The 85,934-nt window shown below is 69.8% G+C and carries 78 protein-coding genes and 1 rRNA gene (1 of these 79 cut by a window edge); 27 read left to right on the forward strand and 52 right to left on the reverse strand.

The window, feature by feature from the left end; all coding sequences use genetic code 11:
* Positions 1 to 545 carry the 3' portion of a pseudouridine synthase gene (locus AB3M90_RS15670; protein WP_412953696.1) on the forward strand. It extends 382 nt beyond the left edge of the window, so 545 of the gene's 927 nt are visible here — the last part of the coding sequence; the start codon falls outside the window, past its left edge; it ends in the stop codon at positions 543 to 545.
* Positions 546 to 650: 105 nt separating this feature from the next.
* Here the strand turns inward: AB3M90_RS15670 and AB3M90_RS15675 are convergent, their stop codons facing one another.
* The 12 genes from AB3M90_RS15675 to rsmA form a co-directional block, all read right to left on the reverse strand.
* Complete coding sequence (locus AB3M90_RS15675) at positions 651 to 1,310, reverse strand: methionine ABC transporter permease (protein ID WP_412953698.1); 660 nt, start codon at positions 1,308 to 1,310, stop codon at positions 651 to 653.
* Positions 1,310 to 2,353, reverse strand: coding sequence for a methionine ABC transporter ATP-binding protein (locus tag AB3M90_RS15680; protein WP_412953700.1), 1,044 nt, complete (start codon positions 2,351 to 2,353; stop codon positions 1,310 to 1,312). The genes AB3M90_RS15675 and AB3M90_RS15680 overlap by 1 nt, the downstream gene beginning before the upstream one ends.
* 96 nt (positions 2,354 to 2,449) lie before the next feature.
* A complete protein-coding gene (locus AB3M90_RS15685; RefSeq protein ID WP_412953702.1) occupies positions 2,450 to 3,358 on the reverse strand; it encodes a MetQ/NlpA family ABC transporter substrate-binding protein in 909 nt (302 codons plus the stop codon).
* Positions 3,359 to 3,459: 101 nt separating this feature from the next.
* Positions 3,460 to 5,214: a Na+/H+ antiporter gene (locus AB3M90_RS15690; protein WP_412953704.1), complete on the reverse strand. Its 1,755-nt coding sequence runs from the start codon at positions 5,212 to 5,214 to the stop codon at positions 3,460 to 3,462.
* 163 nt (positions 5,215 to 5,377) lie between these two features.
* Entirely contained in the window at positions 5,378 to 7,204 is a 1,827-nt protein-coding gene (locus AB3M90_RS15695; protein ID WP_412953706.1) for an ABC-F family ATP-binding cassette domain-containing protein, read from the reverse strand.
* A 191-nt stretch (positions 7,205 to 7,395) separates the two neighbouring features.
* The gene (locus AB3M90_RS15700) at positions 7,396 to 8,517 is read right to left on the reverse strand and encodes a substrate-binding domain-containing protein (RefSeq protein WP_412953709.1); all 1,122 of its coding nucleotides are present in this window, start codon (positions 8,515 to 8,517) and stop codon (positions 7,396 to 7,398) included.
* Positions 8,518 to 8,575: 58 nt separating this feature from the next.
* The gene (gene mmsB / locus AB3M90_RS15705; RefSeq protein WP_412953711.1) at positions 8,576 to 9,931 is read right to left on the reverse strand and encodes a multiple monosaccharide ABC transporter permease; all 1,356 of its coding nucleotides are present in this window, start codon (positions 9,929 to 9,931) and stop codon (positions 8,576 to 8,578) included.
* Positions 9,928 to 11,478 (reverse strand): multiple monosaccharide ABC transporter ATP-binding protein, encoded by a 1,551-nt coding sequence (gene mmsA, locus AB3M90_RS15710; protein ID WP_412953892.1) that lies wholly within the window; start codon positions 11,476 to 11,478, stop codon positions 9,928 to 9,930. Before mmsA ends, mmsB begins: the two co-directional genes overlap by 4 nt.
* Positions 11,479 to 11,605: 127 nt before the next feature.
* Positions 11,606 to 12,619: a LacI family DNA-binding transcriptional regulator gene (locus AB3M90_RS15715; protein WP_412953713.1), complete on the reverse strand. Its 1,014-nt coding sequence runs from the start codon at positions 12,617 to 12,619 to the stop codon at positions 11,606 to 11,608.
* Positions 12,620 to 12,709: 90 nt separating this feature from the next.
* The gene (locus AB3M90_RS15720; protein ID WP_412953715.1) at positions 12,710 to 13,642 is read right to left on the reverse strand and encodes a 4-(cytidine 5'-diphospho)-2-C-methyl-D-erythritol kinase; all 933 of its coding nucleotides are present in this window, start codon (positions 13,640 to 13,642) and stop codon (positions 12,710 to 12,712) included.
* Between the two features lie 7 nt (positions 13,643 to 13,649).
* On the reverse strand, positions 13,650 to 14,717 hold the full coding sequence (gene mgrA, locus AB3M90_RS15725; RefSeq protein ID WP_412953717.1) for an L-glyceraldehyde 3-phosphate reductase: 1,068 nt from the start codon (positions 14,715 to 14,717) through the stop codon (positions 13,650 to 13,652).
* Positions 14,714 to 15,595, reverse strand: a complete 882-nt coding sequence (gene rsmA, locus AB3M90_RS15730) for a 16S rRNA (adenine(1518)-N(6)/adenine(1519)-N(6))-dimethyltransferase RsmA (protein ID WP_412953719.1) — start codon at positions 15,593 to 15,595, stop codon at positions 14,714 to 14,716. Before rsmA ends, mgrA begins: the two co-directional genes overlap by 4 nt.
* Before the next feature lie 72 nt (positions 15,596 to 15,667).
* Between rsmA and AB3M90_RS15735 the strand changes: the two genes are divergently transcribed.
* Complete coding sequence (locus AB3M90_RS15735) at positions 15,668 to 16,249, forward strand: helix-turn-helix domain-containing protein (RefSeq protein WP_412953721.1); 582 nt, start codon at positions 15,668 to 15,670, stop codon at positions 16,247 to 16,249.
* Positions 16,242 to 16,925, forward strand: coding sequence for an SRPBCC family protein (locus AB3M90_RS15740; protein WP_412953723.1), 684 nt, complete (start codon positions 16,242 to 16,244; stop codon positions 16,923 to 16,925). Before AB3M90_RS15735 ends, AB3M90_RS15740 begins: the two co-directional genes overlap by 8 nt.
* Before the next feature lie 7 nt (positions 16,926 to 16,932).
* Here AB3M90_RS15740 and AB3M90_RS15745 read toward each other — a convergent pair whose 3' ends face one another.
* From AB3M90_RS15745 to rsmI, 11 genes are all read right to left on the reverse strand, one after another.
* The gene (locus AB3M90_RS15745; protein WP_412953725.1) at positions 16,933 to 17,811 is read right to left on the reverse strand and encodes a TatD family hydrolase; all 879 of its coding nucleotides are present in this window, start codon (positions 17,809 to 17,811) and stop codon (positions 16,933 to 16,935) included.
* A gap of 3 nt (positions 17,812 to 17,814) precedes the next feature.
* Positions 17,815 to 19,392 (reverse strand): methionine--tRNA ligase, encoded by a 1,578-nt coding sequence (gene metG, locus AB3M90_RS15750; RefSeq protein ID WP_412953728.1) that lies wholly within the window; start codon positions 19,390 to 19,392, stop codon positions 17,815 to 17,817.
* A gap of 39 nt (positions 19,393 to 19,431) precedes the next feature.
* Positions 19,432 to 20,973: a molybdopterin-dependent oxidoreductase gene (locus AB3M90_RS15755; protein ID WP_412953731.1), complete on the reverse strand. Its 1,542-nt coding sequence runs from the start codon at positions 20,971 to 20,973 to the stop codon at positions 19,432 to 19,434.
* 34 nt (positions 20,974 to 21,007) lie between these two features.
* Positions 21,008 to 22,177 (reverse strand): glycoside hydrolase family 1 protein, encoded by a 1,170-nt coding sequence (locus tag AB3M90_RS15760; protein WP_412953733.1) that lies wholly within the window; start codon positions 22,175 to 22,177, stop codon positions 21,008 to 21,010.
* 35 nt (positions 22,178 to 22,212) lie between these two features.
* Positions 22,213 to 23,934, reverse strand: a complete 1,722-nt coding sequence (locus tag AB3M90_RS15765; protein WP_412953735.1) for an ABC transporter ATP-binding protein — start codon at positions 23,932 to 23,934, stop codon at positions 22,213 to 22,215.
* On the reverse strand, positions 23,931 to 24,845 hold the full coding sequence (locus tag AB3M90_RS15770; protein WP_412953738.1) for an ABC transporter permease: 915 nt from the start codon (positions 24,843 to 24,845) through the stop codon (positions 23,931 to 23,933). The genes AB3M90_RS15765 and AB3M90_RS15770 overlap by 4 nt, the downstream gene beginning before the upstream one ends.
* On the reverse strand, positions 24,842 to 25,822 hold the full coding sequence (locus tag AB3M90_RS15775) for an ABC transporter permease (protein WP_412953741.1): 981 nt from the start codon (positions 25,820 to 25,822) through the stop codon (positions 24,842 to 24,844). Before AB3M90_RS15775 ends, AB3M90_RS15770 begins: the two co-directional genes overlap by 4 nt.
* Positions 25,819 to 27,513: an ABC transporter substrate-binding protein gene (locus AB3M90_RS15780; RefSeq protein WP_412953743.1), complete on the reverse strand. Its 1,695-nt coding sequence runs from the start codon at positions 27,511 to 27,513 to the stop codon at positions 25,819 to 25,821. Before AB3M90_RS15780 ends, AB3M90_RS15775 begins: the two co-directional genes overlap by 4 nt.
* Before the next feature lie 84 nt (positions 27,514 to 27,597).
* The gene (locus AB3M90_RS15785) at positions 27,598 to 28,704 is read right to left on the reverse strand and encodes a LacI family DNA-binding transcriptional regulator (RefSeq protein ID WP_412953746.1); all 1,107 of its coding nucleotides are present in this window, start codon (positions 28,702 to 28,704) and stop codon (positions 27,598 to 27,600) included.
* A 284-nt stretch (positions 28,705 to 28,988) separates the two neighbouring features.
* Complete coding sequence (locus AB3M90_RS15790) at positions 28,989 to 29,783, reverse strand: class I SAM-dependent methyltransferase (protein WP_412953749.1); 795 nt, start codon at positions 29,781 to 29,783, stop codon at positions 28,989 to 28,991.
* Positions 29,780 to 30,601 carry a 16S rRNA (cytidine(1402)-2'-O)-methyltransferase gene (rsmI, locus tag AB3M90_RS15795; protein ID WP_412953752.1) on the reverse strand — a complete coding sequence of 274 codons (822 nt, stop codon included), beginning with the start codon at positions 30,599 to 30,601 and terminating at the stop codon, positions 29,780 to 29,782. Before rsmI ends, AB3M90_RS15790 begins: the two co-directional genes overlap by 4 nt.
* Before the next feature lie 35 nt (positions 30,602 to 30,636).
* On the opposite strand from rsmI, the gene AB3M90_RS15800 reads away from it, so the two are divergent.
* Positions 30,637 to 32,190 (forward strand): dolichyl-phosphate-mannose--protein mannosyltransferase, encoded by a 1,554-nt coding sequence (locus AB3M90_RS15800; protein ID WP_412953755.1) that lies wholly within the window; start codon positions 30,637 to 30,639, stop codon positions 32,188 to 32,190.
* Between the two features lie 7 nt (positions 32,191 to 32,197).
* On the opposite strand, the gene AB3M90_RS15805 is transcribed toward AB3M90_RS15800, so the two are convergent.
* The 4 genes from AB3M90_RS15805 to AB3M90_RS15820 form a co-directional block, all read right to left on the reverse strand.
* Complete coding sequence (locus AB3M90_RS15805; protein WP_412953757.1) at positions 32,198 to 33,997, reverse strand: thioredoxin domain-containing protein; 1,800 nt, start codon at positions 33,995 to 33,997, stop codon at positions 32,198 to 32,200.
* Between the two features lie 33 nt (positions 33,998 to 34,030).
* Positions 34,031 to 34,600, reverse strand: coding sequence for an FMN reductase (gene msuE / locus AB3M90_RS15810; RefSeq protein WP_412953758.1), 570 nt, complete (start codon positions 34,598 to 34,600; stop codon positions 34,031 to 34,033).
* Positions 34,601 to 34,672: 72 nt separating this feature from the next.
* The gene (locus AB3M90_RS15815; RefSeq protein WP_412953761.1) at positions 34,673 to 35,509 is read right to left on the reverse strand and encodes an aldo/keto reductase; all 837 of its coding nucleotides are present in this window, start codon (positions 35,507 to 35,509) and stop codon (positions 34,673 to 34,675) included.
* A 38-nt stretch (positions 35,510 to 35,547) separates the two neighbouring features.
* Entirely contained in the window at positions 35,548 to 36,648 is a 1,101-nt protein-coding gene (locus AB3M90_RS15820; protein WP_412953763.1) for a heparan-alpha-glucosaminide N-acetyltransferase domain-containing protein, read from the reverse strand.
* A 43-nt stretch (positions 36,649 to 36,691) separates the two neighbouring features.
* Between AB3M90_RS15820 and hrpA the strand changes: the two genes are divergently transcribed.
* The 4 genes from hrpA (at position 36,692) to AB3M90_RS15840 (ending at position 43,677) form a co-directional block, all read left to right on the forward strand.
* Positions 36,692 to 40,690 carry an ATP-dependent RNA helicase HrpA gene (gene hrpA / locus AB3M90_RS15825; RefSeq protein WP_412953764.1) on the forward strand — a complete coding sequence of 1,333 codons (3,999 nt, stop codon included), beginning with the start codon at positions 36,692 to 36,694 and terminating at the stop codon, positions 40,688 to 40,690.
* Between the two features lie 72 nt (positions 40,691 to 40,762).
* On the forward strand, positions 40,763 to 41,707 hold the full coding sequence (locus AB3M90_RS15830; RefSeq protein WP_412953766.1) for a quinone oxidoreductase family protein: 945 nt from the start codon (positions 40,763 to 40,765) through the stop codon (positions 41,705 to 41,707).
* Between the two features lie 40 nt (positions 41,708 to 41,747).
* Positions 41,748 to 42,743, forward strand: coding sequence for a Gfo/Idh/MocA family protein (locus AB3M90_RS15835; RefSeq protein ID WP_412953769.1), 996 nt, complete (start codon positions 41,748 to 41,750; stop codon positions 42,741 to 42,743).
* The gene (locus AB3M90_RS15840) at positions 42,736 to 43,677 is read left to right on the forward strand and encodes an NYN domain-containing protein (RefSeq protein ID WP_412953772.1); all 942 of its coding nucleotides are present in this window, start codon (positions 42,736 to 42,738) and stop codon (positions 43,675 to 43,677) included. Before AB3M90_RS15835 ends, AB3M90_RS15840 begins: the two co-directional genes overlap by 8 nt.
* A 10-nt stretch (positions 43,678 to 43,687) precedes the next feature.
* Here AB3M90_RS15840 and AB3M90_RS15845 read toward each other — a convergent pair whose 3' ends face one another.
* From AB3M90_RS15845 to AB3M90_RS15880, 8 genes are all read right to left on the reverse strand, one after another.
* Positions 43,688 to 43,981 (reverse strand): Dabb family protein, encoded by a 294-nt coding sequence (locus tag AB3M90_RS15845; RefSeq protein WP_412953774.1) that lies wholly within the window; start codon positions 43,979 to 43,981, stop codon positions 43,688 to 43,690.
* 22 nt (positions 43,982 to 44,003) lie between these two features.
* On the reverse strand, positions 44,004 to 45,011 hold the full coding sequence (locus tag AB3M90_RS15850) for a sugar phosphate isomerase/epimerase family protein (RefSeq protein ID WP_412953776.1): 1,008 nt from the start codon (positions 45,009 to 45,011) through the stop codon (positions 44,004 to 44,006).
* Positions 45,008 to 45,862 (reverse strand): sugar phosphate isomerase/epimerase family protein, encoded by an 855-nt coding sequence (locus AB3M90_RS15855; protein WP_412953779.1) that lies wholly within the window; start codon positions 45,860 to 45,862, stop codon positions 45,008 to 45,010. The genes AB3M90_RS15850 and AB3M90_RS15855 overlap by 4 nt, the downstream gene beginning before the upstream one ends.
* A 128-nt stretch (positions 45,863 to 45,990) precedes the next feature.
* A complete protein-coding gene (locus AB3M90_RS15860) occupies positions 45,991 to 47,187 on the reverse strand; it encodes a substrate-binding domain-containing protein (protein WP_412953780.1) in 1,197 nt (398 codons plus the stop codon).
* Positions 47,188 to 47,201: 14 nt separating this feature from the next.
* On the reverse strand, positions 47,202 to 48,263 hold the full coding sequence (locus tag AB3M90_RS15865) for an ABC transporter permease (protein WP_412953782.1): 1,062 nt from the start codon (positions 48,261 to 48,263) through the stop codon (positions 47,202 to 47,204).
* The gene (locus tag AB3M90_RS15870) at positions 48,260 to 49,342 is read right to left on the reverse strand and encodes an ABC transporter permease (protein ID WP_412953785.1); all 1,083 of its coding nucleotides are present in this window, start codon (positions 49,340 to 49,342) and stop codon (positions 48,260 to 48,262) included. Before AB3M90_RS15870 ends, AB3M90_RS15865 begins: the two co-directional genes overlap by 4 nt.
* A complete protein-coding gene (locus tag AB3M90_RS15875; RefSeq protein WP_412953787.1) occupies positions 49,339 to 50,862 on the reverse strand; it encodes a sugar ABC transporter ATP-binding protein in 1,524 nt (507 codons plus the stop codon). Before AB3M90_RS15875 ends, AB3M90_RS15870 begins: the two co-directional genes overlap by 4 nt.
* Positions 50,859 to 52,001 (reverse strand): Gfo/Idh/MocA family protein, encoded by a 1,143-nt coding sequence (locus AB3M90_RS15880; RefSeq protein WP_412953789.1) that lies wholly within the window; start codon positions 51,999 to 52,001, stop codon positions 50,859 to 50,861. The genes AB3M90_RS15875 and AB3M90_RS15880 overlap by 4 nt, the downstream gene beginning before the upstream one ends.
* A gap of 113 nt (positions 52,002 to 52,114) precedes the next feature.
* On the opposite strand from AB3M90_RS15880, the gene AB3M90_RS15885 reads away from it, so the two are divergent.
* The gene (locus AB3M90_RS15885; protein WP_412953792.1) at positions 52,115 to 53,353 is read left to right on the forward strand and encodes an ROK family transcriptional regulator; all 1,239 of its coding nucleotides are present in this window, start codon (positions 52,115 to 52,117) and stop codon (positions 53,351 to 53,353) included.
* Here the strand turns inward: AB3M90_RS15885 and AB3M90_RS15890 are convergent.
* Together AB3M90_RS15890 and AB3M90_RS15895 are read right to left on the reverse strand one after the other, a co-directional pair.
* Positions 53,287 to 54,441 carry a Gfo/Idh/MocA family protein gene (locus AB3M90_RS15890; RefSeq protein ID WP_412953793.1) on the reverse strand — a complete coding sequence of 385 codons (1,155 nt, stop codon included), beginning with the start codon at positions 54,439 to 54,441 and terminating at the stop codon, positions 53,287 to 53,289. The two genes, AB3M90_RS15885 and AB3M90_RS15890, sit on opposite strands and share 67 nt — an antisense overlap.
* Positions 54,441 to 55,247: a sugar phosphate isomerase/epimerase family protein gene (locus AB3M90_RS15895; protein ID WP_412953796.1), complete on the reverse strand. Its 807-nt coding sequence runs from the start codon at positions 55,245 to 55,247 to the stop codon at positions 54,441 to 54,443. Before AB3M90_RS15895 ends, AB3M90_RS15890 begins: the two co-directional genes overlap by 1 nt.
* Before the next feature lie 105 nt (positions 55,248 to 55,352).
* Here AB3M90_RS15895 and AB3M90_RS15900 point away from each other — a divergent pair, with 105 nt between their 5' ends.
* Entirely contained in the window at positions 55,353 to 55,976 is a 624-nt protein-coding gene (locus AB3M90_RS15900; RefSeq protein ID WP_412953798.1) for a TetR/AcrR family transcriptional regulator, read from the forward strand.
* Entirely contained in the window at positions 55,973 to 56,956 is a 984-nt protein-coding gene (locus AB3M90_RS15905; RefSeq protein WP_412953800.1) for an epimerase, read from the forward strand. Before AB3M90_RS15900 ends, AB3M90_RS15905 begins: the two co-directional genes overlap by 4 nt.
* Here AB3M90_RS15905 and AB3M90_RS15910 read toward each other — a convergent pair.
* Genes AB3M90_RS15910 through AB3M90_RS15920 form a run of 3 tightly spaced genes read right to left on the reverse strand, consistent with a single transcriptional unit; the run spans position 56,953 to position 58,524 of the window.
* Entirely contained in the window at positions 56,953 to 57,321 is a 369-nt protein-coding gene (locus AB3M90_RS15910) for a PLD nuclease N-terminal domain-containing protein (protein WP_412953802.1), read from the reverse strand. The two genes, AB3M90_RS15905 and AB3M90_RS15910, sit on opposite strands and share 4 nt — an antisense overlap.
* 24 nt (positions 57,322 to 57,345) lie before the next feature.
* Positions 57,346 to 58,275: an aldo/keto reductase gene (locus tag AB3M90_RS15915; RefSeq protein ID WP_412953808.1), complete on the reverse strand. Its 930-nt coding sequence runs from the start codon at positions 58,273 to 58,275 to the stop codon at positions 57,346 to 57,348.
* An 18-nt stretch (positions 58,276 to 58,293) separates the two neighbouring features.
* Entirely contained in the window at positions 58,294 to 58,524 is a 231-nt protein-coding gene (locus tag AB3M90_RS15920; protein WP_412953811.1) for a helix-turn-helix domain-containing protein, read from the reverse strand.
* 94 nt (positions 58,525 to 58,618) lie between these two features.
* Here AB3M90_RS15920 and AB3M90_RS15925 point away from each other — a divergent pair, with 94 nt between their 5' ends.
* The 3 genes from AB3M90_RS15925 to AB3M90_RS15935 are packed head-to-tail and all read left to right on the forward strand — an operon-like array spanning position 58,619 to position 60,060.
* The gene (locus AB3M90_RS15925) at positions 58,619 to 58,996 is read left to right on the forward strand and encodes a helix-turn-helix domain-containing protein (RefSeq protein WP_412953813.1); all 378 of its coding nucleotides are present in this window, start codon (positions 58,619 to 58,621) and stop codon (positions 58,994 to 58,996) included.
* Between the two features lie 7 nt (positions 58,997 to 59,003).
* Positions 59,004 to 59,420: an ImmA/IrrE family metallo-endopeptidase gene (locus tag AB3M90_RS15930; protein ID WP_412953815.1), complete on the forward strand. Its 417-nt coding sequence runs from the start codon at positions 59,004 to 59,006 to the stop codon at positions 59,418 to 59,420.
* Between the two features lie 28 nt (positions 59,421 to 59,448).
* Entirely contained in the window at positions 59,449 to 60,060 is a 612-nt protein-coding gene (locus tag AB3M90_RS15935; RefSeq protein ID WP_412953817.1) for a GNAT family N-acetyltransferase, read from the forward strand.
* Between the two features lie 9 nt (positions 60,061 to 60,069).
* On the opposite strand, the gene AB3M90_RS15940 is transcribed toward AB3M90_RS15935, so the two are convergent.
* The gene (locus AB3M90_RS15940; protein WP_412953819.1) at positions 60,070 to 60,273 is read right to left on the reverse strand and encodes a hypothetical protein; all 204 of its coding nucleotides are present in this window, start codon (positions 60,271 to 60,273) and stop codon (positions 60,070 to 60,072) included.
* A gap of 138 nt (positions 60,274 to 60,411) precedes the next feature.
* On the opposite strand from AB3M90_RS15940, the gene AB3M90_RS15945 reads away from it, so the two are divergent.
* Positions 60,412 to 61,023, forward strand: coding sequence for a flavodoxin family protein (locus AB3M90_RS15945; RefSeq protein WP_412953822.1), 612 nt, complete (start codon positions 60,412 to 60,414; stop codon positions 61,021 to 61,023).
* A gap of 42 nt (positions 61,024 to 61,065) precedes the next feature.
* Here the strand turns inward: AB3M90_RS15945 and AB3M90_RS15950 are convergent, their stop codons facing one another.
* From AB3M90_RS15950 to nrdH, 5 genes are all read right to left on the reverse strand, one after another.
* Positions 61,066 to 62,097, reverse strand: coding sequence for a hypothetical protein (locus AB3M90_RS15950; RefSeq protein WP_412953823.1), 1,032 nt, complete (start codon positions 62,095 to 62,097; stop codon positions 61,066 to 61,068).
* A gap of 223 nt (positions 62,098 to 62,320) precedes the next feature.
* Positions 62,321 to 63,301: a class 1b ribonucleoside-diphosphate reductase subunit beta gene (gene nrdF / locus AB3M90_RS15955; protein ID WP_412953826.1), complete on the reverse strand. Its 981-nt coding sequence runs from the start codon at positions 63,299 to 63,301 to the stop codon at positions 62,321 to 62,323.
* Between the two features lie 49 nt (positions 63,302 to 63,350).
* Positions 63,351 to 65,450, reverse strand: coding sequence for a class 1b ribonucleoside-diphosphate reductase subunit alpha (nrdE, locus tag AB3M90_RS15960; RefSeq protein ID WP_412953894.1), 2,100 nt, complete (start codon positions 65,448 to 65,450; stop codon positions 63,351 to 63,353).
* A 41-nt stretch (positions 65,451 to 65,491) separates the two neighbouring features.
* Positions 65,492 to 65,944, reverse strand: coding sequence for a class Ib ribonucleoside-diphosphate reductase assembly flavoprotein NrdI (gene nrdI / locus AB3M90_RS15965; RefSeq protein WP_412953829.1), 453 nt, complete (start codon positions 65,942 to 65,944; stop codon positions 65,492 to 65,494).
* 45 nt (positions 65,945 to 65,989) lie between these two features.
* Positions 65,990 to 66,223 carry a glutaredoxin-like protein NrdH gene (gene nrdH, locus AB3M90_RS15970; RefSeq protein WP_412953831.1) on the reverse strand — a complete coding sequence of 78 codons (234 nt, stop codon included), beginning with the start codon at positions 66,221 to 66,223 and terminating at the stop codon, positions 65,990 to 65,992.
* 379 nt (positions 66,224 to 66,602) lie between these two features.
* On the opposite strand from nrdH, the gene AB3M90_RS15975 reads away from it, so the two are divergent.
* The 5 genes from AB3M90_RS15975 (at position 66,603) to AB3M90_RS15995 (ending at position 71,747) form a co-directional block, all read left to right on the forward strand.
* Positions 66,603 to 67,811: an MFS transporter gene (locus AB3M90_RS15975; protein ID WP_412953834.1), complete on the forward strand. Its 1,209-nt coding sequence runs from the start codon at positions 66,603 to 66,605 to the stop codon at positions 67,809 to 67,811.
* Positions 67,808 to 68,722, forward strand: coding sequence for a sugar kinase (locus tag AB3M90_RS15980; RefSeq protein ID WP_412953836.1), 915 nt, complete (start codon positions 67,808 to 67,810; stop codon positions 68,720 to 68,722). Before AB3M90_RS15975 ends, AB3M90_RS15980 begins: the two co-directional genes overlap by 4 nt.
* A 130-nt stretch (positions 68,723 to 68,852) precedes the next feature.
* The gene (locus AB3M90_RS15985; protein ID WP_412953839.1) at positions 68,853 to 69,611 is read left to right on the forward strand and encodes an alpha/beta fold hydrolase; all 759 of its coding nucleotides are present in this window, start codon (positions 68,853 to 68,855) and stop codon (positions 69,609 to 69,611) included.
* Positions 69,608 to 70,780 (forward strand): acyl-CoA dehydrogenase family protein, encoded by a 1,173-nt coding sequence (locus tag AB3M90_RS15990; RefSeq protein ID WP_412953842.1) that lies wholly within the window; start codon positions 69,608 to 69,610, stop codon positions 70,778 to 70,780. The genes AB3M90_RS15985 and AB3M90_RS15990 overlap by 4 nt, the downstream gene beginning before the upstream one ends.
* Positions 70,781 to 70,841: 61 nt before the next feature.
* Positions 70,842 to 71,747, forward strand: a complete 906-nt coding sequence (locus AB3M90_RS15995; protein ID WP_412953844.1) for a hypothetical protein — start codon at positions 70,842 to 70,844, stop codon at positions 71,745 to 71,747.
* 9 nt (positions 71,748 to 71,756) lie between these two features.
* On the opposite strand, the gene AB3M90_RS16000 is transcribed toward AB3M90_RS15995, so the two are convergent.
* A complete protein-coding gene (locus tag AB3M90_RS16000) occupies positions 71,757 to 72,029 on the reverse strand; it encodes a metal-sensitive transcriptional regulator (protein WP_412953847.1) in 273 nt (90 codons plus the stop codon).
* A 36-nt stretch (positions 72,030 to 72,065) separates the two neighbouring features.
* On the opposite strand from AB3M90_RS16000, the gene AB3M90_RS16005 reads away from it, so the two are divergent.
* Complete coding sequence (locus AB3M90_RS16005; RefSeq protein ID WP_412953849.1) at positions 72,066 to 73,343, forward strand: DUF445 domain-containing protein; 1,278 nt, start codon at positions 72,066 to 72,068, stop codon at positions 73,341 to 73,343.
* A 1-nt stretch (position 73,344) separates the two neighbouring features.
* Positions 73,345 to 74,274, forward strand: a complete 930-nt coding sequence (locus AB3M90_RS16010; RefSeq protein WP_412953851.1) for an agmatinase family protein — start codon at positions 73,345 to 73,347, stop codon at positions 74,272 to 74,274.
* A gap of 32 nt (positions 74,275 to 74,306) precedes the next feature.
* Here AB3M90_RS16010 and AB3M90_RS16015 read toward each other — a convergent pair whose 3' ends face one another.
* Positions 74,307 to 75,311, reverse strand: a complete 1,005-nt coding sequence (locus AB3M90_RS16015; RefSeq protein WP_412953853.1) for a LacI family DNA-binding transcriptional regulator — start codon at positions 75,309 to 75,311, stop codon at positions 74,307 to 74,309.
* A gap of 113 nt (positions 75,312 to 75,424) precedes the next feature.
* On the opposite strand from AB3M90_RS16015, the gene AB3M90_RS16020 reads away from it, so the two are divergent.
* Genes AB3M90_RS16020 through AB3M90_RS16035 form a run of 4 tightly spaced genes read left to right on the forward strand, consistent with a single transcriptional unit; the run spans position 75,425 to position 80,476 of the window.
* Complete coding sequence (locus tag AB3M90_RS16020) at positions 75,425 to 76,675, forward strand: sugar ABC transporter substrate-binding protein (protein WP_412953856.1); 1,251 nt, start codon at positions 75,425 to 75,427, stop codon at positions 76,673 to 76,675.
* Between the two features lie 2 nt (positions 76,676 to 76,677).
* Positions 76,678 to 77,775, forward strand: a complete 1,098-nt coding sequence (locus tag AB3M90_RS16025; protein WP_412953859.1) for a carbohydrate ABC transporter permease — start codon at positions 76,678 to 76,680, stop codon at positions 77,773 to 77,775.
* On the forward strand, positions 77,772 to 78,611 hold the full coding sequence (locus AB3M90_RS16030; RefSeq protein ID WP_412953861.1) for a carbohydrate ABC transporter permease: 840 nt from the start codon (positions 77,772 to 77,774) through the stop codon (positions 78,609 to 78,611). The genes AB3M90_RS16025 and AB3M90_RS16030 overlap by 4 nt, the downstream gene beginning before the upstream one ends.
* On the forward strand, positions 78,608 to 80,476 hold the full coding sequence (locus tag AB3M90_RS16035) for a glycogen debranching N-terminal domain-containing protein (RefSeq protein WP_412953864.1): 1,869 nt from the start codon (positions 78,608 to 78,610) through the stop codon (positions 80,474 to 80,476). Before AB3M90_RS16030 ends, AB3M90_RS16035 begins: the two co-directional genes overlap by 4 nt.
* Positions 80,477 to 80,492: 16 nt before the next feature.
* Here AB3M90_RS16035 and hutI read toward each other — a convergent pair whose 3' ends face one another.
* The 3 genes from hutI to hutH are packed head-to-tail and all read right to left on the reverse strand — an operon-like array spanning position 80,493 to position 84,879.
* The gene (gene hutI / locus AB3M90_RS16040; RefSeq protein ID WP_412953867.1) at positions 80,493 to 81,662 is read right to left on the reverse strand and encodes an imidazolonepropionase; all 1,170 of its coding nucleotides are present in this window, start codon (positions 81,660 to 81,662) and stop codon (positions 80,493 to 80,495) included.
* Positions 81,659 to 83,344: a urocanate hydratase gene (gene hutU, locus AB3M90_RS16045; RefSeq protein ID WP_412953870.1), complete on the reverse strand. Its 1,686-nt coding sequence runs from the start codon at positions 83,342 to 83,344 to the stop codon at positions 81,659 to 81,661. Before hutU ends, hutI begins: the two co-directional genes overlap by 4 nt.
* The gene (gene hutH, locus AB3M90_RS16050; RefSeq protein ID WP_412953873.1) at positions 83,341 to 84,879 is read right to left on the reverse strand and encodes a histidine ammonia-lyase; all 1,539 of its coding nucleotides are present in this window, start codon (positions 84,877 to 84,879) and stop codon (positions 83,341 to 83,343) included. The genes hutU and hutH overlap by 4 nt, the downstream gene beginning before the upstream one ends.
* Before the next feature lie 106 nt (positions 84,880 to 84,985).
* Between hutH and AB3M90_RS16055 the strand changes: the two genes are divergently transcribed.
* The gene (locus tag AB3M90_RS16055; RefSeq protein ID WP_412953896.1) at positions 84,986 to 85,720 is read left to right on the forward strand and encodes an IclR family transcriptional regulator; all 735 of its coding nucleotides are present in this window, start codon (positions 84,986 to 84,988) and stop codon (positions 85,718 to 85,720) included.
* 82 nt (positions 85,721 to 85,802) lie between these two features.
* Here the strand turns inward: AB3M90_RS16055 and rrf are convergent.
* Positions 85,803 to 85,919: ribosomal RNA gene (gene rrf / locus AB3M90_RS16060) — 5S ribosomal RNA — on the reverse strand.
* Positions 85,920 to 85,934 lie beyond the last annotated feature (15 nt).

Genomic DNA, 85,934 nt, shown 5'->3' on the forward strand with positions numbered 1-85,934 from the left:
TCGTGGACAACCCCGACCTCGCACCGATCCACCGCCTCGACCGGGCGACGGCCGGCCTGCTGATGTTCTCGACGCGACCCGCGACCCGCGGCGCCTACCAGCTGCTGTTCCAGAACCGGACGGTGGAGAAGGTGTACGAGGCGGTGTCGCCCCGACCGTCGACGTGGGACTCGACCGCGTTCCCCCTCGTGTACCGCACTCACATCGAGAAGCGCCGGGGCGAGGTGACCGTGCAGGTCGACGATCACAGGGAGCCCAACTCCGAGACGCTCATCGAGCTGCTCGCCGCCGACGAGCGCGTCGTGCACACCCTGCTGCGGCCGCACAGCGGGAAGATGCATCAGCTGCGCGTGCATCTCGCGGCCGTCGGCCTCGGCATCCTCCACGACGGGTTCTACCCGGTTCTGCAGCCCGAGGCGCCCGACGATCACACCCGACCGCTGCAGCTGCTGGCCCGCGAGCTGCGCTTCGTCGATCCGCTCAGCGGCGAGGACCGTGTGTTCACGACGCGACGCACACTGGCCGAGAGGCCTCCGGGCCCCTGAGCCTGTCGAAGGGCCCCTGAGCCTGTCGATCTCTGGGTCCCTGAGCCTGTCGATCTCTGGGTCCCTGAGCCTGTCGATCTCTGGGTCCCTGAGCCTGTCGAAGGGTCAGCGGCGCATGATCCTGCGGGCCAGGCGGGCACCCAGCAGCTGCACCAGATGCACGAACACGACGATGAGCACGATCGCGACCCACATCACGATGGGCTCGAACTGCCGGAAGCCGTAGATCTGCGCGAAGGCGCCGAGTCCGCCGCCGCCGATGAGACCGGCCATCGCCGTCATGTCGATGAGAGCGACGACGATGAACGTGTACCCGAGGATGAGCGGACCGAGCGACTCCGGGATGGCCACCGTGAAGAGGATGCGCCAGGGACCCGCACCCATCGCGCGTGCGGCTTCGATCACTCCTGGCGACACCGACACGAGATGCTGCTCGACGATGCGGCCGATCGCGAACGCCGCGGCGAGGCCGATGAGGAAGGCTCCGGCGGTGGTGCCGATGCCCGAGCCGACGACGGCTCGCGCGAACGGCTGCGCCACGGCGACGAACAGCACGAACGGGATCGGGCGGAAGAAGTTGACCGCGAGGTTCGCCACCGCCGACACGGCGGCGTTCTGCAGCAGGCCTCCGGGACGCGTGACGTAGAGCACGATGCCGATGGCCAGGCCCAGGATGCCGCCCAGCACGAGGGCGAACGAGGTCATGTACAGCGTCTCGAGCGCGGCGGTCCAGAACTCGGGCCACAGTTCGTTCAGGCGATCCATCAGCGAGCCTCCTCTAGAGCGATCTCGGTCACGTCGACGCGGTCGCCGATCGCCGACAGAGCACGGTCGATCGCCGACTCCTCGCCGCGGATGGCGAGGGTGAGGTGGCCGAAGGCGCGGCCGCGGATGTCGTTGATGCCGCCGTAGACGAGCTCGAAATCGAGGCCGGCTCCGGCGAGATCGAGGAACACCTGCGCCTGCGACGAGTCGCCGTCGCGGAACGAGAAGGTGACCAGACGCCCCCGGTGGCGCTCGCGCAGCACGGCGAGCTCGGCGGGCGAGGGGACGCCCTTGACCACGGTGCCGACGAACCGCTGGGATGCCGGGTTCTGCGGAGCCGAGAAGACATCGAACACGTCGCCCTGCTCGATCACCCTACCGGCCTCCATCACGGCGACCTTCGTGGCGATGGTCTGGATGACGTCCATCTCGTGCGTGATGACGACGATCGTCACGCCCTGCTCCTCGTTGACGCGCTTGAGCAGATCGAGCACCTCGTGCGTGGTCTGCGGATCGAGCGCGCTCGTGGCCTCGTCGGCGAGGAGGATGGCCGGCTTCGTCGCGAGCGCACGGGCGATGCCGACGCGCTGCTTCTGGCCGCCGGACAGCTGCTCGGGGAACGCCTTGGCCTTGTCGGAGAGTCCGACGAAGCGGAGCAGCTCCTCGACGCGCGCCTCGGTGTCGGCCTTCGACCAGCCGGCGAGCTTCAGCGGGTAGGCGATGTTCGCCCTCACGCTGCGGGAGGCGAACAGGTTGAACTGCTGGAAGATCATGCCGATGCCGCCGCGCACCCGACGCAGCTCGCTCTCCTTGAGAGCCGTGATGTCGGTGCCGTCGACGGTGATGGTGCCGCTCGTCGCGGGCTCCAGGGCGTTGATCAGGCGGACGAGCGTCGACTTGCCCGCACCGGAGTAGCCGATGATGCCGAAGACGTCGCCCTTATCGATCGAGAGGGAGACGTCGTCGACGGCCACGATCTCGGCGTCGCCGCGGGTGCGAGACGCATACGTCTTGGTGACGTTCGTCAGCGTGACGATGGGCATGGGCTGCTCCGGTCTGGTTCTCGGCGGAAAGGAGAATCGGGCGACGCGATCGCGTCACCCGATTCTCTCGCACCGGCGGGGATGACCCCGCCGCGCTCACTGGTTGTCTTCGGTGTCCTTCTCGACCGTGGCGAGCGAGTCGACGAGGTCTTCGACCGGCGTGCGGAGCGGCACCGCGGTGTCGCCCGACGACTCGAGCAGACCCGCCTGCACGTCCTCGTTCGTCTGGAAGATCTCCACGAGCTTGAGGTACGTCTCGTTTTCGGCGTCGTCGGCGCGCGCCGCGAAGATGTTCACGTACGGCAGGGCGTTGGGGTCTTCCGGATCGTCCTGCGCGATCGCGTCGTCGAAGGTCAGACCGGCGTCCTCGACGAAGTCGTTGTTGATGATGGCGGCGGCGACGTCGGGCAGTGAGGTGGGTGTGAGCGCGGCTTCGAGTGCCGTGACCTTGACCTTGGACTTGCCGGTGTCGATGTCGGCGATGTCGGAGAAGATCGTGCCGCCGCTCTTGAGCTCGATGAGACCGGCCGACTGCAGCACGAGCAGGGCGCGTGCCTGGTTCGACGCGTCATCGGGAACGGCGACGGTCTCGCCCTCGGGGATGTCGTCGACGTCGTCGTATTTCTGCGAGTACAGGCCGAGCGGGTAGATCGCGGTCGAGCCGACGGGCGTGAGGTCGGAGCCCGACGCGACGTTGTACTGCGCGAGGTAGACGATGTGCTGGAACTGATTGAGGTCGACCTCGCCCTCGGTGAGCGCCGGGTTCGGCTGCTCGTACGATCCGAAGTCGACCAGCTCGACGGTGATGCCCTCCTCGGCGGCGGCCTCGACGAACGGCTCCCACTGCGCATCGCCCTTGCCGACGACGCCGATCTTCACGACCTCGTCCCCGCCGGAGTCACCGCCGGAGCCGGCATCCGACGAGCCGGTGGCGCACCCGGCGAGGGCGACGAAGAGCGGGACCGCGGCGAGCGCGGCGAGGACAGACGTTGTGCGTCGAGACATGCGAAGGGTTTCCTCTCTGGGGGGACCTGAATACGTTAGGCAGGCTCGCGAGAGCGCGCGGAATCGCGCCGTCACACGGCGTCACAGCCGTTTTGATGGACTCAGTCGAACTCTTCGATGCCCTGGAGACGCACCTGTTCGAGGTCGAGCCGGGCCGAGATGCGACGCACGACCACGTCGTCCACCGTGCCTCGGCCGCGGAGCCCGAGCAGCACCTCGCGCTTGCGATCGATGAGGGCGAGCTTGAGCCGCGTGTGCTCCTCGTGCCGCACCAGGGGGGACCGCTGGGCGAGGTCGACATCGGTCGACGTCGCGAGCATCTGCAGCATCGGACCGTCACCCGTGTCGCCGTCTGCCCGGGGCACGGTGGGCAGGTCGGCGCTGCTCGGTTCGGTGCCGGCGCCGAGCGGATCCGGTTCGTCGAGCATCTCATCCAGGGCGTCGGCGGCCTCGTCGACGAGTGCCTGCTCCCGGGCGAGCGTTCGCGCGTTCGCGTACTCGAGCATCTGGTAGCCCTCGGCGCGCACGCGGTCGCGCACCTCCTGCCCGATGCCGTGCTCTGCGGCGAGGTCGTCGATCGCCGCGAGCGCGGCTCCGGAGATGGCGCGCTCGGCGAGCTCGTACTCCTCGTCCTCGGCGTGATCGACCGGGAACCGTGCCCAGCGCACCAGAGCCGGCAGGAACGGCGCCTGCCCGAGAAGGCTGAGCAGGATCACGCCGGCGGTCACGAACACGATCTCGTCGCGCCCCGCGGCGATGCCCCCGCCGGGAACCGAGGCGGGCACGGAGAGCGCGATGGCGAGCGACACCGCTCCGCGCATCCCGGCGACGGTCGAGACGGCTCGCGCGCGCGCCCGCGCTCCGCGAGGAGGTGGCGTCGCCGGTCGCCGCTGGAAGGGCGCGTTCATCAGCTGGAAGAGGTAGCGAACGACGAGCAGGGTGACCCAGACGGCGAGCGCGATGAGCACGAGGCGACCGATCGCCGCCCCCGAGACCTCATGCACGACGTACTGGACCTCGAGGCCGATCAGCACGAACAGCGCGCCGTTGAGCAGGAAGACGCCGAACGGCCACGCGGCATCCGCCTGGCGCCGCGACGATGCGGTCGTGACCCGCGGCGAGACGTAGGCGACGATGAGTCCGGCGACGACGACGGCGAGCACACCGGACGCGTGCACGAGCTCCGCCACGAGGAACGCCGAGAACGGCACGAGCAGCAGCGTCACGTTGATGACGATGGTGCGGGCCGTGCGACGCAGCAGCAGGTACGCGACCGCCGCGACGGCGACTCCCGCGAGGATGCCGCCGACGTACGACATGGCGACCTCACCCGTGACCGAGAGCGGGGTGACCTGGCCGCCCACAGCGAGCGACACCGCGATCGCGTACAGCACGAGCGCCGTGCCGTCGTTCGTGAGGCTCTCGGCCTTCAGCTTCATGAACATCCGCTGCGGGAGCAGGCGGCCGAGGGCTGCGACCGCCGTGGCGTCGGGCGGGGCCACGGCGGCTCCGAGGATGAGCGCGATCTCCCACGGCATTCCGAACAGCACGCCGACGCCGGCCACGGCGAACGCGGACGCCACGACCAGCAGCGTGCTCATCGGCAGGATGTAGCGGAAGTCGCGGCGGATCGACCGCAGCGAGGTGGTCAGGCTCTCCCAGAACAGGATGACCGGCAGGAACAGCAGCAGCACCGTCTCCGGCGGCAGCTGCACTTCGCGGAGCTCGGGCACGAAGCCGAGGAGCAGACCGAAGATGACGAGGACGAGGGGCAGGGCGAGACGCACGCGCGGGGCGATCAGGGTTCCGACGAGAATCGTGAGTCCGAGCAGGACGGTTACTTCGAGGCCTTCCATCCCTACCTCCCAACAGCGCTGAGTGAAGGATATTCCTCCGCGGGCACGAACGGTCAGGTTCCGCGCATCCGCATCGAGAAGACTGGTCGCCGACCACCGTCCGATCGTCGCGGTCATCGCCCGCCGTGAGGGGTCGCGCGCCTCCGTCGCCGACGCTGCGCGTTCAGCCGATCTGCTCGGAGAGCTCGAACCAGCGCAGCTCGAGCTCCTCGATCTCGCCCTCCTGCGCGGTGATCGCCTTCATCTTCTCCCCCAGGCCCGCGTAGTCGGACTGATCGTGCTCGGCGAGGGCGTGCTTGGCGGCATCCACCTGCTGCGTCAGCTTCTGGATGCGGCGCTCGAGAGCGGCGACCTCCTTCTGCGCGGTGCGCAGGGCGGCACCGTCGAGGCCCTTCGCGGTGACGGCGGGTGTCGGCGCGGCGGATGCGTCGGGGGCGGCATCCTGCAGCTGACGCAGACGCAGATACTCGTCGACGCCGCCGGGCAGGTGCCGCAGGCGCCCGTCGAGGATCGCGTACTGCTGGTCGGTGACCCGCTCGAGGAAGTACCGGTCGTGCGAGACGACCAGGAGCGTGCCCGACCACGTGTCCAGAAGATCCTCGATGGCTGCGAGCATGTCGGTGTCGAGGTCGTTGGTGGGCTCGTCGAGGATCAGCACGTTCGGCTGGTCGAGCAGCACGAGCAGCAGCTGCAGGCGGCGCTGCTGGCCTCCGGAGAGGTCCTTGACCGGGGTCGAGAGCTGCGCCGAGTCGAAGCCGAGGCGCTCCAGCAGCTGACCGGGCGTGAGCTCCTGCTGCTTGGCCTGAGTTCCTGAGCCTGTCGAAGGGCCCATCGTGTACGAGGTTCGAAGGCCCGAGACGACGACGCGGACGGGGTCGTTCCGGTACGGCTCGAGTTCGTCGAGGCGCTGGGTGAGGGTCTGCACCTTCACCGTCTTGCCGCGCTTGACCCGTCCGACGGTCGGCTCGACGGTGCCCGAGATGAGACCGAGGAGGGTGGACTTGCCGGCGCCGTTCACCCCGAGGATGCCGGTGCGCTCCCCCGGCGCGATGCGCCACTCGACATCGCGGAGGACGGTCTTCTCGCCGGCCTCGGCCGTCGGATACGTCACGCTCACATCGAGCAGGTCGACGACGTCCTTGCCGAGGCGGGAGACCGCCAGCGACTGCAGCGAGACCTTGTCGCGTATCTCGGGAACGTCGGCGATCAGCTCGTTCGCCGCGTCGATGCGGAACTTCGGCTTGGCGGTGCGGGCGGGTGCGCCTCGGCGGAGCCAGGCGAGCTCCTTCCGGGCGAGGTTCTGGCGCTTCGCCTCGGTGGCGGCGGCCATGCGGTCGCGTTCGACGCGCTGCAGGATGTAGGCCGCATACCCGCCCTCGAAGGGCTCGACGATGCGGTCGTGCACCTCCCAGGTCTCGGTGCAGACCTCGTCGAGGAACCACCGGTCGTGGGTGACGACCAGGAGCGCCCCGGAGTTCGCCGACCAGCGCTTCTTGAGGTGCCCGGCCAGCCAGGTGATGGCCTCGACGTCGAGGTGGTTGGTGGGCTCGTCGAGGGCGATGACGTCCCAGTCGCCGACGAGCAGCTTCGCCAGCGACACACGGCGCCGCTGGCCTCCGCTGAGCGACCCGATCTCGGCCTCCCACGGCAGGTCGCTCAGCAGCCCCTCGATCACGTCGCGGGTACGGGCGTCGCCCGCCCACTCGTACTCGGGGGTGTCGCCCACCACGGCCTCCCCGATCGTCAGGTCGTCGGCGAGGCTGTCCGCCTGGTCCAGGACGCCGATGCGGGTGCCGCCGCGCACGGTCACGCGTCCGGCGTTCGGTTCCGTGATGCCCGCGAGCATCCTGAGGAGGCTCGACTTGCCGTCGCCGTTGCGACCGACGATGCCGATGCGGTCGCCCTCCTCGATCCCGAGGGTCACGGAGTCGAAGACGACCCTGGTCGGAAATTCGAGATGCAGGCCCTCGGCCCCGAGAAGATGTGCCATGTCGCCTTCCAGGGTAGTCGCGGCTGCGGAGGGCACGGTGCCGCCATGGGCGGGTTCTCGGCGATGGGCGGATGCTCGCGGCGCCGGAGTCCTCCCCATGCGGAGTTCTCCTCCCATCGCCATCGGGTCCCGCACGCGAGCGAGCCGCCCGCCCCCGAAGGGACGGACGGCTCGCGTGATGAGTGCGCTGCTTACTCGTAGGACTTCACGATCTCCAGGAGGTTCGGGACGTTGGCGTAGGCCTCGGCCGCGTTCTCCTTGGTGACGATGACCGGGTCGAGCAAGTACGCCGGAACGATCTTCGATCCGTTGTCGTACGACTCGGTGTCGTTGACGTCGACCTCTTCGCCCTTCTGCAGCTGCTGGACCATCTTGATCGCCTGCTCGACGAGCAGCGTGGTGTCCTTGTTGATGGTGGAGTACTGGATGCCCTCCATGATCGACTTCACCGACTCGACCTCGGAGTCCTGGCCGGTGACGACCGGGACCGGCTTGCCGGCCTGCTGCACCGAGGTGATGATGGCGCGTGCCAGCGTGTCGTTCGGCGACAGCACACCGTCGAGCACCGTGTCACCGCTGTACGAGCCGGTCAGGATGGTGTCCATGCGGTTCTGCGCGTTCTCGGCGAGCCAGCCCTCGGTCGCGGTCTGGGCGATCTCGGTCTGACCCGAGACGACCTTCAGCGTGCCGTCGTCGATCTTCGGCTGCAGCACCTCCATGGCGCCGTCGAAGAAGACCGCCGAGTTCGCGTCGTCCGGCGAGCCCGAGAAGAGCTCGATGTTGTACGGAGCCTCGTGGCCGGCACGCTCGGCGAGACCGTCGAGCAGGGCCTGGCCCTGCAGGTTGCCGACCTTGAAGTTGTCGAACGCGGCGTAGTAGTCGACCGCGTCGGTGTTCTCGATCAGACGGTCGTACGCGATCACGGTCGCGCCGGCGTCGTGAGCCGCCTGCACCTGCGTCGCCAGCTGCTTGCCGTCCTTGGCACCGATGATGATGACCTTGGCGCCGTTCGTGACCATCGCCTGGATCTGGTTCTGCTGCTCGGCGACCGTGTTCGACGCCGGAGCGTACTGCACGTCGGCCTTGAAGCCGGCCTCGGCCAGACCGTCCTCGAACAGCTTGCCCGCGAGGACCCAGTTCTCCGACGTCTTGTCCGGAAGCGCGACGCCGATCGTGGCGTCGGCGGCGAAGCCCTTCGAGGACTCCTCCTCCGATCCCGAGCCGGTGTCGCCACCCCGCTCCGACGAGCAGCCGGTGAGGGCGAGGGCGCCCACGGCGACGAGCGCTGTCGCCGTCAGAAGAATCTTCTTCATGTGATCTCTTTCTCTGGTGTGTGAAGGTCGTCTCACGCGTGCGAACGCGATGCGACCCCTACTGTCCGCTCGTCTTGTCGACGGGTGGGGCTTGGTAGGTCTTGTTGGGCTCGAAGGTCTGCAGCGCAGGATCCTCCTTGCGGCCGAACCGGCGGGTCATGAAGCCGATCAGCGAGGGGCGGCCCTGCTGCTTGTTCCAGACGTCGATGCCCACTGCGAACAGGAGCACGACGCCCTTGACCATCGAGACGACGTCGGCGCCCTGGCCGAGCAGCGCGAGTCCGTTGTTGAGGAACGCCATCACCAGACCACCGATGATCGATCCGATCACGGTGCCGATGCCGCCGGCGACCGCGGCGCCACCGATGAAGACCGAGGCGATGGCGTCGAGCTCCCAGCCGGTGCCGTCGTTCGGGCCCGAGGCCTGGGAGCGGGCGACGAAGATCATGCCGGCGAGTGCTGCCAGCACGGACATGTTCATCATCACGAAGAAGTCGACCCAGCGATCCTTGACACCCGACAGGCGCGCGGCCTGCCGGTTGCCGCCGACCGCGTAGATGTGGCGACCGAACACGGTGTTGCTCGTGATGAAGGTATAGATGATGACGAGCGCGAGCAGGATCAGGCCGGGAACAGGGAAGCTCGTGCCGGGCCGGCCGGTCGCGAACATCCAGGCAGCGACGAGCACGACGATCGAAAGCAGCACGACCTTCGTGACGCTCACCCAGAGGGGTGCGCGGTCCGAGCCCATCTTGCGCTGCACACGACGGGTGCGGATCTCCCAGAAGACGAGCCAGGCGACGGCGGCCAGGGCGAGGAGCATGGTCGGGATGTTGAACGGCAGCGGGAGGCCGATCTCCGGCAGGTAGCCCGTTCCGATGATCTGGAAGCCCTTGGGCACCGGGATGGTCTGCGCGTCGCCGATCCACTGCTGCATGCCGCGGAAGAGCAGCATGCCGGCCAGCGTCACGATGAAGGCGGGCACGCCGACGTAGGCGACCCAGAACCCCTGCCAGGCGCCCACGGCGGCACCCACGCCCAGACCGAGCAGGATCGCGAGCGGCCAGGGGAGGTTCCACTCCGCCATGGACTTCGCGACGATGATGCCGGTGAGCGCGGCGACCGACCCGACCGAGAGGTCGATGTGGCCCATGATGATCACCATCACCATGCCGATGGCCAGGATCAGGATGAACGAGTACTGGTTGATGACGTTGATCAGGTTGCCCGATGTGAGCGTCGCGCCGCTCGGGCCGTTGCGCAGCAGCGTCAGGATCTCGAACAGCACGATGATGACGATGAGGCTGCCGAGGATGCCGAACTGACGCAGCGTCGATGTGCCGCCGCCGCCGAACATCTTCGTGATGTCCTTGAAGTGGAATCCGCTCTTGGCGGGGGTGGATTCGGTGGTCATGCGGATGCTTTCTGGGTCGCGGAGGTCATGCTGCGCATGAGGGCCTCGGGTGTCGCCTGATCGGCCGGGATGCAGTCGGTGACCCGACCTTCGAAGACGGTGTAGATGCGATCCGAGATGCCCAGCAGCTCCGGCAGTTCGCTGGAGATCACGATGACGCCCTTGCCCTGTGCGGCGAGCTGGTTGATGATCGCGTAGATCTCGTACTTGGCGCCGACGTCGATCCCACGGGTCGGCTCGTCGAGGATCAGCAGGTCTGGGTCGGTGAACATCCACTTCGCCAGCACGACCTTCTGCTGGTTGCCGCCGGAGAGCTTCCCGACGCCCTCCTCGACCGACGGCGTCTTGATGCGCAGGGCCTTGCGGTAGTCGTCGGCGACGGAGAACTCCTCACGCGCATCGACGACGCCGTTGTGCGAGATCTTCGAGAGCTTCGCCGAGACGACCGAGCGCTTGATGGTGTCGAGCAGATTGAGGCCGAGCACCTTGCGGTCCTCGCTCACATAGGCGAGGCCGTGCCGGATCGCTGAGGCGACATCGGGCAGCACGACCTCCTGGCCGTCCTTCATCATGGTGCCCGAGAGGTACGTGCCGTAGGAGCGGCCGAAGATGCTCATCGCGAACTCGGTGCGCCCCGCGCCCATGAGCCCGGCGATGCCGACGACCTCGCCGCGGCGCACGTTCAGGTTCGAGCCCTTGACGACCATGCGCTCGGTGACCGTCGGATGCTGCACCCACCAGTCCTTGACCTCGAAGAAGACCTCGCCGATGTCGGGGGTGCGGTCGGGATAGCGACTCTCCAGCGACCGGCCGACCATGCCGCGGATGATGCGATCCTCGTTGATCTCGCCGCGCGAGATGTCGAGCGTCTCGACGGTGCGGCCGTCGCGGATGATCGTGATCTCGTCGGCGATCTGCTCGATCTCGTTCAGCTTGTGGCTGATCATGATCGACGCGATGCCCTTGGCCTTGAGTCCGAGGATCAGATCGAGCAGGTGCTGCGAGTCGTTCTCATTGAGCGCGGCGGTCGGCTCGTCGAGGATGAGCAGCCGGACGTCCTTGTTGAGCGCCTTGGCGATCTCGATGAGCTGCTGCTTGCCCACACCGAGCGTCTTGATCGCCACGTCGGGGTCTTCGTTCAGGCCCACGCGGGCGAGCAGCTCGGTCGCCCGCTGCTTCTGCGCCTGCCAGTCGATCCGGCCGAAGCGGCGGATCTCGTTGCCCAGGAAGATGTTCTCGGTGATCGACAGCTCGGGGATGAGGGCGAGCTCCTGGTGGATGATCGCGATGCCGGCCTGCTCGCTCGCGACGATGTCCTTGAAGCGCTGCTCCTCGCCGTAGAGCAGGATCTCGCCGTCGTAGCTCCCGTAGGGGTACACCCCGGAGAGGACCTTCATGAGAGTCGACTTGCCGGCGCCGTTCTCGCCGCAGATGGCGTGGATCTCGGCGGCCCGGACGGTGATCGAGACGTCGGCGAGAGCCTTGACCCCCGGGAACTCCTTGGTGATGTTCCGCATCTCCAGGATGGGGCCTGACACTGTCGGCATCGTTGCTGTGGTGCTCACGAATCTTTCCTTGCGGACGTGCGGTCACCTTCGATGTGACCGTTCACATTGGATTACATCGTCCCCGCCGGACGCACCTGTGTCAAGTCCGGGCGCGGATTTCGTGTCGCTACCGTGATGCGGCAGACTCGCGCGCACGCAGCAGCGTCTTCAGCGGACCGAACTCCGGGACCTCCTCGCCCCGGATCTGCGCGAGCAGGATCCGCACCGCCCGGCGGCCGAGCTCCGGGAAGTCCTGATGCACCGTGCTGAGGGTGGGGGCCACGTGCGCCGCCACGGGGATATCGTCGAAGCCGATGACGCTGACGTCGTGCGGCACGCGGACGCCCGCGTCGCGGAAGCCGTGCATCAGGCCGATCGCCATGAGGTCGTTGGCGGCGAACACGGCGGTGAAGTCGCGGCGCCTCGACAGTTCCTGACCCGCGAAATAGCCGAAATCGGCCGTCCAATCGCCGCGGATCGGCGGGAACGTCGGCAGGTCGGCCTCGCGCAGACCGTCGAGATATCCGCGCATGCGCGATTCCGCCTCGATCCAGTCCTGCGGTCCGGCGAGGTGGAGGATGTCGCTGTGGCCGAGGGAGATCAGGTGCTCGGTCGCCGCCCGCGCTCCCGCGACCTGGTCGGCGGAGAGACTCACCCCGTCCGATCCCGACGCGGTCTGCAGGTTGACGAACGGCATGTCCAGCGACATCCCCCGCAGCACGTGGAACACCCGGACCTGCGGCGCGAGCACCACGATGCCGTCGACCTGCTCCCTGGCCAGCTGGCGGACGGCGTTGCCGATGGCCTCGGGCGTCGTCGCCGGCAGGTTCAGCGTCGACACCGAGTAGCCCTCCTCCCGCGCGGCATCCTCGATCCCGGCGATCGACGCGGTCGGGCCGAACTCGCCGATCGTCGCCGAGAGGATGCCCAGCATGTTCGACCTGCTGGTCACGAGGGCGCGCGCCGCGAGATTCGGACGGTAGTCGAGCACCGAGATGGCGTCGAGGACCTTCGCCTTGGTCTCAGGGCGGATGCTGGGATGGTCGTTCAGCACGCGCGAGACGGTCTGGTGCGAGACCCCGGCCAGGCGCGCGACGTCGCGGATGCTGGGCATACGGGCGCGCTCGGAGGCGTTGGACATCACAGCCTCCTCGCATGTGCACGGTCACATCGGTCATCTCATTATGTATGCCGAACAGCATCCGTGCATCCGCGGAGGGACGCGCAGGCGTCAGGAGATGATGCGGGCGCCCGGAACCGGCCCGTGCACGTGGAGCGGGTCGAGGCCGGCGTCGCGCAGGACGGACTGCACATCCTGCGCGCCCTCCGGCCCCGTGCACAGCAGGGCGACGGTCGGGCCGGATCCCGAGACGATCCCGGCGAGGGCGCCCGCGTCGACTCCCTGCCGGATCGCCGCGTCGAGATCGGGTCGCTCGTAGACCGCCGCCTCCTGCAGATCGTTGAGCAGGGTCATGGCGAGCTGCGCAGCGTCGCCGGAGCGGAGCGCCTGGAGCACCGGGATCGGAACGTCGAGCGACAGGGGCGGGTCGTCGGCGAGGGCGCCCCGCTGTTCGCGGAGCCGGTCGAGCCGGTCGTACACCACGGGGGTCGAAAGACCCTCCTCGCTCGTCACGAGGACCCAGTCGAGCCGGCCCCGGGCGAGAGCCGGATTGAGCTGGTCGCCGCGTCCCGTGCCGACCGCCGTGCCGCCGTGCAGCGCGAAGGGGACGTCGGCGCCCAGTCGCGCGGCCAGATCGTGGAGGCGCGCGGGTGAGAGCCCGGTGCCCCACAGCGCGTCGCACGCCACGAGCGCGGCCGCGGCATCCGCCGATCCGCCGCCCATCCCGCCGGCCACGGGCACGTTCTTGCGGATCTCGAGCGCGACTCCCCCGTCGTACTCCGTCGCGGCGGCGAGCAGCTTCGCCGCCCGCATGGCGAGGTTGCGGTCGTCGAGGGGGACCGATCCGACGTCGTCGACGCCGCTGACCGTGATCGAGAAGTCGTCCGCATGCCGCGCGATCACGTCTTCGTAGAGCGAGACCGCCTGGAACACGGTCGCCAGGGCGTGATAGCCGTCGTCATGCCGCCCGCCGACACCGAGATAGACGTTGATCTTCCCCGGTGCGCGCACGTGCACGGTTCCGGCGGACGCGGCGAGGCTCATGGTCGGGTCACACGTCCGACGAGTTCGCCCACAGGTTCACGTCGATGGATCCGGCGAGCTCGTCGATGCGCGCGAGCTCGTCGTCGCTGAAGGCGGGGCCGTTCACCGCGGCGATGTTCTCGTCGAGCTGCTCCGGACGGGACGCGCCGATCAGCGCCGAGGCGACCACGGGACTGCGCAGCGTCCACTGCAGGGCGAGCTGGGCGAGCGACTGCCCGCGCCCCCGGGCGATCTCGTTCAACGACCGCAGGGTGTCGAGCGCCTCGTCGCTGAGGCGGCCGTCGGGCAGCGAGCCTCGCTTCTGAGCACGCTCCGCGGTGCCGTCGCCGAGGTACTTGTCGGTGAGCAGTCCCTGCGCCAGCGGTGTGAAGGCGATCGCCCCGAGCCCCGACGACTCCAGCGTCTCGGTGAGTCCGTCCTCGATCCAGCGGTTCAGGATCGAGTACGAGGGCTGGTGGATGACCAGGGGCGTGCCCAGCTCCCGGGCGACCGCCACCGCCTCGGCGGTCCGCTCGGCACCGTACGACGAGATGCCGACGTAGAGCGCCTTGCCCTGCCGCACGAGGGTGTCGAGCGCCGCGACCGTCTCGGCGACCGGGGTGACCGGATCGGCACGGTGCGAGTAGAAGATGTCGACGTGATCGAGCCCCATGCGGGTGAGCGACTGCTCGGCGCTGGCCAGGATGTACTTCCGACTGGCGAAGTCGCCGTACGGCCCCGGCCACATGTCCCACCCGGCCTTCGAAGAGATGATCAGCTCGTCGCGGTAGGGGCGGAAGTCCTCGGCGAAGATGCGGCCGAAGTTCTTCTCGGCCGACCCGTAGGGCGGGCCGTAGTTGTTGGCCAGATCGAAGTGGGTGATGCCGCGGTCGAACGCATGCCGCAGCAGCGCGCGCTGGTTGTCGAGCGGGATGTTGTCGCCGAAGTTCCACCACAGTCCCAGCGAGATCGGCGGCAGGTACAGGCCCGAGGTGCCGACCTGGCGGTAGTCGAACTGTTCGTACCTGCTCTCGTCGGCCGTGTACGGTCGGTGCAGCTCGGGAACATCGGGGCGGAAGCGCGGGGAGTCGGTCACCGTGACAGATTAGCCCCTGAGGCCACATCGTCGATCGCGGTTGCGTGCTGAGCGATGCGCTGATAGTCGTCGACCGTGAGATCCTCGCCCCGCGACGTCGGCGCGACGCCGGCGGCGGTCAGGACCTCGGATGCCGCGGCGGAACCGCCGAACATGCCCGACAGCGCCTGCCGCAGCATCTTGCGGCGCTGGTTGAAGGCGGCATCCACGATCCGGAAGGTCCGCTTCCGCTCGTCCTCACCGCCGCGCTCCCCTTCCGACCGATCGAAGCCGACCAGCAGGCTGTCGACGTTCGGGACAGGCCAGAACACCTGACGCGAGACGTTCCCGGTGAGCCGCCACTCGCCGTACCAGGCCGCCTTCACGCTCGGCGAGCCGTAGATCTTCGAGCCAGGGCGGGCCGCGAGCCGCTCGGCCACCTCGGCCTGCACCATCACGACGCCCCGCTTCAGATACGGAAAGCTCTCGAGGAAGTGCAGCAGCACGGGAACGGAGACGTTGTACGGCAGGTTCGCGACGAGCACCGTGGGCTCGCCCGGCAACTCGGTGATGCGCAGCGCGTCGGCGTCGACGACGGTCAAGCGGCCGGCCGGCACGCCGTGCTCCGTCGCCGTCTGCTCGAGCCGCGCCGCCAGGCGGTGGTCGATCTCGACGGCGGTGACCGACGCTCCCGCTTCGAGGATCGCCAGCGTGAGCGAGCCGAGCCCCGGTCCGACCTCGACCACGCGCTCTCCGGGTCGCACCCCCGCGGCCTGCACGATCTTGCGAACCGTGTTGGCGTCGACGACGAAGTTCTGGCCGAGCTTCTTCGTCGGGGTCACATCGAGCTCGGCGGCGAGGCGGCGGATCTCGGTGGCGCCGAGCAGCGTGACGGTCATGGCTCCATTCTCTCCCACACCCCTCGGGCCGCCGTTATTGACAGTTTTTCTTTTCCATTGCATCATGGCGGGATGAGGTATCTGGACGAACCCGACGTCGTGCGGGCGGCGCTGTCGCCGCTCCGGCGGAGGATGCTGGAGCTCCTGCGCGAGCCGCTCTCCGCGAGCGGGCTGGCCGAGGCCATGTCCGCGCCGCGCCAGCGGGTCAACTACCACCTCAAGGAGCTCGAGAAGGCCGGCCTGGTCGAGCTCGTCGAAGAGCGGCAGCGCCGCGGTTTCACGGAGCGCGTGTTCCGCGCGAGTCACGATCGGCTCCTCGTCGACCCGGGCGTGGTCGGCAGCGCGTTCGCCGCCATCCAGGACGACTACGCCGCCGAGCACCTCGTCGACGTCGCCGCCAGCACCGTGCGCGAGGTCGCGCGCATGCAGGCGGCCGCCGACGAGGCCGGGCAGCGACTGCTCACCTTCACGATCGAATCGGAGGTGCGATTCGCCGAGCCGGGAGACCTCCATCGATTCGCCGAAGCCCTGACCGACGCCGTTCGCCGCGCCGTGGAGGCCTTCGACGCGCCGGACGGCCGACCGTACCGGCTGATCGCCGGAGCGCACCCGAGCCCCAGAACACCCACGCATGAAGGAGGAACCGATGTCTGACACCCCCGAGATCCGGGTCACGATCGCCGCACCGCCCAGCGAGGTCTGGGATGCTCTGCGCGACAGGGAGCGCATCCGTCACTGGCACGGGTGGGAGTTCGAGGGAGGGCCGGACGGCGGACTCGAACAGGAGATCGAGCTCATCTACTTCACCGATGTCGAGACCGACGAGCGGGGCATCCTGCTGAACGGCGATGACCGGGTCGACATCGAGGCGGTCGACGGCGGCACGCAGGTCACTCTGACCCGCGCGGCGCCGAGCGACGATCCGGAGTGGGCAGGCTACTACGACGAGATCACCGAGGGATGGATCACGTTCCTTCAGCAGCTGCGGTTCGCGGTCGAGCGGCATCCGCGCGACGCCCGCCGCACCGTGTTCCTCGCCGGGCCGGTGAGCGCCTCACCCGCGGCGGTCCTGGGCGCCGGGGACCTCGTGCCCGAAGAGGAGTACGAACTCGACCTCCCCGACGGCGCCCGCCGGGGACGTGTGCATTTCCGGTCGGAGCATCAGCTCGGCCTCGTCGTCGACGACTGGGGAGACGGGCTGCTCGTGCTCAGCCACGACCCGGCGAAGAGCGTCGGGATGGCGCTGTTGAGCCTGTACGACGTCGACGACACCCGCCGCTCGCAGCTCGAGGCGCAGTGGACGGAGTGGTGGACGACGATCGCCGTGTAGACGGCCCTCAGTCGTCGAACGGCCCGTAGACCCGGAGCGTGTTGGCGGCGAGCCGGGCCGAGAGCTCGTCGACGTCGAGCTCGAGTTCGGCGGCCAGGAAGCGCACGGTGATCGGCACCAGATAGGGCGCGTTGGGGCGACCGCGCAGGGGAACGGGCGTGAGGAACGGCGCGTCGGTCTCGACGAGGAGGCGATCGAGCGGCGTCACCTTCACCGCATCGCGCAGGTTCTGGGCGTTCTTGAACGTGACGTTGCCGGCGAACGACAGGTAGTAGCCGGCGTCGGCGCAGATCCTCGCCATGGCATCGTCGCCCGAGAAGCAGTGGAAGACGGTCCGCTCGGGCGCGCCGACGCGGCTCAACGTCTCGAGAACCGCGTCGTGCGCGTCGCGGTCGTGGATCTGCATCGCGATGCCGTGCTTCTTCGCCAGCGCGATGTGCGCCTCGAACGACTCGTGCTGCGGCCCGCGACGGTCAGGCTCCGTGCGGAAGAAATCGAGACCCGTCTCGCCGATCGCCCGCGCACGGGGATGCGCGGCGAGTTCGTCGATCACGGCGATCGCCTCGTCGAGGCGACCGGCCTCGGCGTACGTCGGGGCGTCGTTCGGATGGATCGCGACAGCCGCCAGGACGCGACGATCGGATGCCGCGGCCTTCACTGCCCATCGCGACGATTCGATGTCGCCCGAGGCCTGCACGACACCCGCGATGCCGACGGCTCCGGCGCGATCGAGCTGCTCGGTCAGTGACAGCGGCTCATCACCGTCGACGATCTCGAGGTGCGCGTGGTTGTCGTACACGGGCACCGCGAGCGGCTCGGGGGCAGCGGGATATCTCAGATCCTTGCGCCCGTCGCCGTCTCGTCGCTGCACGTAGGTGTCTGGCATGACTCAGGCGGTCGACTCGACCCGCGGGAACAGGGGGGCGAGCCCGTTGACGCTCGTCCCCGGGCGCAGGGCACCCCAGACGCCCGCCTCACGGATCGGCTGGTCCTGGAGGCGGCCCAGTCCGTCACCGGCACCCAGTGCCTCCCACAGCTTCTCCGTCGACTGCGGCATCACCGGCGACAGCAGCACGGCGAGGGCCCGCAGACCTTCGGCGCAGGTGTACAGCACCGTGCCGAGACGTGCACGCTGCGCCTCGTCGCGCGCCAGAGCCCACGGCTCGTTCTCGGTGATGTAGCCGTTGAGGGCGTCGACGATGGTCCAGATCGCGGCGATGGCCTCGTCGATGCGGAACAGCTCGATCGCCGCGTCGGCCTTCGCCGCGGCATCCGCGACGACGTTCTGGATCGCGAGGTCCTGCTCGGTGTACTCGTCGGCGGGCGGCACGATGCCGTCGAAGTACTTGTCGATCATCGCGGTCGTCCGTGATGCGAGGTTCCCGAAGCCGTTCGCCAGCTCGGACTGGTACCGCGCCGACAGGTCCTCCCACGAGAACGAGCCGTCTTGACCGAAGGCGATCGCGGAGAGGAAGTAGTAGCGGTACGCGTCGGAGCCGAAGACGTCGGTGATCTCGGTCGGCGCGATGCCGGTGAGCTTCGACTTCGACATCTTCTCGCCGCCGACCAGCAGCCAGCCGTGGGCGAACACGCCCTTCGGCACCTCGACGCCCGCCGCCATCAGCAGCGCCGGCCAGATCACCGCGTGGAAGCGCAGGATGTCTTTGCCCACCACGTGATACGCCGGCCAGCGGCGGGCGAAGGTCTCGTCGTCGGAGCCGTAACCGACGGCCGTCGCGTAGTTCAGCAGCGCGTCGACCCACACGTAGATGACGTGCGACTCGTCCCACGGCAGCGGGATGCCCCAGTCGAAGGTCGAGCGCGAGATCGAGAGATCCTTGAGGCCCTGGCTGACGAAGGAGACCACCTCGTTGCGCGCGGAGTCGGGGCGCACGAAGTCGGGTTGCGTGCGGTAGAGCTCCAGCAGGCGCCCCTGGAACTCGCTGAGCTTGAAGAAGTAGTTCTTCTCCTGCAGCAGCTCGAGAGGCTTCGAGTGGATGGCGCAGACCTTCAGCCCCTCGAAGGGGCCGGTGCCGTCGACGATCTCCGACTCGGGCTTGAACTCCTCGCAGCCCACGCAGTACAGGGCCTCGTATTCGCCGGCGTAGATGTAGCCGCGGTCGTACAGGCGCTGGAAGAACGTCTGCACGTTCGTCTCGTGCCGCTCCTGCGTCGTGCGGATGAAGTCGTCGTTCGCGACGTCGAGCGTCTTCAGCAGCGGGAACCAGCTCTCGCTGACGAGCTTGTCGACCCACTCCTGCGGCGTGACGTCGTTCGCCGCCGCGGCGCGCAGCATCTTCTGGCCGTGTTCGTCGGTGCCCGTCAGCATCCAGGTGTCGTCCCCGGCCTGGCGGTGCCACCGCGCGAGCGTGTCGACCGCCACCGACGTGTACCCGTGGCCGATGTGCGGCACGTCGGACGGGTAGTAGATGGGCGTGGTGATGTAGAACGATTCGCCAGCGGGCATAGGTCGATTCTAGGTGCGATGCCCGGGGTGGTTACGCGTTCAGGCGACCGTCACCTCGAGGCGATGCCAGCCTTGAGCGCCGTCCGGAACGGGCGCCGCAGGCTCCGAGGTCTGCGTCGTGCCGTCGCTGCCGATGGCACGGCACTCGATCGTGTGCCGGCCGCTCTCGGCGGTCCAGCCCAGGCTCCACTGCACCCACGTGTCGGACGAGATCGCGGTCGCCAGCTCGGCACGGCGCCACGGACCCTCGTCGATCCTCACCTCGACGCCCTCGATGCCGACGTGCTGCTGCCAGGCCATGCCGGCGATCACCGTGTCGCCGGCATCGATCCGCTCTCCTCGGCGCGGCACGTCGATGCGCGACTGCAGTTTGACCGGACCGCGCTCCGACCAGCCGCGGGTCGTCCAATACGCCGACGCGCGGTCGAACCGCGTCACCTCGAGCTGCGTGACCCACTTCGTCGCCGACACGTAGCCGTACAGCCCCGGCACCACCAGCCGCGCAGGGAAGCCGTGCTCGATCGGCAGGGGCTCGCCGTTCATGCCGATCGCGAGCAGGGCGTCGCGATCGTCGGTGAGCGCTTCGAGCGGCGTCGAGGCGGTGAACCCGTCGGTCGACGTCGACAGCACCATGTCGGCGTCGGCATCCACCCCCGCGCGCGCGAGCAGGTCGCGCACCGGGTATCCGAGCCAGAGGGCGGTGCCGATGAGCGAGCCGCCCACCTCGTTCGACACGCACGCCAGGGTGACGTGCGATTCCCGCAGCGGCAGAGCGATCAGCTCGTCCCACGTGAGGCGCACCTCGCGCTCGACCATGCCGTGGATGCGCAGCGACCAGTCCGCCGGGTCGACCCGAGGCACGATGAGGGCCGTGTCGATGCGGTAGAAGTCCTCGTTCGAGGTGACCACGGGAGCGAGCCCCGGAAGGTCGAGCTCCGCCCCGGCGGGCACCTCGGCCGCCGGCTGCCGCGCCGCGGGAAGGCGGAGCGCCGTGCGCACCGCCTCGATCGAACGGGTCGCGCCGCGGGCGACGTTGCCGGCGATCAGCGCGACCACACCGACCGCGGCGACGCCCGCCGTCCAGACGAGGAATCGCCGCCGGTCGTCGTCGGCGGGATCGAAGCCCGCCGTCGGCCGCAACCGGCGCACCAGCATCCGCACCGCGATCACCGCGACCGTTCCCGCCACGAGTCCGGGCGCCCAGGCGAAGGGCCCGGAACCCGGTCGGATCATGGCGGCGACGAGAGCGAGGGCGCCGAGCGCCCCGAGGATCGTCGCGCCGAGGCTCGGGCGACGCAGCTCCACGACGCCGGCGAGTGCGGCGACCAGGGTCAGCACGAGCGCGATGCCGACGATCAGGGCGATCTTGTCGCCTGTGCCGAAGAGCGCGATCGCCGCATCCTTCGCCCAGCTCGGCGCGAGATCGATGAGCTGACCGCCGATGACGGCGAACGGGCTCGCACCGGGCTCGACCACGGCCGCCACGAACTCCGACAGCCCCACACCCAGGAGAGCCGCGGTCACGCCGGCGAGCGCGGCCCGGAGGCGCTCCTTCCGGAGCGGGCGGACAGGCGACGTCATTCCCCGAGCGTAGCCCCGTCAGCCCCGGGCGGCGTCAGAGGGCGTTGCGGCGAGCGACGTCGCCCAACCACGCCAGACTCGGCTTGGGCGTGCGCGCGAACGTCTCGGGGTCGAAGCCGATCAGCCCGAACGTCGGCCGGAAGCCGCTCGCCCACTCATAGTTGTCGAGCGCGCTCCAGTGCTGGTAGCCGCGCACCTCGATGCCGTCGCCGATCGCGCGGTGGAGGCCCTCCAGGGCGCCCCGCGTGTAGGCGATACGACGGGTGTCGTCGGCCGTGGCGATGCCGTTCTCCGTCACGAGCACGGGCACCCCGCCGCTGCGCTCCCAGGCGCTTCGGACCCCGAGCTCCAGTGCCGCCGGGAAGAACTCCCACCCGGTGAGCGTGGTCTCGACGTCGTCGGCGACGGGCAGCGGACCCTCGGGACCGATGAAGGTCCGCGTGTACGCCTGCACGCCGAGGAAGTCGTCGCCGGCGGAATGCTCCAGGTACCAGTGGTCGCGCGGGTCGCCGTAGGTCGCCACCATCTCATCGGCACCGGGCTCCCCGGTGGAGTGGAACGCCTGGGTGGCGATCGTCCAGCCGGCCTGCGCGCCGGATACCGTGTGGACGATCTCCGACGCGCGGCGGTGCGCGGAGAGCAGCGTGTCGGCGACCGCGAGATCGGGATTCGGCAGGCCGTAGGCCACGAGGTTCGCGGCATCCTCTCCCCCGGCGAGCATCGCCGCGATGTTCGGCTCGTTGATCGTGCAGACGTACGTCACGCCGTCGAGGATCGGCAGCACGGTCTCGACGTATCGCGCGAACAGGTCGACGGCATCCGACGCCCGCCAGAAGCCGTCCCTCTGGAACCACTGCGGCACCGTGAAGTGCATGAGCGTCACGGTCGGGTCGAGGCCGTGCTCGCGAGCGGTGTCGACCATGCGGCGGTAGTGGTCGAGCATCGCCCGCGACACGAAGCCGCGCTCCGGTTCGATGCGCGCCCACTCGAGGGAGAACCGGTACGAGTTGAGTCCCGCCTCGGCGAGCAGTCGCATGTCTTCGGGATAGCGGTGGAGGTGATCGGCGGCGTCTCCCGAGGGCTCGACCATGGGCGAGTCGGGAGCGTGCTCCATGGCCCACCAGTTGCTGGTCGTGTTGTTGCCCTCCACCTGATGAGCGGCGGTGGCGGCGCCCCAGAGGAAGCCGTCGGGGAATGCGAGCACGGATGCTCCTCTCATGGTGTTCTCTGGTGGGGGTTCTATCGGGCGCGGGCCGGATTGGGCACGGCGTCGAGCAACTCCACCGTGTACGGATCTTCCGGATGCTGCAGCACGTGCGAGGTCTCTCCTCGTTCCACCACGCGGCCGTGGTTGAGCACCAGGATGTTCTCGGTCACCAGTCGCGCGCTCAGGAGGTCGTGGGTGATGTAGAGCATGCTGATCCCCCAACGCTCCCGCAGATCCTCCAGCAGGGCCAGCACGCCGGCGCGGAGGGACACGTCGAGCATCGACACCGGCTCGTCGGCGATGAGCACCTGCGGGTCGCTGGCGAGCGCGCGGGCGATCACCACGCGCTGTCGCTGACCTCCCGAGAGCTGGTGGGGAAGCTTGGCCGCGAACTGCTCGACCGGCGTGAGGCCCACGGTCTCGAGCAGCTCGAGGACCCGGGCGCGCGCGTCGGCGCCGCGGAGACGGGTGTAGTTCACCACGGGCCGCGTGAGCGCGTACTCGACCGTGTGCAGCGGGTTGAGCGCGGCGTACGGATCCTGGAACACCATCTGCACGTCTTTGCGGAGATCGCGCAGTCCGCGGCGCCGCAACGACGCCACGTCGAGGTCGCCGAAACGCACGGATCCGGCGCTCGGCTTCTCGACGCCGGTGAGGAGCTTGGCGATGGTCGACTTGCCCGAGCCCGATGCCCCGACGAGGGCGAGCGCCTCTCCGGGTTCCAGCCGGAACGACACGTCGTCCACGGCCGTGACGGCCTCCTGCCCGCGACGCGGCGCGGGGTAGTGCTTGGAGACGCCGTCGACGACGACAGCCGCGTCGGCGCGCCGGGCATCGCGCGGCGACACGGTCGGAAGGGTCTCGGTCGTATCGGCTCTCGAGCGGCCCTCGCGCCTCCGCGTGCCGAGGTCGACGAAGCCCGGGATGGAGATGGTCTTCGCCCGGGGGTCGGCGTAATGGCTCAGCAGCATCCGGGTGTACTCGTCCTTCGGGCGCCGGAGGATGTCGCGACTCGTCGCGTCTTCGACGATGCGGCCCTCGTGCATCACCATGACCCGGTCCGTCGCCTCGAGCACGATGCCCAGGTCGTGGCTGATGAGGATGGCGGTGAACCGCTCGGATCGCTGCAGCTCCTTGATCGTGTCCATCACCGCGTGCTGCACGAGCACGTCGAGTGCGGTGGTCGGCTCGTCGAACACCATGAGCTGCGGCTCGAGCGACAGTGCGAGCGCGATCGAGGCGCGCTGCCGCATGCCCCCCGAGAGCTCGCCCGGGTAGCGCCCGAGCACCTCCGCCGGCAGTCCCACCTTGGCCACCAGCTCCCGCGCCCTGGCGTCTCTCGCCTCCCGCGGGACGTGACCGTGGGCGGCGAAGATGTCGTGGAAGTGGTGGCCGATGGTCCGTACCGGGTTGAGGGCGTTCATGCCCGACTGCAGCACCATGGCGAACCCGCCCTGGCGCTGCCGACGCAGCTCCTCGGCGTCGAGTTCGCGGATGTCGCGGCCGCCGAACTCGATGCGCCCCGCGCTGATGCGCGCCGGCGGCTTCTGCAGCCGGGTGAGCGCGAAGCCGAGAGTGGACTTCCCCGATCCCGACTCGCCCACGAGTCCGACGAACTCGCCCTGCGTGAGCGTGAAGGAGACGTCTCGCACCGCCGTCACCGGCTCGGCGCCGGGCGAGGCGTAATCGATCGACAGGTTCTGCACGTCGAGCAGCACCTCGACCGGCGCGGCCTTCCGCGTCATCGCGTTCATCGGCCCTTCCCTTCCCGCAGGCGCGGATTGGAGATGCCGTCCACGCCGAAGTTGATGAGTGTGAGGCTCAGAGCGAGCAGCGCGATGCACAGACCCGGTGCGAACAGCAGCAGCCACTGACCGGTGAGAAGCGAGTTGGAGTTCTGCGCCCAGTAGAGCATCGTGCCCCAGCTGACGATGCTGGAGTCGCCGAGGCCGAGGAACTCCAGACCCGCCTCGGCGAGGATCGCCGCGGTCGCCGCCCCGAACAGCGTGCCCGCGATGATCGAGGTCATGTTCGGCAGGATCTCGCGGAACACGATCCGCGCCCGGCTGTCCCCCGAGAACTGCGCCGAGGTGACGAAGTCGTTGCCGCGCAGCGACTGCGTCTGACTGCGCAGCACGCGGGCGCCCCAGGCCCATCCGGTCACCACGATCACGGCGATGATCATCAGGATGCCGCCGTTCTGCAGATACGCCGCGATCACGATCATCAGCGGCAGGCCGGGGATGACCAGGAAGAGGTTGACGACGAAGCCGACCACATCGCCCGCGAGGCCGCGCATGTACCCCCAGCTGAGCCCGATGAGCACGGCGACGATCGTCGACAGGATGCCGGCGGCGAAGCCCACGACGAGACTCACCTGCGCGCCGAAGATGAGCTGGCTGAGCACGTCCTCCCCCGCCGCGGTCGTGCCGAGCCAGTGCTCGGGTGAGGCGTCGGCGTTGCGCTCGAACCCGTTCTCCTTCGCGCCGTACGGCGCGAGGAGGGGCGCGAACACCGCCACGAGCACGAAGAAGCCGAGGATGCAGAGCCCGAGCCGGGCCTTGCCGTTCGACCAGAGCGTTCCGACCGTTCTCCCGAAGGCGCGCCACGGGCTGGGTGCGGCGATGCGGTCGGCCGGGATCTTGACGTTCATCGTGGAGGTCATCGGCGTGTCCTTGGGTCGAGAACCCCGTAGAGGATGTCCACGAGGAAGTTGGCGATCAGCACGCTCACGGTGATCATCAGGAAGAGCGCCTGCATGAGGGGATAGTCCTGCCCGATCACGGCGTTGAACAGCAGGTATCCGATGCCGGGGTAGCCGAACACCTGCTCGACGAGGATCGACCCGCCGACGACGCCGCCGAGCGTGAGCCCGAAGCCGGTGAGGTTCGGCAGGATCGCGTTGCGAGCGGCGTACCGGAGGGCGATCGTGCGACCGCGCAGCCCGTTGGCCTCGGCGAAGGTGATGTAGTCCTCGCCGAGGGTGTTGATCATCGCGTTGCGCATGCCGATGATCCAGCCGCCGAGGGATGTGAGCAGGATCGTCAGCGCCGGCAGGATCGCGTGCAGCAGCAGGTCGCCGATGAACTCCCCGGTGAAGCCGGGCGTCGTGGTCGCCGAGTAGGCCCCGGTGGTCGGGAACCAGTGCAGCACGTAGCCGAGGAAGAACAGCAGCAGCAGCGCCGTCCAGAAGTAGGGGAACGTGCTCAGGAACGAGCCGGTGAGCGTGGGGAGCGAGTCGAGCCAGGTGCCGCGGCGCCAGGCCGCCATGACGCCGATCAGCGTGCCGATCACGAACGCGAGGACGGTGACGATGCCGACGAGACCGATCGTGTACGGCAGCGCGGTGGAGACCATGCTCGCGACCGACTGCGGGTAGAACGTGTATGAGACGCCGAAGTCGAGCCGGACCACCTGGCCGAGGTACGACACGTACTGGTCCCACAGCGAGCCGGTCGGCACGCCGAGCTGGGCCTCGATCGCCGCACGGGTCGCATCCGACACCGGGCCGTTCTGCGAGAGCTTCGCGATCGCCGCGTCGGCGGGCGAGCCCGGCATGAGGCGGGGCAGGAAGAAGTTCAGCGTGACCGCGGCCCACAGCGTGAGGACGAACAGCCCGAGCTTCTGGAGGACGTATCTCACCGGTCGTCTCCCTTCACGCGCTTCAGGTGCGGGAAGATGCCCAGCGGCGCCGAGTCGTAGTTCTGCGGGATCATGTACGGATCGTCGGCCGAGGGCCATCCGGTGAACTTCGCGTCGCTGAAGAGCCCCCAGATGCCGCCGTAGTACAGCCCGATCACCGGAAGCTCGTCGTACACGATGCCCTGCAGCTCCTGCACGATCTCGGTCTGCCGCTGGGCGTCGACCGTTCCGCGGTACTCCGAGAGCAGCGCGTCGGCCCGGTCGGAGCGGAACCGCTCGAAGTTGTTCGCGGTGGCCTCGCCCGAGGGCACGTAGAACTCGCTGGAGAGGAGGTTGTTGTAGGCCTGGTAGACGTCGCCGCCGCCCATGCCGCCGAGGGCCATCTCGAAGTCGCCGTTGCTGATGGCGCTCTGGTAGCCCGCCGGCTGCGGGAGCTTCAGGGTCACTTTCACGCCCACATCGGCGAGCTGTCGCTGCACGGCCTGCGCGGCCCTCGTCCAGTCGGCGTAGCCGTTGGCCGTCGTGATCGCGAACTCGAGCTGCTCACCGTCGGGACCGGTGAGGCGGTCGCCGTCGAGCGCGTAACCCGCCTCTGCGAAGGCCGCGAGGGCGGCATCCACGTCTTGGGTGATCATTCCTTGATCGGGGATGTCGGGATCGAGGTACTCCTCCTGGTTGGGCAGGATGAGTCCGGTCTGGCCGGCCGGCTCCATGTACCCCTCGGATGCCGTTTCGGCGATCTCTTCGCGGTCGAGGGCGAGCGCGATGCCGCGGCGCACGTTCACGTCGTCGAACGGCGCGACCTCGAGGTTGGGCAGCAGCGCGATCACGCCACCCGGCGGGAACCACCAGCTGTTGTCGGGGCTCGCCGCGCCCCACGTGCCCTCGACGTCGGAGATGAAGGAGTACGACCAGTCGTACCCGCGGCTGACCGTGTCGAGCTGCGAGTTGGTGGCGGGGAGGATGATGTGCTCGATCTCGATCTCGTCGGCCTGCCAGTAGTCGGTGTTCTTGTCCATCGAGTACTGCTGGTCGTTGTAGTTGCCCAGCACGAACGGCCCGGTCCCCACGGGCTCCTCATTGCGGTAGGTGCCGGGGTTCTCCACGTCTTCCCAGAGGTGCTCGGGCACGATCATGGTCTGGCCGAGGATCGACAGCGACGGCGCGTCGTCGCCCTGCAGATGCAGGATCACGGTGTCGCCGTCGGTCTCGACGCTCTCGAGGTGCTGCCACGCTCCCTTGATGTCGAGCGAGGGCTCGTCTTTCAGCAGCTGGAAGGTGAACGCGACGTCATCCGCGGTGAACTCCTCGCCGTCGCTCCAGGTGACGTCGTCGCGTAGCGTCATCACGATGGTGCGGGCGTCGGGCTGCTCCCACTCCGCGGCGAGCCACGGGGTCAGCGAGCCGTCGAGGTTGTTCATCAGGATCAGCGGCTCATAGATCCAGCGCGACGCGGTGCGCGTGTTCGTCAGATAGGGGTTGAAGTTCTGTGTGAAGAAGGGGTTGCCCTTGTCGGCGTTGATGAGCATCGTGTCGTCGCCGATCGACGGATCGGGCTGCGACGTGATCTGGACGCTGCAGCCGCTGATCGCGATCGCCGCTCCGACGAGCGCCGCGGCTGCGACGACCCGCCAGCGTCGACCGGCGCGCATGCTCGACGCTGAGGCCCTGGTGGACGGCTTTGTCTCCATGCCCGGGATTGTAAGCGCATACATTTTGGATCGACAACCCCTTGACAGCAGACCGCGCGTCCGCTTCCCTTCGCCGGCCTTCGTCTAGCGAACGGGGCTCGAGCTCTCGCGCACCACGATCTCGAGGGGCAGCCGCACGTGGACGGGCTCGTCGTCTGACCGCTCCAGGCGCCGGGCGAGCACCTGGACCGCGGCCCTGCCGAGCTCGATCATCGGCTGCCGGACGGTCGTGAGCGGCGGTCGGCACGACGTCGTCGCGTCGATGCCGTCGAAGCCCGTCAGGAGCAGGTCGTCCGGCACCTTCACGCCCGCGGCCTGCAGCACCTCCAGCATCCCCAGCGCCATCTGGTCGTTGGCCGACACGACCGCCGGCGGCAGCCCTCGATCCAGGAGCTCCTCGGCCGCACGGCGCCCCGACGCCCGGGTGAAGTCGCCGCGCATCATCATGAGGTCGTCGGTCGGGATGCCGAGGTCGGACATCGCCCGCAGGAACCCCTCGCGACGCTCGGCGCCGTCCGGCGAGTCCATCGGACCGTCGAGATAGGCCGGGGCGCGGCCCGCGCACTGCGCGACCACCAGGCGCGCCACCTCCGCCATGGCCTCGGCGTTGCTCACGCTGACGTGATCGTGGCGGTCGCCGCGCGCGGCGCCGGAGAGCACGACGACGGGCACCCGGCGGGCGAGACGATCGAGCACGGCGTCCGGCACGCTTCCGGCCAGCACCACGAGTCCGTCCACGCGGCCGGCCATGTCGCGCACGGTGGAGCGATCGGGATCGTCTCTGCCGACGCCGACCATGAGCACGAACCCCTGCTTCCAGGCCTCCAGCTCGGCACCGCGGAGCACCTCGTCGAGGAACAGCATCGGCGGATGCCCGGCATCCGCCTGCCCGGCGTCGCGCACGACCGTGAACGGCGGCGCATCCGCGACCGCCGCCAGCACGTCGAGCGGCGGCGCCTCCTCGGCGGCGTCGAATCCCGGGAAGTACAGCCCCAGCACCCCGGTCCGGCGCTCGGCGAGACCGCGGGCGCTGCCGCTGGGCACGTAGCCAAGCGCGATCACCGCGTCGAGCACGCGCTCGCGGGTCGACGGGCGCACGGCATCCGGTGACCGCAGCACGCGCGACACGGTCGCGATCGAGACGCCGGCGCGCTCTGCGACGTCGTAGACCGTCGCCGTCTTCGTCACCATGGTCGTCCCTCCCGCTCACAGCCAGGGTACCCGCGGGCCCCTGCGCCTCGGAGAGGCCCGCGTGCGCTCCGCAAGGCTTCGTACGCTCCGAAAGGATGCTGCGCCGGCATCCGTCCTTCCGAAGCGCACATCTCCTTCGGAGGCGCGCACAAGCTTCCCCGCGTTCGCCCCCCACGTTCGAGCTTCCTCCCGTGCGCTCCGCAAGGCTTTGTACGCTCCGAAAGGATGCTGCGCCGGCATCCGTCCTTCCGAAGCGCACATCTCCTTCGGAGGCGCGCACGAGCTCAACCGACCCGCAGCGCGACCACAGCCCCGTGCGGCCTGCTGCTGATCTCGCCCACGACCCGTTCGCGCCGCTCGCGCGACACGACGGTGAATCCCGCGTCGGACAGCAGCTCGGCCAGCGCGTCCGCCGACCAATAGTAGGCGTCGACGACGGCATGGGTGAACGGAGCGCGGGCTTCGCCCTCGAAGTAGCCGATCAGGATGCTGCCGCCGGGCGCGACGACGCGAGCGAACTCCGCGAGCACGTCCGGCAGATCGGGGGGAGCCGTGTGGATCAGGGAATACCAGGCGAGGATGCCGCCGACCGAGGCCGTCTCCTGCGCAAGCGCACGGAACGAGGAGATATCGAAACGGAGGTCGGGAAAGCGCGAGCGCGCGGACGCGATGAACGTCGCGGAGACATCGAGGCCGGAGACCTCGCGACCGTCACCGCCGTCGGCGAGGAACCGGGTCCAGTGCCCCGGCCCGCAGCCGGCGTCGAGCAGACGCCCCGGCGTCGCATCCCGCCAGCGCGCGATCGCGTCACGGTCGCGCGGATCCATCTGGTCGACCGCGCCGGCCAGTCCCACATACTGCTGGGCCCGCACGTCATAGGCGTCTGCGATCACCGCGTCTGCGGCATCCGCGCCCGAGCTTCCCGTGCGCCACGCAAGGCTTTGTACGCCCGGGAAGGATGCTGCGCCGGCATCCGTCCTTCCGAAGCGCACATCTCCTTCGGAAGCGCACGCCGGGTCGCGCCCCGGATCGCGCGCCGGGTCGCGCGCCGGGTCGCGCGCCGGGTCGCGCCCCGTCATCGTGTGCGGGCCGCCAGCGCGGCCTGGTAGAGCTCGCGCGACGACAGCCCGGTCGCGGCGGCGACCTCGGCACAGGCGTCCTTGAGGCGGATGCCGGAGGCCACGAGCTCCTGCACCTGATCGAGCGCGTCGTCAGCGGAGACCGCGCGCCGCGGCGCCCCCTCGACCACGACCACGATCTCGCCCTTGACGCCGCCCTCCGCCCACGCGACGAGTTCGGATGCCGTGCCCCGGCGCACCTCTTCGTAGAGCTTCGTGAGCTCGCGGCACACCGCGATCCGACGCGTGTCGCCGAACGCCGTCCCCAGGTCGGACAGGGAGTCGGCCAGACGGGACGGGGACTCGAAGAAGACCATGGTGCGCGGCTCCGAGGCCAGCGCGCGCAGCGCCGAGCGCCGCTCCCCCGGCTTGCGCGGCAGGAATCCCTCGAAGGTGAAGCGATCGGTGGGCAGGCCCGAGATCGCCAGCGCCGTCAGCACGGCGCTGGGGCCCGGGATCGCGGTGACCGTGACGCCCTGCGCCACGGCTTCGACCACCAGCGCGTAGCCGGGGTCGCTCACCGTGGGCATCCCGGCGTCGCTCATCACCACCACGTCGGACTCCGCAGCGAGCGCCGCCAGCTCGGCCGCCCTCTGCTTCTCGTTGTGATCGTGCAGGGCGATCAGGCGGGGCCGGTTGTCGATCTGCAGCGCCTTCAGAAGCCGCTGGGTCGTGCGCGTGTCCTCGGCCACGACGGTCTCGGCGCTCTCGAGCACCTCGACCAGGCGACGCGAGACGTCGCCGAGGTTCCCGATCGGCGTGGCGGCGAGGATGATCATCCGCTCAGCATAGGCGCGTTGTCTAGGCTGGTCCGGTGACCGCGCCCGAGCCCCTGCTGCCCGCCCCGGCGGACCGGCCGACGCGATACGGGCAGCTGCGGGACCGGGTCCTCGGCGTCGCAGGCGGCGACCGGATGATCCGCTGGCTGGCGCCGCTGATCATCACGGTGCTGGCGGCCGTGCTGCGCCTGGTGAACCTGGGCCACCCCCATCAGCTGGCCTTCGACGAGACCTACTACGTCAAAGACGCCTGGTCGTTGTGGACGCTCGGTTATGAGGGGGTCTGGGGCGAGAACGCCGACGAGGCCTTCACCACCCTGCAGCAGCTGCCGCTCTCGGAGAAGGGCGCCTTCGTCGTGCACCCGCCGCTGGGCAAGTGGCTCATCGCCCTCGGGATGGCGATCGGCGGACCCGACAGCAGCGCGGGCTGGCGCCTGGCGACCGCGCTCCTGGGCACCGGGTCGGTGCTGCTGGTCTACCTGATCGCTCGGCGCCTCACCGGCTCTGTCGTCGCCGCGAGTGTCGCCGGCGGACTGCTCGCGATCGACGGTCTCAGCATCGTGCTGAGCCGCATCGCCCTGCTCGACGGCATCCTGACGTTCTTCGTGCTGCTGGGGGCGCTGTTCATCCTGCTCGACAGGCAGCGCACCATCCCGCTCCTCGAGCAGCGCGACCCGGACTCTCCCGACCCGTTCTGGGGGCCGATCCTCTGGCGTCGGCCCTGGCTGGTCGCCGCGGGGCTCGCGCTCGGCGCGGCGTCGGCGGTCAAGTGGTCGGGCCTGTACGCGGTGGCCGCCTTCGGTCTCTTCGTCGTCGTCACCGACGCGCTCGCCCGTCGGCGGGGCGGCGTCGTGCTCTGGCCGACCGCCGCCGCGTTCCGGCAGGGTCCGGTGTCGTTCGTGCTGCTGGTGGTTCCGGCGGCCGCCGCCTACCTGGCCAGCTGGACGGGATGGCTCCTCACCGCCGGAGGGTACGACCGCGCGAGCGATGCCGACCCCCTGGTCGCCCTGTGGAACTACCACCAGTCGATCCTCGGTTTCCACGTCGGCCTGACGTCGGGCCATCCGTACGCGAGCGCCGCCTGGGAGTGGCCCTTCCTCCTGCGCCCGACCGCCGTGTGGGTGGCATCCGATCCGGCACCGTGCGGGGTCGACCACTGCATCGCCGTGATCTCGTCGATCCCGAACCCCCTCATCTGGTTCGGCGGCGTCGCGGCGGCGGTGTACCTGCTCTACCGGCTCGTGCGCGGCTGGATCACCCGCCATCCGGTGGGTGCCGAGGTGGGGCTCCCGCTCGTCGGTCTGGCCGCCACGTATGTGCCGTGGCTGATGTTCCCCGAGCGCACGATCTTCCAGTTCTACACCGTCGTGATGATGCCGTTCCTCGTCCTGTGCCTGACCCTCGCGCTCCGCGACGTGGCGGGCAGGCGAGACGACCCGCTGTACCGTCGCCAGGCGGGCGAGCGCACGGTGCTGATCATCCTCGTGGCCATGGTGCTCGTCTCGGCGTTCTTCCTCCCGCTCTGGACGGGCATGAGCGTGCCATACGACTTCTGGATGCTGCACAACTGGATGCCCGGCTGGATCTGAGGCGGCTTCAGCGCTCCGAGACGAGGTCTGCCGGTTCGCTGACCGGAAGCCGGCAGGCGAAGTCGCGGCAGTCGTACGCCCGCTCGGCGCTCTCCCCCTTGCCCTCGAAGAGCTCGAACCCGGCGGCGGCGAGCGCGTCGGCCTGATCCGGGGTGACGACCGCGATCACGTCGGCGTCGACCGCCCGCGCGGCCCGCGCCAGCTCTCCGCCGGCATCGCGCGTGACGACGACGACCTGCCGCGGGGGCGAGACGAGACCGGCGGCCACGCGCAGCAGGCTTCCGTGGGCGAAGGGCTGCTCCCGCGACTGCGCCGCCCTCTCGCGCACCGTGCGCTCGGCGGCCGCGCGGTACCGGTCGCCCGCACCCAGTCGCCAGGCGGTGAGCGCGGCGGCCGCGACGGCGGCCGCATCCGACGGCAGGTCGCCGTCGGTGTGGTCGGGCGAGATCGCGATGGCGTTCGCCGCGAGGTGCGGGTCGCCGCCGCCGCCTTCGAGGGCCTCGTCGAGCAGCTCGCGCGCGGTGATCGCCCACGACGCCTCGCCCGTCGCCAGCGCGAGCGCGAACAGCCCGTCGGCGAGGAGGCCGCGGTCGGCCGGCGTGGCGACAGCGGTCGATGCTCGGCCGTCGAGCGAGGCGCGCACCATCGTGCCGTCGGGGCCGCGGTTCACCCGCAGCACGACGTCGGCCGCGTCGGCAGCGGCGTCGATCCACGTCGGCTCGGCCCGCAAGGCCCCGGCGCGGGCGAGGGCTCCGATGGCCAGTCCGTTCCATCCCGTGATGACCTTCCCGTCGACCTCCGGCGGCTGCAGCGCAGCGCGCTCGTCGACCGGGCGAAGGTAGTAGCCGCCCTCGCTCCGCTCGCCGTCGATCCAGGACTCCGAGTCCTGCGCTGCCCCGAAGCCGCCGCCGACGCGTCGCAGCACCGCCAGCAGGAACTCCGCGATGCCGCGAGCCGTGTCGTGCTCGCCCGCGTCGGTCGCGACGTCGAGGAGCTGCGCGTTGTCGGTCAGCATCCGCTCGTAGTGCGGCACGGTCCAATCGCGACGGGTGGCGTAGCGGAAGAACCCGCCGTCGGCGTCGCGGAGGTCGGATGCCGACATCGCGGCGAGCGCACGCGATGCGGATGCCGCCGCATCGGGAGCATGCTCGCGCACGAGCGGGTCCTGCAGGAACCGCAGCGTCGTCGCGACCGGGAACTTCGGCGCCCCGCCGAATCCGCCGAAGAGCCGGTCCTCGCGGGCGGCGACGGCGCCGGCCGCTTCGGCGATGGCCGCCGCGTCGGGCAGGTCGGACGGGACGGATGCCGCGGCCCGCGCGAGCGCGTCGGTCACGGCATCCGCCGACTCCTCCGCCTGCGCGCGCCGCTGCGTCCAGGCCTCTTCGACCGCGGCGAGCACGTCGCGGAACGACGGCATCGGCGGGCGGGGCTCCGGCGGCCAGTACGTGCCGGCGTAGAACGCGCGCCCGCGCGGAGTGGCGAAGATCGTGAGCGGCCACCCGAGGTTCCGGGTGAAGGCCGATGCGGCGGCCATGTAGGCCGCGTCGACGTCGGGATGCTCCTCGCGGTCGACCTTCACCGCGACGAACCCGTCGTTCATGATGGCCGCCGTCTGCGGATCGGCGAAAGACTCCCGTGCCATCACATGGCACCAGTGGCACGTCGAGTAGCCGATCGAGATGAGGAGCGGCACGTCGCGCCGCCGGGCCTCGGCGAACGCCTCCTCGCCCCACGGATACCAGTCCACGGGGTTGTCGGCGTGCGCCCGCAAGTACGGGCTGAGGGTGTCGGCGAGCCGGTTGGTCATCCCCTCACGCTACGCCGCGCGAGGGGCTCCGAGTCAGGAGACGAGCAGATCGATCGGACGGGAGGCCGCGTAGCCCACGAGCGGAAGCGCCCGGTCGGCGGCCAGGGCGATGCGGGAGTGCAGCACCTCCGACGCGATCTCGTAGCCGTCGAAGTCGGTGTCGCTGGCGTAGACGCCCAGGGGAAGGGTGAGCGCCTGGAAGAAGCCGAAGAGCGGGCGCAGCTGATGCTCGATGATCAGCGCGTGGCGCTCGCCGCCGCCGGTCGCCGCCAGCAGCACCGGCTTGCCGACGAGCTCGTACTGACCGACGAAGTCGAACAGGTGCTTGAAGAGCCCCGTGAACGAGGCCCGATAGACCGGACTGCCGACGATGAGGAGGTCGGCGGTCTCGATGGCGCGCAGCTGCTCCTCGACCTCGGCCGGCAGCTGGTCGCGACGCAGCGCCCCCGCGAGGCCCGGTCCGATCTGCGTGAGCTCGATCAGCTGCGCCTCGATCGGGGCCCGTTCGCCGATGGCGGCCGTGATCGCGCGAACGAGGGCGGTCGTCTTGCTCGGCTCGTGCAGGGAACCCGACACGGCGACGACGCGGAAGGGAGCTGTCATGCCCTCGACGGTACCCACGACGACGCCCCGTGTCGCGGGCGGGCGACACGGGGCGTCATGTGGGCCGTGCGGTCAGTTCACCTCGTCGGGGTGCGAGCCGACACGACCCGACCCGTCGAGCGGGTCGAGGGCGTCGATGGCCGCGATCTCGTCGTCGGTCAGCGTGAAGCCGAACACGTCGAGGTTCTCGCGCAGGCGCTCGGCGCGCACCGACTTCGGGAAGACGATGATGCCCTTCTGCAGGTGCCAGCGCAGCACCGCCTGGGCGGGGGTGACGCCGTGGGCGGCCGCGGCATCCGCCACCGCCGGCGTGCCGAACAGGTCGTATTTGCCCTGACCGAGCGGACCCCACGCCTCGGTGCGGACACCGTGCTCGTCGGACCACGCGACGACGTCGCGCTGCTGGTAGGCGGGGTGCAGCTCGATCTGGTTCACGGCGGGCGTGACGCCGGTCTCCTGCACCACGCGCTCGAGATGCGGCACGAGGAAGTTCGAGACGCCGATGCTGCGGGTCAGCCCGGCGTCGCGCAGCTCGACGAGCTTCGCGAAAGCGTGCACGTAGTCGTCCTTCGCCGGAGTCGGCCAGTGCACGAGGTACAGGTCGACCTGCTCGAGACCGAGCTTGTCGAGGCTCTCGTCGATCGCGGCGCGCGGCTCGTCGCCGTGATGGCGGTCGTTCCACAGCTTGGTGGTGATGAACAGCTCGTCGCGCGCGATGCCGGATGCCGCGATCGCCGCGCCGACGCCCTCTTCGTTGCCGTAGATGGCGGCGGTGTCGATGTGGCGGTAGCCGATCTCCAGCGCCTCGCTCACCGTGCGCTCGGTGTCTTCGGCCGGCACCTGGAACACTCCGTAGCCGAGCTGGGGGATGGAATGGCCGTCGTTCAGTTCGAGTTCGGGAATCGTCATCCCTCCAGCCTATGACCTGTGATGACAGGTCGGGCCGGTCAGCGCCGCGGCACCGCCGACATCGCCGCAGCGCTCCGCGCGACCAGGCGCTCGAGAGGGCCGCGCCCGAAGAAGACCGACCACAGCGTGGTGAGCAGGAGCAGGACGATCGTCGTCTCGCCCCAGAACGCGTTGCTCGACAGGTACCCGCCCGGACCGACCACGAGCACGATCGAGAGCACGTGGGCGCTGTAGGCCGTGAGCGGCATCGAACCGAGCGCGCCGAGCGGCAGCAGCAGCCACCGCAGGGGGCGGCTGACGAGCAGGCACAGCGCCAGCACCGCGAGCACGAATCCGCCCGAGCCGAGCACCTCGGCCGTGCCTCCGCTGTGCGGTTCGACCGCGAACATCGCGATGACCGCCGCCTCGCGCGGGTCGGCGCCCGGAGCGGCGTCGAGCGACGCGGGGATGCCTGCCGCCCCGCCGGCGGCACCGAGCCCGTAGCCCGCGGCGGCGAGGACGACACCCGCCACCAGTGCGACGACCGCTGTCTGGAGGGAGTCGGCGCCGATCCGACCGATCGCCATGCCGGCGAGCACGAGCGCCATCCAGACCGTGATCGGGTACGACCCGTAGAGCACGAAGCCGATGCCGGCCCCCGACGGATGCTCCGCCGCGGCGCCGAGGAACGCGAACAGGGCCGGAGCGACCAGGGCCAGCGCCGCGGAACCGGCGAGCAGCTGCCAGGGGCGCCACCGGAGGAAGGGGATGACGGCGACGTAGAGCAGGCCGTAGAGCGTGAGGATCACGGCGATCGGCGTGTTCAGCATCTCGAGGGCCAGCCCGATGACGAAGATCGCGGCGCCGCGGCCGACGAGCCCCAGGCGCACGGCGGGCATCCGCTCGGGCGCCGGAGGCGTGCGACGACCGGTCATCAGGGCGATCGACACCCCGGCGAGCAGGGCGAAGAGGAGGGAGGAGCGACCGTTCACCAGGTCGGCCCAGGTCTCGGGCCGGGCGGCGTCGAAGTCGCTCGTCTCGCCGACGTGCGCGCCCACCATCCCGAGGATCGCCAGTGCGCGGGCGACATCGAGTCCGAGGATGCGCGGGGGACGACCGAACTCGCGCACCCACCGCGTCGGAGGCAGGACGGTGGTCACCCGATGATCGTAGGCGGTCGATCCCGTCATACGATGGAGGGCTATGTCCTCCCCCGTGATCTCCTATCCTCCGGAGCTGCCCGTCAGTGCGGCCCGGCAGGAGATCGCCGACGCGATCCGCGAGAACCAGGTCGTGATCGTCGCGGGGGCGACGGGCTCGGGCAAGACCACCCAGCTGCCCAAGATCGCCCTCGAGCTCGGCCGCACGCGCATCGCCCACACCCAGCCCCGCAGGCTCGCCGCCCGCACGATCGCCGAGCGCGTCGCCGAGGAGCTGCAGGTCGAGCTGGGCACGCTCGTCGGTTACAAGGTGCGCTTCACCGACAAGGTCTCGGACGAGACCCGTGTCGCCCTCATGACCGACGGCATCCTGCTCAACGAGATCCACCGCGACCGGCTGCTCACCCGGTACGACACGATCATCATCGACGAGGCGCACGAGCGATCGCTCAACGTCGACTTCCTTCTCGGCTACCTCGCGCGCATCCTGCCCGAGCGCCCCGACCTCAAGGTCGTCATCACCTCGGCGACCATCGACCCCGAGAGCTTCGCGCGGCACTTCGCCCGCCCGCCTCGGGTCCCGGGGGGCGAGCCGGATCCCGCGCCCGTCATCGAGGTCTCCGGGCGCACCTACCCGGTCGAGATCCGCTACCGCGCGCAGACCGACGACGAGGCCGACGACGACGAGGTGTCGGCCGTCGTCGCCGCCCTGCGCGAACTCGACCGCGAACCGCCCGGTGACGTGCTCGTCTTCTTCCCCGGCGAGGCCGAGATCCGCGACGCCGCGGACGCGATCCGAGGCGCGTACGCGAAGGACCGCTCCCCCACCGAGGTCCTGCCTCTGTACGGGCGACTGTCGGCGGCCGAGCAGCATCGCGTCTTCGAACCGTCGCGGGTGCCCGGCGTCCGGCGCCGAGTGATCCTCGCCACGAACGTCGCCGAGACGAGCCTCACCGTTCCCGGCATCCGCTACGTGATCGACACCGGCACCGCGCGCATCTCGCGGTACAGCAACCGGTCGAAGGTGCAGCGCCTTCCGATCGAGGCCATCTCGCAGGCCTCCGCGAACCAGCGGTCCGGTCGCGCCGGACGCACGAGCGACGGCATCGCCATCCGCCTCTACGCGGAGGAGGACCACGCGCGCCGACCGGAGTTCACCGAACCCGAGATCCTGCGCACGTCGCTGGCCTCGGTCATCCTGCAGATGCTCGCGCTCGGATTCGGCGACATCGGCGCGTTCCCGTTCCTCACGCCGCCCGACTCACGGGGCGTGAAGGCGGCGCTCGACCTCCTCACCGAACTCGGAGCCGTGTCTGCGTCGCGCCACGACGGGTCGCCTCGCCTGACGCGGATCGGCCGGGAGATCTCGCGCATGCCGATCGACCCCCGCTTCGCGCGGATGCTGGTCGAGGCGCAGCGCTCCGCGTCGGGATCGGGATCGCAGGTCCTCGCCGACGTTCTCGCCATCGTCGCCGGGATGACGATCCAGGACGTGCGGGAGCGCCCTGAGGAGCGGCGCGAGGAAGCCGACCGCCTGCACGCGCGGTTCGTCGACCCGACCAGCGATTTCCTCACCCTGCTCAACCTGTGGAACCACCTCCGCGAGCAGCAGCGGGAGCTCGGTTCGAGCGCGTTCCGCCGTCTCTGCCGCTCCGAGCACCTGAACTACGTGCGCGTGCGGGAGTGGTTCGACGTGCACCGCCAGCTGCGGACGCTGGTGCGCCCCGCCGACACCCGGTCGTCGAGCGAGCACCCCACCCGGTCGTTGAGCGAGCGAAGCGAGACGAAACGCCCCGCCGACACCGCGGCCTCGACGACGAGCGATCCCGACGCCGTCCACCGCGCGCTCCTGGCCGGCCTCCTGTCGCAGATCGGGATCCTCGACGAGCGCACCGCACCCGCCGGCAAGGCGCACGCGCCGTCGAAGGAGCCCAAGGGCCGCCGCATCGCCGAGTACCGCGGCGCGCGCGGCATCCGCTTCTCGATCTTCCCCGGCTCGGCGCTGCGCAAGAAGAGCCCCCGGGCGGTGATCGCCGCCGAGATCGTCGAGACCTCGCGCACCTTCGCGCGCACGGTCGCGGCGATCGATCCGGCGTGGGCCGAGCCCCTCGCCGGCGACCTCGCGAAGCATCAGGTCTCCGAGCCGCACTGGTCGAAGGATGCCGGCGCCGCCGTCGCCTACGAGAAGGTGACGCTGTTCGGGCTCGAGATCATCCCGCGCCGGCGGGTGCAGTTCGCCCGCATCGACCGTGCCGCCTCGCGAGAGCTCTTCGTGCGGCACGCGCTCGTCGAGGGCGAGTGGGATCCGTCACGCATCGACAAGCGCGTGAGCGCGTTCTGGCGCAGCAACGCCGAACTGCGCAGGCGCCTCGAGAAGCTCGAGGAGCGGGAGCGGCGGCGCGACATCCTGGCCGGCGACGAGGCGGTGTTCCGGTTCTACGACGAGCGGATCCCGGCCGACGTCTTCGATGTGCGCTCGTTCGAGAGGTGGTGGCGCGACGCGCTGTCGTCGACGCCGAAGCTGCTGACCATGCGCGAGGCCGACCTGCTCGACGACGAGGGCCGCGCCGGGCAGCACGAGTTCCCCACCCGGTGGGCGCAGGGCGACCAGGTGCTCGGGCTGGCGTACCGCTTCGAGCCCGGCGCCGCCGACGACGGCGTCAGCGTGGTGGTGCCGCTGCCCCTGCTCGCCCAGATCGAGGACCGCGGCTTCGACTGGCAGGTGCCGGGGCTCCGCGCCGAGCTCATCACGGGCCTCCTGCGCGCCCTCCCGAAGGCGATCCGCCGGCACGTGGTGCCCGCCGCCGACTGGGCCGAGCGGTTCGGCGCCGAACTGGCGGACGAAGGCCCGGAATCGCAGGACGGCCGGCCCCCGCGAGCTCTGAAGGAGGCACTGGCGAGGCTCATCCAGCCGCTGGCCAACCAGCTCGTGTCGGCCGCGGATTTCGATGACGACCGGGTGCCGTCGCACCTGCGCATGAACTTCCGCGCCGTCGACGAACGAGAACGCGTGGTGGGGTCCGGTCGCGACCTGCGGGCGCTGCAGGAGGAGCTGTCCGACCGCGCCCGCAGCAGCGTCGCGCGCTCGATCGCCTCGCCGCCCCGTCGGCCGGGGCCGGCGTCGGGCCCGCAGCCCGTCGCCGCTCCCGCCTCGATCGAGCAGGACGGCCTCACCTCCTGGTCGTTCGGAGAGCTTCCCGAGGTGCTCGACACCCGCGTGGCCGGGGGCGTCGTGCGCGGGTACCCCGCGATCGTCGATCGCGGCACCTCGGTCTCGGTGCGCGTGGAGGCGACGGCGGATGCCGCGGCGGCGGCCACGCGCGAGGGCGTGCTGCGGCTCGTGCTGCTGGCGGTGCCGTCGCCGTCGTCGTACGTGCAGCAGCATCTGACGGCTCCCGAGAAGCTCGCCCTCGCGGCATCGCCCTATTCGTCGGCCGCCGCGCTCATCGAGGACTGCCGGGTCGCCGTCGCGCGGAGGGCGATCGATGCCGCGACCGCGGGCCCCGGGGCGATGCGCGGCATCGTGCGGAGCGAGGCGGAGTTCACGCGCGTGCGGGACGCGGTGTCGGCCGTGCTCGTCGACGACCTCTTCGACTGCGTGTCGCTGGTGGCGCGCATCCTGACGAAGGCACGCGAGGTCGAACGGGGGATCAAGTCGCAGAACTCCCTCGCCCTGCTCGGCCCGCTGAATGACATCCGCACCCAGCTCGCCGGTCTGCTGCATCCCGGGTTCGTCTCGACCGCCGGCGTCGACCGGCTCGCCCACTATCCGCGCTACCTCGAGGCGATGCTCGACCGGCTGACGACCCTCACCAGCGAACCGGGCAAGGACCGCACGCGCATGACCGAGTTCGAGCGGATGGCAGGGGCCTTCGAGGATGCCGGGGGCACGATCCCGCTGCCGTCCGACGCGCCCGCCGCGCTGAGCGAGGTGCGCTGGCTGCTCGAGGAGTACCGCGTCAGCGTCTTCGCCCAGCGCCTCGGCACCGCCCAGCCCGTCTCGCCCCAGCGGATCATGAAGGCCCTCGCCCCCGGCCGTTGAGCGAGCCCCAGCACCCCCGGCCGTCGAGCGAGCGCCAGCGAGACGAAACGCAGCGCGAGTAGCCTGGGTCCCATGGCCCGCGCGATCGTCTACACCGAGTTCGGCTCCCCCGCTGTCCTGCACGAGATGGAGATCCCCGATCCCATCGCCGCCCGCGGCGAGGTCGTCGTGCGCATCGAGGCGGCCGGCGCCAACCCCATCGACGCGAAGCTGCGCAGCGGCGCGCGTCCGTCGCCCGAGATCACCGAGCCGCGCCCCGTGGGGTTCGACGGGGCGGGCGTGGTCGAGCTGGTCGGCGAGGGCGTCGAGGGGTTCGCCGTCGGCGACCGCGTCGCGATCCGCGACACCCGCGGAACCTACGCGTCGGCGATCGCCGTACCGGCCGAGAAGCTGGTCCTGCTTCCCGACGCGGTCACGGTGGCCGAGGCCGCCGCCATCGGGATCCCCGCCGGCACCGCCCTCCAGGCGCTGCGATCGCTCGGGGTCACCCGCGGCGACGTGCTCCTCGTGCACGGCGGGTCGGGCTCGGTCGGTCAGGCCGTCGTGCAGTTCGCCGTGGCCGAGGGGGCGACGGTGATCGCGACCGCGAGCCCCGCTCGTCACGACCTCCTGCGCGAGCTCGGCGCGATCCCGATCAGCTACGACGAGGGACTCCTGCAGCGCGTGCGCGACGCCGCACCGGCCCCGGTCACCGTGGCGCTCGACTGCGCGGGCACCGACGAGGCGATCGAGACGTCGCTGGCCCTGGTCGCCGACCGCGAGCGGATCGCGACGATCGTGCGAGGTCCGGATGCCGCCTCGTTCGGCATCCGCGCCTTCTCCGGCGGGTCGCCGGTCCCGCTGACCGAGCAGGAGCTCGCCTGGCGCGCCGAAGCGCTCGAGAAGACCGTCGAGCTGCTCGCCGCGGGCGACTTCACGATCGAGCTCGGTCCGGAGCTCCCGCTCGCCGAGGCGGCGCGCGCGCACGAGCTCATGGAGACCGGCGCCGCCGACGGCAAGATCATCCTCGTGCCCTGAGCGCACGTCCAGAACCGGTCGCACCCTCTACGCTGAGACGATGACTGGTCTTCGTTGGGGAATCCTCGCCACCGGCGGCATCGCCGCCTCGTTCGCTTCCGATCTGCGCACCGCAGGGCTCGACCTCGTGGCCGTCGGCTCACGCTCGCAGGAGTCGGCCGACGAGTTCGCTGCTCGCTTCGACATCGCCCACGCGCACCCGTCGTACGAGGCTCTCGTCGCCGATCCCGACGTCGACATCATCTACATCGGCACGCCCCACCCCATGCACCACGACAACGCGCGCCTGGCACTCGAGAACGGCAAGCACGTCATCGCCGAGAAGGCGTTCACGCTGAACCGCGCCGAGGCGGAGGACCTGCAGCGCCTCGCCGCCGAGAAGGGTCTGCTCGTCACCGAGGCGATGTGGACGCGGTACCTGCCGCACATGATCCGCATCCGCGAGATCATCGCCGAGGGCACACTCGGAGAGATCCGCGCGGTGACGGCCGATCACACGCAGTCGCTGCCCACCGACCCGGCACACCGCCTGAACGATCTCGCCCTGGGCGGCGGCGCCCTGCTCGACCTCGGCATCTACCCGATCTCGTTCATCCACGACATCCTCGGCGCGCCCACCGGCATCCGCGCGATGGGCCGTCTGATCGAGACGGGCGCCGACGCCGAGGTCGCCACCGTCATGACCCACGAGGGCGGGGCGATCTCCACCAGCCTGTCGTCCTCTCGGGCCGCCGGGCCCAACGCCGCGAGCATCATCGGCACGAAGGCGCGCATCGACATCGACCGGGTCTGGTACTCCCCCACGTCGTTCCGCGTCGTGCTGACCGACGGCACGGTGCACGAGGAGTACATCTCCGAGGTCGACGGCCGCGGCATGCAGTACCAGGCGCTGAACGCGGAGCGCCTCGTGCGCGACGGCATCCTCGAGGGCGACATCCTGCCCATCGCCGAGAGCGTCGAGATCATGGGCACGCTCGACGAGGTGCGCGCGCAGATCGGTGTGCGCTACCCCCGGGAGGAGGCGAGCCATGGCTGAGACGACCGATGCGCGCGTCGCCGTCTACCTCGACTTCGACAACATCGTCATCTCCTGGTACGACCGTGTGCACGGGCGGAACGCCTACGGCAAGGATCGTCAGCGCATCACCGAGAACCCCAACGATCCCGAGGTCGCCGAGCGTCTCAACCGGGCGATGATCGAGGTGGGCGCCATCATCGACTATGCGGCATCCTTCGGCACCCTCGTCCTGACCCGGGCGTATGCGGACTGGTCGTCGCCGGTGAACGCCGAGTACCGCTCCCAGCTGGTCGCCCGTGCCGTCGACCTGGTGCAGCTCTTCCCGGCCGCGGCCTATGCCAAGAACGGCGCCGACATCCGCCTCGCGGTCGACGCCGTCGAAGACATGTTCCGCCTTCCCGACCTCACCCATGTGGTGATCGTGGCGGGCGACAGCGACTACGTGCCGCTCGCGCAGCGATGCAAGCGCCTCGGCCGCTATGTCATCGGCGTCGGAGTCGCGGGGTCCACGGCGAAGTCGCTGGCCGCGGCCTGCGACGAGTTCGAGGCCTACGACTCGCTGCCGGGCGTGGTGCGTCCGGCCAAGGCCGCCCCGGCGACCGTCGCCGTGCCGTCGGAGGCCGAGCCGGCCGTCGAGGCGGCGACCGACGTCACGAAGAGCAAGACGACGCGTCGCGCGAAGTCGAAGGCCGCACCTGCCGCGAAGGTCGACGATCAGGGCGACGCGACGCGGCTGCTCGAGCGCGCCCTCCGCCTCGGGCACGACAAGGCCGACGCCGACGAGTGGCTGCACAGCTCGGCGGTCAAGACCCACATGCGGCGCATGGACCCGTCGTTCAGCGAGAAGGCCCTCGGCTACCGCTCGTTCTCCGACTTCCTGAAGTCGCGCGACGACATCGCCGAGCTCGAGGAGACGGGGCACGAGCGCCTCGTGAAGCTGCGCGAGCCCTGACCGGGGTCGGTCACTCCACGAAGTCGTACTCCTGGAAGGCGGCGACCTCCGGCACCCAGCGCTCTGCGACGAAGGCACGGTGCGCGGGGTGAGCGTCATAGGCGTCGTAGGCCGCCTGATCGGCGAAGGTCATCGAGAACTGATGGGCGAGGTCGCTCTTCGCGCTCACCTGACGGCGGATGGTGAAGTCGGCGACGCCGGGGATCGAGTTCAGCACGGCCTGGCCCGTGGCGAGGAACTCGCGCTCCTCGGCCGAGCCGGCCGGGTGGACGAGCCGGAAGACGACGGTGTGCTGGATCGGCATGGAGCTCCTGAGTCCGAGGCGGTCACTGGTTGCTGAAGGCGGCGTCGAACGAGGCCTCGGGCTTCGGCCACAGCAGCGACCGCACGTGGCGCAGGGCCTCGGGGGCGCCGTGCAACCGGTCCATCCCCGCATCCTCCCACTCGATCGAGATGGGGCCGGCGTAGCCGATCGCGTCGAGGGCGCGGAACGCGTCCTCCCACGGCACGTCGCCGTGTCCGGTCGAGACGAAGTCCCATCCTCGTCGGGGGTCGCCCCACGGCAGGTGCGAGCCGAGCACGCCGGCACGACCGTTGTGCGGCCGCATCCGGGTGTCCTTGCAGTCGACGTGGTAGATCCGCTCGGCGAAGTCGACGATGAAGCCGACCGGGTCGATGTTCTGCCACATCATGTGCGACGGGTCCCAGTTGAACCCGAACGCCTCCCGGTGATCGATCGCCTCCAGCGCGCGCACGCTCGACCAGTAGTCGTAGGCGATCTCGCCCGGGTGCACCTCGTGCGCGAATCGCACGCCCTCGCCGTCGAAGACGTCGAGGATCGGGTTCCAGCGGGCGGCGAAGTCGTCGAATCCGCCCTCGATGACGGATGCCGGCACCGGCGGGAACATCGCCACATAGGGCCAGATGGACGAGCCGGTGAACCCGACCACCGTGTCGACGTCGAGCTTGCGCGCCACGCGCGCCGCTCGCTTCATGTCGTCCGCCGCCCGCTGCCGGACTCCTTCGGCCTCGCCGTCGCCCCACACGTAGTCGCGGAGGATCGCCTGGTGCCGGAAGTCGATCGGCGCATCGCACACGGCCTGGCCGGCGAGGTGGTTCGAGATCGCGAAGATCTTCAATCCGTGCCGGTCGAGAATCTCGCGGCGCGAGGCGACATAGGCGTCGTCTTCGTCCGCGCGCCGCAGGTCGAGATGATCGCCGGATGCCGCGACCTCGAGACCGTCGTACCCCCACTCGGCGGCGAGTCGCGCCACCTCTTCGAAGGGCAGGTCCGCCCATTGGCCGGTGAACAGGGTGACAGGACGAGTGCTCATGCGTGCTCCCATGCTCGGAGGGCGGAGATGCTGCGGGCGGCCAGCTCGTCCTGGCTGGGGGCCAGCGGACGCCAGACCGACGCGGCCACCGCGATGGTGGCATTCTCCCCCGTGAAGCTCTCGAGACCGAGCGCACCGCGGTAGTCGGCGTCGTCGAGAGCGCGGAGGATGCCCGGCCAGTCGGTGTGATCGTCGCCGACGGCGCCGCGATCGCTGCCGCACACCTGCACGTGCGCGATCGCCGCACCCGCGGATCGGATGGCGTCGGCGGGCTTCTTCTCCTCGATGTTCAGATGATAGGTGTCGAGGGCGAGGCCGACGCCCGCGCCGAGCAGCGGCGCGAGGGCATCGAGACTCTGTTCGACGGTGTTGAGCACGCTGGTCTCGTAGCGATTGAGCGGCTCGACGGCGACGGTGACGCCGGCTGCAGCGGCCTCGGCGGCGAGTGGTGCGAGGCTCTCGCGCACCTCGGCGACGACGGCGGCGCGCTCGTCGGCATCCATGCGCCAGGTGACACCCGTCGGCGCATAGAAGGGTCCGGCCACGACGGGCGAGCCGAGAACGGATGCCGCGCGAAGACAGCTCCGCAGGTACTCCTGCGTCGCCGCGACGTCTCCGGCTCGGGCGACCAGGGAGCGCCCGGGGCCCATGGCTCCGACCACCAGCCCACCCAGCCCGAGGCCGTCCAGGACCTCCCGTGCGAGGGAAGGGTCCCAGTCGCCGGGGTTCTCGAGCGGCAGCTCGAGAGCGTCGTAGCCGAGGGAGGCGGCCTTCCGCGCGAGCGGTTCGAGCGTCGCATCGGTGAGCGGCGACGTCCAGACCCAGGTGTTCACGGCCAGCGTGCGGGGCATGTGTGCTCTTCTCTCGAGAAGCGGAACGGAGCAGGCGTTCCGTCTCGCTCCGCTCGCTCGACGACCGAGGGTTCCCGGTCGTCGAGCGAGGAGCGGAGCGACGAGACGAAACGCGTCTTGCCGTGACCTTACGGGATCTGGCGCTCCTGCCAGACCGTCGGGTATCCCGGCAGGTTCTCGCCGCCGAACTTGGCGTAGTGCCCGTCGGGCATGCCCTCGTTCGCCTCGAGGTACTGGTCGAGCTCTCCCTCGGTGATCGGCTTCTGCGGCAGCACCCACTCCTTCGGCACCTCTTCACCCGCGAAGATCTTCTGCGCGGCGAGGAGCGGCGTGCGCCACTGGAAGTTCGAGTACACCGGCGCGAGGCCCGTGAGGCCGGTGTCCTTCCACTTGCGGAGGAAGCTCATCTCGTCCTCCCCGGTCATGACCGGGTAGTCCGCTCCCGCGTCCTCGAAGGCCTCGATCGCCGCGACCGCGCCGTCACCGGCATCCATCCAGATGCCCTGCACGTCGCCCTTGGCGAGTTCGTCGCTGATGATGCTCTTGATCTCCGCGGGGTCGGCGCCGGTGAAGTAGTCCACGGCCTCGATGCCGGCCTCGTCGAACAGCTTCTGCGCGCCCGCCCAGCGGTGCTCGAGCACGTCGACACCAGGGAGGATGCGCAGTGCCACGACCTTGTCGCCCTCTTCGAGGTTGTCGATGAGGAACTCGGCGGTGTCGATGCCCCAGGCGAAGCCGCCGATGGGGTGGATGAACGTGACCGGGCAGTCGGTGTTCACGCCGCGGTCGAACACGACGACCGGCTTGCCCGTCTCGCATGCCCGCTCGACGGCGGGGGTCATCGCCGCGGTGCTGTTGGGCGAGATGAGGAACACGTCGCAGTTGCCCTCGGCGATGAAGTAGTCGATGTCGGCGATCTGCGTGTCGTCGGAGTCCTGCGCGTCGCGCGTCTCCATCTCGCTGATCGCTCCCGCCTCCTGAAGCGCCTTGAGCTGCTCGTTCATCGTGATCCAGCCGGTCTGGCGCCACGGGTTCGAGATCGAGGCGTTCGCGAAGCAGGCCTTCTTGGCCCCCTCGCTGGCGTACTCGGCGGTGTCGACCATCTCGGCGTTGATGTACTGCAGGTAGGGCTCGTCGGCCGGGCCCTCCGGCTCGATGCCCCGCTCCTCGTCCTGCTTGTCGAAGAGCTCCTGGTCGAACCATTCGGTCGTCTCGGCGGACTCGTCCGGATTCTCCGATTCGGCGGGCGCCACGGACGGGTCGGTGGTGCACCCGGCGAGCGCGATGAGGCCGAAGAGGGCCACCCCGGCGGTGGCGATCTTCATCGATCGTCGCATTGTCAATCTCCTCTTGTTTCTGTGTGGGTGGTGCTGGTTTCCATATGGATGGTGCGGGTTGTTACGGGTTCTGCGGGCACGGGGTCCGCAGGAGCCTGGGGGCTGCGCCGGCGGCGGGCGCGGAAGGCGACCGCCGAGTAGGCGACGGCGGCGATGATGATGACGCCCTGCACGGCGTCGCGCAGCGTCGACGGGACGCCGGCGATGTTCAGCAGCATGAAGAGCGCTTCGAGGGCGAAAGCGCCCGCCGCCGCAGCGACGATCCAGCCGCGCCCGCCGCCGAGCACCACACCGCCGAGGACGACCGCGGTGATGGCCACGAACTCGTAGCCGCGGCCGACCGACGGGTGCACGCCGGCGTAGCCGACGAGCAGCACGGCCGACAGGGTCGCCGACAGCGACGAGATGACGAAGGCGCGGGTGGTGACCCAGGCGCTGCGGGCACCGGCGTAGTCGACGGCGCGGGCGTTGTCGCCCACGGCGATGAGCAGCTTGCCGAGCGGACGCTTGGTGATCCAGATGCCGAGCGCGAGCCAGGCGATGAGCAGGAACACCGCCCAGGGGACGAACTCGAGGAACGGGACATCGCGGATGCCGCCACGGCCGATCTCGCGGAAGCTGTCGGCCGGGTTCCCGGTCGCCGCTCCCCCGGTCCACCACATCACCGCACCGAGCAGGGCGAGCATCATGCCGAGCGTCACGATGAACGAGGGCACCTTCAGCAGGGTGGTGATGACGCCGTTGACGAGGCCGATCACCGCGCCGAAGACGATCATGAGCAGCAGCACCGGCACGGTGCGCGAGTCGTCCTGTCCGACGAGGTTGCCGGCGATGATCACCTGCGCCGTGATGAGCGATCCCTGCGACAGGTCGAACTCCCCGGCGATGATGACGAAGTACTGCCCGATCGCGACGATGGCGATCGGCGCCACGCGCTGGATGAAGCGCATGAGCTGGCCCGGCTCGGCGAAGCTCGGGTTGAGGACCATCACCGCGACGAGCAGGATGACCAGCAGCAGGAAAACCGCCCCCCGCGGACTCACGAGCGTGCGCAGCGCGTTCATGCTCGTCCTCCTTCCGTGGCGGGGGTGGTATCGGCCAGGTGCGAGGCGGCCGCCGCCATCTCGGGCTCGGCCGCCTTCGCGGCGTCGTCTCCTCCGGTCCTCGTCCCGCCGGCGCCGAAGCGCGGACGGCGACGTGCGATGGCACGGCGGCTGTAGACGGCGACCGCTGCGACGATGACGATGCCGCGGACGACGTCCTTCAGGAAGGGGTTGACCTGCATGACGCTCATCACGTTGTCGACCACCGCGAGGATCGCGACTCCTCCGAGCGTGCCCCACACCGAGCCGCGTCCGCCGAGGAGGAGGGTCCCTCCGAGCACGACCGCGGCGACGGAGAGGAGGGCGTAGCCGCCCTGCTGGCCGACGGTCGGGCTGCCGACGCCGAGGCGGCTGGCGAGGAGCAGTCCGGCCAGGCCCGCGAAGATCGAGCACAGCACGTGCGCGGCGATCAGCGGCGGGCGGGTGCGCACGCCCGACAGGCGCGCGATCTCGGGATCCCCGCCGACCGCGTAGAGGTGGGCGCCGGTGCGGGTGCGGGTGAGCAGGAACCACACCAGCACGGCCATGGCGATCATGATGATCGTCGAGACGGGCACCGGTCCGAGGCCCGATGCTCCGATGAGCTGGAACGCCCAGGGCACGTTGCCCGCCGAGCCCTCGAAGTTCGTGTTGAGGATCCCCTGGAGGATGAGCCCGACGCCGAGGGTCGCGATGAATCCGTTGACCTTCAGCACCGTCACGATGACCCCGTTGACGAGGCCGATGCCCGCGCAGACCAGCAGCGTGACGCCGACGGCGGCCGGGATGTTGCCCGGGTTGCCGTTCATGATGGTCGCGGCCAGCAGGCTCGAGAGGCTGATGACGTAGGTGACCGAGAGGTCGAGCGACGCCCCGAGCACGACCAGAGTCTGCCCGATCGCGACGAGACCGAGCACGCTCATGCCGGTGAGGATGTCGCGGATGTTGCCCGCACTGAGGAAGTTGCGCCCCACCGTGGCCACCAGGATGGCGCCCACGATGATCGCCAGGATCAGGATGCCGAGGACGATGACGGTCGAGTCGATCCGCAGACGCTTCATCGGAGGCCTCCTTCGCTGGTCGGGCCGGGATGCGCGGCGCCCGTCGCCGCCCCGAGGATCTCGTGCTCGGCCGCGCCGGCCGGCAGCTCTGCGGCCAGTTCGCCGTCGTGCATGACCAGGATGCGGTCGCTCATGCCGATGACCTCGGGCAGTTCGCTCGAGACCATGAGCACCGCCGTGCCCTGGGCGGCGAGCTCGCGCATGAGCTGGTAGACGGCGTACTTCGCGCCGACGTCGATCCCGCGCGTCGGCTCGTCGAACAGGACGACCTGCGGCCGGGTGAGCAGCCACTTCGCGAGGACGACCTTCTGCTGGTTGCCTCCGGAGAGGAAGCGGGTCTCCTGGTCGAGTCCGCGCGCGCTGATCTCGAGAGAGCTCAGGATGCCGGGCACCTCTCGGCGCGACGCCGGGGTGCGGCCGGCGAACACGCTGCGGACGACCAGCAGCGCGTTGTCGAGCACCGACTGCCCGAGGGCGAGGCCCTGGGCCTTGCGGTCTTCCGAGACCAGGGCGAGACCGGCCCGCACGGCCGCGCGGGCGCTGGTGATGCGCACCGGTCGGCCGTCGATGCGCATCGACCCGCGCGCGAAGCCCTGGATGCCGAAGATGCCCTCGACCAGCTCCGTGCGCCCCGAGCCCTGCAGTCCTGCGACGCCGACGATCTCCCCCGCGCGCAGCGTGAGCGAGACCCCGTCGACGAAGGCGTTGCCGCATCCGTCGAGCTCGAGTCTCGGCTCGCCGACGGCGGTGCCCGGAAGCGGGTCGGGGAAGTACGACTGGATCGACCGGCCGACCATGCGGCGCACCAGCTCCTCGGTGGTCAGTGCGGCGGTCTCGTCGGTGGAGACGAGGGCGCCGTCCTTGAGGATCGTGATGCGATCGCAGAGGTCGAAGATCTCCTTCAGGCGATGCGAGACGTAGATGACCGCCACGCCGCGCGACGTGAGCTTGCGGATGATCGCGTACAACAGCTCGACCTCGTGGTCGCTGAGCGCCGCCGTCGGCTCGTCCATCGAGATGACCCGCGCCTCGAACGACAGGGCTTTGACGATCTCGACGATCTGCTGCTCGGCGACCGTGAGCGACCCCACCCGGGCCTGCGGATCGATGAACGAGACGCCGAGATCGGTCAGGAGTTGCTCCGTCCGGCTGTTCATGGCGGCGGTGTCGACGAGACCTCGGCGGCGCGGCTCGCGTCCGAGATACACGTTCTGCGCGACGGTGCGCTCGGGAAGGAGCGTGAACTCCTGGAAGACGGTGACGATGCCGGCATCCATCGCCTGGCGCGGGTGGGCGTGATGCACCTCTTCGCCGAGATACGTCACGGTGCCCTCGTCGGCGGGCTGCACGCCCGCGATGATCTTCATCAGCGTCGACTTGCCCGCGCCGTTCTCGCCGACCAGGCCGTGGACCTCGCCGGGACGCACGTCGAAGTCGATGCCCTTCAGCACCTCGACGCCGAAGAACGACTTGCGGACGCCGTCGACGGCGAGCACCGGCTGCGTGGTCGTCGCGGTCATGCCTGCACCTCCAGGGGTTGCATCGCGTTCGTCTCCGACGGCCGTACCCACCGGCCGTCCTGCGCCGCCGACTCCAGCACCGCCTCGGTCAGCACGGCGGATCGGTAGCCGTCGGCGAAGGTCGGCAGCCCGTCGGGCGTCTCGCCGGCGATGGCGGCGTACACATCGGCCATGAATCCGTTGAAGGCGTCCTGGTAGCCCATGGCGTGCCCGGCCGGCACGCGCTGCAGTCGAGCGGCATCCGGGTCGGCGGTGGCGGGGTCGCGCAGCAGCAGTCGGGAATCGGCGCGTGCGCCGATCCACAGCTCCTCCGGTCGCTCCTGCTCGAAGCGGAGGGTCTGCGCCGAGCCGTGCAGTTCCAGGGTGAGCGCGTTCTTGCGCCCCGGGGCCATCTGCGAGATGAGCAGCGTGCCGAGCGCGCCGGACTCGGTCTCGACGAGCAGGGCGACGATGTCCTCGGTGTCCACCGCGCGTCCGCCGCGCTCGGCGAAGACCCGCCGGGTGCGTGCACTGAGCGAGGTGATCCTCTCGCCGATGACGAACTCGATGAGGTCGCAGAGGTGGGACCCGATGTCGGCGAACGCGCGTGACGGCCCGCCGGCGGTCGACTGCACCCGCCAGTCGTCGTCGCCCGGCAGCAGCATCCAGTCCTGCAGGTACGAGCAGTCGAGCGTGAGCAGCTCCCCGACCTCGCCGCGGTGCATGCGTGCGCGCGCTTCGCGGATCATCGGGTGGTAGCGGTAGACGAAGGGGACGGCGGCGACGAGGCCGCGACCCGCGGCCGACTCGGCGAGACGACGGGCGTCGGAGGCGGTCGTGGCGAGCGGCTTCTCGCACACGACGTGCTTGCCGGCCGCGAGGGCCCGGAGGGCGAGGTCGGCGTGCGTCGCGTTCGGGGTGCAGATGTGCACGACGTCGATGTCGGCGGCCGCCAGGAGGTCGGCGGCGTCCGGCTCGGCGCGGTCCGCGCCCAGCGCGGCAGCGGCGGCACGGCCGCCGGCGACGGAGCTGGTGGCCACGGCCCGCAGCTCGCCGCCCGCGTCGCGGGACGCCGTGCGGTGCACGCGCGCCATGAACCCTCCGCCGAGGATGCCGGCTCGGATCGTCCCGAGACCGGTGTCAGTGACATCCGTTGTCATGGGGCGAGTCTGACACAGCATCCGCACCTTTTGCTAGTCCATCGTCAAAAGTTGTTCAATCGCAATTCGAAGTTTGCCGCCCGAGCGGCGAAAGCCTGTGGTTTACTGACCCAATGGTTGACGTGCTGCGGCCGGCTCCGGCGCCGGCGCCCGGAGCGGGAGAGATCTTTCAGATCCTGCGCGACGGGCACGCCCGCACCAAGGCGGAGCTTGCCGCCCTCACCGGTCTCGCCCGATCGACCGTCGCCCTGCGCGTCGACGCGCTGCTCGCCGCCGATCTCCTCCGCCCCGCCGGCGAGGCGGCGTCGACCGGGGGGCGACCGCCCGCCCGCGTGGCCTTCAACCCCCGGGCCGGCCTCGTGCTGGCCGTCGACCTCGGAGCGACGCATGCCACGGTGGCCGTCGCCGACCTGGCGGGGGTCATCCTCGACGCCCGCACGCGCGCGATCGACATCGGGGAGGGCCCGGAGGCCCTGCTCGACGTCATCCTCGCCGACGGGCGGGCGCTGCTCGACGACGCACCGGCCGTCGGCCTCCCCCTGCTCGGCGTCGGCATCGGAGTGCCCGGACCGGTCGAGCACTCCACCGGCCGACCCACCAACCCGCCGATCATGCCGGGATGGGACCGATTCGACGTCCCGGGCTACGTGCAGCGCACCTTCGCCGTGCCCGTGCTCGTCGACAACGACGTCAACATCCTCGCCCTCGGCGAGCAGGCGACGAGCTGGCCGCAGGTCGACGACCTGATCTTCGTCAAGGTCTCCACCGGCATCGGAGCCGGCATCATCGCCGGCGGGCAGCTGCAGCGAGGAGCCCAGGGCTCCGCCGGCGACATGGGTCACGTGCAGGTGCCGACCGGGGCGGGATCGACGCGGGAACCGGGCGACGAACGCGACCTGGAGGCCCTCGCCAGCGGGTCGGCGCTCGCGGTCACCCTGCGCGATGAAGGACACGACGTGCACAGCGCGTCCGACGTGGTCGATCTCGTGCGCGCGGGCAATCCGGCCGCGATCGAGGCGGCGCGGCAGGCCGGCCGGGATGTCGGCGAGGTGCTCGCCACCGTCGTCAATCTGCTCAACCCGTCGATCATCGTGCTCGGCGGAAGCATCGCGCGCGCCGGCGAGCATCTTCTCGCCGGCGTGCGCGAGGTCGTCTACCGCCGCAGCATCCCGCTGGCGACGCAGCATCTCGCGATCGTGCAGTCCCAGGCGGGCGACCGCGCCGCCGTGCTCGGTGCGGCGATCATGGTCGCCCGCGAGGTGCTGTCGCCGGCGAACGTCGACGCCTACGTGGCCGATCCGCCGAAGGTCGCCTCGAAGGGGTCGAAGTCGGCGTCGAGCGCGCCGACCTGATCGAGCGTGCTCTCGACCGGCACGAACCGCCGGGACTCCGCGGCCTCCTCGATCGACAGCAGCGTGTCGAGCACGTGATACCCGAACTCCCCCGTGGCGACGTGCGGGCGTCCGGCCGCGATCGACCTGGCCATGTCGAGCAGTCCGATTCCGCGGCCTCCGAGCACACCCTCCTGCGCGACGTCGACGACCTCCTGCTCGACCGGCTCGGGCGGCACGAAGCGACGGCGCAGCGGTCGGGTGATGGTGATCTCGCCGCCGAAGGTGTTCGGGTCGGGGATCACGAGCGTGCCCTCGGTGCCGGTGACCTCGACGATCCCCTGCCGCACGATGGGCGAATCGGTGCTGTAGATGCTCTGCGCCTGACCGCCCCCCTCGAAGTCCATCAGCACGCTCAGCGTCGACGGGATCTCGACCGGGAACTCCTGCCCCGCGAGCTCGCCGACCTGCACACGGCGCGTCGGTGATCCCTGCAGGCCGAGGGCGGCGACCGATGCGACCGCACCGAACACGTGCACGAGCGTCGAGACGTAGTACGGCCCCATGTCGAGCAGAGGCCCGGCACCCTTGGCGTAGAGGAAGGCGGGATTCGGGTGGAAGATCTCAGGCCCCTGCCACTGGAACGTCGTCTGCGCGAACAGAGGTCGGCCGATGTCGCCCCGGGCGATCGCGCGCTTCGCCGTCTGCACCCCGGGACCCAGCACCGTGTCGGGGGCGACGCCGATGCGCAGTCCGGCGGCATCCGCCGCCTGCAGCAGCCGCCGCGACTCCTCACGGCTCACTCCGATCGGCTTCTCGGTCCAGACGTGCTTGCCGGCCGCGAGGATGGCCTCCGACACCTCGACGTGGACCGCGGGAAGGGTGAGGTTCACCACGATGTCGATGTCGGGATCGGTGAGGACGACATCCACTCCGCCGGCCCGCGGCACGCCGTACTTCTCCGCCTGCGCCCTCGCCCGCTCCTCGATCAGATCGGCGACCGCGAGCACGCGCACGTCCGGGAACGCGGTGAGGTTCGTCAGGTACTGGTCGCTGATGTTGCCCGCACCGATGAGACCGACGCCGACCGGGCCTCCTCCCACCGCCATCAGCGGGCCACGATCTGGTCGAGGTGCGCACGGCTGCGCTCGACGGCGTCGAGGAGATCGCCGTCGTAGTGATCGAACTCGACGATCGCGAGTTCGAGAGCGGATGCCGCGGCGATCGCCGCCGCGAGCGGCACGGCGCCCTCGCCCGCGGGGACCTGGTCGGCCGGAGGATACGCGTCGAGGAGGGCGGGGTCGAGGGTGCCGTCTTTCGCGTGCACGGCGATCACGCGGTCGCCCAGCCTCTCGAGCAGCGCGACCGGGTCGACGCCGCCGCGAGCGACCCAGTACAGGTCGACCTCGAGCACGACGCGCTCGTCGAGGGCACCGGCGAGGACCTCGAGTCCGGTGACGCCGTCGAAGACCGCCTCGAGCTCGTGCGCGTGGTTGTGGTACCCGACGCGCATGCCGGCCCCGGCTCCGATCTCGGCCGCCTCGTTCAGCAGACGAGCGGTCTCCTCGATCTGCGCGACCGTCTTCCAGCGGGCGGGTTCGGTGTACGGATCGATCACCGTCGTCATGCCCAGCACCTTCGCGGCGTCGAACACCTCGGCGGGTGACGGCACGGAGCGGTCCGTGCCGCTCCCGTCGGGATTGACGAACGACGGCGACGCGAGGAACGCGTGCCCCGACGGCGCCTTCAGTCCGGCCGCCGACAGCGCCTGCGCGAGCGGCTCCGCCCGGCGGACGAAGTCGTAGGGTTCGACGGCGGTGAACCCGCGCGCGGCCACCGCGGCCAGCGCCCCCTCGAGGTCGGCGTCCAGCTGGTCCTTGATGGTGAACAGCTGCAGGGAGGTCTGAATCGTCATCGGTCGGCTCCTTCGGTCATCGGCGACGCGCGGATCGTCGTCCGCGAACAGCACGTTACCAGCGAATACCTCCACACGGAAGTTTTGGTTGGATAGACTGCGGCCATGCCCGACGACGAGAGCCCCCGCCCGCGCGGCGCGTACGCCAAGGGGATCGCGCGGCGGCAGGAGATCCTCGATCGGGCCATCGAGGTCTTCGCCGCACGCGGTGCCGATCGCACCAGCCTCCGCGCCATCGCGCGCGAGGTCGGCGTCACCCATGCCGCCCTCACGCACTACTTCGGCTCCCTCGAGGAACTCCTCGTGTCCGTGTACGAGGAGAGCAACGCGCCCGCCCACCGCCACGAGACCGTGCCCGACGACGCGACCCCGGTGGAGCGGATGATCGAATCCGCGCGCACCAATCGCGAGGTCCCCGGCCTCGTCCAGCTGTACTCCAGCCTGGTCGCCTCCGCGCTTGAGGACGGTCACCCCGTGGCACGGGAGTTCGCGACGACCAGGTTCGCCGACCTTCGCGCCCGGTTCGCGGCCACCGTGCGCGAGCAGCAGGGCCGCGGCCGCCTGCGCGACGACGTCGATCCGGATGCCGTCGCCGCACTGGTCGTCGCGGCATCCGACGGCCTTCAGACGCAGTGGCTGCTCGACGACGCTGCTCCCCAGCACGAGGCGCTCGCTCTTCTCGACCGCCTGCTGCGGTCACCCGGCACAGACGAGGAGGCAGCCGTATGAGCGCAGACCGGGTGGTCATCGGGGGATCCACCGGATTCATGGGGCGATACCTGCAGGAGCGCTGGAGACGCCAGGGGCGCGAAGTGGTGACCGTCTCCCGCGCGGGGGCCGACATCCGGTGGAGCGACCAGGCGGCGATCGACCGCGCGGTCGACGGCGCGTCCCTCGTCATCGGGCTGGCGGGCAAGAGCGTCAACTGCCGTTACACCCCCGCCAACCGCGCGGAGATCGTGAGATCGCGGGTCGACACCACGGCGTCGCTGAGCCGTGCCATCGCGCGGGCGGCGGCTCCGCCGCCCCTCTGGGTCAATTCGTCGACGGCCACCGTCTACCGGCATGCGGAGGATCGGCCGATGACGGAGTCGACGGGCGAGATCGGCTCAGGGTTCTCGGTCGACGTGGCACGGGCGTGGGAGCAGGCCCTCTTCGCCGACGACCTCCCGGCGACACGTCGCATCGCATTGCGCAGCGCCATCGTCCTCGGCCACGGCGGAGTCCTCGAGCCGCTGAAGACGCTCTCGCGCCTCGGTCTCGGCGGGGCCCATCACGACGGCCGCTGGCCGGTCAGCCGGGGGCGGCGAGCGGCCGGAACCGCACACCTCCCCGGCGCCCGCCGAGGTCGGCAGCGTTTCAGCTGGGTGCACGTCGAAGACGTCGCGCGCGCGATCGACTTCTTCGAACGGACGCCCACGCTCGAGGGACCGGTGAACGCCTCCGCCCCGCATCCCGTCGACGACCGCGAGTTCATGGCGACCGTCCGACGGGTGCTGGGCGTCCGCATCGGGGTACCGATGCCGAGGTGGATGCTGGAACTCGGCGCCATCGGCATCCGCACCGAGACCGAGCTGGTCCTGAAGAGTCGGTGGGTGCTACCCGAGAAGCTCACCGAAGCGGGATTCGTCTTCCGGTATCCGACGCTCGAGGCAGCCGTGCGGGAGTCGTTCGACCGTGCGGCGGCCGCCCAGGACGCGGGCCCCTAAGACGACTCGCCGCCCTCGCGACGGCGCTTCTCGATCTCCTCGCGCAACCGCCATTCCTCGATCTCGCGATCGAGATCGGCGATCTGCTGCTCCGTCGTGCGCAGGTCCCGAGGCGGCGCGGGCTGCACGTGCACGGGCCCTGCGGCCCGTTCGGCTCGACGCACGCGCGGCATCCGGATGCCGGCCTCGTCGTACTCCCGCCCCATCACGAACCAGAGCAGGCTGCCGATCAGGGGGATCAGGATCACGATGAAGACCCACAGCATCTTGGGCAGATGCTTCACCTGGGAGTCGTCGCGCCTGATGATGTCGACGAGCGCACCGATCATCAGGGCGATGACGAGGAGCGAGAGCAGGAACGACATGGGATCAGGGTAGACGATGCCGGTCTACGGGAGCAGATGTCCGGCGGCGCGGAACAGCTCGTACCACTCGGCGCGGGTGAGGACGATGTCGGACCCGAGGGCCGCGTCGCGGACCCGCTCCGGCGTCGTCGTGCCCAGCACCACCTGCATGTTCGCGGGGTGGCGGGTGATCCAGGCGGTGGCGACGGCGATCGGCGGCACCCCGTACGCGTCGGCCAGACGGTCGATCACGGCGTTCAGCTCGGCATACTCCGGGTTGCCGAGGAAGACTCCGGTGAAGAACCCGCCCTGGAACGGCGACCACGCCTGGACGGTGATGCCGTTGATGCGGCAGTACTCGACGATGCCGCCGCCGTCGCGCACGATGCTCTGATCCTCGCCGGCCATGTTCGTCGCGATCGGCTGCGCGATGATCGGCGCATGCGTGATCGACAGCTGCAGCTGGTTGGCGATGAGCGGCTGCCGCACGGCCGTGCGGAGCAGGTCGATCTGTCGCGGGGTGTGGTTCGACACGCCGAACGCACGGACCTTGCCGGACGATTCGAGTTCGTCGAAGGCCCGGGCGACCTCTTCCGGCTCGACGAGAGCGTCGGGCCGGTGCAGCAGGAGCACGTCGATCCGATCCGTCCGGAGGGCGGCGAGCGACCCTTCGACCTGGGCGACGATGTGCTCGTAGGAGAAGTCGAACATCCCCTGGTCGGGAACGATGCCGCACTTGGTCTGCAGCACGATCTCATCGCGCTCGGCGGCGCTCAGCTGCAGCGACTCGGCGAACCTCGTCTCGCAGTGATGCATCGATCCGCCGTAGATGTCGGCGTGGTCGAAGAAGTCGATGCCCGAGGCACGTGCGGCCTCGTACAGATCGCGGATGTGGGCATCGTCCTTGTCATCGATGCGCATCATCCCGGCGACGACGGCGGGGGCGGTGGAGGATCCGAACGGCACTGTCTTCATGCCTCCACGCTACCCGCGTCACCGGTGCGGTGGATCCGCACTCGGCGTCAGCGCGCTCACCGGGACGTCGAGCGCCGCCGCGATGGCGGCCAGATCAGCCACCGTGAAGTCGTCGCGGCCATGAAGCGCCTCCGAGAGGCGGCGGGCATCGATGCCGGCCCGGTCGGCGAGCCAGTGCCGCGACCGACCCGCTCTTTCGAGTTCGGCCCCGACCGCGACTGACACCAGATGACGCGCTTCCGTCCCCATACGTCGACGGTACCGCGTCAGGCAGCGCACAACCACCGTCGAGTGAACCAATATGACGGCATCCTGGCTTCACGGCGGTGCTATGGTGAGCCGGATGAAGACATCGGCCGACCAGTACAACGCCGCCGTCGGAGTGCAGATCCGCGCCGAGATCGGCGCGCACCACAGCAGCATCGCCGCCATGGCGAGGACGATCGGCATCGCTCGCAGCGCGCTCGACAACTACGTGACGGGCAAGCGCGCCATCCCGATCCCGATCGTCTACGCGGTGTGCGCCGCCGTCGGTCTGGAGCCGCATCAGCTGCTCCGCCGCGCCGAGGAGCGCCTCGAGACCACCGGCACTCCGGCAGGGGCCCGCATCACGCCGCTCCGCCGCTCCCCCGATGTCTCCGGTTCGCGCGATGATGTCGCCGAGGTCGCCTTCCGATCGCACCTCCGGCACGACGCCGACACCGACGACCTCTACGACTAGGGGAATCATGCACACGCTCCTCCGCCTCGCCGAGGAGCAGGGCGTGCGCGTGATCGAGCGCCCCGGCGCGACGCGGGGCGGATTCGACCCCGTGACGAAGACCATCCGTCTCGATCCGGGCATGAGCGCGCGCACGGCGCGGAGCGTTCTCGCCCACGAACTCGGGCATGTGGCGCTCGGACACCTCCCCTCCACCGATCCGGCCGTCTCCCGCCAGCAGGAGCGCCAGGCCGACGAATGGGCGGCCCGGCTGCTCATCACCCCGCAGGCCTACGCGCAGGCCGAGAACACCCGGGGCACGCACGTCGCGAGCCTCGCCTTCGAGCTCGACGTGACGATCGAGCTCGTCCTCGCCTATCAGCGTCGACTACGACGGCTCGGTCCCGATCTCGGTCTCGCTGCCAGCCGTTTCACGGCTGCGTGACGAACGGCGACGCTGGTTGAATGACGTCATGGCCTTCCTCGTCACTCCCGCGCCCGTCACCCTGACCGGAGACGTCGTCGAACTGCGTCCCCTCGACCGGTCGCACGTGGCCGGCCTCGCCGAGGCGGCACGCGAGGACGACCTGTGGCAGACGGCCTGGTACACCTCGGTGCCCGAACCCGACGGCGTCGCTGCCGAGGTCGATCGTCGTCTGGCGCTGCTCGCCGACGGAGAGATGGTGCCCTTCACTGCGTTCGACGCGTCGGAGAGGGTTCTCGGCATGACCTCGTACTACGACCTGGTCGCCGACGTGCCCCGGCTGCACATCGGATACACCTGGAACCGGCCTTCGGCCCATGGGACGGGGACCAATGCCGAATCGAAGCTCCTGCTGCTGCGCCACGCCTTCGAGTCGTTGGGCGTGTTCCGTGTGGGCCTGACGACCCAGTGGGTGAACCACCGGTCGCGCGCGGCGATCGAGCGATTGGGAGCGAAGCAGGACGGCGTGATGCGGGCGATGAGCCGCTACCGCAACGGCGCGTTGCGCGACAGCGTCGAGTACTCGATCATCGAGCCGGAGTGGCCCGCGGTGAGGGCGACGATCGAGGCGCGCCTGGTGCGGCAGACTCGGCGCGGGTGAACCCGCGGATCACTCGGTGGGGCTGCCGGTCCAGTTGTTGCTGCGCCGCGTCGCCGAACCGCTCTGCCGCATGACCCAGGCGAGGGCCAGCATCGTGAGAAGGAGACCGCCGACGAAGACGAGCGCCTGGAACTCCTCGATCGTCTGAGCGAGAGCCATGACCCAGATGCCCCCGAGGAAGAGGACGAGGAAGAAGATGAAGCTGAGGATCACGGGAACTCCTGTCGTTGCGGCCGGTTCCCAGCGTACCCTCAGCCCGCGGCGCCGTGGTGCGTCCCGCGTCGGCTAGCGCACGGCCCCGACGGACGGAACCCCCTGTGCGACCGGTCCGAGACGTGGTTTCCTCGCCGCATGAACGCTCCCGTGACCGCCCTTGCCCTCTCCTGCACGCTGAAGCCCTCGCCCTCCGAGTCGAGCAGCGACCTGTTCGCCACGCAGATCCTCGCCGACCTCGCCGCGCACGGCGTCACCGGAGAGCTCGTGCGCGTCGTCGACCGCACCCTCAGCCCCGGCGTGCTGACGGACATGGGTGGAGACGACGAGTGGCCGTCGCTCCGCCGTCGCGTCCTCGACGCCGACATCCTCGTGTTCGTGACCCCCACCTGGATGGGACAGCACTCCAGCGTGGCGCAGCGCGTGCTCGAAAGGCTCGACGCCGAGCTGAGCGAGACCGACGCGCGCGGCCGGCTGACCCTCCTCGACAAGGTCGCCATCGCCGGGGTGGTCGGCAACGAGGACGGGGCGCACCACATCTCCGCCGTTCTGTTCCAGGCGCTGAACGACGTGGGGTTCACCATCCCCTCGCAGGCGTCGGTCTACTGGAACGGCGAGGCGATGCACACGACCGACTACCTCGAGCTCGAGCAGATCCCCGACGAGGTCGCCTCGGCCATGAAGACCGCGACCCGCAACGCCGCTCACCTCGCACGGGCTCTGCGCGAGCGCGAGTATCCGGTCGAGTGACCGCGGATCAGGTGCGTCGCACCTGATCCGCGGTCGCGTCGATCACCCGCCCGCGGTGAAGTCCATCGATCGCACCTGGGCGGTGAGGTTCGCGCCCACCGTGCTGTTGACGACCTGGACGGCTCGCACATCCGAGTTGGCGGCGGTGATGCCGGATGCCGCGAAGTAGCTCTTGTACGTCTCGAAGAGCTGGGTGAAATCGATCGAGACCTGCTTGTCCTGGCCGACCGACATGTATCCCGACGGATCGGCCACGCTGATGCGGCAGTGCCCGCCCTCGCACTTGTTGTCCCACAGCACCCTCGGGTCGTTGCTCGCGATGTCCCAGCCGTTGGGGTTGAAGTTCACGACCTGGATCAGGTGCACTTTGTCGGCACCGGTCGCACTCGACGTCCACATGATGTCGGTCGTGAGGATCTTGCGGTCCTCGCCGCACGACGACGCGGAGGGCGCAGACGGGACCTTCAGGTTGCCCGTGAACACGAGACCTTCGCTGAGCTTGGGGTGACGCTTGAGCCCGGCCTTCAGATACTCGTACGTCGCCGTCACCTCCGTGAGACGGCAGGGATTGGTCCCGCCGAGGTTGTGGGCATTGTTGACCAGCGTGAGCGTGAGCGGGCTGCCGTCGGCACCCTCCACCCAGTGGTCGAAGCCGGGGGTCTTGCCGCCGCTGTCGCCCCACAGCCATCCGTGCGTGTTGAAGCGCCACGCCGGGCAGGTCTGGCCCTGCACGCCGACCCACGCCTTACCTGCCGGCCAGCAGGCCGCGTTGGTGTCATGCCGGTCCATGCCGAGTTGCACGGCAAGGGCGTCGATCTCGTCGCATCCGCTCGTCTCGGCGTGGAGGTTGGTGAGGGGCGTGCCCTGCGGCCGCTCTTCCACCACGCTCCAGCATCGGTGGCGGGGGCCCGGATCCCACAGCAGCGACTCGGGAGACGAGGACGAGAGCTCGACCTCCGCCTCCGCCTCTGCACTCGGCGTCGCGGCAGCCGCGCCGAGGGGAAGCAGGGCTCCTCCCATCAGCAGCGCGGCGGCGGCTCCGAGGACACCGATTCGGAATCTCGACGATCTCATTGCGCACTCCATCGTGATCGATTTGTCGTCAGTCACCGGGCGAGTGCCCGATGGGAATTGATGTTATCGATGACATTGTTGTATGGCAAGGATGAGAGAGCGCGAAACGGACAATACCGATATCGATGCCAATCTCTCCGCGCACGAGAAAGGCCCGGATCCGCACGCGGGAGCGGGTCCGGGCCTCTCACCTACAACGCAGGCGACGTGCGATCCGAGACGTCTAGAAGTCCCAGTCGTCGTCTTCCGTGGCCTCGGCCTTGCCGATGACGTACGACGAGCCCGACCCCGAGAAGAAGTCGTGATTCTCGTCGGCGTTCGGCGACAGGGCCGAGAGGATCGCCGGGTTCACGTTGGTGACCGTGGACGGGAACATCGCCTCGTAGCCGAGGTTCATCAGCGCCTTGTTGGCGTTGTAGTGCAGGAACTTCTTGACGTCTTCGGTGAGACCGACCTCGTCGTAGAGATCCTGCGTGTACTGCACCTCGTTGTCGTACAGCTCGTAGAGCAGCGAGAACGTGTAGTCCTTCAGCTCGTCCTTGCGTGCCTGATCGAGGGTCTCGAGGCCGCGCTGGAACTTGTACCCGATGTAGTAGCCGTGAACAGCCTCGTCGCGGATGATGAGGCGGATCAGGTCGGCCGTGTTGGTGAGCTTCGCGCGGCTCGACCAGTGCATCGGCAGGTAGAACCCCGAGTAGAACAGGAAGCTCTCGAGCAGGGTCGACGCGACCTTGCGCTTGAGCGGGTCGTCTCCGCGGTAGTAGTCGGTGACGATCTGCGCCTTCTTCTGCAGGTTCGGGTTCTCGACCGACCAGCGGAACGCCTCGTCGATCTCCTTCGTCGAGCACAGGGTCGAGAAGATCGAGGAGTAGCTCTTGGCGTGCACCGACTCCATGAACGCGATGTTCGTGTAGACGGCCTCCTCGTGCGGGGTGATGGCGTCGGGGATCAGCGACACGGCTCCCACGGTGCCCTGGATCGTGTCGAGGAGCGTGAGGCCGGTGAACACCCGCATCGTGAGTGTCTGCTCCTCGGCGGTGAGCGTGTTCCACGACTGGATGTCGTTCGACAGCGGCACCTTCTCGGGCAGCCAGAAGTTGTTCACCAGACGGTTCCAGACCTCGAGGTCCTTGTCGTCCTGGATGCGGTTCCAGTTGATCGCCTGCACGCGGTCGACCAGCTTGAGCGGTGAGGAGGGAGTCATCGGTGTGCCGTTTCTGAGTACTGGGTCACTGAGCTTGTCGAAGTGCGGGTCACAGCATGCAGGAGACGCACTCGGTCATGTCGGTGCCCTCGAGCGCCAGCTGACGCAGGCGGATGTAGTAGATCGTCTTGATGCCCTTGCGCCAGGCGTAGATCTGCGCCTTGTTGATGTCGCGCGTCGTGGCGGTGTCCTTGAAGAACAGCGTCAGCGACAGGCCCTGGTCGACGTGCTGCGTGGCCGCGGCATACGTGTCGATGACCTTCTCGTAGCCGATCTCGTACGCGTCCTGGTAGTACTCCAGGTTGTCGTTCGTCATGAACGCCGCCGGGTAGTAGACGCGGCCGAGCTTGCCCTCCTTGCGGATCTCGATCTTCGACGCGATCGGGTGGATCGACGACGTCGAGTTGTTGATGTACGAGATCGAGCCGGTCGGCGGCACCGCCTGCAGGTTCTGGTTGTAGATGCCGTGCTTCTGGATGCTCTCCTTCAGCTCGGCCCAGTCCTGCTGAGTCGGGATGTGCTTGCCGGCGAAGAGATCCTTGACCTTCTCGGTCGCGGGCGCCCAGGCCTGGTCGATGTACTTGTCGAAGAACGTCCCCGACGCGTAGGTCGAGTCCTCGAAGCCGTCGAACGCGCGGCCGCGCTCGATCGCGAGCCGGTTCGAGGCGCGCAGGGCGTGGAACAGCACCGTGTAGAAGTAGATGTTCGTGAAGTCGATGCCCTCTTCCGAGCCGTAGAACACGTGCTCACGGGCGAGGTAGCCGTGCAGGTTCATCTGGCCGAGTCCGATCGCGTGCGAGCGGTCGTTGCCGTCTTCGATGGAACGCACGGAGCCGATGTGGCTCTGGTCGCTGACGGCCGTGAGGGCGCGGATCGCGGTCTCGACCGTCTGGCCGAGGTCATCGGCATCCATCGACAGCGCGATGTTCATCGAGCCGAGGTTGCAGGAGATGTCCTTGCCGATCCGGTCGTACGACAGGTCGTCGTTGTACGTCGTCGGGGTGTTCACCTGCAGGATCTCGCTGCAGAGGTTCGACATGTTGATGCGACCCTTGATCGGGTTCGCCCTGTTCACCGTGTCTTCGAACATGACGTACGGGTAGCCCGACTCGAACTGGATCTCGGCGACGGTCTGGAAGAACTCGCGTGCGTTGATCTTCGTCTTCTTGATGCGCGAGTCGTCGACCATCTCGCGGTACTTCTCGGTGACCGAGATGTCGCCGAACGGCACGCCGTAGACCTTCTCGACGTCGTACGGCGAGAACAGGTACATGTCCTCGTCGTTCTTGGCGAGCTCGAACGTGATGTCGGGCACGACGACGCCGAGCGACAGCGTCTTGATGCGGATCTTCTCGTCGGCGTTCTCGCGCTTGGTGTCGAGGAAGCGCATGATGTCGGGGTGGTGGGCGTTGAGGTACACCGCGCCGGCGCCCTGGCGCGCACCGAGCTGGTTGGCGTAGCTGAAGCTGTCTTCGAGGAGCTTCATCACGGGGATGATGCCCGAGGACTGGTTCTCGATCTGCTTGATCGGCGCACCCGCCTCGCGGATGTTCGACAGCAGCAGCGCGACGCCGCCGCCGCGCTTCGAGAGCTGCAGGGCGGAGTTGATGCCGCGGGCGATGGACTCCATGTTGTCTTCGATGCGCAGGAGGAAGCAGCTGACGAGCTCGCCGCGCTGCGCCTTGCCGGCGTTGAGGAAGGTGGGGGTGGCCGGCTGGAAGCGGCCCGAGATGATCTCCTCGACGAGGTTGACGGCGAGCTTCTCGTCGCCGTCGGCGAGGCCGAGGGCCGTCATCACGACGCGGTCCTCGAAGCGCTCGAGGTAGCGCTTGCCGTCGAACGTCTTCAGTGTGTAGCTGGTGTAGTACTTGAACGCGCCGAGGAAGGTCTCGAAGCGGAACTTCTTCGAGTAGGCCAGGTCGTTGAGCTTCTGGATGAAGTCGAACGAGTACTTCTCGATGACCGCGCCCTCGTAGTACTCCTTCTCGACGAGGTAGTCGAGACGCTCCTTGAGGGAGTGGAAGAAGACGGTGTTCTGGTTCACGTGCTGCAGGAAGTACTCCCGCGCCGCCCGCTTGTCGGCGTCGAACTGGATCTTCCCGTTCGCGTCGTACAGGTTCAGCATCGCGTTGAGGGCGTGGTAGTCCATGCCCTCGTACGCCGGGTTGATCTTGAAGGCCGCCTGCTCGGTCACCGTCTGCTCGTCAACTGCGCTGTCCACCGTCGTTCCAATCCGTCGCTCACGCGATCAACATCGTCTTGTGTGCCGAAGATCTCGAGCCGATACAAGTGGGGCACCTGACACTTGCGGCTGATGATGTCACCGGCGAGGCAGAACGACTCGCCGAAGTTGGTGTTGCCCGCGGAGATGACTCCGCGGATCAGGCGCCGGTTGCGCTCGTCGTTGAGGAACCGGATCACCTGCTTGGGAACGGCCCCTCGTTCGACGCCGCGTCCCTCACCCCCGCCGTAGGTGGGGGTGATCAGGACGAACGGCTCGTCGACGACGAGATCGTCCTCCTGGTGGTGGAGCGGGATGCGTCGAGCGGGGAGTCCGAGCTTCTCGACGAATCTCGCGGTGTTGCCGGACACGCTGGAGAAATAGACCAGGAGCGGCGCAGCGGTCGCGACGGCGGCGCTCATACTTCTCTCCTGTCGAGGGTGCGGGTCCCTGAGCCTGTCGAAGGGTCAGACCAGGCGGGAGGCGAGCTCGGAGATCTTGTCGGGGCGGAATCCCGACCAGTGGTCCTCGTCGGTGACGACGACCGGTGCCTGCATGTAGCCGAGCGCCTTGACCTGCTCCAGCGCCGCCGGGTCTTCCGACAGGTCGTGGATCTCGTACTCGATGCCCTTCGCGTCGAGCGCGCGGTAGGTCGCGTTGCACTGCACGCACGAAGGCTTGGTGTAGACCGTGATCGACATTGTCATCCCCTCAGATCTTGGTTTTCCGGACAGGACCCCCGCCGGGAGTTCAATACTACATATGGGTGCCGACATTGGGGGCGACCACAAGGGGTAGTAGTTACATCCGTGTAGTTTTCCACTGCTCTCCACTGATACAACACAGGTTGTCCACCGTTTCTTCCACAGGCGAGCGTCGGTTCCGAGGACTCGCGAAGGCCGAGAATCCGCGGCTGGGAGAGACCTGTGAGCGATCCATTCACAGGTGCGACCGTACGCCGGGCCTCCGACATCGATCCGCCTGTGGAATCCGGTCTCCGGCGTGTCGTCGGCGTGTCGTCGGCGTGTCGCGTCGTCGAGGGCGTCGTCGGCGACCGGAGCGGCCCGGTACCGTTGTCTGGTGGCGGGATATCGGGACCTTCTTCGCACGCCGGGAGTGGCGCGCATGATCGCGGCACAGTTGACCGCCCGCTTCCCCAACGGCATGTCGTCGCTGGCCATCCTCCTCCACGTGGAGCAGCAGACCGGATCGTACGGCGCAGCCGGCCTCGTGCTCGCCGCCACGAGCGTGGGTCAGGCGGTCGCCGGCCCGATCACCAGCCGGTGGATGGGCGCCTGGGGCATGCGGCGCGTCATCACGCTGACGCTCGCCGTGTGCGTGATCTCGGTGCTCGGACTGGCCTTCCTCCCCCTCGACGTCCCGGGGTACATGGTGCTGGGCATGGTCGCGGGCCTCTCGACGCCGCCGATCCAGGCCGCGGTGCGAACGATCTACCCGAAGCTCGTCAACGCGTCGCAGCTGACCCCGCTCTTCTCGCTCGACGCCTCGCTGCAGGAGATCATCTGGATCCTCGCGCCGGTCGTGATCACCCTCGTCTCCACGCAGGTGGGCACGGTCGAGGGGCTGCTGCTCGTGGCCGTCATCCTCGTGGTCGGCGGCGCGTGGTTCATCCTCTCCCCCGAGGTCGGCAGAGTGCGCATCCCGCGCAGTCGCACGGCGCTGGGCACCGTGGTGCTCAAGCCGCCCGTCCTGCTCGCCACCGTGATCGGCTTCCTCCTGATCGGGGCCTGCGCCGCCGTCGAGGTCGGCGTGGTCGCGACGTTCGAGCACGGCAGCCTGACCGCCGGCCTCGTCCTCGCGGTGTTCTCGGTCGGCAGCCTGGTCGGCGGACTGGCGTTCGGGCACATCCCCATCGGTCCGTGGGCGATGGCTCGCCGGCTGCTGATCGTGACCGTCGGCCTCGGCCTCACCATGGTCATGCTGAACGTCTTCTGGCTCGGTGGCACGCTCGTGCTCGCGGGCATCGGCATCGCCCCCGCCCTGGCGGTGCTGTTCGCCATCACGTCGGCCAGCGTCAAGTTCAGCGAGACCGCCGAGGCCTTCGGATGGGCGGGCACCGGTCAGCTCATCGGCGCGGCCGCCGGGTCGGCGGTCGCCGGATTCCTGGTCGACCTCGGCGACTGGCGCGGCGCCTACTTCGCCGCGACCCTCTTCGCCGCCGCCGGTCTCCTCGTCGCCGTCGTCTTCGTGCGCTCCTTCCCCGATCTGCGTCATCGCGACGCCAGCCCCCATCCCGATACCGAACCCGTGGCGGTCACCCCTTCATGAGCATCCTGAGCACCCCCGACTCCTCCGCGCCCGAGATCGTCTGCATCGGCGAGACGATGGCCCTCCTCACCCCCGTCGGCGCCACGCTCGCCGGTGCCGAGACCGCGTCGCTGGGCCTGGCCGGGGCGGAGTCCAACGTGACCGCCGGCATCGCGGCATCCGGCCACCGAGCGGCCTGGGCGTCGCGCCTCGGCGACGACCCGCTCGGCGATCGCATCGCGGCCGAGCTGACCCGGCGCGGCGTCGACCTGTGGGTCGAGCGCGCGACGGATGCGCCGACCGGGGTGATGTTCAAGGATCCCGGAGCCGAGGGGTCGTCGGTCTACTACTACCGCCGCGGCTCCGCCGCCTCCGCCATGGCGCCGGGGTTCCTCTCGCCCGAGCGCCTCGCCGGCGTGCGCATCGTGCACACGACCGGCATCACGCCCGCACTCTCCGAAACCTGCCTGCGGATGGTCGACCGACTGTTCGACGATGCGCGCGCGGCCGGCGCCGCCGTGTCGTTCGACGTCAACGATCGACGACCGCTGTGGTCGCGCGAGCAGGCCGCAGCGACCCTCGCCCGCCTGGCGGATGCCGCCGACATCACCTTCGTCGGACGCGACGAGGCCGAACGAATCTGGGGCACGGCGACCGCGGCCGACATCCGCGCGTTCCTGCCGAACTGCGCGCTGCTCGTGGTGAAGGACGGCGACGTCGGAGCCACCGCGTTCGCGGGCGACGATGCACCGGTCTTCGTGCCCGCTCCGCACGTCGACGTCGTCGAGCCGGTCGGCGCCGGCGACGCCTTCGCCTCCGGGTTCCTGGCGGCGACCCTCGACGACCGCCCTCTCGCCGACCGCCTCGCGGCCGGTCATGCCGCGGCCGCCCGCGTGCTCGTGACCCACGCCGACATGCCGCCGATCGACTGACGGCGTGCGCTCCTCGCAAGGAGATGTACGCCAGGGAAGGACGAAAGTCCGGCATCCGTCCTTCCCTGGCGTACATCTCCTCGCGAAGCGCACCGACGCCGCCCGGCCTTCGCGGTTCTAGGCTGGAAGCATGCCTGCTCCGCTCCGCCTCCCCCGCATCGCCTGGGGCTCCCCCTCGGCCCCGCGCCGCGCCCTCCTCGTGCATGGACTCGGTTCTTCGGCGGCGCTCATGTGGCGTCTCGGCGATGCACTCGCCACCGCCGGGTGGCACGCCACCGCGGTCGACCTGCGCGGGCACGGCGATGCGCCGCGCGCCCTCGATTACACCGTGGCCGCCTACGCGGCCGACCTCGCCGCGACCTCCCCGTCGGACGGCGGCGCCTGGGACGCGGTCGTCGGCCACTCCCTGGGGGGTGCGGCGAGCACCGTCGCCGCGGCATCCGATCCGTACTGGACCCGGCGACTCGTGCTCATCGATCCCGCGATCCACGTCGGTGGACGCGACGCATCGATCGTGCGCAGCAGTCAGGAGCGTGCCTTCGCCGACACCCGCCTCGAGATGGTGCAGCAGGAGCATCCGCACTGGCATCCGCAGGATCAGGAGCTGAAGGTCGACGCCGTCCTGCGCGCGAGCGCCTGGGCGGTCGAGCAGACGAGCGCCCAGAACCGGCCGTGGGACGTGCGCGCCGAGGCTGCCCGGCTCGCCGTCCCCACGCACGTGATCGCCGCCGATCCCGCGGTGTACAGCATCTTCACCGGCGACCTGGCCGCCGAGGTGCTCGCCGCGAACCCGTCGATCACCCTGTCGATCGTCGAGGGCGCCGGCCACTCCCTGCACCGCGACAAGCCGGAGGAGTCGATCCGTCACCTCCTGGAGGCGCTGTCGTGAGCGCGTTCGACCCCGAGGCGTTCCTTCCCGACGACCTCCTCGAGCGCATCCGGGAACGGGCGCCGATGCACGATCGCGACAACACCTTCCCGCAGGACGACCTCGACGAGCTCCGCGCGGCGGGATACCTGTCGATCCTGGTGCCCGTCGAACGCGGCGGCGGGGGCCTGTCGCTCGCGCAGGCCGCCGTCCTGCAGCAGCGTCTCGCCGGAGCCGCCCCTGCGACGGCGCTGGCGATCAACATGCACCTGGTGTGGACCGGCGTGGCCAAGGTCTTCTCGGATCGCGGCGTCCCCGGACTCGAGTTCGTGCAGGACGCCGCCGTCGCAGGAGAGGTGTTCGCCTTCGGCATCAGCGAGGCCGGCAACGACCTGGTGCTGTTCGGCAGCGACACCGACGCGGTTCCCGACGGCAGCGGCGGATACGCCTTCACCGGCACCAAGATCTTCACCTCGCTGGCTCCGGTGTGGACGAGGCTCGGCCTGCACGGCCTCGACACGACGAGCGCCGACGGGCCGAAGCTCGTGTTCGCCTTCGTGGAGCGCACGGATGCCGTCGACACCGGCGACGACTGGGACACGCTGGGCATGCGGGCGACGCAGAGCCGCACGACGCGGCTCCGCGGTGCGGTGGCGGATGCCGCGCACGTCGTGCGTCGCATCGACCCCGGGCCCACGCCGGACCCGATCGTGTTCGGCATCTTCTCGGTCTTCGAGATCCTGCTCGCTTCGGTGTACACGGGCATCGCACGGCGGGCGCTCGAGCTCGCGGTGGCCACGGCCGGCACGCGGCGCTCGAAGAAGACCGGCGTCGCGTACAGTCAGGATCCCGACATCCGCTGGCGGATCGCCGATATGGCACTCGCGTACGACGCGCTCCCGCCACAGATCGCCGCGCTGGCGCGCGACGTCGACGACCGGGCCGACCACGGTGCGCGCTGGTTCGCGCTCCTGTCCGGGGTGAAGCACCGCGCGATCACGATGGCGAAGCGGGTCGTCGACGAAGCCATGCTCGTCGCCGGCGGCGGCTCCTACTTCTCCGCGAACGAGCTCTCCCGGCTCTACCGCGACGTGCTCGCCGGCGCCTTCCACCCGTCGGATCCGGAGTCGGCTCATGCGACGGCGGCGAGCGCCTGGCTGGGCCCGCTGGAGTCGGGCACGGCGACGTAGCATATCGGTTCGCTCCGGGGCGGCCTCCGCACGCGGCGCTATCTTGGCGCCGGGAGAAATCATGCTCGACTCGGAAGACGTGCGCCGATCGGCGTTCGCACACGCGTTCTCAGACGCCGTCTCCGCCCGCGGCGTGTCCCTGTCATGGCTGCAACGACGGCTCAAGGACCGCGCCAACCCCGTCTCGGTCGCGACGCTCAGCTATTGGCGCTCCGGCGAGAGGCATCCGGAAGGCCTGCGCTCGCTCACGGCGCTGGAGGACATCGAGCGCCTGCTCGACCTGGAGGCGGGATCACTGGTCGACCTCGTCTGCACGCGCACCCGCCTCGGCGCCCTCGCCCCCGCGCAGAACCCGTTCACCGAGACCGAGGTCACCGCGGCGACCGCGGAGACCCTCGAGATCCTCGACGCTCCCCCCATCGACATCACGCGCCCGATCTCGGCGCACGTCGTCTACACGGTCGACGAGAGCGGGGCGCCGCGACAGCGCACCTCGCGGGTACTCCTGCAGGCCGTCGCTCCGCAGGTCCTCGACATCACCTTCGCCCTGATGTCGGCGGAGCACGTCGTACGACGCCCGGAGTGCACGCTGCGCGGCGCGAGCCTCGTGCGGGAGCATCTCCACGAGAGCGAGCACGTCTACGCGTGCGTGCTCCGTCTGGATCGCCCGCTCGTCCAGGGGGCGACGACCATGCTGGAGGTCGACATGGTCATCCCGCCCCATGACCCGGGGGCGATGCCCGTCGAAGAGGAGGCCCTGGCCTTCGCGATCCGACCCATCCGCGACCTGGTGCTGTGGACCCGGTTCCACCCCGACGCCGTTCCCGATTGGCAGTACGAGTTCGAGCGGACGTCGTCGACCGACGACATCGTCGCGCGTCCGCTGCAGCCGCAGTCGTCGGTGCATCAGTCGCGTCGCGACTTCGGGCCCGGCATCCTCGGCATCCGGTGGGGCTACGATCGCTGAGGCGCCGGGTCAGCGGCGATCGAAGTCGAACGCCTTCAGCAGCTCGACGACCGCCTTGTCGCGCTCGTCGCCGCCCTCGTCGAACATGTCGGTGACGTGCGTGCGCAGGTGGTTCTCCAGCAGCAGCCGGTTCAGCGACTCCAGCGAGCGCTGGATGGCACGGGACTGCGTGATGATGTCCATGCAGTAGTCCTCGTTCTCGATCATCCGGGCCACCCCGCGCATCTGCCCCTCGAGGATGCTCGTGCGGTGCAGGGCACGCTTCTTGATGTCTTCGATCACGTCTCGAGGGTACTCTTCGCGTGAAAGGATGACGTCATGCCGGGAACACGCATGATGCAGCTCTCCCCTGCCGATCAGGTGCGGCTGCGCGCTCTGCGTCGCATGAAGGCGGTGGCCCTGGGGGCGCTCGTCTTCATGGCTCTGGCTTTCGTCGTGGCCTTCGCGTTCCAGGAGCGGATCGGATGGCTGGCCTATGTGCGCGCGGCCGCCGAGGGCGGGATGGTGGGCGCGCTGGCCGACTGGTTCGCCGTGACCGCGCTCTTCCGGCGTCCGCTCGGACTTCCCATCCCGCACACGGCGATCATCCCCAACCGCAAGGACGAGATCGGCCGCACGCTGGGCGAGTTCGTCGAGACGAACTTCCTCGCCGCCGACGTGGTGCGCACGAAGCTGTCGAGCACGGCGATCGCGGTGCGCGCCGGCGAATGGCTCCGCACGGAGGAGCACGCCGAACGGGTCGGGGCCGAGGGGGCGACCATCGCCGCCGCCGTGCTGAACGCCCTCAGCGACGACGACGTGCGCGACCTCATCGCCGACCTCGCCCGCGAACACCTCGTCGAGCCCGAATGGGGTCCCCCCGCCGGCGTCTGGCTGGCCAAGATCGTCGAGGCCGACGCGCATCACGGCGCGGTGGACCTGGCCGTCGACACGATCGGACGGTGGCTCGACGCCAACGCCGAGTCGTTCACCGGACTCGTCTCGCGCCGGCTGCCGTCGTGGGTGCCGCGCCTCGCGCATCGCTTCGTCGACGACACCGTCTACAACGAGGCCGTCAAGTTCGTGCGGGCGGTGCAGGCCGATCCGCGGCATCCGGCCCGTCTCGCGATCGACGGCTACCTCTCTCGACTGGCCGACAACCTGCAGAACGATCCGGCGACCCGGCAGAAGCTCGAGAGCGCGAAGGCGTCGCTCTTCGACAGCCCGCGCGTGGGAGCCCTCGCCGCCGAGGCGTGGAACACGGCGAAGAACGGTCTTCTCACGGCACTCGCCGACGAGCACAGCGGCCTGCGCCGGCGGGCGGTGCGCGCCCTGCAGGAGGTCGGCGAGCGCCTGACGACGGATGCCGCGCTGCAGCAGCGCGTGGACACCTGGGTGTCGGACGCCGCGGTCTTCCTGGTCGACCGCTACCGTCACGACATCGCCTCGATCATCACCGACACGGTGGAGCGGTGGGACCCGGCCGAGACCACGGAGAAGATCGAGCTCATGGTCGGACGCGACCTGCAGTACATCCGCCTGAACGGCACGTTCGTCGGTGCCCTCGCCGGGCTCGCCATCTTCACGCTGGCGCACGCCCTGATTCCCGGAGTGTGACGTGACAGCCTCGTCCCGACAGCTGAGCCGCGATCCGCTCTGGCCCCGCGCCGGCGGCTGGCCGGCCTTCGACGCCGCGGCGGATGCCGTTCTCGTCGGAGTCCCCACGTGGCGCACGTCGCTGTCGCCGACGGGAGCGCACGCCACGCCCGCGGCGATCCGCGACGCCCTCCCCCGCTTTGGTGCGACGCTGATGGGCCCGCCGGCGGTGACGCTCGACGAGGTGCTGCGCATCGCCGACGCCGGCGACGTCGCCGAGCCCGACGGCGACGCGGGCGAGGCCTCGGTCATCGCCCGCGTGCGCGAGCTCCGCGCGGCCGCGCGGCTCGTGATCGCTCTGGGCGGCGACAACTCCCTGACCTATCCGGTCGCGCTGGGCGCCGAGGCGACGGGACTGGTCACCTTCGACGCCCACTTCGACCTGCGCGACGGCGTCTCGAACGGAACACCCGTGCGACGTCTCGTCGAAGACACCCCCGCGAGCGCGACGGTCGACACGTCGCGCATCGACCCGACGCGCATCGTGCAGATCGGCATCGCGGACTTCGCCAACTCCAAGGCGTATGCGCAGCGTGCCGCCGACTGGGGCATCCGCGTGATCACGCTCGACGACGTGCGCCGGCGGGGCGTCGACGACGTCGTCGCCGAGGCGCTCGAGGTCGCGGGCGCCGGTGCGGGCTCCCGGATCCACCTCGACATCGACGTGGACGTGTGCGATCGATCGGTGGCCCCCGGATGTCCGGCGAGCGTGCCCGGCGGCCTGGCCGCCTGGGAGCTGCGCGCGCTGACGAGGGCGGTCGCCTCGGATGTGCGGGTCGGCAGCGCCGACATCGCCGAGGTGGATGCGACGGCCGATGCCGATGACGGGCGCACTGTACGGCTCGCCGCCCTGTGCGTTCTCGAGCTTCTCGCAGGACTCGCCCTGCGCTGAGATCCCGCCGCTCCTGCGGCGCCGACCGCCGCTCAGCGGACGATCAGCTCGGGCGTGATCAGGGCATGAGCCGCGCCGGACTCGAGCCGGCGGGGTGCCACGACGTCGCCGGTGGGCCCCATGAGCAGATGCAGGATGGCCTCGGCGACGTCTTCCGGCCGCTGCTCCACGCTCGAGAACCCCAGCGCCTCGGCCGTGGGGGTGTTGTCGAAGCCGATGACGGGGACGGCGATGCGCGCATCAGCGAGGGCGAGCAGGGCCCCGACGGCGAGGGAATCGCTGGCGCAGACGAGCGCGTCAGGACGGCTTCCTTCCTCCAGTGCGCGAGCGACCGCCTGACGGGCCCCGGGCACGGACTCCTCTGCGACGATGCGCACACCGCGCGCACCGGCATCCGCGACGGTCTCGCGCCAGCCGCGCTCGCGATCGTCGCCGGTCCCCGATCCTGTCGGCCAGCCGAGGAAGGCCACGGAGGCGCCGTGCGTCAGGCCGTGCTGCGTCGCGGCACGGGTGCCCGCGGCGCCGTCGACGTCGACCCACAGGTGCAGCGGGTCGGCGATGTCGTCATCGCCCCACGGACGGCCGAAGGAGATGAACGGCAGGCCGACGGCGTCGAGGTGTCCGACGCGAGGATCGTCGCGCACCGTGCCGGTGATGATCGCCGCGTCGATCTCCGATCCCTCCCACAACTCGGCGAGTCGGCCCAGCTCCTCCTGCGGAGTGCGCGCCGCGTACACGAGCATCCGCATCCCGCGCTCACTGGCCCGCTCGGTGATCGCGTGCACGAAGCGGTCGAGCACCACGCCGGAGACGCCTCCGAGATAGGGGTCGAGTCGGATGCCGATGGTCGAGCTGCGGCGCAGGCGCAGGCGGCGCGCGGCGGCATGCCGCCGGTAGCCCAGCTGGTCGATGGAAGCGAGCACGCGCTCCCTCGTCGCCGGCTTCACGATGTCGGGAGTGTTCAGCACGTTCGACACCGTCTGGCGCGAGACGCCGGCGTGCGCCGCGACGTCTTCCACCGTGGGCGCCTTCGCCATCCCGTCCTCGATCCTGGCGGGCTTGACACGTCCGCTCCGCCGCACCTAGCGTATTCCATGCGGAGTTTGATCGTTCAAATTCTGTCCACGAGGCCTCATCAAAGGAGAGAGACATGACACGGCAGACCACACGCGCCCTCCTCGGCACCGGGGCGGTGCTGCTCACCACGACGCTCGTTCTCACGGGCTGCGGCTCCGGCTTCGCCGGCGACGAGCCGTCGGGCGATTCCGACGGGCTCACCTCGTCGGACGACGCGCTCACCGTCCTGATCGGCTCCTCGGGCGACGCCGAGACCGAAGCCGTTCAGTCGGCGCTCGACGCGTGGTCGGAGGAGTCGGGCACCGACGTCGAACTCCAGGTCGCGAGCGACCTCGCCCAGGAGCTCTCGCAGGGCTTCGCCGCGGGCGAGCCCGCCGACCTGTTCTACCTCGCCCCCGAGCAGATGGCCGGCTACGCATCGAACGGCTCCCTGCAGGCCTATGGCGACGACCTCGCGAACAAGGACGATTTCTACCCCTCTCTCGTGGAGAACTTCACCCTCGACGGCACGTTCTACTGCGCGCCGAAGGACTTCTCGACGCTCGGTCTCGTGATCAACACGCAGATGTGGACGGATGCCGGCCTCACCGACGCCGATCTCCCGACGACGTGGGACGACCTGGCGACGGTCGCCCAGAAGCTCACCACCCCCGAGCACGTGGGTCTCGCGTTCGGCGCCGAGTATCAGCGGATCGGCACCTTCATGGCGCAGGCCGGCGGCGGCCTCGTCGACGACGGCACTGCGATCGCCGACGACCAGGCGAACGTCGACGCGCTCGACTACGTCAAGACGCACCTCGGTGACGGCTCCTTCGCCTATGCCAAGGACATCGGTGCGGGCTGGGGCGGCGAGGCGCTCGGAAAGGGCCTCGCGGCGATGGTGATCGAGGGCAACTGGATCACCGGCGCGATGGCGAACGACTTCAGCTCGGTCGACTACACCGTCGCAGAGCTTCCGGAGGGCCCCGGCGGTGCGGGCACCCTGCAGTTCACGAACTGCTGGGGCATGGCGGCCGACAGCCCCAACCAGCAGGCCGCGCTCGACCTCGTCGAGTACCTGACGAGCGCCGACAGCCAGCTCGCGTTCTCGAAGGCCTTCGGCCCGATGCCGTCGATCGCCTCGGCCGCCGACCAGTGGACGGCCGACAACCCGACGCTCGCGCCGTTCCTCGCCGGTGCCGACTACGCGCAGTTCCCGCCGAACCAGGACGGTGCGGCCGACGTCATCGCCGACTTCAACGCGCAGCTGGAGTCGCTGAAGACCGGTGACCCCGCGCAGATCCTCGACGGCGTGCAGTCCAACCTCGAAGCGATCGTCGAGTAAGCATGGCGGCGCAGGCCACGCCTCGCCGCGGAGGGGCCTCCGGGCTCCGCCGCGGCGAGGCCGCAGCCGGATGGCTCTTCACCGCCCCGGTGATCGCCATCCTCGGCGTGTTCCTGCTCGTCCCGGTGCTCATGGCCCTGTGGGTCAGCATGTCGGACTGGGCCGGGCGCGGGAGTCCCCTCTCGCCGTCGGTCTCGTTCGTGGGGGCCGAGAACTACTCCGCCGTGCTCGCCGACGGGGGGCTCGCCACCAAGGACTTCGGCACAGCTCTGCGCAACAACGCCTGGTACGTGCTGCTCGTCGTGCCGCTGCAGACGGCGATCGCGCTCTTCCTCGCGGTGCTCGTGAATCGCGCGGTGCTGCGCGGACGCGGGTTCTTCCGCACCGCCTACTACTTCCCCTCCGTCACCAGCTCGGTCGCCATCACCGTGCTCTGGCTGTTCCTCTTCTCCGCGAGCGGCGCGGTGAACAGCGTGCTCGCGTGGTTCGGCGTCAACGGCCCGAACTGGTTCAACGATCCCCGCGGCATCCTGCACCTGGTCCTCAGCGGAATCGGCGTCGACGCCGGCCCTGCCGCCCTGACCGGCGGCGGGATGCTCGGCATCTCGTGGTGGGAGTGGCTCGCCGGCCCCTCGATCGCGATGAGCGCCTACATCCTCATGGCCGTCTTCACCACCTCCGGCACCTTCATGCTCCTGTTCCTCGCCGGGCTGCAGAATCTCGGTGCCGACGTCGACGAGGCCGCCATGATGGACGGCGCGAACAGCTGGCAGCGCTTCTGGCGCGTCACGCTCCCCCAGTTGCGCCCGACGCTCTTCACGGTGCTGACCCTCGGCCTCATCGGATGCTGGCAGGTGTTCGACCAGATCTACACGGGAACGCGGGGGGCACCGAGCAAGACGACGCTCACGCCCGCCTATCAGTCGTACAAGACCGCGTTCACGGATCAGGAGTGGGGGCAGGGCGCCGCGATCGCCTTCATCCTCTTCGTCATCATCGTCGTGTTCACGCTGCTGCAGCGTTGGGTGCTCCGCGACCGGCCCGTGTCGCGCCGTCGCATCCGCGCGTACGAGGTCGCCGCACAGGGGAAGACGTCATGAGACTCTCGTCGAAGCAGCTCACGTGGCAGATCGTGCTGTATGCGGTGCTGATCGTGCTCGCGCTGATCTACATCTACCCCTTCCTGATCCAGGTGTTCACGAGCTTCAAGACCGATGAGGATGCCGCATCCTCAGGGCTCGGTCTGCTTCCGGAGTCGTGGACGTTCGCGGCGTATGAGCGCCTGTTCGCGAACTCCGACTTCCCGTCGTGGTTCGTCAACAGCGCGATCGTGACGATCGTCGTCACCGCCGGGCGCGTGTTCTTCAACTCGCTCGCCGGGTACGCGCTCGCCCGTCTGCGCTTCCGCGGCCGCGGCGTCGTGTTCGCCGCACTCGTGGCGGTCATGTCGGTGCCGACCGTCGTGCTGCTCATCCCGAAGTTCCTCGTGATCAATCAGCTCGGCATCTTCAACTCGTACGCGGGCATGATCCTGCCGCTGCTCGTCGACGCCGCCGGCGTGTTCATCATGAAGAACTTCTTCGAGTCGATCCCGGTCTCGGTCGAGGAGCAGGCGCGCATCGACGGCGCCGGCACGTTCCGCATGTTCTGGTCGGTCGTGCTGCCGATGGCCACGCCCGCGCTCATCACGATCGTGATCCTGTCGTTCCAGGGGTCGTGGAACGAGCTCAGCCATTTCATCGTGTCGACCAACGACCCCGCCCTGACGACCCTGACGAAGGGCGTCGCGTCCCTCGCGAGCGGACAGCTCAGCCAGGGCACCCAGTATCCGCTCAAGCTGGCGGCCGCACTCATCATGACGATCCCCGTCGCCGTGATGTTCTTCATCTTCCAGCGCCGCATCATGAATTCCACCGAAGGAGCCGTCAAGGAATGACCGACCGCCCCCACCTCCAGCCCCTGCTCGACGACGCCGTGATCGTGCTCGACGCACCGACCCAGGTGTGGTCGGGGCGTGACGGCCTGCTCGGCTCCGCGCCGATCCACGGGGTGTTCCACGGCGACGTCCGGCACATCTCCGCCGTCGACCTCGCGGTGCAGGGAACGGACCTGGAGTCGATCGGATGCTCGTCGCCGACACCGCAGCACGTGCGCTTCACCGACGTCCTGCGCGGAATCGACGATGCGGGGGCCGATCCCAAGGTGCGGCTCGACAGGGATCGCACCGTGACGGCCGGCCGATTCACCGAGAGGTTGCGCTTCTCCTCGCACCTCGAAGATGCCGTGGAGATCGCGATGACGGTGCGCGTACGCCCCGACTTCGCGCCCATGCAGCTCGTCAAGGCGGGGCTCGGCGGCGATCGGGACTGGACGTGGGACGGCGAGCGCTGCCGAGCGGGCGAGGCGTCGTTCGCCCTGACGGCTCCGGGCGCCGAGGTGTCGCTCGACGGCGGCGATCTCGTCGTCGCCTGGCGTGAGACCATCCCTCCGCGCGGCGCCGCCGAGCTTTCGTGGTCGGCCGACCTCGACGACCCGACCCTCGTGGTGACGACACCCGGGCGCGCCGCCGAGACCCGTCGCATCGACACGGGCGCGGATCCTCGCGTCGCCCGCTGGCTCGACCGTGCGACCGCCGATCTCGGCGCGCTGCGGCTCGCGCTCCCCGACCACCCGGACGACGCCTTCTACGCGGCGGGCGCACCGTGGTTCTTCACCCTGTTCGGGCGGGACTCGATCTGGGCGGCGCGCCTCGCTCTGGCATCCGACCCCGCGATCGCCGGATCGACTCTGCGGGTGCTCGCGCGGCTGCAGGGGACTACGGTCGACCCCCAGAGCGCCGAGGCGCCCGGCAAGATCGCGCACGAGCTGCGCAGCGCCGAGCTCTCGCTGCCGGGCGAAGGAGTGCTCCTGCCGCCGCTGTACTACGGCACGGTCGACGCCACACCGCTATGGGTGTGCCTGGTGGCCGACGCGTGGGACGCGGGGATGCCGGAGCACGACCTGCGCGAGCTCCTCCCCGCGTTGCGCGCCGCCCTGGACTGGATGGTCGTGCACGGCGACGCCTCCGGCAGCGGATTCATCGACTACGCCGACGCGACCGGTCACGGCCTGGCGAACCAGGGGTGGAAGGACTCCGGCGACTCGATCCAGTGGCGCGACGGACGGCTCGCCGAGGGCCCGATCGCCCTCAGCGAGGTGCAGGGCTACGCCTACGAGGCCGCCGTGCGCGGGGCGGCGCTGCTCGACGGGCTCGGCGAGACGGGTGGCGACGCCCTGCGCTCGTGGGCGGCCGACCTGCGCACGCGGTTCCGCGAGGCGTACTGGGTCACGACGCCGGAGGGGCGGTACCCGGCCATCGCGCTCGACGCCCACGGCGCCGCGGTCGACACGCTCACCAGCAACATCGGCCACCTCATCGGGACCGGCCTGCTCGACGCCGACGAGGAGCGCGGGTGCGCGGAGCTGCTCCTGGGCGACTCGATGTCGAGCGGCTACGGCATCCGCACGATGTCGACGGATGCCGTCGGCTACTGGCCGCTCAGCTACCACGGCGGCAGCGTGTGGACCCACGACACCGCGATCGCCGTGCACGGGATGCTGCGCGCCGGTCTCGTGGACGAGGCCCGACACGTCGCCGCGCAGCTGCTCGACCTGGCCGAGGGCTTCGACTACCGGGTGCCGGAGCTGCACTCCGGTGAGCCGCGCGTGCCAGGGGGCGCTCCGGTGCCGTATCCCGCGGCATGCCGCCCGCAGGCCTGGTCGGCCGCCGCGGCCGTCGTCTGCGCCGAGGCTCTGCGCTGAGGCGACGGGGTCGGCGTCAGCGGACGGCGACCCCGTCCTTCCAGACGCGCTGCACGAGGGGCACGCCCGGACGGTAGGCGAGGTGGATCCGCGTCGGCGCGTTCAGCAGCACGAGGTCGGCCCGCGCTCCCGGGGCGATGAGCCCGACGTCGTCACGCCGCAGCGCCTTCGCACCGCCCGCGGTCGCCGCCCACACGGCTTCGGCCGGAGTCATCCCCATGTCGCGGACGGCGACGGCGATGCAGAACGGCATGGACGAGGTGAAGCTCGACCCCGGATTGGTGTCGCAGGCGAGCGCGACGGTGACGCCCGCGTCGATGAGCCGCCGGGCGTCGGGGTACGGCTGCCGCGTCGAGAACTCGACGCCCGGCAGCAGCGTGAGGACGGTGTCGGACCCGGCGAGCGCCGCGACATCGGCATCCGTCAGATAGGTGCCGTGATCGACCGACGCCGCCCCGAGCTCCACGGCGAGCCGCACGCCGTCGCCCGGTCCGAGCTGGCTCGCATGCAGGCGGGCACGCAGGCCGCGCGTGATTCCCGCTTCGAGGATGCGGCGAGACTGCGCTGCCGTGAACGCGCCGGTCTCGCAGAACACGTCGATCCACCGGGCGTGCGGCGCACAGGCGTCGAGCATCGGGCCGCACACGAGGTCGACGTACGCCTCGGGGTCGTCGGCGTACTCGGCCGGGACGACGTGCGCCCCGAGGAACGTGACCTCGGGCGTGGCCTCGGCAGCCAGGCGCACGAGCCGCTCCTCGTCGGCGACCGAGAGGCCGTAGCCGCTCTTGATCTCGACCGTGGTGGTGCCCTGCCCGAGCATCTCGTCGAGGAACCCGCGCAGGCGCGCGCGGAGCTCGTCGTCGCTCGCGGCGCGCGTGGCGGCGACGGTGGAGCGGATGCCGCCGGCGGCGTACTTCTGCCCGGCCATGCGCGCCTCGAACTCGGCGGCGCGGTCGCCGCCGAACACGAGGTGGCTGTGGCTGTCGACGAAGCCGGGGATCAGGGCTCGGCCCTCGGCGTCCACGACCTCGTCGGCGTCCGGCGCCTCTGCCGCCGAGCCGACCCACGCGATCCGGTCTCCCTCGATCAGCACGGCTGCGTCGTGCGTGGTGCCGCAGGGGTCGGTCGGGTCGGAGGCGACGTTGGTCGTCAGCTCGCCGATGTTCGTCAGCAGCACGGTACTCACAGCATCGGCACCGTCAGGCCGCGCTCGCGGGCGATATCGCGCGCGTGCTCGTATCCCGCGTCGACGTGGCGCATGACGCCGGTGCCGGGGTCGTTGGTCAGCACCCGCTCGAGCTTCTCGGCGGCGAGCGCGGAGCCGTCGGCGACCGTGACCTGGCCGGCGTGGATCGACCGGCCGATGCCGACACCTCCGCCGTGATGCAGCGACACCCACGATGCACCGGAGGCCGTGTTCAGCAGCGCGTTGAGCAGCGGCCAGTCGGCGATCGCGTCAGAGCCGTCCTTCATCCCCTCGGTCTCGCGGTACGGCGAAGCCACGGAGCCGGAGTCGAGGTGGTCGCGACCGATCACGATCGGCGCCGAGAGCTCGCCCGAGGCCACCATCTCGTTGAACTTCAGGCCGGCGAGGTGGCGCTCCTTGTAGCCCAGCCAGCAGATACGCGCCGGAAGACCCTCGAAGTGGACCTTCTCGCCCGCCTTCTCCAACCAGCGGTGCAGCGCGGCGTCCTCGGGGAACAGCTCGGCGATCGCGCGGTCGGTCTTGCGGATGTCCTCCGGGTCGCCCGAGAGGGCGGCCCAGCGGAAGGGCCCTCGCCCCTCCTCGAACTGCGGGCGGATGTACGCGGGCACGAAGCCCGGGAAGTCGAAGGCCCGCTCGAAGCCGCCCAGCTGCGCCTCGGCACGGATCGAGTTGCCGTAGTCGAAGACCGCGGCTCCGGCGTCCTGGAAGCCGACCATCGCCGCGACGTGCGCGGCCATGGACTCGCGGGAGCGACGCGTGAACTCCTCGGGATCGCGCGCCGCCTCCGCCTTCCACTGCTCGACCGAGACACCGACGGGGAGGTAGGCGAGCGGGTCGTGAGCACTCGTCTGGTCGGTGACGATGTCGATCGGCACGCCGCGGCTCAGCAGCTCGGGGAAGACCTCGGCCGCATTGCCGACGAGGCCCACGGAGAGAGCTTCACCCGCCTCCTTCGCGGCTGTGACGCGGGCCACCGCGGCGTCGACATCGGCCGTGTACTCGTCGAGGTAGCCGTGGTCGACGCGACGGGCCAGCCGTGTCTCGTCGACATCGACGATCAGCACGACCCCCTCGTTCATGGTCACGGCGAGCGGCTGCGCCCCGCCCATGCCCCCGGCTCCGCCCGTCAGGGTCAGGGTGCCCTGCAGCGAGTCGCGACCGAGCGAACGGGCCACGGCCGCGAAGGTCTCGTACGTCCCCTGCAGGATCCCCTGCGTGCCGATGTAGATCCACGACCCGGCCGTCATCTGGCCGTACATCGTGAGTCCGAGCTGCTCGAGCCGCCGGAACTCCGGCCAGTTCGCCCAGTCGCCCACGAGGTTCGAGTTCGCGATCAGCACCCGCGGCGCCCACTCATGCGTGCGGAACACGCCGACGGGTTTGCCCGACTGCACGAGCAGCGTCTCGTCGGGCTCGAGCTCGTCGAGGGTCCGCACGATCGCGTCGTAGGCCTCCCAACTGCGAGCCGCTCGGCCGGTGCCGCCGTAGACGACGAGGTCTTCGGGGTGCTCGGCGACCTCGGGATCGAGGTTGTTCATCAGCATCCGCTTCGCTGCCTCGGCGCCCCAGCTCTTCGCGGTGCGCTCGTTGCCGCGCGGCGCCCGGACGATGCGGCTCGAGGGGGCCCCTGAGGCCCCTGAGCCTGTCGATGGGTCGGTCATCTCTTGTTCTCCTCTGCGACGCGGGCGACGGCACCCGACTGGACGAGTGCGGCCACGGCTTCGATCTCGGGGGAAAGGAATCGGTCGGGTCCCGGTCCACCCGCCACGGTGCGCACGAGGTCGCGGACCGCACCGGTCGCCGGGCCGGGTCTCAGCGGCGCGCGCAGGTCGAGAGCGCGGGCGCCGGTGAGGATCTCGATCGCGAGCACCCTGCCGAGTCCGTCGATGGCGCGGCGCAGCTTGCGTGCCGCCGCCCATCCCATCGACACGTGGTCCTCCTGCATCGCCGACGACGGGATGGAGTCGACGGATGCCGGAACCGCCAGCCGCTTCAGCTCCGAGACGATACCGGCGGCGGCGTACTGCGCGATCATCAGCCCTGAGTCGACACCGACCTCGTCGGCGAGGAACGGCGGCAGGCCGCGGTTCCGCGCCGGATCGAGGGCGCGGTCGGTGCGGCGCTCCGACACCGATGCGACGTCGGCGACGGAGATGGCGAGGAAGTCGAGCACAGCGGCGACGGGTGCCCCGTGGAAGTTGCCGTTCGACTCGATGCGGCCGTCGACGGTGATCACCGGGTTGTCGATCACGCTCCTCAGCTCGCGGTCCGCGATCAGGGTCGCGTGGGCCGCGGTGTCGCGTGCGGCCCCGTGCACCTGGGGCGAGCAGCGGAGCGAGTACGCGTCCTGCACCCGGCCGTCCTCCGGCCCCTTGTGGCTCTGCACGACCGGCGAGTCGCCGAGGAACGACCTCAGGTTCTGCGCCGACTCCGCTTGCCCGAGTTGCGGACGCAGCGCCATGAGGTCGGCGGCGAACACGGCATCCGTCCCCAGCTGCGATTCGATCGACATCGCCGCCGCGAGGTCAGCCGTGACCAGGAGCGCGTCGAGGTCGTGCAGGGCGAGGGAGAGCATCGCGAGCATCCCGTCGGTGCCGTTGATGAGCGCGAGACCCTCCTTCTCCACGAGCATGAGCGGCTCGATGTCGGCGGCGGCGAGGGCGTCGGCGGCGGAGACGATGTCACCGTCGCCGACGCGCACCTCTCCCTCGCCCATGCTCGCGAGAGCGATGTGCGCGAGCGGTGCGAGGTCGCCGGAGCACCCGAGCGATCCGTACTCGCGGACGATCGGCGCGATTCCCGCGTTCAGCAGAGCGGCGTACGTCTCCACCACGACGGGCCGCACTCCGGTGCGGCCGGAGGCGAGCGTCTGCAGACGCAGCAGCTGGAGGCCGCGGACGACCTCGCGCTCGACCTCGACGCCGGTGCCGGCCGCGTGCGAGCGGATGAGACTCGCCTGAAGCTGCCGTCGTCGATCGGCGGCGATGAACGTGGTGGCCAGGGCACCGAAACCGGTGGAGACCCCGTAGTGCGGGTTCGGGTCGGCGGCGAGTCCGTCGATCACCCGACGAGTCTCGGCGACGCGCTCGAGCGCATCGGGGGCGAAGACGACGGCGGCATCGTGACGGGCCACGGCGACGACGTCGGCGATCGTCAGCGGGGCGTCGCCCACGACGACGGTGGAGGAAGTTCTCATGCCTCGATTCCACACCCGGGCGATGGTGCCGATCAGGTCGATCTGGCATTCTGTGTCTGTGATCACAGACAATGCGGAGAGCGTGTCGCGCTCGTCGCGTGCGCAGGTGCCGGCCGCCGACAATACGCTGCGTATGCTGCGCTATCTCGCCGGTCGCCCCGCACCGGTCGCCGCCTCGGCCATCGCGCGGGACCTCGCTCTCCCCCGCTCCACCGTCTACCACTTGCTGACCACGCTCGCCGACCACGGCTTCGTGCTGCACCTGTCCGAGGAGCGCCGCTGGGGCCTGGGCACCTCGGCATTCGAGCTCGCCGGCGGCTACTCCCGGCAGCAGCCCCTCGCCCGTCTCGGGAGGCCCCTTGTCGCAGCACTGTCGGACCGTCTGGGCGAGAGCGCGCACCTGGCCGTGATGAGCGGTGGGGACGTGCTGTACATCGTCGAGGAGCGGGCGCCGCGACGACCGGCTCTCGTCACCGACGTGGGGGTCCGGCTGCCGGCTCACCTCACCGCGTCCGGCCGCGCCATGCTCGCGGCCCTGCCGCGCGAACAGGTGCGAGCGCTGTATCCTGACGCCGCGGCGTTCCCCGACCGGACCGGACGGGGCCCGCAGACGCCCCGCGAGTTGCGCGAGGTGCTTCGGATCGGGAGGGTGCGGGGGTACGCGACGGAGGACAGCGAGATCGCAGACGGCCTGCGCAGCGTCGGCGCGGTCGTCCGCGACCACGCCGACTGGCCCGTCGCCGCCGTCGCCGTCACCTGGGCCGATCCGACGCTCGATGAGCGGACGCTGGCGGATGCCGTGCGCGAGACCGCATCCGTGCTCGAGTCGCGACTGCACTGACGTGCGGCTCGCCGTCGTGCGACACGAACGCGTTAACGCAGAGAAGCCACCCAACTCTGGGTGGCTTCTCTGTCTAAAGGGAGTCCGGCGGTGTCCTACTCTCCCACAGGGTCCCCCCTGCAGTACCATCGGCGCTATGAGGCTTAGCTTCCGGGTTCGGAATGTGACCGGGCGTTTCCCTCACGCTATGGCCGCCGAAACACTATTGATGTTT

It is taken from the genome of Microbacterium martis (assembly GCF_047246685.1).
In the GTDB taxonomy this organism is placed as follows: Bacteria; Actinomycetota; Actinomycetes; order Actinomycetales; family Microbacteriaceae; genus Microbacterium.

Excerpts from the sequence above, each read along its gene's own strand:
- AB3M90_RS15675 (WP_412953698.1), bottom strand. The coding sequence starts at position 1,310 with ATGGATCGCCTGAACGAACTGTGGCCCGAGTTCTGGACCGCCGCGCTC.
- AB3M90_RS15680 (WP_412953700.1), bottom strand. The coding sequence starts at position 2,353 with ATGCCCATCGTCACGCTGACGAACGTCACCAAGACGTATGCGTCTCGC.
- AB3M90_RS15685 (WP_412953702.1), bottom strand. The coding sequence starts at position 3,358 with ATGTCTCGACGCACAACGTCTGTCCTCGCCGCGCTCGCCGCGGTCCCG.
- AB3M90_RS15690 (WP_412953704.1), bottom strand. The coding sequence starts at position 5,214 with ATGGAAGGCCTCGAAGTAACCGTCCTGCTCGGACTCACGATTCTCGTC.
- AB3M90_RS15695 (WP_412953706.1), bottom strand. The coding sequence starts at position 7,204 with ATGGCACATCTTCTCGGGGCCGAGGGCCTGCATCTCGAATTTCCGACC.
- AB3M90_RS15700 (WP_412953709.1), bottom strand. The coding sequence starts at position 8,517 with ATGAAGAAGATTCTTCTGACGGCGACAGCGCTCGTCGCCGTGGGCGCC.
- mmsB (WP_412953711.1), bottom strand. The coding sequence starts at position 9,931 with ATGACCACCGAATCCACCCCCGCCAAGAGCGGATTCCACTTCAAGGAC.
- mmsA (WP_412953892.1), bottom strand. The coding sequence starts at position 11,478 with ATGCCGACAGTGTCAGGCCCCATCCTGGAGATGCGGAACATCACCAAG.
- AB3M90_RS15715 (WP_412953713.1), bottom strand. The coding sequence starts at position 12,619 with ATGTCCAACGCCTCCGAGCGCGCCCGTATGCCCAGCATCCGCGACGTC.
- AB3M90_RS15720 (WP_412953715.1), bottom strand. The coding sequence starts at position 13,642 with ATGAGCCTCGCCGCGTCCGCCGGAACCGTGCACGTGCGCGCACCGGGG.
- rsmA (WP_412953719.1), bottom strand. The coding sequence starts at position 15,595 with ATGACCGTCACGCTGCTCGGCGCCACCGAGATCCGCCGCCTCGCCGCC.
- AB3M90_RS15735 (WP_412953721.1), top strand. The coding sequence starts at position 15,668 with ATGAGGTATCTGGACGAACCCGACGTCGTGCGGGCGGCGCTGTCGCCG.
- AB3M90_RS15740 (WP_412953723.1), top strand. The coding sequence starts at position 16,242 with ATGTCTGACACCCCCGAGATCCGGGTCACGATCGCCGCACCGCCCAGC.
- AB3M90_RS15745 (WP_412953725.1), bottom strand. The coding sequence starts at position 17,811 with ATGCCAGACACCTACGTGCAGCGACGAGACGGCGACGGGCGCAAGGAT.
- metG (WP_412953728.1), bottom strand. The coding sequence starts at position 19,392 with ATGCCCGCTGGCGAATCGTTCTACATCACCACGCCCATCTACTACCCG.
- AB3M90_RS15755 (WP_412953731.1), bottom strand. The coding sequence starts at position 20,973 with ATGACGTCGCCTGTCCGCCCGCTCCGGAAGGAGCGCCTCCGGGCCGCG.
- AB3M90_RS15765 (WP_412953735.1), bottom strand. The coding sequence starts at position 23,934 with ATGAACGCGATGACGCGGAAGGCCGCGCCGGTCGAGGTGCTGCTCGAC.
- AB3M90_RS15770 (WP_412953738.1), bottom strand. The coding sequence starts at position 24,845 with ATGACCTCCACGATGAACGTCAAGATCCCGGCCGACCGCATCGCCGCA.
- AB3M90_RS15780 (WP_412953743.1), bottom strand. The coding sequence starts at position 27,513 with ATGGAGACAAAGCCGTCCACCAGGGCCTCAGCGTCGAGCATGCGCGCC.
- AB3M90_RS15785 (WP_412953746.1), bottom strand. The coding sequence starts at position 28,704 with ATGGTGACGAAGACGGCGACGGTCTACGACGTCGCAGAGCGCGCCGGC.
- AB3M90_RS15790 (WP_412953749.1), bottom strand. The coding sequence starts at position 29,783 with ATGACGGGGCGCGACCCGGCGCGCGACCCGGCGCGCGACCCGGCGCGC.
- rsmI (WP_412953752.1), bottom strand. The coding sequence starts at position 30,601 with ATGATCATCCTCGCCGCCACGCCGATCGGGAACCTCGGCGACGTCTCG.
- AB3M90_RS15805 (WP_412953757.1), bottom strand. The coding sequence starts at position 33,997 with ATGACCAACCGGCTCGCCGACACCCTCAGCCCGTACTTGCGGGCGCAC.
- msuE (WP_412953758.1), bottom strand. The coding sequence starts at position 34,600 with ATGACAGCTCCCTTCCGCGTCGTCGCCGTGTCGGGTTCCCTGCACGAG.
- AB3M90_RS15815 (WP_412953761.1), bottom strand. The coding sequence starts at position 35,509 with ATGACGATTCCCGAACTCGAACTGAACGACGGCCATTCCATCCCCCAG.
- hrpA (WP_412953764.1), top strand. The coding sequence starts at position 36,692 with ATGTCCTCCCCCGTGATCTCCTATCCTCCGGAGCTGCCCGTCAGTGCG.
- AB3M90_RS15830 (WP_412953766.1), top strand. The coding sequence starts at position 40,763 with ATGGCCCGCGCGATCGTCTACACCGAGTTCGGCTCCCCCGCTGTCCTG.
- AB3M90_RS15835 (WP_412953769.1), top strand. The coding sequence starts at position 41,748 with ATGACTGGTCTTCGTTGGGGAATCCTCGCCACCGGCGGCATCGCCGCC.
- AB3M90_RS15840 (WP_412953772.1), top strand. The coding sequence starts at position 42,736 with ATGGCTGAGACGACCGATGCGCGCGTCGCCGTCTACCTCGACTTCGAC.
- AB3M90_RS15845 (WP_412953774.1), bottom strand. The coding sequence starts at position 43,981 with ATGCCGATCCAGCACACCGTCGTCTTCCGGCTCGTCCACCCGGCCGGC.
- AB3M90_RS15850 (WP_412953776.1), bottom strand. The coding sequence starts at position 45,011 with ATGAGCACTCGTCCTGTCACCCTGTTCACCGGCCAATGGGCGGACCTG.
- AB3M90_RS15855 (WP_412953779.1), bottom strand. The coding sequence starts at position 45,862 with ATGCCCCGCACGCTGGCCGTGAACACCTGGGTCTGGACGTCGCCGCTC.
- AB3M90_RS15860 (WP_412953780.1), bottom strand. The coding sequence starts at position 47,187 with ATGAAGATCGCCACCGCCGGGGTGGCCCTCTTCGGCCTCATCGCGCTC.
- AB3M90_RS15865 (WP_412953782.1), bottom strand. The coding sequence starts at position 48,263 with ATGAACGCGCTGCGCACGCTCGTGAGTCCGCGGGGGGCGGTTTTCCTG.
- AB3M90_RS15870 (WP_412953785.1), bottom strand. The coding sequence starts at position 49,342 with ATGAAGCGTCTGCGGATCGACTCGACCGTCATCGTCCTCGGCATCCTG.
- AB3M90_RS15875 (WP_412953787.1), bottom strand. The coding sequence starts at position 50,862 with ATGACCGCGACGACCACGCAGCCGGTGCTCGCCGTCGACGGCGTCCGC.
- AB3M90_RS15880 (WP_412953789.1), bottom strand. The coding sequence starts at position 52,001 with ATGACAACGGATGTCACTGACACCGGTCTCGGGACGATCCGAGCCGGC.
- AB3M90_RS15885 (WP_412953792.1), top strand. The coding sequence starts at position 52,115 with ATGGTTGACGTGCTGCGGCCGGCTCCGGCGCCGGCGCCCGGAGCGGGA.
- AB3M90_RS15890 (WP_412953793.1), bottom strand. The coding sequence starts at position 54,441 with ATGGCGGTGGGAGGAGGCCCGGTCGGCGTCGGTCTCATCGGTGCGGGC.
- AB3M90_RS15895 (WP_412953796.1), bottom strand. The coding sequence starts at position 55,247 with ATGACGATTCAGACCTCCCTGCAGCTGTTCACCATCAAGGACCAGCTG.
- AB3M90_RS15900 (WP_412953798.1), top strand. The coding sequence starts at position 55,353 with ATGCCCGACGACGAGAGCCCCCGCCCGCGCGGCGCGTACGCCAAGGGG.
- AB3M90_RS15905 (WP_412953800.1), top strand. The coding sequence starts at position 55,973 with ATGAGCGCAGACCGGGTGGTCATCGGGGGATCCACCGGATTCATGGGG.
- AB3M90_RS15910 (WP_412953802.1), bottom strand. The coding sequence starts at position 57,321 with ATGTCGTTCCTGCTCTCGCTCCTCGTCATCGCCCTGATGATCGGTGCG.
- AB3M90_RS15915 (WP_412953808.1), bottom strand. The coding sequence starts at position 58,275 with ATGAAGACAGTGCCGTTCGGATCCTCCACCGCCCCCGCCGTCGTCGCC.
- AB3M90_RS15920 (WP_412953811.1), bottom strand. The coding sequence starts at position 58,524 with ATGGGGACGGAAGCGCGTCATCTGGTGTCAGTCGCGGTCGGGGCCGAA.
- AB3M90_RS15925 (WP_412953813.1), top strand. The coding sequence starts at position 58,619 with ATGAAGACATCGGCCGACCAGTACAACGCCGCCGTCGGAGTGCAGATC.
- AB3M90_RS15930 (WP_412953815.1), top strand. The coding sequence starts at position 59,004 with ATGCACACGCTCCTCCGCCTCGCCGAGGAGCAGGGCGTGCGCGTGATC.
- AB3M90_RS15935 (WP_412953817.1), top strand. The coding sequence starts at position 59,449 with ATGGCCTTCCTCGTCACTCCCGCGCCCGTCACCCTGACCGGAGACGTC.
- AB3M90_RS15945 (WP_412953822.1), top strand. The coding sequence starts at position 60,412 with ATGAACGCTCCCGTGACCGCCCTTGCCCTCTCCTGCACGCTGAAGCCC.
- AB3M90_RS15950 (WP_412953823.1), bottom strand. The coding sequence starts at position 62,097 with ATGAGATCGTCGAGATTCCGAATCGGTGTCCTCGGAGCCGCCGCCGCG.
- nrdF (WP_412953826.1), bottom strand. The coding sequence starts at position 63,301 with ATGACTCCCTCCTCACCGCTCAAGCTGGTCGACCGCGTGCAGGCGATC.
- nrdE (WP_412953894.1), bottom strand. The coding sequence starts at position 65,450 with ATGGACTACCACGCCCTCAACGCGATGCTGAACCTGTACGACGCGAAC.
- nrdI (WP_412953829.1), bottom strand. The coding sequence starts at position 65,944 with ATGAGCGCCGCCGTCGCGACCGCTGCGCCGCTCCTGGTCTATTTCTCC.
- nrdH (WP_412953831.1), bottom strand. The coding sequence starts at position 66,223 with ATGTCGATCACGGTCTACACCAAGCCTTCGTGCGTGCAGTGCAACGCG.
- AB3M90_RS15980 (WP_412953836.1), top strand. The coding sequence starts at position 67,808 with ATGAGCATCCTGAGCACCCCCGACTCCTCCGCGCCCGAGATCGTCTGC.
- AB3M90_RS15985 (WP_412953839.1), top strand. The coding sequence starts at position 68,853 with ATGCCTGCTCCGCTCCGCCTCCCCCGCATCGCCTGGGGCTCCCCCTCG.
- AB3M90_RS15995 (WP_412953844.1), top strand. The coding sequence starts at position 70,842 with ATGCTCGACTCGGAAGACGTGCGCCGATCGGCGTTCGCACACGCGTTC.
- AB3M90_RS16005 (WP_412953849.1), top strand. The coding sequence starts at position 72,066 with ATGCCGGGAACACGCATGATGCAGCTCTCCCCTGCCGATCAGGTGCGG.
- AB3M90_RS16015 (WP_412953853.1), bottom strand. The coding sequence starts at position 75,311 with ATGGCGAAGGCGCCCACGGTGGAAGACGTCGCGGCGCACGCCGGCGTC.
- AB3M90_RS16020 (WP_412953856.1), top strand. The coding sequence starts at position 75,425 with ATGACACGGCAGACCACACGCGCCCTCCTCGGCACCGGGGCGGTGCTG.
- AB3M90_RS16025 (WP_412953859.1), top strand. The coding sequence starts at position 76,678 with ATGGCGGCGCAGGCCACGCCTCGCCGCGGAGGGGCCTCCGGGCTCCGC.
- AB3M90_RS16030 (WP_412953861.1), top strand. The coding sequence starts at position 77,772 with ATGAGACTCTCGTCGAAGCAGCTCACGTGGCAGATCGTGCTGTATGCG.
- AB3M90_RS16035 (WP_412953864.1), top strand. The coding sequence starts at position 78,608 with ATGACCGACCGCCCCCACCTCCAGCCCCTGCTCGACGACGCCGTGATC.
- hutU (WP_412953870.1), bottom strand. The coding sequence starts at position 83,344 with ATGACCGACCCATCGACAGGCTCAGGGGCCTCAGGGGCCCCCTCGAGC.
- hutH (WP_412953873.1), bottom strand. The coding sequence starts at position 84,879 with ATGAGAACTTCCTCCACCGTCGTCGTGGGCGACGCCCCGCTGACGATC.